The organism is Parendozoicomonas haliclonae (assembly GCF_900174585.1).
GTDB classification, from domain to species: domain Bacteria; phylum Pseudomonadota; class Gammaproteobacteria; order Pseudomonadales; family Endozoicomonadaceae; genus Sansalvadorimonas; species Sansalvadorimonas haliclonae.
Genome location: NZ_FWPT01000003.1, coordinates 403,701 through 519,043 on the forward strand (window position 1 = coordinate 403,701; position 115,343 = coordinate 519,043).

Genomic DNA, 115,343 nt, shown 5'->3' on the forward strand with positions numbered 1-115,343 from the left:
TTTCAGGCGGTTGTTTATTCCCCTTGATATCACCAAAGTTATAAAAACAGTCATGGGCATAGCGATCCAGCGCCTTGGCTTTAAGCTTCTGGTACTCCTGATACGACCGCGGATTTTTTAAATACTCATAAGGCTCAAGCCGTTTCATCCAGGTCAGAGCTTTACGGTAATCACCACCAAACACCATAAGCGCAGCATAACGAAACAACAGTTGCGTATGGAGAGAGCGGCGCTCAGGGAGACGTTCTTGAAGAAGATCCTCATAAACACGCTGAAAATCCTTTTCGTAATCCTGAACAAAATGCTGAAAGTGACGATCATGGCCGTCACTTTCCACCTTACCAAGATGACTCACTCTTTCGTGCAGGGCTCGAATGCGCTGCGTCTGTTCTTGAGAATAAGCGGATTCCTGCCTGTGCCCGAGATTATTCTTCTGACCTTCTGGCGTGTTATGAGGTTGGTGATACGGGTGAACGCGATAACCATGAAAGGTCTTTCGTTCGGGCCGTTCGTGCTCGGGGCTGTGCCGGTACTCTCGTCTATCGGATCGTCTGGCGCTATGGGGTGAATAGTGGGATGTGTACATGGCTGGCAGCCCCTGAGCTATCAATAACAGGGGTTAGACACCAATCTGGCCAGCGGGTTGGAGAAAGGAGGACTCATGGCAGGCATCCTGACCATCTGGTCAGGATTCGACCCTCACCTCAGAACAGTTCGGATCAGATCAGGCCGCCTCACTTTTACGGATATGGTAGAAATAGCAATTATCCCGTTCTTCCTGAGCCAGCAGTTCATGATCCAGAAAGTTACAAAACTTAGGGATATCCCGGGTGGTAGACGGATCGGTGGCAATCACTTCCACAATATCCCCCGCAGACATCTCGCGGACAGCCTTGTGCAGCAGCATCACCGGCTCAGGGCAGGTCAGGCCAGTAGTATCAAGGGTTCGGGAGATGGAATAGGACATGCTCAAAGTACTCGGAAATCCAACAAAGCGGTAAAGATACGGCTAAAAGTTCAGCCACAACAGGCGAAAACAGTTTAATAGACCAGAAAGCACTCTAATAGACTAACCACCACATGAAAAGACTTGGATAGGGAGTTGTCCCATGATCAAGGTTATTATCGACCGGACTGTCGCTCAGGGGCTTGAGAAGCACTACGACCACTGCCTGAAGAAAAGCGCCTCCTTGATGGATACGGCAACTGGTTTTCTGGGCAGTGAGACGCTGAAGGATATCAACAACCCCAGCCACCGGGTTACGGTCAGCCTTTGGGATAATGTCCAGTGCTGGAGCCAGTGGCTGCAATCCGATGCCCGACGAGAGCTGCATAGCCAGATTGATCAGTTATTGGATCATGAGGAGCGGGTTGTGGTGTTGAGCCGGTGAGATTTAGATACTTAAACACTTGTTAATGGAAGCCCGGCAGAAATGCCGGGCTTCCACGTTTTAATATGGGAAGGCTTAAAAAGGTGTAGCAACGATATTGGACTGAATTCTCATATTATAAATAACCGCTTCGTTGACGAGAGGCTGAGAGCCGATATTAATAGAGTCTATTCGCAGTTCATTAAACTCTGTAAGCAAGTTGATCGCAAACCCCTGATCTCCAGCACTATTTTCTGCCACGTCAAGATTCAAGGTATTGGTCAACGCACCATCGGGTGTCGAAACGCCAAAGAGTTCCAGATATCCCTCTTCATTATCTTTGTCTGGCGTCCATTTCAAGGTATTCACCTTTGCTAGAGAAGCATCATCACCCTCATTATTCAATGTGCCACGGTAATCAATATACGAGCCTCCGGCTGGTAGCAGTTCATTACTCAGGAAAATAGTAACGCCCTGATCACCACGCTCAGGATCACCGCCTGTTGATATCGCAACATTCATATTCTGATGTTCCGTCAGCGCTAATTGGCCAAAGCTATTGGCATCCGTCAGGCTGTCTGCACTGCCCAGATGAATACCTGAAATAGACTTATGCCCAAATACATTACTGCGGAAGTAAAGCGCCTCACGCTCTGGGCGCTCAATCGTCCCATCGCTATCCATAAAGACGAAATCAGTCACCCCTCCCTCTATATCCAGTGTGGCATTTCGGATACTGGACTGAATATCCATGCCATCAGACCAGATACCGCAGCCATTAAAGCAACGGCTTCCCTCTTCGGGATCGTAATTTAAAAATAACCCGCCACGGGAATTCGTGATCACAGAGTCCACATTCATAGTGATACCTTCGCCCTGAAAGCCACCACCATCAAGGAAGACATTCATATCCCAGTCTTCAAACTCGAAAGCCTGGTATAGTCGAAGCAGATAGAGGAACTCCGTCCCCCCCTGTAGATTCGCATAGTCTGGTAGAGCATCAGCATCTGTCTGGACCGAAATACCACGTAGTCGCCAGGCTCCACTTAAATCCGTTAAAGCAAGACGAATCCCACTGGTCAAGTTTGAAGTGGGCGAGGCATTAATATCGTATGCGGAATCCCGACGCACTACATCAATGGCAGCGGTGCCTGTACCATAGGAAGCAAGGCCAGCGAACCAGACATAAGCCCCTTTATCCTGAACATCATCGGCGTAACGTAAATTACCATCACTCATATTCCAGGAAAGATCTGCGGTGATACCACTATCGCCCTCAGCACCTCCGGCATATAACTTGAGGCTATTGTAAGGAATAGAGCTTGTATTGGTTTCTCCAGTAATCGTGTTGGTATCGTTAAATGTAAACTGGCCGAATACTTCCCCCAGACTCTTACTGCTGCTACCGATAAATATATCTTCTACACCAAAACGAAGATTTAAATTTTCATAAGCAACAAGAATATAGTCTTGAGTACCCGGAGCGCCCTTCATAAGATCCAAGGTAATTCCTTCTGGCACTGTCAGCTTGCCAAAATAGTTGGCAAGGCCAAGCTTCTGACCAGTGTCAATACCACCATCCCACCAGAAAATCTGGTTCTTGTTGTCATCCTTGCTGGCTGCAGTAAGACAGTCCCCCTTCAATCCCCCTGCACAGTTTGTTGCCAGAGTGGGATTGAAATTGATCCCAGAATCTGGAGAAACTCCCCCAGAGCGAACTACCAATGACCCATCAAACTCAAGCCTTGCTTCAAGTGCTCCATAGCTTTCACTAAAGCGATCCTCTCCAAGGTCCGCATCATAAGGATCGTTGTATATATCCTGTATGGTCAAACTGGTATTGATTTTATTTAGATCAAGAGAAACGAAATCCCCATTTGCATCCTCAGCCACACGCCAATTTGCAAAAGAATCTGGTGCATCAGTAGTGGATGCAGAAAATGTAATACCTTGTAAAAGGAGGTCGTGACTCCGGCGCTCTCCTTCTTCACTTGTGTAAGCGTCCAAATAACGTATCGAGGAATCTTTAATACCAAGCTTGCCACGAAGTTTAATACCTGGACTTCCTGCTGAAATTTTAACGGTTCCGTCCAGCTGGTAATCTGTAATCAAACCACCAAAACTTCTGTCAAAATTATCTCCCAGATAAATACCATCAACCGTCAGACGCCTTTTGCTCTGCTCAATATCCAAAATCAGCCCTTCCAAAGCACTGACATCCATACGCACTTTTGAAGTTAGCGTAGAAGGGCCACCTTCCGCCTGACCAATTCCGATATTTTTAAACGTGGCTTTGCTGCCATCACCAGCAGATTGCCAGACCAGCTCGTCAATAGTTACTGCTTGCTTCTGTTTATTAAGCGAGGAATTAGAATTCTGCAAAGCCTCCTGCTGGATCTCCAAAGTAATACCAGCCCGACCGTTTACCGCAGACAAATCATCATCAGCGAGAATTTCCAAAGCTGCCTGGGCACTATTACAACCAATCAGAGAGAAGAGACAAATTATTGTTATTTTTTTCATGCCAAGAGCCTTCATCGATTAGTCGGTAGGGAAGATCAACAAATTACCTTGCCCTACAACATCACCATCAATAGAAAGTGACAATATATCGGTTTGCTTGAAGCCAACCGCTTCCGGATTATCATGAGTTGCTGTCGCATAGGTATAGCTGAGCTGGTTGTAACGAATTTTGTTACTCATTTGTACCTTGAGAACATTAACCGGAGTACCGTTATTATCCACCTCTTCAGTGGAGATCCTCATCGGCGCACCACCTTCGATGCTTTCACCAAATTCGATTCCACCTTTCAGATTGTCATAAACCACCCAGCCCTCATTTTCTCCTGCCTTCATGGCAACCCGGGCACCACAGCGTTTCTCATCATTGACAACATATCCCGAGCATCCGACTCCCGTTAAAGCTCCGGTTTCTTCATCTCGCCCCAAGTCCCACTTAGGTCCGCCAAAGGCGTTAATCTCAAATTTCCCTGACAGCTCAATGCCACCTTGTCCAGAATATGTACCTAAAGCCTCATCACTCATTTCTTCTTTTGCATGCGCATAATACGAAAACGAAAAGATTATAATAATAAAAAAGTCTAAAAACTTATTCATCATATATCCCATCAAAGATCAAACGATTGAACATTAAGATACTGAATCATGAGACCTTCAATCTTTGAAGATCCTAACGACAATCCTCCAGTTGGCAAACCTATATCACTTGTTCGACTACCACCTATCATCAAATCATTAATATAAATACTTGATTTCGCATATTGATCATTCGGATCATACTCAGAATCTGCTCCAGACTGTACCGCACGATAGAAGGCCTCATGTTCATTTTTTATAGACCTGACAGTAACATTAAAATTACCATCTTCATCAACTGCAAAATCAACAGGCTGTATATCCCCTGTACCCAAATACAAATCCGCAAGAAATGATGAAACATATACACCAGCATCTGCCTGAGATGCTGGAGTGTTACACGTAGAAGTCAGATCACATGAGTAAATATCAAGAGTATCTGCATAAATCTTTAAATGAAGATCACCAACAGTATCACCATCATCACTCCACAACCTTAATTTACTGTTTTCTAAAGTAACGCCTGTAGCAGCAATTTGATACACATCATTTCTTTCCACTGTTCCAGATGTAACTGTAAAGCGAAATCTAGCACCAAAACTAGTTCGAGCTATGTCCCCGCCCTGATTCAAACTAATGAGCCCAAGCTGATCATTAAATGGCTTCGAGTCTATAGCTATTTGGGGCTTAGCATCCTCATAGGCTTGTTTAGCCTGTGCAACTTGTCCCTCTTTATTGGGAATCTCTGTATCCTCAAGCTCTTCCACCCTCTGCTCTGCAGCTCTTCTTCTAGACCCACACGTAAAAAAAGTGCAACCACGACCTGCACTATAATCTTCAACTTTTCTTTTTTCTGTTTCCAGTTCCGCTTGCAAATTTATAAGTTCATTTTCCCTATTCATTATCGCATCGACAAAAGATTTGCTGAGCTCAGAAATTTGATCTTTTAAACTCTTGGCAGTTGCTACCCTTTGGACAAAATCACCAGTTAAAAATGAGTTGGATGTTATATTATCAACACCACTGTACTTGGGTGTTGTAATGGCTAAAGCAGTATTGGTTCCAACATCAACAATATCAACCTCATAAGGTGATGATATTCTGCCCAAACTCACTGGAGTAACTCCATGAACCCCTGTCTGGTCTTTTGGAATTGATCCTTGACCACCGATGTAGACACCTTCTACCTGAATACCTTCATCATTACTAGTTCCCTCTATACCAGTAATCTTAATTTCAGCATCCGAGGCATCGTAAACCAGCTCCTCAAATACCAAGCCAACTCCAGCGCCACTCAACTCGGAAAGCTCATCATCAGTGATACTCTCAAGCGCCATCGCAGGAAAACTTAAAGCCATCCCCAACAAGATAAATTTATGACATTCTGTCAACATGTTTCGGCACCATTAAAGCAGGTTAAAACACGTTTAAATCCTTCCTCAGCTTCCTCTAAGTTGACCTGTAATCCTGATGGAATATTCATAAAAGCGCCACTCAAAGCCTTAACATACTGATCCACATCTGGAGACTCTCTCCAATCTACAGTTTCAGACTGAAAACCGAGGAAAATCCCCTCAGCCATTTGAGAATTTGGATTAAAAGTATGATCTTCATTAAACGTCCCAGCGATAGGCAAGCTTCTATATGTACTTAAATCAAAACAGGTATTGGTATTGGTCAAGCTTGTTGAACAATCATTAACTGTTAGCGTCGTATCAATCCCAAAAACCGTTGCCAAAACCACCTGTCCATTTGCCAGACCTATTTTTGTTGAACGTACAGAATCCCTTGAACCATTATTTGAAACGAGTTCAGCATTAGAGTCGACTCTTGCCCCCAAACCAAAAGCATTATCATCTTCGAGTTTCACATTAATTTTACCTGTCAGTGATTTGATATCTCCTGACAAAATACCTCTTGCCCCACCAAAGCCCAGTCGAAACCCAACTAAATCAGTTCCGTCATAAGCAAAGTCAAGATAAGGGCTGTCTATTTCAAAGGGAACGATTTCACCATTTTCAATGGCCCCTAGGGCAAAATTATCAATTTCAATGTCCGACGACCCTGCAACCTCCCCAGTTCGCTCGTACTTACCCAGCTCTAATTTATCAATATTGAGGAGAGCTTCGGCTTTTAGTCCCAAATTCACCCTGGTGAACTGAAGATTTTGATCTGATGACGGAGCTGATTCATACGTTTCCATGGATACAAATGCCTGCCCAGTCATCTCCCCCAGCTCATCGTCATTCAATGATTCAAGTGCTGAAAATGATAATGGAGAAAAAGCCGCAAGCGCCCCTATAAGAGCAAAACGAGAAAGACGTCGTACAACCGGAAATTTGGGAAAAGTCATAGCAGATTTCTTTCTTATTATATTTATATGAAAGCCACTATATCTGAGCTTTTTCTTTCCTTTCAACTAAAAAGCCTACAAAAACAAGAGATTGGAACAATCGTTCAAGAACGTTCGTACCAGTAAATTAGGCTTTTATTTTTCCAATGACTTTACCGCCTCAACCATCCGTCACGAGGGTAATTATTTAGCCGTAGATAAAAGGCACACAGTCATAAGAGCCAATCGCGTTTTTACCCCAAATTAAGTGCCAAAGAACATCGGCACTTAATCATTCAGGCAGGTCTTAATAAAACTTAGCGAATACGTTCGCCAATGGCATGCACAGTGACTTCTTCCCGATCATGGAACAACTGCTTGCACTTGAGCGTTACCTTCAAATCACGCTCCAGACACATTTCTTCAATCTTCTCCAACGCTTCTTGCACCGCCATCCAGCGCTGTTTCATTGGCAGCTTAAGATTAAAGATCGCTTCCCGGCACCAGCGGTGGGCCAGCCAGCGGCCCATCAGTTCGGCAGAGCGGGCCGGCTTGTCGACAATATCGCATACCATCCAGTCCACCCGTTTTTCCGGTTTAAAGGTAAAAGCATCTTCAGTGCGATGGGTAACCTGCCCACTTTCCATCAGGTCTTTATTCATTGGTCCGTTATCAACTGCGGTTACCATCATAGAGCGATTCACCAACTGCCAGGTCCAGCCGCCTGGTGCAGCACCAAGATCTACAGCTTTCATACCCGGTGCCAGTCGTTCATCCCACTCGTCTGCTGGAACAAAGTAGTGAAAAGCTTCTTCCAGCTTCAGGGTAGAACGACTTGGGGCAGTTTTCGGGAACTTCAGGCGCAGAATACCGCCCGGCCACGGGCTACTGTTGCGGGTATCCGTGGTGCCAATATACACATTGGAGGAATCCAGAAAGAAACAATGCAGCCTTGGAATCTTGGCGTTCGGTTTATCAGTCAGCAGCCCCTTCTTGCGCAGCGTCTGGCGCAGTGGGTTTATAAACTTCTTGCAGAAGCCGGAGAGTTCCTTGGCCTCATTGGTATCCGCCGTTTCCAGAATAAGATCACCGCAACGCGGTAAGTCGTGCTCGGCAAAAGCCTCAAGGATAGGGCCAATTCGGTCCCCCTGAGGCAAATCGTTAATTAGCGGAACAGCGGCACACCACTGACGGGCAAAGATCAGATTGTCGAAGCTCAGCCGGTTCATCAGCTGACGAGCACCATCGTCTTCCTGAGTGATATAAACGACATAGCCACTGTTGGCCTTGGTTTTTACATAACCGTAAACACCCGCCTCGGCAGCCTTATCCTGAATTTCGCCAGCCATATCCGATTCAAAACCGGGGCGGCAATAGAGAAGAAGATGATTACGGGACATGGCAGCTTCACACAACTCAGAGTCAAAAACGGCGGTTATTCTATGCGCCCCCTGCACCAATCACCACCGTTTGCGAATATTCCAGTTCCATATCAACCAACAGGCTGCTCCAGACTATCTGACACAACCTCCTCAACAGCCACAGAGTCTTCGGCCTCAACCGTATAAATATCCAGACCGCTTTGCTTGTTCTGCCCCTGATAACGCATGCTGGCGGGAACCTCTGCATACTTACGCGCTTCGGCTGCCTGTTGTGCCACCCGCTCTCGCAACCCGACCATGGCTTCCGGATGCAGACAGCCCAGATAGTCGTACCAGACCACCTGCCAGCGCAGCACAGCGGAAGACTGACTGCTGACGATGGCATCCTGTTGAATCGCCGTCATCAACCAGTCTTCATCCTTATCCATCAGTTCCTTGTTCAGACACAGCCGATTATGGGTGTTGCAATACACCTTCCAGGCTTCGGCAACATCTGCGCCGTAGGCTCGCTGAATAGAGGCCGCCTGTCGCGGTTTGATCACAAAGTCCCAGTCACTGCGCTTTAGCCCCAGCAACTGCATGCGCTTTACCAGCCAAAACTCTTGAGACAGCCGAAGTCTTTCCGGCTCAGGAAGCTCGTCTGGAAAACCATTCCGGCGACATCGTCTATTCATTACGGAGGTGCGGGGAATATTAACAATATGCCGGCCAGTAACAGGCCATTCAAACGGTCGGTAGGTGACTGTTATTTCCCAGCGGTAGCGCACCAACAGCGGTGATCGATCGCGCTCAGAGTCATCCCCAAGAGACTGGTTCTGCACAGCCCTGAGCTTGCCGCCTGAGGTTGTCACCATCATAAAAATCACCAAGCAGGAATCATCCATCTCCTTGGATAAGTAAATTCTGGTAAAGTTGCCCACCAATAAATTTGATAACGCTATTGTTAGCCCTGCTGCATGAATAACATTCTCTGGAACCGGGCCGAGCAGCCTGTAGCCACTCTGATTCTCGCCCATGGTGCCGGTGCGCCGATGGACAGCACCTTTATGGAGACCATGGCGGAACGTCTGTGCCGACAAGGGATTACTGTTGCGCGTTTTGAATTTGCCTATATGGCTGAGCGCCGGGTAACAGGGAAAAAGCGCCCCCCAGAGAAGGCCGAAAAGCTAATCCCCCAATGGCTGGATATTATCGAGCACATTAAAGCCGAGTCTGCTGGCATGCCACTCTTTATCGGCGGCAAATCCATGGGAGGTCGCATGGCTTCATTGGCCGCCAAGGAGCAGCCTGAGGGTATCCATGGTGTTATCTGTCTGGGTTATCCCTTCTATGCCATTGGCAAACCAGAGAAGCCGCGAACAGCGCATTTACTGGAATACCCTCTGCCCGTACTTATGGTTCAGGGTGAGCGGGACACCATGGGCGATTTTGAAACGGTGATGGAATATAAGCTGGCGCCCAGCATCCAGATTCAATGGCTGCCGGATGGCAACCATGATCTCAAACCAAGAAAAGCATCCGGGTTTGATTATGAGCACCACCTCAATACCACAACCCGGGCTATTAAAAATTTTATCAATACTGAAGATTAAGAGTTGATGTCCAGATTACCTTGTAACAGTGCCATCAGTTCCTCAACCGCCTTGTCTTCTTTTCTGGTCGCTTTAAGATCCTGAAGATAAAGCGTCCAGACCTGACCCTGCTTCAGAGTTTGCGGTGTAAGGCTGCGTACTGGTGAACTGATTTCATCATTATGCAGTGGCAAACAGCCACGTAAGGTCCCCAGCCTCTCAGCACTGCGCTGCTGCCCTCCGGGAGCCACCATCATTTTCATCAGGGACAGCAGATTATCGAGATAACTCTGCTGCTGTTCCGCCGTGGCCCGATCCAGCTGATAAAGCTGGAAATGCCCACGAGCATCCAGATTCAGATAATGAAATGCCTGTCGGTTCTGATCGTCTAACTGAGCACTCAGGTGGTGACGAAAGATCGCGGCACGAGCAATCATGCGCACCATCAACCAGTGATCGTGCTTTTTTACGCAGGAGGGGCGGTACATATCCTGGAATTGGCTGTGAGTTCTCTCCAGAGACTCTTCCATAACGGCCATACCCATCGATGAATCCGCCATCAAGTCAAACCCGGTCAGCAGGAAAATAATCATGCATCCCTCAGGGCTACTGTCCATCGCTTCCAGATAATGCACCCTTACGGCAACCGGGCTGCCACCTTCAAGAATCTGACAGACCAGCTCTGTAGCCTTGGCATAATCTTCAGATCTGGCCGAATCCAGCAATTGATCCAGCACCTCATTCACCTCAGGGTTCAGGTGCTCTTTAAACCGCAAAGAGCCTGTTGCAGTCGTAGCCGAAGACAAAAGAGCCCGGGATGGCTGATCGGAAACACGAAGCCTGTGAGGAGAGCGGGAACGATAGTTCTCTCGGCGGTCAGGAGAGGGAGAACAGCTGCTATCGGATTCACTGCCACTGAAATAGCGTTGTCCAGGATGGGCCCTGCGAGTTCTGCGGCCACTCCGGGTACGGGGTCGACTGGGGCGGAAACTCCACTCCACTTGACCCATTACACCATAATTCTGGCTACGCCCGCCCTGACTCAGCTCCCGTGTATCCATAGCTCGTCTCCCACTTCCAAAGTCGATAAACAGGAGTTTGACCCTAACTGCGCACCAACTGCAGAAAGCCGTTCTGACAAGAGTGTTACCAATAGGAGAAAAGAGTGCAGCCATCAGGCTTGAAGAATCGCAGTAATACCGACAATGCGCTTGCGTATAGACACCTACATTCTGGTATGATGGCGCCGCCATAGGAGTTGGTGGCATGTATTGTTCGCAAACATCACCATACACACCGCAATAATAAAAATAATTTAGGTCGTGTGCTCCATAGGGGCCAGAGAGCCCCAGGACGACCGGGAAATCATCGGTTTTTCAATGTAAAGATAGTGTAAATGACCAGACATTGATCTGTGTCATTGTCGGCTATCTACGCATTCCCGATACTTTATTTCGGTTTACCCGTACAACCGCAATCGTGGATCGCGAAATGAGCACTGCAACGAACACACACTACAACTACAAAGTGGTTCGCCAGTTTGCTGTGATGACGGTGATTTGGGGGATAGTCGGCATGGTCGTCGGCCTCTTCATCGCTGCCCAGCTGGTTTGGCCCGAACTGAATTTTGAACCTTACCTGACATTTGGACGCTTAAGACCACTGCACACCAATGCGGTGATTTTTGCATTTGGGGGCTCGGCATTGTTTGCCACTTCCTACTACGTCGTTCAGAGAACCTGTCAGGCCCGCCTGCTCTCTGATGGTCTGGCGGCCTTTACCTTCTGGGGCTGGAACCTGGTTATCGTTCTGGCGGCCATCACCCTGCCGCTGGGCATGACATCCTCCAAGGAGTACGCCGAGTTGGAGTGGCCAATCGATATCCTGATTGCCATTGTCTGGGTGGTGTATGCGATTGTCTTCTTCGGCACCATCATGAAGCGCAAGACCAAGCACATTTATGTGGCTAACTGGTTCTACGGCGCCTTCATCATCACCATTGCCATTCTGCATATCGTGAACAACGCCGAGATTCCGGTCACCCTGTTCAAGTCCTACTCCGCCTACTCCGGCGCGATGGATGCGACTATTCAGTGGTGGTACGGACACAACGCCGTAGGCTTCTTCCTGACTGCCGGCTTCCTGGGCATGATGTACTACTTCGTACCCAAGCAGGCTGAGCGTCCGGTTTACTCCTACCGTCTGTCTATCGTGCATTTCTGGGCACTGATCGCGATCTACATCTGGGCAGGTCCTCACCACCTGCACTACACCGCGCTGCCAGACTGGGCACAGAGCCTGGGTATGATTATGTCCCTGATCCTGCTGGCTCCATCCTGGGGTGGCATGATCAACGGTGTTATGACTCTGTCCGGTGCATGGCACAAACTGCGTACTGACCCAATCCTTCGCTTCCTGGTTGTTTCTCTGTCCTTCTACGGTATGTCCACCTTTGAAGGCCCGATGATGGCGATCAAGACTGTGAACGCTCTCTCTCACTACACCGACTGGACGATCGGTCACGTTCACTCCGGCGCACTGGGCTGGGTTGCCATGGTTTCCATCGGTGCCATGTACCACCTGATCCCGAAAGTCTTCGGTCGTGAAGCCATGTACAGCACCAGCCTGATCAACACCCACTTCTGGCTGGCCACTATCGGCACCGTTCTGTACATCGTCTCCATGTGGGTTAACGGCATCACTCAGGGTCTGATGTGGCAGGCTGTTAACGCTGACGGCACCCTGCAGTACAGCTTCATTGAATCCGTACAGGCCAGCTCTACCGGTTACATCGTACGTCTGATTGGTGGTGGCTTCTTCGTACTGGGTATGTTCGTCATGCTGTACAACGTCTGGCAGACAGTTCGCGGCACCAACGCCGAAGAAGTCAAAGCTGCTGCGGCCATGGCGTAAGGGAGGAAACGAACATGCTGAATCACGAAATATTCGAGAAAAACATTGGCCTGATGGTCGTTGGCGTGATCTTCGCCATCAGCTTCGGTGGCCTGGTAGAGATCGTTCCTCTGTTCAACCTGAAGGAAACCACTGAGCCGGTTGAAGGCCTGAAGCCTTACACCGCTCTGGAACTGGAAGGCCGTGATGTCTACATCAAGGAAGGCTGCGTAGGCTGCCACTCCCAGATGATCCGTCCTCTGCGTGCCGAGGTTGAGCGCTACGGTCACTACTCCGTAGCCGGTGAGTCTGTATATGACTATCCGTTCCTGTGGGGCTCCAAGCGTACCGGTCCTGATCTGGCCCGTGTTGGCCAGCGTTACTCCGACGAATGGCACCGCGCTCACCTGATCAACCCTCGTGATGTCGTGCCTGCGTCCATCATGCCGGCCTACCCGCATCTGAGCGAAAACCTGATCGACAGCTCGGTCACGCCGAAGAAGCTGCAGGCTCTGAAAACTCTGGGTGTCCCTTACACCGAAGAGCAGATCGCCAGCGCCTCTTCCGATGTTCAGGGCAAGACCGAAATGGATGCTCTGATCGCTTACCTGCAGGGTCTGGGCACCGCTCTGACCCAGAAGCGCTGAGGTGAGTTATGGACTTTGACATAAACACTCTGCGCGGTCTGGCTACGGTTCTTTGCATGGCAGCCTTTATTGGCGTCGTGCTGTGGGCCTACAGCGAACGTAAGAGCAAGGATTTTGATGAAGCTGCCAGTCTGCCCTTTGCAGATGAAGACAAGTTGTCCCAAAGCGGCGCGAGCATAAACAATAAGAAGGAGGCGCAACATGTCTAGCTTCTGGAGTGGCTGGGTCCTCGTTCTGACCCTCGCCTGTCTGGCATTAGTCGTATTTGTGCTGTTCTCCACCTGGAAGGTCCAGCGCAAGGACACCACCGAAGACACAGTTGGCCACGAGTTTGACGGTATCACCGAGTACGACAACCCGATGCCTATGTGGTGGATCGGTCTGTTCCTCGGCACGCTGATCTTTGGTGCGGTTTACCTGGTTCTGTACCCGGGCATCTGGCCTGGCAAGTTCGACGGTATCCTGGGATGGTCTTCTACTGGTGAGCTGAAAGCTGACCAGGAAAAGCATGCCCGCCAGTACCAGCCGATCTTTGAACAGTACGCGGCCACCAGCATTGAAGAGCTGCAGGAAAACCCGAAAGCTCTGGCTATGGGTAAGCGGATCTTCCTGAACAACTGCGCTCTGTGTCACGGCAGTGATGCCGGCGGTGCCTTTGGTTTCCCACAGCTGACCGACCACGACTGGCTCTGGGGCGGCAGCCCGGATGAGATCAAGATGTCTGTTCTCAATGGTCGTAACGGCCAGATGCCAGCCTGGGGCCCGGTTCTGGGTGACAAGGGTGTGCGTGATGTGGCCTCTTATGTCCGCAGCATGAGCGGCCTGGACGTGAAGGCCGACCAGAGTGCTCTGGATAACGGTAAAGCCCTGTACGCCACCACTTGTGCTGTGTGTCACGGTAACGAAGGTAAGGGCAACAAGATGTTTGGTGCACCTAACCTGACCGACGACACTTGGCTCTATGGCAACAGCCAGACTCTGGTGGAATACACCATCCGTAAGGGTCGTAACGGTGTAATGCCTCCATGGAACGAAGTACTGGGCCCTGAAAAGGTTCACCTGGTATCTGCTTACGTTTACAGCCTCTCTCAGGAAGAGAAAGCTGCCGAGTAAGCTGCTGAACCGAAACGGCAGACAGTCCTTTGGACTGTCTGCCATCAAAAACAACCCATACCATTGCCAAGAAAGCCACAATTCACACTCTCCCCAGCCCTATAACATAACAATATTCAAAAGCGTCGAGAGCCTGGATTGCACAAGTTGAGGATCAGCGGACGTGAGCAAGCCCGAGCGCCAGCCAGACGATCACAATAAAATGTCCCGAAATGATCCGGACATTATTGAAACGGTCAGCCTTTACCAGAGCCGTGAAAAAATTTATGTACGCGCCTTTGAAGGCTTCTACCGCAATCTGCGCAACTACGGTGGTGCCCTGCTGTTCCTGATCTACTTCGGAACCGTATGGCTGACCTGGGGTGACCGTCAGGCCATCCTCTGGGATCTCGGCACCCGCCAGTTTCATATTTTTAGCGAAACCTTTTTGCCTCAGGACTTTATTCTGCTGTCCTGGATGTTAATTATTTGCGCCTTCGGCCTGTTCTTTATCACCGTACTGGCCGGACGCGTATGGTGTGGTTTTACCTGCCCGCAAAGCGTATTTACCTGGGTGTTTATCTGGGTCGAGAAGATCACCGAGGGTGATCGCAACAAGCGTATGCGTCTCGACAAAGCCCCCATGAGTCTGAACAAGTTTTTCCGCAAGTTTGCCAAGCACCTGATCTGGCTGCTGATCTCTATGGCCGTAGGTATCACCTTTGTTGGTTACTTCACCCCGATTCGGGAACTGGTGGGTGATCTGGTCACTCTGGAAGCTTCCGGCTGGGCCCTGTTCTGGGTGGGCTTCTTTACCCTCGCAACCTACGGCAATGCCGGCTGGCTGCGGGAACAGGTCTGCATTTATATGTGTCCATACGCCCGTTTCCAGAGCGTCATGTACGACCGTGACACCCTTACCGTTCACTACGATACTGCTCGCGGTGAGAGCCGTGGCCCACGTAAGCGCAATGCTGATCCCAAAGAGCTGGGCATTGGTGACTGCATCGACTGCAACCTGTGTGTGCACGTGTGTCCAACCGGTATCGATATTCGTGATGGTATGCAGTACGAGTGCATCAGCTGCGGTGCCTGTGCCGACGCCTGTAACGGCATCATGGACAAGATGGGTTACGAGAAGAACCTGATTTCCTACACCAGCGAGAATGCCCTGGAGGGTAACAAGTCTCCTCTGCTGCGTCCGCGTCTGATCGGTTACTTTATCGCCCTGTGTGTGATTACCGGCATGTTCCTGTACACCCTGACACAGCGTTCCATGCTGGAACTGGAAGTCCTGCGTGATCGTCAAAGCCTGTACAGCATGAACAGCGCCGGGCAGATCGAGAACGTTTATACCCTGAAGCTGGTGAACAAAACCCAGCAGCCTGTGGATCTCAAAATCTCCGTAGAAGGTCTGCCGGATGCCACCATCCGGGGTAAGAAAGTATTCACGGCCGAACCAGGAATGGTTGAAAGTCTGCCGATTCGTCTGGCTGTACCAGCTGAAGCCATGACCGGCCAATACAATACGACCATTATCTTCCATGTTGACAGTGTTGCGCCCAACGGCCCACAGGCGACAGTGGAAGGTCGTTTCATTTCTCCCGGGAAATAACAGTTATGACACAAACTTCCCCTCAGCAAGCCAAGCATCACACCAAGAACGGTCCCAACGGTGAACCGTTTACCCGCTGGTATCAGGAGCCGTGGACCTGGGTCATTATTGGCATCATTGTGGTGTCTGTTATTCGCGGGCTTTATCAGGTCTACATCTCGGTGATCAATGCCGACGAAGTGGTCGTAGACGACTACTACAAAGTGGGTAAGGCCATTAACCAGGATCTCAGCCGTGATCGCCGTGCGGCCGAGGCCGGGCTGGAAGCGGTCATCACCCTGCGCAACGGCAACAGCCTGATAGTTGAGATGTCCGGCGTTCAGCAGGAATGGCCGCGCCAGCTGCGCCTGAAGCTGATCCCGGCGATCAAAGGCCAGGAGAAGCAGGAAGTTGCTCTGCTGCAGGCGCCACACAGCCCCATGACATACAGCGGTCAGATTCAGCAGATGCCGGAAGGACGTTTCTATGTCCAACTGGAAACTCTGGATCAGCTAACCCCGGAAGTGGGTTATCTGAGTGGCTGGCGGATTAACCGGGAGGCGCTATTCGAGCCCAACACCCCGGTCACTCTGTCCACGGTCCAATAATCCGGTTCTGCGATGAGCGCATTTGGTGAGTTATGAGCAGTACTTCCCCACACAGCACCAGCTGTTACCACTGCCACCTGCCGATTAACGGCCCTGTTCATTTTCACGCGCTGATTGATGGCGAGGAGCAGCCTATGTGCTGCCCTGGCTGTCAGGCCGTGGCCACCGCCATCGTTGCCGGCGGACTGGACAGCTACTATCGCTATCGTACCGAGCCTGCCCAGCAGGCCGATGTTGCCGACATCCTCAGGGCAGAGTATCTGCTGTACGACCGGAACGATCTGCAGCAGAGTTTTATTCGTGATCTGCCTGATGGAAATAAAGAAGTCCGCCTGCTTATTGAAGGCATTACCTGTTCCGCCTGTATCTGGCTGCTGGAACATCACCTATCTTCTATCGCCGGCGTAAAACACGTCACCGTAAACCTGAGTCAGCATACGGCCACCATCACCTATCACCCGGAAAGCACCAAAGTCAGTGATTTGATGCTGGCGGTGTTGTCTGTTGGCTACAAGGCTCATCCCTGGCGACAGGACAAGCAGGAAGCCCTGCTGGAGAAAGAGAACAAACAGTTTATTCGTCGCTTGGCGGTGGCCGGTATCGGTACCATGCAGGTGATGATGTATGCCATCGCCCTCTATACCGGAGCCGATGAACATTACCGCACCCTGATTCGCTGGGTCAGCGCCCTGCTGGCAACACCAGTCGTATTCTATTCCGCCCAACCATTTTTCCAGGCTGCCTGGCGGGATCTGAGAAACAAACGACCAGGCATGGATGTTCCGGTCTCCATTGCCATTGGTGGAGCCTACATTGCCAGCCTCTGGGCCACCCTTCAGGGCAATGGCGAGATTTATTTTGATTCGGTCAGCATGTTCACTTTCTTTTTGCTGTCCGGACGCTATCTGGAAATGCGGGCCCGCTATAAAACCAGCCATTCTTCCCGCAGCCTGCAAAGCCTGCTGCCGGAAAGCTGCCTGAAGATCAACGCAGAAGGCGAGACAGAAAGAACGGTTCCTGCTGACCTGCAGCCCGGTGACCATATCCGGGTCATGCCAGGGGACAGCATTCCCGCCGATGGCCGGGTTATTTCCGGCACCAGCCCGGTTAATGAATCCGCTCTGACCGGAGAGCATATGCCGGTCAGCCGCACCATTGGTGATCATGTCACTGCCGGAACGCTCAATACCGAAAACGCTCTGGATATTGAGGTTACCCGAACCGGGCAGAACACCCGCCTGGCCGCTATTTCCCGTCTGCTGGAACAGGCGCAATCCGATAAGCCTGCAATTGCTCGCATTGCTGATCGTGTGGCCGGCTGGTTTGTTGGTGCCGTGCTGTTAACGGCAGTGGGCGTTTACTATTACTGGTTCCAGCATGAGCCGGAACATGCTCTGTGGATTGTGTTGTCCGTGCTGGTTGCAACCTGTCCATGCGCCTTGTCTCTGGCAACACCGACGGCACTGACGACAGTCACAGGCTATCTGCAGAGCAAAGGGTTTCTGATCAGCAAAGGCCATGTGCTGGAAGGTCTGCCGCAGATTACCCATGTGATCTTCGACAAGACCGGCACCCTGACCAAAGGTGAACTCAGCATTCAACAGGTTCAGGTTCTGGATACAAGCCGCACTGAAGCCGAATTGCTGGCTCTGGCTGCTGGTCTGGAAGCCCATTCTGAGCATCCGATTGCCAGTGCCTTCCCGGAATCCTCCATAGCCTTTACCGATGTGCGTAATGTCACCGGGCAAGGTCTGGAAGGTCAGCTGGATGGACAGGTCTGGCGTATTGGTAAGCCGGATTTTGCCGTTCCTGAACAGACACCCGCTCTTCCTGATTCCAACCATACCTGGCTGCTGCTGAGCTGCGACAATATGTCACTGGCGTGGTTTGCCCTCGATGATACCCTGCGACCTGAAGCGACAGCTGTTGTACAACAGCTGATTGACAGAGGGCTCAGGGTTGAGCTGTTAAGTGGTGATAATCAGGGCGTTGCCGATCGAATCGGTCAGCAGGCTGGCATTACAGTCTGCACCGGACAGGCGACACCGGATGACAAACTGGAGCGAGTACGGGCGCTGCAGTCTGAAGGAGCCAGAGTGATGATGGTGGGGGATGGTGTTAACGATATTCCGGTACTCGCGGCCGCGAATATCTCTGTCGCCATGAACACCGCTTCCGATCTGGCCCGCACCCATGCCGATGCCCTGTTGCTCTCTGGCGATCTCCGGCAGCTGCCGGAAGGTTTTGAGAAGGCTGTGCAAACCCGTCGCAATATTCGCCAGAATATGGGTTGGGCTCTGGGTTACAACCTGCTGGTTCTGCCTCTGGCAGCCTCCGGCTGGCTGGCTCCCTGGATGGCAGCCATTGGCATGTCTGCCAGTTCCCTGATTGTGGTGGGCAATGCCTTGAGGCTTGCCAAAGTGCGTTCTTCCGAAGGAGAGCACCAGCATGGATAGCCTCTACCTGCTGATTCCCATTGCTATTGTGTTTGTCGCAATTGCTGTCGCTATTTTTTTCTGGGCGGTTGATAACAACCAGTTTGATGATCTTGAAGGTCCGGCTCACAGCATTCTGTTTGATGAGCCCGAGCCAAAATCATCCACGGCTCAATCCAGCCCGGCCAAGAACAACAGTTCGCCTAGTGATAACGATGTTGTGCAGTGATAACGACTTTGCACAGTAATAGCGATAAAGAGAATGAAGTATGACCAGTGAAATCACCCTGACCGCAGCATTCCTGCTGGGCCTGCTGGGGGGCGGCCATTGTGTGGGTATGTGTGGCGGGATTATGTCTGCCCTGAGCATTGGCAGCGGTGGCGACCGCTTCTCTCTGAAGAACATGGGCATTCTGCTCGGCTACAACATCGGACGGATTATCAGCTACAGCATCATGGGTTTGCTGATGGGCACACTCGGCTGGTTCCTAGGTGGGTTCAGCAAAGAAACCAGCATCATGCTGCGAGTCTTTTCCGGCGTTATGCTGATTGCCATGGGCTTCTATCTGGCTGGATGGTGGATGGGGCTGACGGTAATTGAACGGGCCGGGCACAAACTCTGGAAGCGCATTCAACCCAAAGCGTCGTCTATGCTGCCGGTGAACAGTCCGATCAAAGCCATTGGTGTCGGTGCAGTCTGGGGCTGGCTCCCCTGCGGTCTGGTTTACAGCACTCTGGTCTGGGCGGCGGCCAGTTCCAATGCTGTCGATTCGGCATTGCTGATGATGTTCTTTGGCCTGGGTACACTGCCAGTGTTGTTTGTGACCGGTCTGCTGGCCAAACAGATGCAGACTCTTTTGCAAAGTCGGGCGTTCCGCTCCGGAGCCGGCATTCTGGTAATACTGATTGGTATCTGGACCATTCCCGGCCCGCACCAGATGTGGATTATGAAAAATCTGGATTTCTCAGGCCAACCACATCAAATGCATGGCGGTGACCACTCTTCCATGCCAGCCCACAATATGCAGCATGAAGGTATGAAGCATAGCGAGATGAACCATAACAAAATGGAAAAGCCTTCTGTTGATCATTCGGCTATGGGTCACTGATACAAAGCTGCAAACCAAGCCTCTCGGAGAGCAGTCCGCAGAAGAGCATCTATCCTCATGGCTCTCAAAAACAGAGAGCCATCATGAACAGCTACATCACCCCTTCGCCAAAACATATCCTTTGCTGGATAGTGACTGTGTTTCTGTCTGTGGCAACCCTTTCAGCCCAGGCTGGTCATGCCCCCTGCTTCCAGCTGATTGATCTCTATATCCTCGCACTTGAGAACCGTGCAGCCAAACTGGCTGGCTACGCCAATCGGGATGACGTTCCCGTTGAGGACCTGGCGCTGGTTCTTCAGCAGTATCGTGACAGCATTGAACAATTTGGTGGACTCTATGTGGAAAGCGATAAAGTCAATATTCAATCTTTGTCTGACAGCATCCGGAATAACTTTCGGCAACGCCTGAAGGACGACTGGAGCAGCGACGATACACCCTTTACAACATTGCATTTTCAACTGGACGACATCGTCAGCAAGCTGGCATCCCATCTTCATGCCCGACTCGCCACGGGTGATGCCCTGAAAAAACTCTCGCAGCTGGCAAAAAAATACCAGCAAGCCCAGGATCCGGGGGCAGGACCGGAGCCTCTGAACAAAGCGGCTACGACAGATCTTTATCTGGAGTATGAAACACTGGTTAACGAACTATTCCCAGACCTGTATATACAAAGCATGCACCGCTCGCACCAATTACTGCCCGCACTCAATGACTTCCTTATGCGCTCAACCAATGAGTTTCAGGTGGTCATTGTCCCCCAGGAATATTTGTCGGCACGTAGCCACGCACCACAGCCTCCAGCCAGAACTTTTACAATCTCCGGCTGGATGTTGACACACACTGTCTCTCGGGGAGAGGAAAAAAAATTAACACTGCTTTCAAAACTGGACGTCAAACCTACGGATGAGGCTGCGGCTTATATTGATGAGGTGGTCACTATCAAAGGTTCCAGCTTGGTAGAAAAGGGTAGGCGACTACCTCTTCATAAAGTACCACTGCAACATACTGACCCAGATACCGATAAAAACAGATATGTACAAACCATCAACGAGCAGCAGATCAATAGCTTCTCTATGCCGGGCGGACGTTTCGGTATCACCCTGACCTTCACAAAATCCACCAGATCACTTTGATACTCAAACCAGCGAGACATTCAGAATGTCTCGCTGATCAATAAAAATCCAGACGATCAAAACTGCACCTCCATTGATACACATCAAGGCCGCATCCGTATCAATACGTACAATGTCAATCAGTATTTTGTGCAGATGGCTGTTTTTTTGCCCGCACCTGTAAATGAAGCAAATAATCCGCATCCTTATTGCAGGACAGAGTTATGAGTCATTCACTCATTTGGGACTCCAGCCTGATCACTCGATATAACAGGCCAGGACCACGCTACACCTCATACCCGACTGCTGTTCAGTTCGACAGCAGCTTCGAGTCGGAAAACTATGCCAACGCGGCACGTGAAAGTGGTCTGATTAATAAGCCGTTATCTCTCTACTTCCACATCCCGTTCTGCGATACGGTCTGCTTTTACTGTGGCTGCAACAAGATTGTGACCAAGCACAGAACCGAAGCTGAGCCTTATCTGGAGCTGTTGTTCAAGGAAATGGCCATGCATGCAGAGCTGGTCGGCCATAAAGCCCGGGTTGAGCAGCTGCATCTCGGCGGTGGTACCCCAACCTTCCTGAACGAAGACCAGCTAAGCCGGTTAATGGAAGAAGCGGACAAACATTTTTTTCTGGAGTTTGACGAGTTCTCTGATTACTCCATTGAGATTGATCCTCGTGAAGCCAGCTGGAAGATGATGGGCCACCTGAGCAGCCTGGGCTTTAACCGCATCAGTCTTGGCGTTCAGGACTTTGATGAACGGGTGCAGAAAGCGGTTAACCGCATTCAGCCAGAGCAGATGACCATGGATGTTATCGACGCGGCCCGCACGCTGAATATCCGTTCCATTAATATCGACCTGATCTATGGCCTGCCACTGCAAACGACCGACAGTTTCCTGAAAACGGTTGATCGGGTCATAGAGATGGCGCCGGATCGGCTCTCCGTTTTCAACTATGCCCATCTGCCGCACCGGTTTATGCCACAGCGCCGGATCAAGGATGAAGACCTGCCATCTGCAGAAGAGAAACTGCGGATTATGGAACTGACCACTCAGCGTCTGACTGAAGCCGGTTATGTCTATATCGGCATGGACCACTTTGCCCTGCCCGATGATGATCTGGCCGTGGCACAGGAAGATGGTGTACTGCACCGGAACTTCCAGGGTTACACCACCCATGCCCACTGTGATCTGATCGCCATGGGTGTATCTTCCATCAGTCAGGTTGGCAACACCTTTGCCCAGAACTACCCGGATATGGCCAACTACAAAAAGGCCATCGAGAAGGGACAGCTGCCGATTTACCGCGGTTACCACACCAGCAAGGAAGATCGTCTGCGGGCACATGTAATCCGTCGTTTGATTTGCGACTTCAGCCTTAACTTCAACACGCTGGAAGAAGATTACGGCATCAATTTCAGCACCCACTTTGCCAATGAAACACAACAGTTATTGGCGATGGCCGAGGACGGCTTGCTGACCATTAATGCCAATGGCATTGAAGTTCAGCCCCGCGGTCGTTTGCTTATCCGTAACATCTGTATGGTCTTCGACCAGTATCTGCCGATTGCCATGGATACAACGCCACGTTACTCCAAGGTTATCTGACTCTGGACAAGCATGATTAAGGGTAAGCCAGCGGCTTACCCTTTTTTATTCCCCTGTCCCGGCTCACCGGAGAGTGTCGGTAAACCAGCATTGCTCCAGCCAATCCAGCCATCACTGAAAATACTGATGTTCTTCAGCCCGGCTACCTCAGCATAAAAATACACTTCTGCTGCCCGCCAGCCGCTGCCGCACATAAACGCCAGTGCATCATTCAAATCAATATTCTGGGCTTTCCACAATGCCAGCACTTCACGAGGGTTACGCATGGTGCCATCAATGTTGCGGAAGTGGCTCATGCTGTAGGAGTTGCCTTCACCGGCAAAGCCATGCACAGCCCCAGGAATACGCCCCTTCTTCAGGTGGTAGCTATAACCACTGGACTCGCCCAGATACTCTTCCCGTGTACGATTATCCACCAGAGTAAAATGCTGCTTGTCCGTCAGTTTGGTTTGCAACTCAGGCAGGGTATCGATTACCTCTGGACGCAATGGTTTGTCTGCCCCAAAGCCTTTCCCCGGAACCGGATCATGACTCTGTGTTTCCAGAGCATAACCGGCTCGTTCCCAGGCGCGGGTACCGCCATTAAGAATCCGCACATCCTTCACGCCCAGATACTCCAGTATACTGGCAACCCGATAGGCGGCGAGAGGCTCTTCACCGGTCACAATAACCGTGTCATCACGGGTCAAACCAAAGCTTTGGGCGGTTTTGAGCAACGAACTGTCTTCAGCCAGTGGCCACATCGGCGGCAAGAGCGTGGTCATGGGTTCGATAAGGTCGGTATTGACGTGAACGGCTGTCGGAATATGCCCCTTGCTGTAGGACTCATCTTCGTCCCCCCAGCTGGCTTCCAGAATCTTTACCTTGCCGGCATTTTCAAAGCTCTCCGGTTGTTTTCCATCCAGTACAGCCTTCACAGCTTCCGCAGGCACCACTCGCTGGTATCCCGGCCACTTCACCAGCGCAAGTGATGGGTTATCAATCCAGGGTTTGAGGTTGAAGTAATGCAGATTATGGAACCCTTGCGTCTGCAGAAACTCCGCGACCTTCCGGGCATCCTTACCGTTTACATCGTAAAGAAGTACTGACTTATCAGTGCTAATACCTTTGCCCGCCAGAACAGCGCGCAGCTTCTGCTCACGGGCTTCATCATCCACCGTTAACCAGTTGGCAGGAAAATCCACAGCACCCGGCAGATGACCACCACGAGCTATACCGTCCAGCTTCCAGCCATTAAAAGCATCAGACAAACGGGCATCAACCAGCACCCAGTCCGGTGCATTGATCAAGTTCTCAACTCGACTTAAATCCAGGGTTTTCATGGAAGACTCTTCAGCAGATACAGTTGGTCCGGCCAGAGAACAGGCAAACACCAACACAGGCAACAGCCTGGACAACAGGGTTTTCATGGTCAGCTCGAAAATAAAAAATCACAGCGCCGGGCCAATACCGGGCACTCAAAAATTATTGGGGTTGTTTGTCAGGGAATCAGACAACAGTCGGGGCTGCTGAAAGAGAAATGACCGGATAGTACCGGTGGAGAACAGCGGGAAAAGTCTGCAAATCGCATTAAAGGCTCCTGGTGTGTGAGTTCAATAGTCACATCAAAGTCATGCATCTACGCACGACTCCACGAGTTAAATAAAAGAACAGGGAGCTTATCATTAACAGATAAGGCTCCCTGCTTTCTGAACGCTCACGCATTATCACCCAATCAGCGGAATTTGTACTCAAAGGTTGCCGACGCGCCATAGCTGCGGCTCTTGTTACCCTGGGTACCTTCCAGATCGAAGGAGATACTGCGATTTTCGTCCAGTCGGGAAAACAGCCCCAGAGTATACCAGCTCACCCGGCTTTCACGCGCCCTGCGCCTTTCCACATATTCACTGCGTCCATCAACATGACGCATGGCGGTTTTATAAGGCGCAAAGTGGTTCTGTTGAATCCCTGCTCCGGCGCGAATCGTCGTATCATAAGCCAGCGTCTCATAAGCCAGCGTCGAAACATGGTAATCCAGCAGGATTCCAACCCTTTCCGCACGATCATGACGATGACCACCCTTAACCTGCACCCGCTCCTTGCCCTGACTTTTCAGATCAAAGACTGACTGTCTGGCGTCCATATACATAATCTCAGCCATTGGTGTAACGGTCAGGTTTTCTGTGACGGGAATGTCATAACCAATACCCAGCCAGGCCGACCAGTCATTCACAGCAAACCGGCCTTTGTACTTCTCACCGGTCAGACGATCACGACCACGGGCAGATACATCATGGTGACCAAGGGTCAGTGCACCATCGATATGCAAATGGTCACGCTGCCAGGAGAAGAACGGCCCCAGCCGCAGGCTGGTAATATCATCACTGGCACTCATGCCTTTCATGGAAGCCATGCCTTTCTGCCCGCTCATCATCAGGCCGACTATCCACTCGCTGTCGATAACCTTGAATACTCCGGCTTCAAAACCGTAACTGTTCATGGTGTACCCCGGTAGCTGATTAGCCTGACTGGTATTCGCCCTAGAGCCAAAGACGCGCATATAACTGTAGGCCCCCTGCTCCACCAGCCCGGTGCCAAACTCTGCCGGCTCATTCAGCGACTGCAAAGCGGCTCCTCGACTCTCACCGGATTTGCGGAAATCCATCATGGTACGGTGATGCCCTGAGAACTGCTGCATGGTGGTATTGGCAATCACTTCCAATGCCACAGATGGCAGTGCCGCCGCCAGCTCACGATCGTACTCTGGCTCAACAAATACAGAGGCCTCCACTACCGTCTCAGGCAAAGACTCCTGTTCTTCTGGAGTACTCTCTTGCTCGTCTTCAGCCTGTTCAGCTTCCTCTTCATTTTCTTCAGACTCCTGCTCGGTAGCAGCGTCTTCCGACTCATCCCCAGTATCATCACCTTTACTGTCAGATTCAGGATCAGCCTCTGGCTCTGGCTCTGGCTCTGGCTCTGGCTCTGGCTCTGGCTCTGGCTCTGGCTCAACAGCATCATCATTGATTGGCGAAGGCGGTGCATCCGGTGTTTCCGGCCTGCCCTTATCGTCTTCGACAGGTTGATTCTCCGTGACCGGTGCTTCCGGAATCGGAGGGTTTGTATCTGCAGGCGGCTCCTCTGGCTTCGGCTCATTACCAACTGGAGGCTGCCCTTTATTTTCATAAGCACGACCATCGCCCTCATCAGAGTGAAACTCTTCATTTGACCCATCAGGCTGCTCACTATTGGCAGGCTCAGGCTTATCTTCCGGGAACGACTGGTTCTTAAAACCAATCAAATCCAGGAAAGACTTTTGTTCACGAGGAGACTGCTTTTCCGTATCGACCTTCTTGCCTTCCCCTCTGGCTCCCATGGCCCGCTCATCCCCAGCCTGGGAATAAAAATGGGAGCTTTCAGGCGGGACCTCAATCTTGATGGTATGTACATCGATTGTTGGCTTGCCTGGGATATCCGTCAGATTGGCGGAACGATTCGGGGTTGGTACATCCGCCGATATATCCTCATAAAAATCAGCATCGTCTCCACCAGCCTGTTTGAATTCGGCTCTCTGGTTTTGATTATTCACATACATACGGTGACGGGTTACTTTCTCGCGCTTATCCGCCTGCTTGATTTTCTCTTTGCGAATACGTTCCTGCTTCAGTTTTTTATGACGCTCCTGCTCCAGGCGTGCCATCTCCTGCTTTTGGAAATTCAGGCGTTTAGGATCCTCTTCAAGCCGGCGCATATGTGCCTCTTCCTCGGCAACATTACGCTTGTAGGCTTCATCAAAGGCGCGCTGCTCAGCAGCCCATTGCTGCTCTTCCTGCAGTGCAAGATGATTCTGGGTAATCTGATTGTCACTCGCTGTAGAACCCTGCTTATCACGCCGTGCCTTCAAACGATCCTGGTGAATTAACTGCTGTTTATCCCGATAAAGCTGCTGTGGTGTTGGATTAACAACGCTATCAACTCTGGCCTGATGCGCCCTGTAATCCTTGTGCACTTCCAAAGCACTGCCAGTAGCTGGAGGCTCCGGCAGCGGCTGACTCTTGGGCTTATTATCGGACATAGCCTGTCTGACCTGCTGTGCCAGCGTATCGCCGCCACCAGCAAACTCTTCAATAATCACCGGTTTCATAGTGATTGCAGGAATCTCAACAACTTTTTCTGAAGCTGTTGACGAGGTATTGGTATGCGGCGCTGGACAGGTTCCCCTATCAAAACGGCTATCAACAACGGGTGGCGTTTTCTCAGTGACCTGATCAGTTTGGTCCGAAGGCTCAATAACTTCAGGCTTTAAGACCACTTCCTGCCAGTCCTGATGCTGCCGAGTGATGTGGCTATCACTGGCTCGGGAGCCTTCGCGCAGCTGTCGAAGCATCTTGCGGCCAAGGTAAGTGTCATGCGTGGTTTCTTTCACCTGACGCTTTGGTGCAGGGTTTACGATTTTATCCACTTCCGCCTGATGGGCTCTGTAATCCTTATGCACTTCCAAACCAGTTTGTGCATTAAGCGGTGGAACCGTCTCCGTCGGTACCGGTGGATTTTGAGCAATTGGGGGAACAGTACAGGTGCCGGTCTCTTCAATACCGCTAACAATCAGTGCCTTCTGTTCTAACGGTGGCAAGGTATTACGAAGTTCAGACTCAACGACTTCGGCCTCATAGCTTTCTACCCGATCATCCTGCCACGCGAGATGCTGCTCAGTGATATGGCTATCGTTGGCTTTGGAACCTTCACGCATTTGCCGACGCATCTTGCGGCCAAGATAAGTGTCTTGTGTGGTTTCTTTCACCTGACGCTTTGGCGCAGGGTTTACAATTTTATCCACTTCCGCCTGATGGGCTTTGTAATCCTTATGCACTTCCAAACCAGTTTGTGTACTCAGAGGTGGAACGGTTTCTGCCGGCGACGGTGGGTTTTGAGCAACTGGAGGAACAGTACATGTGCCGGTCTCTTCAATACCGCTAACAATCAGTGCCTTCTGTTCTAACGGTGGCAGGGTATTACGCAATTCGGACTCAACAACTTCCGTTTCATAGCTTTCAACGCGATCATCCTGCCACGCAAGATGCTGCTCAGAGATATGGCTATCGTTGGCTTTGGAACCTTCACGCATCTGCCTACGCATCTTGCGGCCAAGATAAGTGTCTTGTGTGGTTTCTTTCACCTGACGCTTTGGCACAGGATTAACAATTTTATCCACCTCAGCCTGATAGGCTTTGTAATCGTCATGCACGACCAAATCAGTTTGTGTATTTAGCGGTGGAACAGCTTCCTCTGGCACTGGTGGAACCTCAACAACCGGAGGAACTATGCATGTGCCGGTTTCGTCAACGCCAGCAACAACCAGTGCCTTCTGCTCTAACGGTGGCAAGGTATGACGAAGTTCTGATTCAACAACCTCCGCCTCATAGCTTTCAACGCGATCATCCTGCCACGCAAGATGCTGCTCAGTGATATGACTATCGCTGGACTTAGAGCCTTCCCGTCTTAAACGACGAATCAGACGGCCCATGAAAGTATCAGATGTACTCTCTTTGACCTGTGGCTTTGGTTCAGGATTAACAATGTTATCGACTTCCGCCTGACGGGCTTTGTAATCCTTATGCACTTCCAAACCAGTTTGTGCATTAAGCGGCGTTACGGTCTCCGCTGGCACTGGTGGAGTCTCAACAACCGGAGGAACTGTGCAAGTGCCGGTTTCTTCAACACCGGCCACAATTAATGCCTTCTGCTCTAACGGCGGCAGGGTATTACGCAGTTCAGGCTCTACGACTTCTGCCTCATAGCTTTCTATCCGATCATCCTGCCAGGCCAGATGCTGCTGAGTGGTTAACTCATCGCTGGACTTGGAACCTTCCCGTCTTAAGCGACGGACCAGACGGCCAAGGAAAGTATCGGATGTACTCTCTTTGACCTGCGGTTTTGGTGCTGGATTAACAATGCTATCGACCTCGGCCTGATGAGCTTTGTGATCCTCATGAACAACCAAATCCGTTTGGGTACTGAGAGTTGGAAGAGTTTCTGTAGGCTCTGGTGAAGTATCAATAACCGGAGGAACGGTACAGGTGCCGGTCTCTTCAATACCGCTCACAATCAGTGCCTTCTGCTCTAACGGTGGCAGGGTATTACGCAGTTCAGACTCAACAACTTCGGCCTCATAGCCTTCAACACGATCATCCTGCCAGGCCAAATGCTGTTGAGTGGTTTCCTCATCACTTGACTTAGAGCCTTCCCGCCTTAAACGACGAATCAGACGGCCCAGGAAAGTATCGGATGTGCTCTCTTTGACCTGCGGCTTTGGTACTGGATTAACAATTTTATCCACCTCAGCCTGATGGGCTTTGTAATCGTCATGCACCACCAAGCCTGTTTTGGCATTCTGCCCAGCCTGGATAAAGGGAGCCTCTTTATTGCCGGAAAGGATCTGGCGTACTTGCCGGGCAAGGGAATCCCCACTTGCGGCAGCAAGCTCTTCAGAAGAAGGTACCACTATCAGAGCAGTATTCGTTTTTGTTGGCAGGTTAACGCTACAGTGCCCGCTATCAACAACAGGGCTAATAACTACATCGCCGCGCTGTAAAAGCGGAGCACTGGTAAACATTCCGGCTCCATGAATTACAGGCTGAGCGACAACCGGTACGCCTGAACTCTGAGGAAGAGCCAGGGGTTGCAATGAAGGTCTTAACTCCGCAACTGGAGAAGCCACGGAATTGGGCTGATTCGGATTCTGCAACGGTACCATCTCAGGTATTAGGCTTAGTGGTACAGATAACGGTCTTGCTGTAGCAGGCTGAGGACACTGGGACTGATTCACAAACTGATTTTTAATAACCCGCGCCAGCACATCCCCTTTAGCAGAGGCAAAGTTTTCCTTCTGAGGACCATTTTCAGCCAGATCCCTTTCCATCTCCTCTTCAAACTTCTCATACTGGCGCAGCTCGCGAGCCATAGCCTGCTCATGCTCTTCCAGGCGCTGCTGCCTCAGCAGATCATCAGGGTTGGCAGGTTTGGTGATGGTTTCATGAGTAGCGGTTGACGTTGAGCCATCGGCTCCTGCCGCCTTGCCTTTGCAATCCTTACAAGGCTCATTGGATAAAAACGGCAAACCGTCGCCAGAATCATCACCTGGCTCCCAGAGTATGTAATGAGTATCTTTATCACGGCCCATCGGGCTGTCGATGCTCGCACCAGGATCACGCTTGCGCTCTTCACCGGAAACAATCTCCCGGCCGCCCTGGTTGTATTTCACAACCACCTTCTTGGACGAGCCGAAATCAAACCAGCTGCCATAACTGCTGATAGCGAAACCACCCATCAAAACCAGTACAAAGCTCAGGAGAATTTTTCCTGCCAATGAAAGAATGATGCGCTGCTGGTCACCGGTATACCCGTCCATGGGCAACTCCTCCTGTGCAAAGGTCCTGCTCCTACCGCGAGATAGAGCTTTCTCAGGGGCTTAGACGAGTGCAGCGATGGGGAGTTCCTACGACTTTGGTCGAATTGAGCATGCAGAAACCACAAAACCTCCGAAGAGGCTTTGTGGTTTAAAAGGGAAAGTAAAAAAGACGTTAGCGGAATTTCACCTCGAGATGGTCAAGCTCATCACCCTGTTCGGCCACAGCCGCCTGTACCCGCATTTCCGTATCCAGCTTATCTTTCGCACTGATATGCTGACGCATTTGTGCCAACCAGTTTTTATGCTGTTGGGTTTCGTTGGTATTGAACAGACAGGTGGTCCAGCGGTTCACGTACTTGTAACACATAAACAGTCCGAGTCCGGCAGCGCCCATAGCGGTGCCCCAGTGAATCAGGTTTTTAAAACGGTAAGCATTGGCGTGAGGGTTCACATCGCCGCAGTTGACTTCAACCCGGTCCGGGAATTCCAGATGTTCACACTGGGAATGATCTGTGTACTGGCTCAGATACCACACCCCGATTGCTGAGCAGAGCGGCCAGCTGATGTACAGTGTGGCAGCAGCAAGACCTGTGAGAATAAGGGCATTGGCAACCCGCTGCTTCAACGGTGTTTTGGGTGGTTCCGGGGCTTTCAGTTCATCTTTCAATTTGCGGACATATTCTTTGCAGGTATCTGCCTGCTCCCGCGCATAGGCTGGGCGCTCAGAACGAATTGGCGCTTTGCTGCCACCGGCCTTTCTGTTGACAGTTACTGATGGCATGTTGAATACCCCTTCTGTGCCTGTATTGGTTTTGTTCAGGTAGGCCACCAGATTTTCTGTTGCCCTGCTCCCCCGCAGATGAATCTGCTGTCGTTCATCAATCGCATTCTGAACCATGTCTCCCAGCTGCAAACCCTTCTGGTGCTTCCATAGTTCACGGGCACTCTTCTCGATGGATTTATCCAGCTTCCGATCCAGTGCCTGCAACTCCTCAACTTCCGCCATTTTCCGCTTAGGCGTTACAAACAGTCGCTTAGGGATGGAAACAAGAAAGTCAGTCGCAACCATAAACATGTTCATGTTGAAGCCGAAAAAGCCGGAGAAATCACCCCAGAACTGGGCATCATTCAACATCCAAAGGCTGCTTAGCTTCTGATGAATAAACGGCAGCGCATAAACTTTGGGCGCCGTATAAACAAAAGCCAGCCCGGCTCCGGCAATACCTATGGATTTCGCCACACCGGATAACACGGTAATCCCCATAGACTTCAAAGCCTTGCGAACCGGTGAAGGAGCAAGGGCCTGAACATCGTTTCTCAGCTCGGCCCGGGCACGCTGAATATGAACAGTCTCGTCATCCTCAACCTTTTTGACCCGGGAGCGGGATGAATGAGCCAGAGTTCCCTCTCCGGCTTTAGGAGAAAGCTCGGTATACAGCTGCTTCCTTGTTGCTCGTTCCAATGAAATGGCCACCCGCACCTCTCCTGTCATTATCAATCCCTGTGAACAGCCGGTTTCCCTTCCGTCACTCTGGGTAAGACCAGTTGTGTAACAATCTGTTCCACCCGTGTCAGCCAGGCTGACAATCGTGTCAGGGCGCATAAAAAAGCCCCCACCCGGAGGTGGAGGCTTATGGAGGTGTCCTTACCCTGCTGGCTTAGAGAGGAGCAGCGTTGCGCTTCGCACTCGGCTTCTTGCCACCCGCTGGCTTGTCGGCATCAACAACCGGCTGCTCGTCACGGGTCTTGCGGTTTCTGGAGCTACGCTCAGTCTTCTCGTTCTGCTCAACCTTTTCAGTTTCTGCAGTACGCTGTGACTTTGGAGCCTGAGCAGGCTGCTGAGCAGCAGAGCCTTTGCGCCAGTTCATGAAGCTGGTGCGGGCATCATTCAGGATCTGCGGCAGAGCCACCTGACAGAAACCTTCCACCATCTTGGCACCTGCGCCAAAGCCAGCACCGGTGAGCTTAACTGCACCTGGAGCCATATAAGAGCCAAACAGAACCGCACCGGTGTGGAAAAGGTTGGCGTAAACCACCTTACCAAAGCCCTTAATACCGGCCCAGCCAGTGCTGACAACAGTACAGGTACCGTTCTTGGCCCACTCATAAGCACTCTGCTTTTGAGAAGCTTTTTTACCGGCAGCCTTTTTAACACTGGCGTTAGGTGTAGTCTTCTTCACGGAAGAGGACTTTTCGCCTTTGCAGTATTTGCCACACGTGATGACGTAGCCGATGCCACGGAAAACGCCGTTAACCTTTTGCATTGTAAACCTCCAGTCAGATCATTACCCCCGTCTCCCCTGCCCCCTGGCAGAGTGAGCCCGGGCTTGTTTGGGTTTGGGGTTTTGCCGGACCATCCGGCGAATGCATGACATCGCTTCAACCGTTCTTGACGTTCTTGAACAGAGACATGCTGTCCCTATTGACCGGGGAGTATGGGGCGGGTTCTGACAAAGCCAAGAGTTGTCAGGGATTCTGACTCGCGTGCCTAATACATCTCACGTCTGCAGACTTTTCGACACGTAGAACAACGGGAAAGTTACGCGCAGATACACGAACCTGACACAAGATATAAAATGATGAAAAGAGCAGATACCGGAAAGTTTTTTTAAATAGGTATCTACCACAGGGTTAAAGTTGGGCCGAACTTCCCATACAATAGGCCAACTCTCTACATCAGCCAATCTGGTTCTTAGGGGCACTCTATGGCGTCCAAACTGAACGTAAGGCATGCCAGCCAAGTAGCCTGCAGGGACTGTAGCCTGAGTCCTCTGTGCCTGCCACTTGCGCTAAAAATTGAAGACATCGACGAACTCGATGAAATCATAAAACGCGGCCGGCCATTGAAAAAAGGCGAACACCTGTTCCTGGAAGGTGATCCGTTCCACAGCGTTTTCGCTGTGCGTTCTGGCGCGCTGAAAACATACACATCCACCAACGAAGGTGAAGAACAGATCACCGGGTTTTATCTCCCGAGTGAGCTGGTAGGTCTTAGTGGCCTCGACACCGACGCGTACCCGGTTTCTGCACAGGCCATTGAAACAACAATGGTGTGTGAGATTCCTTTTGAAAAACTCGAGAAGCTTGCTGATACCCATCCGGCGCTGCGTCGCCAGCTGATGCGTGTTATGAGCAAGAAAATTCGCGAAGACCAGCAAATGAAACTGCTGCTCTCCAAGAAGAATGCTGACGAGCGTATAGCCACATTCCTTATCAATCTGGCTAGCCGTTTCCGTCGTCGTGGCTTCTCTTCCCAGTCTTTCCGACTGGCCATGTCCCGTAACGAGATGGGTAACTATCTGGGTCTGGCTGTTGAAACGGTAAGCCGTGTATTTACTCGCTTCCAGAAAGCCGAGCTTATTCATGCCAATGGTAAAGAGATTGAAATTACCAATGCCATGGAGCTGTGCACTCTAGCAGGTGGTAAACTGACTGAGAATTCTGAAGCAGTAAACATTCAGTAAGCCGATGACTAACCACTCGAAATTTGACGAAGAACGTCTGCGCAGCCTGATCCGGGCTGTGCCGGACTGGCCGGAAGCTGGCGTTATGTTCCGTGACATCACTACCCTGCTGCAAGATCCGCAGGGTATGCGCATGGTTCACAACACCTTCGCTGACCGCTACCGTGACCAGAACATCACCCATATTGGCGCTCTGGATGCCCGAGGCTTTCTGCTCGGCGCACCATTGGCTGATGCTCTGGGTCTGCCACTGGTTATTTTCCGCAAGCCGGGCAAACTGCCGGCTGAGACTATCAGCGTTGAGTACACCCTGGAATACGGCAAAGCCGCTCTGGAAGTGCATAAAGATGCCCTGACCGAGAACAGCCGGGTTGTACTGATCGATGACCTTATTGCCACTGGCGGCACCCTGCTGGCTGCCAACACTCTGATCGAGCGTCTCGGCGGCAAGGTTATTGAAGCTGCAGCCATTATCGATCTGCCTGCTCTGGGTGGATCCGCCAAGCTGGAAACCGCGGGCATTCCTTACTTTGCCCTGACCAGCTACTGATAAGCCTTTATCAGATCGGCCGGCCCGTACTCTTCGGGCCGGTTATTATTAAAACCTCAACTCCCAATTACTCCCATAATGCTGCCGACTATCGGTTTAAGGCGTCTTTTGTAATTGCCGATGTATCAGTTACGCTCTTCTGGTATACCTTTAAGACTGAGAAGAACGACAACACTATCAGGCAAGAGAGTTCGATATGGGTATCTGCGCCAGGGAATTGCGCCACCTTGTCATCCGCCCCACCCTCAAGCATTTAAACCTTTGGTCCCCGACCGCAGAAAACCTTCTGCTGGGAACGGCTGCCCAGGAGTCAGGTCTTGGAGCGCATCTGAAAATGGATAACCAGCGCGCCCTGGGTATCTACCAGATCACCCCGCGCATGCACCGCTCTGTGTGGGATAAGTTTCTGGCCCGGCAGCCGGAACTGGCCAGCAAGGTCCGCGGACTCGCCAGCCAACATGAATTCCTTCAGCACCCCCATGCTGAGCTGGCCACAAACCTGTCCTACGCCACAGCCATGGCCATGATGATCTATTTGAGAAATGGTAAGCCGCTACCGACAGGAACCGGAGATGACCCTGCGAGACTGGGTCGCTGCTGGCGCAACCATTTCCATAGCTCGCCAGCAGGCACCATTGATGACTTCGTCCACCATTACAACGATCTGGTGATGGAGAAGGTAGAAAGCCGAACAAATTGAGTTCGGTCTTAAAGCGAAAGGTTTTCGACCTTACAGGCCCTGCTTTTCCGCGCAGGCTACACAGAGATCGGCATACGGCATAACCTCAAGACGAGCCGGCGGGATATCACCACCGCAGGCTGTACAGCTGCCGTACTCGCCCTCATCCATACGCTCAAGCGCCTTGCCAATCATATGCAGCTCATGGACAGCCTCATTCCCCAGAGCATCCACAACCTCATCATTCTCACGCTCCTGCGCCTGCTCGGACCAATCGGCACTGGCCTTTTTGGTCGCGTCCTTTTTCAAATTATCCAGACGCTGCTGCAGCTCAACCTGACGGCTGAGCAAAACCTCGCGCAAACGATCGTATTCCCCACTCATAAACTTCCCTCTGCATTATCCTGAATCAATCGATGCTGTGAACCAATCACAACACGCTGCCAGCCCGTGGGTGGCAGATGACTGGTAAATCTGTCGGGACAAATTGGGCTGTTTAAGGCTGTTGGGACAACTCTGAGCCTGTGACTGCGAACATGCCTGCCTGCTTTTATAACGATTACAGGACATTATTCCTTAGGGGCGGCCAATGCTGTTTATTACTTCTCTCTACATTCCAGCCTGCCGTCTGCACCCAGTGCTACTGACTTCAACACCAGTTCCCACCTGACAGATAATTTCATTGTAAAGCCCGAATGCATTCACACTGCTGATATAAATCAATGGAACACAGCTCGTTCACACCGACACACACCTACCCTAAAAACGGGAGAGTTCCATTTATCAATGACAGCCACACAATATAGTGCAACCCGAACACATCATCAGAAAATAACAGTAAAGCCCAGAAACCGAAAGCTATGCCCCACCTAGCAGAGATAGGAACTCCCCTGAATGTTCTGGTCTAAGCTCTCCTTCCTTCATTAGAGCGGGCTCCTGCCATGAAACGCTTCCGTGGATATCTCTGTGCTCTTTTTACCTCATTCTCTCTTTTCGCTGCGTCATCATGGGCTCTGCAGATTGGTGATACAGCCCCGGACTTCACAGCAGACACGTCACAGGGTGTGATCAACTTCCATGAATGGGGCAAAGGTAAATATGTTTTGCTGTTTTCCCACCCACTCGATTTCACGCCAGTCTGCTCCACGGAGCTGGCAGCGGTGCACAATCTGAAAAACCAGCTCGACAGCATGAACACCCTGGCCATTGGCTTGAGTGTCGATAATGTGGATCGCCACACTCTCTGGCAAAAGGACATCCTGAAATTGGCGAACAGTTCAGGCAGCGAGCTGAACTACCCGCTGATTGGCGACCATGATCTAAACGTATCCAAACTTTACGGCATGCTTGGCCAAGACACCCAGCCTGGCGCAGAACGCACGGCCAAAGACAACAAAACCGCCCGCACCGTATTCCTTATTGGCCCGAACCAGCAGATCAAGATGATGCTGGTCTATCCCATGACCACCGGCCGCAACTTTGATGAAATTCTGCGGGTACTTAAGAGCATTCAACTTACCGACCAACACAATGTTGCTACGCCAGCCAACTGGCAGGATGGCGACAAGGTGGTTGTCTCCCCCGGTATGATTGATGAGGACGCTAAAAACAAATTTGGCGAAATCGAAAGCATTCTTCTGCCTTCTGCAGACCAGGGACAGAAGAACTATCTGCGCTATACCCATCAGCCAGAAGGGTAAACGCCGGGAAGAATCCCAGCAGTATAAGAAGACAGGGACTGCCACTCAGACCGAAATAGGTCTGGCACACCGGAAACTTCGCCTTCCCCCGGTGGTCGCGGGCGAAGTTACCGGTATAATTGCCAGCTTTTAACCAGTCTGCAGCAGCAAATATTTGATGAGCGTATCCGAATTGACAGGGGCTGAGAAAACCAACTTCAACAAGCTTCAGAAGAAACTCCGCCGCTATGCCGGTCAGGCGATTGAAGCCTATAACATGATTGAAGACGGCGACAAGATAATGGTCTGCCTGTCTGGCGGCAAAGACAGTTATGTCATGCTGCACATTCTGATGAGCCTGCAGAAAAGCGCGCCAATCAACTTTGAACTGGTTGCCGTAAACCTGGATCAGAAGCAGCCAGGCTTCCCTGAGCACGTTCTGCCAGAGTACCTGAGCAATCTGGGCGTACCATTCCACATTATTAACCGTGATACCTATTCCGTGGTGAAGGAGAAGGTTCCGGAAGGTAAAACCACCTGTGGTCTGTGCTCACGCCTGCGTCGTGGCACCCTGTACGCGTTCGCGGAAGATATCGGCGCGACCAAGATCGCTCTGGGTCACCACAAGGACGATATCGTTGAGACCATGTTCCTGAACATGTTCTACGGTTCCCGTATGGCTGGTATGCCGCCAAAGCTGCGCTCTGACGATGGCCGCAACGTCATTATTCGTCCGCTGGCCTTCTGCCGTGAGAAGGATCTGGCCAAGTTTGCCGAACTGATGGAGTTCCCGATCATTCCTTGCAACCTGTGTGGCTCCCAGGAAAACCTGCAGCGCCAGAACATCAAGGCCATGCTGAAGGATTGGGAGCGCAAGCACCCAAGCCGGATCGAGTCCATCTTCACCTCCATGCAGAATATCCAGCTGTCCCAGATGGCGGATAATGAGCGTTTCAACTTCGTGGATCTGGCCATCGATCGTACTGGCGAACGCCCGGCTTACGAGTTTGATGACAATCAGGACATCTTCTCCGGCAATATCCCTGAAATGGCGATGAGCCCTGAAGAAAGTGACGACGCTATCAAAGTCGTGAACTTCGATCCGAACGTCTGATCAAAACGCGAAGATAGAAAAAAGGCGCTGCATCCATGATGCTGCGCCTTTTTGGTATTCACTGAAAGCGTTTAGAGTTTGGCAGTCGTCGGCTGACTATCGTGACGCTGCAGGTTATTACCGTTAATCATCCGCACGATTTCATCCACATACTCACCGCCACGCTCGGAATATTTGCCCAAGCCCTGAGCCAGGTAAGCACCGGATACAGTCATCTGGCTGTCACGAGCATTAGCGCGCAGCTCGCGCAGAGAAGCGTACTGAGCATGGGTATTCAGGTTGCGGATATAAGCACGCACCGACTCACCGACATCATCAAATTTCTGAACTTCGTGGTTCATACCGGATGTCCGGGAGCCCGGTACCAGGCCACAGCCTTTGCTGAAGCACCACTGCCCAAAGTAGTTGTTGCCTTCACGGGCAAAACGGGATCCCCCCCAGCCACTTTCATTAGCCGCCTGAGCCAGTGCCAGGGAGGGAGGCAGCGCATCAACGCGCAGCAAAGCTTCCTGGAACCACTTTTCATCAAAACTTGTTTTCAAGCGGTACTCTTTGGCAACAGCATTCAGCAGCGCCTGCTCATTCTCCGAGAACGTCCCTTTACCACTCAGGGAGAGCAATTGCTCACGCTGGGAAAGAATACGGGTGTTTTCCTGAGTCACCAGCGGCAGGATATAGTTGAAGAAAGTCTTCTTTTTCAGACGCACATCGCCAATGGCCGGAAAGTCCGGAACGCCGGCAAGCTCCCATGCCTGTTTAGGCGCAACTTCAACCGGTTTGACAACTTCAGGCTCAACCTTCTTGGCAGGAATAACCGGATCAGGGCCCTGGGTAAACAGAACAGCGAATCCAACAACAAGAAACAGAACGATCAGGGCGGCTACAAACTTTCTCAAACGATACCCTCACTTCAAACGTATCAATAGATCACAAGATATTGGTCAGGTGTTGCCAATCGGACAACATACTGTTTAACTGGATGTAAGTCGCCACAAGCGACCCTAAAAATAATTAAAAAAAGACGCCAGCTCGCAATTGCAGTCTGTACTGACTGGCAGGGAGGAGCACGATGAGTTTGACTCATGCATGGGGGTTGTTCACACACCCCAACCAGGAATGGCGCAGTATCCGGGAAGAACAACCTTCAGTCCTAAATTTTATTCTTAGTTACCTGCTGCTTATGGCAGCGATACCCGCTATCTGCGGCTATCTCGGCACATCCATGACCGGCTGGCAATTGCCCGGCGGCTCGGAAACGGTCTACCTGACCCAACAGAGCGCGGCTATTATGTCAGTTTTGGCATATTTTGCCACAGTTGCTGCAATAATCTCGATTGCGGCATTTGTGCACTGGATGGCCAAGACCTTCGATACCAACCCGACTTTCGCCCAGTGTCTGGCCTTCACCGCTTACACGGCAACGCCTCTGCTTATTGGCGGGATTGCCGGACTGGTGCCATCACTCTGGCTCGCGACCATTGTCGGCACAGCCATGATCTGCTGGTCGGCCTACCTGCTCTATACCGGCATCCCGGTGTTTATGGATATTCCCTTTGAGAAAGGTCTGGTCTTTGCCAGCTCAGTGCTCTGTGTGGCACTGGTGGTTCTGGTATCCACTATGGCCGTCACGGTCACCCTGTGGAACCTCGGAGCCGGACCGGTTTATTTGTAACATTCCCCTCTATTGAGTAACAGAAGAGCCCCGGACCACACCTCCAGGGCTTTGTTTTGTTACCCGGCTGGCAGCCCGCCAATCCCCGTCTAATATTCCTCCGCCAACACGAAAGACCGCTATTATCCCCAGCAAACAGGGCGGCACAGCCATGTCTTATGAAATCATCACCAAACGCGTCAGGGAGCTGATATACCGGGCCTCATGTCATTACGACATGCCCTTTTCACCACCCAAGGTGTTGATCGACCTGACCGGGGCCGATGCCGGACAGGCAATCTACGAGGATAATTTACTGCGCTTTAATATGGAGTTCTGCCGCTTTAACCAGAGCCATTTTGTCCACAATATCGTCGCCCACGAAATTGCCCACCTGATTGCCCCAAAGATATACGGGCTCAGTATTCCGGCCCATGGACAGGAGTGGCAGGAGGTGATGAGAACGGTCTTTCAGGTCAACCCCACCAGCCACCATGACTATGATCTCAGGCAAAGTCGGCTCTATCGCTTTATCTACGGCTGTCGGTGCCCACAAAAAGAAACCCCGCTGTCGGTGATTCGCCATAATCGCCAACAACGGGGTATTGCCTATTTTTGTGCCGATTGTGGCGGCAAGATGAAGTTTCTCTATGAAGAGACTCGCTACCTGACCTTTCCGGACCGAACAGCCCGACTCGCCACCGGTGCTTTCAACACATCACCACTCAAGATGCCAGATAGCTGCCCAGAGCGGCTTTTACTTCGGCGAAAGACGATTCTGCCTGAGTAATCAAAGTCTGGCAGTCTGCCCCCAACTCACCGGAAGCGGCTTTCTGCTCCAGCTCGGAACAGGTTCCCTGCAATCTTATGGCTCCAATATTTCCGCAACTGGATTTAAAACTGTGAGCCGCCCGCTTTAAGGTTTCCACATCCCCCGAAGATAATGACGAACGCATAGCCTCCAGCTGAACCGGGCCATCTTCCAGATAAAGAGCAACAAGATCGCGCACCTCATCCTCGCCCTCATCACCCATGAGTTCCTTGAATTCATCCAGAACGGAAAAATCGACCGGCTCCATGCCTCTCTCCCTGATTGGTATGCATCAGAAAAAGAGTAGACCGTATCTTCAGGCTACCGCATGTTTGCCCAGTACTTCGAGGAAGGCCTCACCATACTGTTCGAGTTTGAACTGCCCCACACCGGAAACCTGTAACATTTCTTCGAGGCTACCCGGACGACTGGCCATCATGCCCCGCAAGGTGGCATCACTGAACACCTGAAACGGAGGCACCTCTCTCTCTTTAGCCAGCTGCATCCGCAGAGCCCGTAGCTCTTCCCAAAGCTCAGCACTGTCACCTTCGAGCTTGGCTTCCGGTAAGGCCACCTTCAGTTCATGAACCTCATAGCGGTCACGACGCAGCTCCAGCTGTTCCTCTCCTTTTAAGAGAGAACGGCTTTTCTCGGTCAGCAACAAACCGCCATGGGTTTCCGAGGTGACCGTAACATAGCCACGGGCCACCAGTTGCCGGTACACCGAGCGCCAGACCGGCTGACTGAGCTCCTTGCCAAGACCAAAGGTTGACACCTGCTCATGTCCGAGGGACTTCACTCGCTTATTGGATCGCCCCAACAGCACATCCACCAAGTGGGTCACACCATAACGCTGTCCGGTACGATAGACATTGGATAAAGCCTTGCGCGCTGCATCCGTTGCATCCCAGGTCGCCACCGGCTCAACGCAGAGATCACAGTTACCACACTTGCCATCCCGGTGCTCGCCAAAATAATCCAGCAGAGCCTGACGCCGGCAGCCGGAGATTTCACAAAACCCCAGCATGGCATTGAGTCGTTGCCGTTCCAGCTGCTGAATCTGCTGATTCATTCCTGACTGCGCCAACATCTGCCCCAGCACGATTACATCCTGCAGACCATAAACCAGCCAGGCCGTTGCCGGCAGACCATCACGACCGGCCCGGCCGGTTTCCTGGTAATAAGCCTCAATACTGCGGGGCATATCCATATGAGCCACAAACCGCACATCGGGTTTATCCACTCCCATACCAAAGGCAATGGTGGCCACCATGACCATATTGTCCGTGGTCTGGAACTGCTGCTGATTATGATGGCGAACTTCACTATCGAGACCGGCATGGTAAGGCAGAGCTTGCACACCGTGACGCTGCAGCCAGGTGGTCAGCTCTTCCACCTTACGGCGGGACAGGCAGTAAACAATGCCCGACTGACCGGCATGATCTTTGAGAATAAAGTCCAGCAACTGCTTACGGGCTTCTCGCTTCTGGGTCAGGCGATAGAAAATATTCGGACGGTCAAAGCTGCTGATAAAAAAGCGGGCATCGGCCAGGTTCAATCGCTCGGCAATCTCTTTGCGGGTTCTCTGGTCTGCGGTGGCTGTCAGTGCAATACGGGGCACATGGGAGAAGCGCTCATGGAGGATAGAAAGCTGCAGATACTCCGGCCGGAAGTCATGCCCCCACTGGGATACACAATGCGCTTCATCAATCGCAAACAGTGAAAGAGTAAGATGCCCGAGCAGATCCAGCATCTTATGGGTCAACAGTCGTTCCGGGGAGATATAAAGCAGATCAAACTCACCACGCATCAGGCCATTCTGAACATCCATCTGCTCTTCAAAGCTCAGGCCGGAATGTAGAGCGACAGCCCGAATGCCCAGCAGACGCATGCTATCCACCTGATCCTGCATCAGGGCAATCAGTGGGGAGATAACAATAGCCGTACCCGGTCGTACAAGTGCCGGAATCTGATAGCACAGACTTTTTCCGCCACCGGTGGGCATCAGAACCAGCGCATCCCCACCCTGGATAACATGGTTTATAATCTCTTCCTGCTGACCGCGAAAATTGGCATAGCCAAAAACATCAGCAAGTATGCTTTGCGCACGATGACCTTGAGCCGGATGGTTCTGGACATAATTGTCCCGTGCCCGGTTTGACATAGCACCCCAGAAGAAACGTCAGTAACAGCAGTGAGCGGAAAATACCCTCAGCCTTTTTCAAGGCTTCCAATAAAGATAAGTGGGTATCTTCATGCGAAACAAGCAACCTGAATGCAATTTAGAAAATATGAGTCAGGAAAAGCCGCAGTATACATGTCTTCTCTTCCATATTTTCATCAGTCAGGTCAGACTTGTCGTAATTTTCCAATTTACAGGCTTATTGGCGGGATACATTTATGACGGATTCCGAACTTCTGCTCGACGGCCCCCTGTTCCAGGCTCTGGATCGCATGGCGGATACAGACGATGAGAGCTTTGATGCAATCATGGGCCACGGCTATCTGACAGCGCAGGTTATCAGCCCCCGCCCGGACTCTCCTGAAGAAATTTGCCGGACTATGTTCCCAAACCCGGAAGCGACCGGGTTGAGTGAAGAAGAACTGGTTCTGCAGATTCAAGGCGTTCTGTCTTTTATCGACAGCCAGTTCAACAATGATGACGAAGACAGCTTCGAGATCCCTGTCTTTCTGGAAGACTCCGAAGAAGATCTGCTGGACTCGCCACTGGCGGACTGGTGTGCAGGCTTCCTCGAAGCTCACATGTCTCAGGAAGAAGCCTGGCTGGCCGCTAATGAGCAGGCCGTTGCAGAACTGCTGCTGCCCATCGCGGTATTGTCCGGCGTATTTGCCGACGAGGAAGAGTTTGAGGAAATGTCCGATAACCCTGAGCTGCTGGAAGATATGGCCATCCAGCTGCCAGAAGTTATGGTTGAGCTCTACCTGCTGATGCGCACTGAAGGTTAAATAGCTATCCTTTCCACCAGCTGCTCAGGCAGCTGGCTGGAACCACACCTCAACACGGCGATTCTTCACATTGGCCGCCTGATCATCACCATCGGCCAGATGCAGATACTCGCCATAGCCATGTAACTCAAGCTGCTTGCGGGACACACCGGCACGGATCAATGCGCGACGTACAACCTTGGCCCGCAGTTCAGACAGCAACTCCGCATAATCACTGCCATCATTTTCAGCAAAGCCAATCAGTGTTAACTGGCCGGGGGACTTTTCCATAAACCGGGCCAGCCGCTCGATATCCTTGAAGGCTTTGTTATCAAGAACAGCCTTACCACCTTCAAACCGGAAGTTCACGGACAACCGCTGACTATTCATCACCAGAGCCTGATAATCATCCGGAGCATCCTGCACTTCCGCCTGCAAAGGTTTCACATTCTGGGAGATGTAACCCACCTCATCGACAATGGCCTGACCATCCTCTCCTGCTGCCCACTGCAAAAAGTCCTGCGCATAACCATTAGGGCTAACGGCCGGAAGATAGAGGTAGAGACGACGGGCGAGTGCATAATCTTCTGTGGCAACCGTCAGGTGTTGAGGAGCCAGCGACCGAGCCTTGCCGGAAGCAATAGCCAACGCCTTGGATTGCCCGATGGTATTCAGGCTGACAAAACCGATGGCGGCAGGATCTTCGGCAACACGTCCTGACAATACCGCATTGGATTCAAAGCGTTCAGCGGCTTCGGTGAGCTGGTATTGCTTCCCCAAGACCAGATTACGGAAGGTATCCCAGGTACCAGATTGATCATCCCGGGCATAAACGACAATGGGTAAGTCTTTACCACCCAATTCGACCCAATTTGTGATTTCACCGGAAAAGATACGGGCAACATCATCGGTGTTCAAACGGCTGATACCGTTAGCCGGATTCACGATCACAGCAATACCATCAATCCCGGCCACCCACTCAGACGACGATGATCTCATATCACCATAATCAGCCAGCTTTACCAGCTCTTTATCCTTGATTCTGCGAGAAGCTGCGGCGACATCCGCCTGACTGACCAGCATGGCCTTAAAGCCACTGGAAGAACCATGGGCTTTCACTTCAACCGTCACCGTGCGTCCGGTCTTCTGATTGTGCCCTGTCACCTGCTGCTCATTCGCTGTGGCCGTATCCTGAATGGTCACGCTCTGGAAGCCCCGAGCCTCCAGCCAGCCTTTTACTAACGCTGGTCCCAATCGGGCACCAATAGTGTTGGATCCCTGCATAGTAAACAGGGTGCCCTCAGCGTTGCTGAACTGTACCTGTGGCAGCCCTTCTGCCCGGGCCCAGCTGCAGAAAAACAACAGAAACAGAAAACAACGCAAAAATGACATAGAACCCCTCCACCTGAGCCAGACGTCATTGAATGATGGCGCACCATCGCAAAACGCCGACGCACCGCTTAAACGCCCACAAAATACAGAGGCTTTATTACAGAAATGTGACACTCCCACAGAAAGGACAAATGGTGGTTTAGACTAAAGGCTGGACGCGGGCTTCCGGTGCCATCAGTTATCTGCAAGGCCAATCTGAAGCTGTACAGGATAGGGATTTCCAGAGGATAAATTTATGAACGGTCCAGGCTCTGTTCAATCGGGCAGCACAACCCCATTACCCCCAACACCCGATAACGGAAAAACAGAAGGCATTGAGGATAACGGTGATGGTGTCGCCAAGGTTACGCCTCAGGAAAACACCAGCGTAAAAAAAGCCCGTCCGGATCGCCCTGCCACCAAACCCAAGCCAAGTGCGAAGACCTTGAGCGAACGTTTGGTGAAAAAGCAGGAAAACAACACTCCAAAATCATCCGTCAATGTCAAAGCCCGCGCTCGGGAAATGGAAGCCGATGCGCTGGCCAAGAACAAGCAGCCTGAACTGCAATCTGGCCCGGAAGCAAAAATCCGCAGACCTGAGAGCATCTATCAATCTTTGGAAGAAGCCAGAAATGATTCCAAAGGTAAAACACCCGGTAAATTAAGTCAGGAACAGCTCCAGCTGGGTGCCCGGTTCCAGATGTCCGGATCACAGGAAAGTGAAACACTGCAGTCTGAGCCAACAAAAAGAAAAGGCCCTCCACCGCCAAAAAGATCAAGTTCATTACCAACCGGCACACCAACCGAGTCCAAAACCGAAACATCTTCAGAAAGTCGTTCACTCTTCAAAGAGGGACTCGCAGCCCTGCAGAACTCAAGCATGGGTGGTGACACAACCCCCAAACCTGTTCAGTCTGAAACCACTGCCAAGCCAAAGCCAAAACCGCCGGAGCGCAAATCATCCCTGCCGCAAAACCAGCCTCAGCAGGAAACCGCCCCCCCCAAGAAGAGCTCTCTCTTCTCAGAGAGTTTGGCTGCGATGAAAAAGACCTCCCTCGGTGGTGCCCAGCCATCATCACCTCCGCCACAGCAAGAAAGAACCTCACCAACACCTAAGCGGAAAGCACCACCACCGCCTCAGCAGAACAGCACCAAGACTGAACCATCCGTAACTACGAACAACAGCACGGTTAGCACAGCACCGAAAACCGCGAGCACTGTTGCCACGGCACCTATACAGACACAGGGCTCGTCTCAACTTCAGCTAAGCGATCTCGAAGCTCAGATCACCAGGCTGGATGATCAGACCAGCCAACTGGCGATGCCTGCTCAGGCACGTAACAATGCAATTAAAAAGCCGGCTCTCGCCCATCAAAAAGCCCTGATGGCCAGCGCACGTAAGCTGAGGGAATATAGCGAAAGTCTGCATAAGCTGGATCAATCCTCTTCCAGTCTGAAAAAAAGAGCCAAGCTGGAATCCTCAATTCAACAGCTGATGACCAAATCAGAAAATCAGATAAAAGCCGCCAGTAACTTTACTGATCAAATTGCACCGCCGGATAAGGCCAAAGAAAAAGCCAAGCTGATTGAGTATCTGAATAATGCCCTGCAACAGCTTGATACTGCCAGGCAGCAGCTCAACCAGCTTGCCGGCACCAAGGTCAGCAGCAAAAAGGCGCTAACTCTGGAACAGTTGCACGCCAATCAAGACAAGCTAAGCAGCCTGATTAGTGAGCTTCAGACAGAAATGGCCAACAAGGGCCCGAACTTTGATGAGACTTTTACTGAGGTCAAAGAAAAAATCAGCCAGTACAACAGCGCCATTCAGAAAGCCAAACCTGCGAAAGGGAAAACAGCAAACCAGCAGCTGATGATGCCAGCCGTGCCTACTCTACGCCTGTAACCTTTCATCAATAAACTCAAAGCAACGCCGTTCTCATTACAGCGCACTCCGGAAACCTTCCGGATTGCGCTGTAATTTTATTATGTTATAACATCTTTACATAAAGTCGGGTAACAGAGTCATTGCCCTCCAGAGAGGCTTATGCCCGGATAGAGTCACACGACGTGAAAACACGCCAACATCTAACAATCAGCAATAGACGAGAATCGTCGCCAGTCACAATCTGGCTGATGATGGCTGTTTATCTGGTGTTGTCCTTTTACTCAGTCAGCCACACTCATAACACAGAAGTTGCTGATAACTTCGCAGACTCTTCACCTCATACGCTTTTTGCTAGCTGGCAGAGTGGCCAGGAGGAATCCTCCTCAGCATCACCCGTTAATGACCCCCACTCTCCAGCCTGCCAACTTGGCCCTCAGGCTTCACCAACAACCGTTGAACTACCCACAGCGATCACTGTTGTCTCAATAGACACGCCACTGGGGAAGTTCACCTACATCCGGCAAACGACACCCACCAAAACCCTGCCCCGGGCCCCTCCAGCACTTTCCTGAACAATAAAATATCTCTTTTATTTTTTAGGATTTATCCATGACTCATTTTTTGAAAACTGCTGCAGCCGCGGCCTGCATTCTTGCATCTCAGGCAACCTTTGCCGAACAAACCCGCCATATGGATGCCCATGTACACGGCTCCGGCCTGTTGAACTTCGCCGTCGAAGGTCAGCAGCTGCACCTGGAACTGGAAACACCGGGATTCGATATTCTGGGCTTTGAAAGTCTGACCACAGAAAAACAGCACCAGCAGCTGAATGACGCTCTGGCGCAACTGAAAAAGCAGGAACTCTGGACATTGTCTCCGGCAGCCTCCTGCTCTTTAGCGAGTGCTGAGGCATCGTCCAGCAAAGAAGCGGCCGATAAGCATAGCGGCCATGACGAGCATGAAGAACATGGTCATCACGATGAACACGACCACCATGCAGAACATAAGCATGACGAACACGATCATCACGATGATCATGGCCATGACCACGCCTCTGAAGACAGCCATCTGGATATTACTGCCAGCTATGTTTTTGAATGTAAGGACATCAACAAACTGGATAGCATCACCGCCAATCTGTTTAAGCTATTTCCGAATAGTCAGACGCTGAAAGTGCAGGGCTTTACTGATAAAGGCCAGAGTGCAGCAACCCTGACCCGGGAAAAGCCAGAGGTTCGTTTCTGATATGAGCACTAGCCGTCTGCCGGTTGTCCAGCTGCATAACACTGTCTTTTGCTGGACTCAGGACAAGCCCGTTCTGAAGATTTCCGAGCTGAGCCTCTTCGCTGGAGAGAAGGTATTTATCCGGGGGCCTTCCGGCTCTGGTAAAACCACTCTGCTTGGTTTGCTTGGCGGTGTGCTGACACCGACAGACGGCACAGTTCATGTTTTAGGAAGTGACTTACCCCGTCTTTCCCCCTCCCGTCGCGACCACTTCCGGGCGGAACATATCGGTTTTCTGTTCCAGATGTTTAACCTGATCCCTTATCTTTCGGTTATCGAAAACGTGGTTCTGCCTTTGGGCTTTTCCAAAACCCGACTAAAGAAAGTTACTGCAAAGGGAACGACTCAGGAGCAGGAGGCTCTGCGCCTGCTAGGCCACCTTGGGCTGAATGATCCTCAGCTGCTGAAAAGACCGGTTACCGAACTGAGTATTGGCCAGCAACAAAGAGTCGCAGCTGCACGGGCACTGATTGGCAGCCCGGAACTCGTCATTGCCGATGAACCAACCTCGGCACTGGATACTGAAGCCCGGGAAGCCTTTATCAAGCTGCTGTTCCATGAGTGTGACGCTGCAGACAGTACGTTGATATTTGTCAGCCATGACCCTGCTCTTGAGCCGCTGTTTGACCGCTCCCTGTCACTTCCCGATCTGAATCAGGCTCTGGCTCACGGCGCCCAACAAAAGGAGGCTATCTAATGTCTCTTTTATCGCTGGCCCTGAAAAGCCTGAAAAACCGGAAAGCCACAGTTCTGCTTACCATTTTGTCAATCGCCATCAGCACGGCACTGCTGCTGGGCGTGGAACGGGTTCGGGTTGAAGCCCGCAACAGCTTTACAAGCACAGTATCTGGCACCGATCTGATTGTTGGTGCCCGCAGCAGCTCTCTTAACCTGCTGCTCTACTCAGTGTTTCATATTGGCAATGCCACCAACAATATCACCTGGGAAACCTATCAGGATCTGGCCAATAACAGGGCTGTCGCCTGGACCATCCCCATAGCTCTGGGCGATTCCCACAAAGGCTATCGCGTAGTCGGCACCAATGAAGATATGTTCCGCCACTTCAAGTATGCCGATACAACACCGCTGTCATTTAATGCCGGCGAGCCATTTAACGATCTCTACGATGCCGTTATCGGTTCGGAAGTCGCCGCGGCTTTAGGTTATGAGGTAAACGACAAGATCACTCTCAGCCACGGCATGGAAACCCAAAGCCTGCAGGAGCACAAAGACAAACCGTTTGTGGTATCTGGCGTGCTGAAACCAACCGGTACGCCGATGGATCGGGTGATCATGATTTCGCTCGAAGGTATTGAAGCCCTGCATATTGACTGGGCCAACGGTGCACCACCGGTCGGTCCTTTCACTATTTCTGCAGATAAAGCCAGAGCCATGGGACTCGAGCCCACCAGCGTCACCGCTTATTTTGTCGGTTTGAAATCCCGTATCGCGGCATTCCGTTACCAGCGTACCGTTAACGAGTATCCACAGGAAGCTCTGACGGCCATTCTCCCCGGCGTCGCGCTGGGAGAACTCTGGCAACTGGTCGGCTCTGCGGAAAAAGCCCTGTTGGCCGTTTCATTTATGGTTGTTGTTGCCGGCCTGATGGGTATGCTGACCACAATTATGACCTCACTGCGGGAAAGACGACGTGAGATGGCTATTCTGAGAGCGGTCGGTGCCCGACCGGCCCACATATTCATACTGCTGATTATGGAAGCTCTTATTTACGCCATTGCAGGCACAGCGCTTGGCTTTGCATTGCTTTATGGTCTGCTGTTTATGATTCAGCCACTGCTGCAAAGTCAGTGGGGGCTTTATATTGCCATCACCACCCCGGGCACTTTTGAGGCCACACTGGCAGCCGCCATTATTGGCTGCGCAACCTTGCTGGGGGCTATCCCGGCCTGGCGGGCTTACCGAAACTCACTGTCCGATGGACTGACCATTCGGGTGTAAAGGAGAATAACAATGACTGGAAACCTACTGCGGAGCACTCTGCTCTCCAAAGCCCTAATGGCCAGTACGCTGACTGCCGCCTTGTTGCTTCCTGCAACACAATTGCAGGCCACTACGGCCACAGACAAGGTGCCGGCCAAAGAGCAAAAAGCTGAAGGTCTTCGGGAACTGGACTGGAGCGAGCTCAGCCCACCGGTGGACGAAAAGGTGGTGAAGGAGTTTGAAGAAGGCAAAATCACCTACGCCGATGCCATGCGCTATATGAGTAAACTGGGTAACACCCCGGTACAGGCTCTTGATAAAAACAAGGTGCGCATTCCCGGCTACCTGGTACCACTGAATATGGATAAGAACCAGATGGCGACCGAGCTGCTGTTGGTGCCAACCCTTGGTGCCTGCGTCCATGTACCACCACCGCCGCCGAACCAGACCATCTTCATTCGCTTCGACAAAGGCATCAAGGTGACGGAAGCCGGTTACACCCCTTACTGGCTGGAAGGTACTCTGAAGGTGGAGAACAACACGTCCGAGTACACCGATACCCTTTACGGCATGACGGCTGACGCCATTACTGAATACACATTCGAGTAAGCACCTCTGCATTCGCCACAGGCTTGCCCTGTGGCGAAGCAACATCACCTGCATTTCCTGCAGCAGTGTGATACAAAGACAGCATCAAGGATAAATAGAAGAAACGGGTTATCTGACCATGGCAGACACCACTCCCGCTCTGTATGAACTGGTCTTCTCGGGACAGGCTGTACCCGGTGCCGATCCCCAGAAAGTCCGCAACAATGCGGCCAAGCTGTTTCGGGCCGGCCCGGAGCAGCTGGAGAAATTATTTTCCGGGGCCACGGTTGTTCTGAAAAACAAGCTGGATCAGGCGACAGCGGAATCCTATCAACAGAAACTCAAGTCTGCCGGGTTGATCTGCACCTTGCGTGCGATGGGGCAGCCCGCCGCTGCGACGCAAGCAGCTCCAGCACCACAACCATCGGAACCCGCTGAACCGACATCAACAGCATCACCAACATCTACACCTGCACCTGCACCTGCACCTGCACCAAAGCCTGCAGAAGAACCCGTACAAAGCGGATGGTCTGTCGCGCCCACTGGCTCGGATGTGAACCCCCATGAGCCGGAGCCAGTTCCCCCCATGCCGGATACGTCCCATCTCACATTGAAAGAACAGAAAGGCTACCTGTTTGATCAGGATGACACGCCACCACCGCCGGCTCCCGACACCAGCCACCTTACTCTGGAATAACCCCCAAGTGTCAAAGCGGTCAATTCCAGGTTAATTAACCGTGTTAGCATGCTCCGGTATCAGCTTTAATAACAACTTTGATAACAACAAAAATACCGGAGTTGCAGCCAATGACATCGCTTTTCCGTTCATCCCTGTTCAGAGTGCTCACAGCCACTCTGGTTCTGATTGGCTCACTGGCCAGTGCCAATACCACACCCGAACAGTGGAACAGCTATCCGGCCGAACTGCCTAAATTTGATTACAGCGGCGACAAGCTTAAAGCCAACTGGGATCTTCTGACCCGTGGTACAAAAGAGCCATTCCCGGATGTGGCCTACATCAAATCCATGGCCGAGCAATATCCTGAAGCTATGGATCTCTCCATTAAGGAGCTGCGGGAAAACTCCAAAGCCATGGGCATTGATTATGTAATCTCCGATACCCTGACCGAGCAGGACTACCAGTTTTATGCAGAGCTGATTCAGCAGACCTGGCGCTTCCTGTTTGAAGGTCGCTTCCAGGATGCCCGTGAGCTGGGTATGCGTCTCGGCCCTATGGGTTATATTCCCGGCCTCTATGCCCAATCCATCTATGCTCAGCACCTGTCCAATACGCAGGAAGAAAAGCACACCATGCTGCGTGAGGTCATTGATACTACTGACCGCATGGAAAAGTATGTGCCGGACTATCCGTTCATCCTGTTCGGCAACGCTTACGCCAAAGCCCGTATTGCTGAAGATCTGTCCATGGCCAAGGCTCTGGCCACCGGTTACACCAAGCCGATGAAGAAGAGCCTGGAGAAACTAATCAGCCTTTACCCATCACATATGTACGGTTACGCCTCCCTGGGCGGCCTGCATGGCGGCATTGTGGAAAAATCCGGCAGCAAGTTCCTGGCCCGTATGACTTACGGCGCAACTGTGGATGATATGGAGAAGTATTTCGGTGTAGCTCTGGATGCCAAGCCGGCCCTGCCTGTCACCCGTCTGGAATATGCCATTGCCCTGCACCGGGTCTTCGGCGACAAGAAGAAAGAGGAAGCTCTGGCCTACCTGCGGGAAGCAGTTGCCATGACGCCTGTGCATGCGGAAGAGAGCCTGGATATCGCCAAGGCCAATCGCTTGTTGAAAGAGTGGCAATAACTTTCAGTTAGATATCGTTCCCACGCTGAGCGTGGGAACGAGTAGACATAAATAAGCCCGCAACCGCGGGCTTATTCATAAGTAGCTTGTCTATCAGTCGCTCGTAGCGATCAATCCACCAGCTCACGACGACCGGCAAAGGCATGCATCAATGTGCCGCCATCAATATATTCCAGCTCCCCACCCAACGGCACACCGTGGGCAATTCGGGAAACCTTCACCCCAAGCTTACGCAGACTGGCAGCAATATAGTGAGCAGTCGCTTCGCCTTCGACCGTTGGATTCGTAGCAAGAATGACTTCCTGCACCTCATCGCCTTCTACCTGAGCCAGCAACTGATCGATACCGATATCTTCCGGACCAATCCCGTCGATAGGCGACAGATGTCCCATCAGCACGAAGTAGTGACCTTTAAAGCCTCCAGCCTGTTCGATAGCCAGCACATCCGCAGGCGTTTCTACCACGCAGACCAGACCGGCATCACGGCGAGGGTCAGAGCAAATCTCGCAGATATCGCTTTCGGTCAACGTACGGCAGCGCTGACAGTGGCCAACCTTTTCAGCGGCCTGCTGCAAAGCTTCAGACAGTTTGAAAGCGCCCTTACGGTCACGCTCCAGCAGATGCAGCATCATCCGCTGTGCAGATTTGGGACCCACACCCGGCAGACACTGCAGGGAGTCCATAAGCTGGACAATCAATGGGCTGAATGACATAGGCTGATGACCTCCCTGTTACTCGTTAGCCAAACAATACGTTTTGATCAGAACGGCATCTTGAAGCCGGCAGGCATACCCATGCCACCGGTCAGGTCAGACATACGATCCTGCTGATTCTTTTCCACTTTACGAACAGCGTCGTTCATAGCAGCAGCAATCAGATCTTCCAGGATTTCCTTGTCGTCTCCCATCAGGGCAGGGTCGATTTCAACACGGCGAACATCGTGACGACCCGTCATGGTCACTTTCACCATACCGGCACCGGATTCACCAACCACTTCAGCATTGGCCAGCTCTTCCTGCATTTTCTGCATCTGTTCCTGCATCTTCTGGGCCTGCTTCATCAGGCCGCCCATGCCACCTTTCATCATAACTGCATCATCCTGTATAGGGGTTTAAAAACGACTATTGCTTATATGGGGACTCTAACCCACAGGTTCAATCGTGTGTTCCTGAATCGTTCCAGAGAAAGCCTGCACCAGAGCCTGAACCCGGTCATCATTAACAAAGCTTTCCCGGGCTTCCGCCAGACGCTCAAGACGACGGCGCTCACGATAAGCCGCCGGTGTTTCGGTCTGAATATCACCGGTTTCCACCTCAAGGGAGATACCGGCTTCAAAATAATTGCTCAGTGCTTCCTGAATACGCACGCGATGCACATCGCTGTAAAGCGTATCGTGTGCGCCATCAAGACGCAGAACCACCTGATTGCCACTCACCGAGGCCAGCTCACAGTTGGAGACAATGGCCCCGGTCACCCCGCCAATCCGCAAGGCTTCACTGATCGGTATCCACTGCTGAGGCACGAAGTCGGCCAGCGGCACTTTGGGCCGCTCTTCTCCAGCAGGCACGTGGGCAGTATTCTGCACAGGCTGACTGGTCACCGCTGATGCCATACTGGCCGGCTGAGGTGCAGGCTCAGGCTGAACCTGCGTATCAGACACAGGCTCATCGGAACGGAACCGTTCAGGCAGAACCGCAGGCATCACCGCATAGCTGTTGTCGTAATCCTCATCTGAGGCCGGCTGGTCATCATAGGCAGACAGCGGCGGACCATCCGGCATATAACTGCCAGCGGTTTCATCATTCCAGGGTGGAGAATCGTCCTGAGGCTGTGGAGCGGCTACAGGTTCCGCTTCAGCAACGGCAACCTCTGCACCAGCTGACTCAATAGCTTCAGCCGAAGCTGGCTGAGGCTGAGCGTTTGTTTGCGCAGCTTCCACAACAGCAACCGGTTCTGACTCAGGGCGCGCAACAGGAGTCGTCTCGACTTGTGTCTCATTCAACAATGCCGCAGCTGGAGATTGTGATATTCCACCTGCGGGCTCGGGTTCTTCTTTTTCACCCGTGGCTTCCGGCTGACTGGCCGGAGCCTGCTGAGCCTCTCGAGGCTGAGACGCATTACCTGCTGAGCCTCCCGGAAGCGGCTGGGAGGGAGCAGTTGGTACACCATCCGGACGGAAGGCCAGCATACGCAGTAGAACCATCTCAAAGCCCGAACGGGGATCTGGCGATAAAGGCAGATCCCGACGACCGATAAGACCAGTCTGATAATAGAGTTGCAGATCTTCAGCAGTCACCTGCCCGGCCAGCTGCAAAATACGCTCACGATCACCCTGACTGTTATCCACAACATCAGGCACAGCCTGAGCCAGCGCCACACGATGCAGAGCGGAAAGCATATCCGCCAGCACCGCAACATAGTCCGGCCCATGTTCGGCCAGTTCTGCCACGGCCTGCAGTACACTACCGGCCTGCCCGGATACCAGTGCATCCAGAACTCGGTAAACCTGATCCTGATCTATGGTTCCCAGCATCGCAGTTACGCCCTGACTGGTCAGGGTATCACCACAGTAGGCAATGGCCTGATCCGTCAGACTGAGCGCATCACGCATACTGCCGTCTGCGGCGCGACCCAATTGCCATAGCGCAGGCATTTCAAAGGGTACGTTTTCTGCCTTGAGAACATTCTCAAGATGTTCCACCACCTTTTCCGGCGGCATATTTTTCAGGCTGAACTGCAGGCAGCGGGACAGAATCGTGATCGGCAGCTTGTGCGGATCCGTGGTTGCCAGCAGGAATTTAATATGGGGAGGCGGCTCTTCCAGAGTTTTCAACAGGGCGTTGAAACTGTGGGTACTGAGCATGTGCACCTCATCGATGAGGTAGACCTTGAAGCGCCCGCGCGTGGGTGCGTACTGGACGTTATCCAGCAGCTCTTTAGTATCTTCCAGGCGGGTACGACTAGCCGCATCGACCTCAATCAGATCAACGAAACGGCCTTCATCAATTTCTTTACAGGCGGAACACTGGCCACAAGGCTCGGAGGTTACGCCGGTTTCACAATTCAGGCACTTGGCCAGAATCCGGGCGATGGTGGTCTTGCCGACACCGCGGGTGCCGGTAAACAGGTAAGCATGGTGCAGCCGGTTATTGTCGAGGGCATTCACCAGCGCCTGCAAAACATGGACCTGCCCCACCAGTTCCTTGAAGTTACGGGGGCGCCATTTGCGCGCAAGCACCTGATAACTCATGGGTTATTAGCCACCATTCAGCTCTCTGACCGAAGACGAAAAACAGCATACTATGCTAACTGAGTTGCTGCTTTTATGCACGGGGGAAACCAGTGTAACGAATGCTCGAATGTAGAGCTGGGACAATAAAGCAGAAGAGTATTGCGAGAAACGCAAGAATGGAGGCGGACCCGCCAGCCACATCTCGGCACATGTGCGCACTGCTACCGTTGCTCCCTTCCGGGCCTGGCGGAGTTCACAGCTGCCCATTGCGAGAGGACCGGCAGGCCCACCACAGAGACAGTTCTTACAGACTGAGCTGCAGAGAACGGGTGTGGATTCTCCATAAACATTGAGGTCTTTGCAAGTACGGAGACAATAAATTTTCCGAAGTCGCCTTATTCCAATAAGGCAGCCCATACAGCTTTGGCTAGACTCCCCTGCGGCATTTGCTTTCCAGATTCCCTCCAAGAGGTTTGGTATGCGTCCCTCAGGTTTCACTATTGGCCGAATAATTCTTGCCGCCAGTGCCCTTATGGCTTTTCCTCTTTGCGCTGATAACTCACCTTTTGATGGCAAGTGGTCCGGCACCTTTGATACCACGATCAAAAGCAAAGATTCATCCACGGCACTCCACAGCCAGAACTTCATGGCTCTGGGCAGTGGCAATACGCCCACCTGCAGTTGCCAGATGACGGCCGAAATATCCATAGATACCACCAACCCGTCCGCTCAGCTGCACTTTGCACCACCTACAGCGACCGACGCGGCTAATGATTCCCTGTGCAAACAGTACCTGAAGAATCAGTGCAATGGTCAGACCTTCTCCAACAATGTCACCCTGTCGGATGACAATGTCATCACCCTCTCCATCGACCCGTATGCCTCACAGGACTTCAACTATGTGTACAACCTGACGCTGGCTAACGGACAGCTGACTGGAGCAAAGACAGCCTCACTGCCCTCCGATGCCACCAAGCTTTCCATCCACTACACCATCACTCTGCAGCACAATTAACAGACTTATCCACTCCCTGCATCAGACCTAACAAACAAGCTGATGCAGGAGAGTCATGACGGCTCAAACTTTATTTCCGCTCTACTGCCCAGAAATCTTCATCACCGCCATATTGGCTCCACTGGTGCCAAACAAATACAAATAGTCGTCTTTAATCGCCATGGCATAGGGGGCAGCAATGGAGTGCCCCTTGTCATCATGGATATTGGTGACAGTTGTGACTTTTTTGAGATGCGTTGGATCGGTGGCATCAATCACACTTACACCACCGCTCCCAACTTCCATAGGAGAAAAAATGGTGTTGCCGCTCATCTTGATGCGATTGGATTTGGAGAGCGTTTTATCAATCAGCTTTCCGACCTCCTTGGGTTCAGAAGGATTGGAAACATCAAAGGCCACCACGCCACCGGGAGAACCCCAGGCCGCCGAGTAGAGAATATGGGAATACTTATCGCGCGGATCTTTCAGTGAAACCATCTGATCGTAAGCATCATCCTGCAGGGTTTTAACAATCTTCATCCCCTTACCCTGGACCAGACCGGAGAGATCAACAACGACAAAACGGTTTCCATGAAAGGCGCCGCAGTAGGCGTGATCGCCCTCCACATGCACACCTTCCAGCCCCTCACCGAAGATAAACGAAAATCCAAGGTCGATACTGGCAATCTGCTTGGGATGTTTGGGATCAGTCACATCAACAGCCACCAGTTGAGACGCTTGCGGGGCCGTGATAATCGCGAAGTTCTTTTTCCCCGAGGAATAAATTTTCACATGCAGCGCACGAAAGTAAGGCAGCACACCAACGCCATCCAGCGGCAACGTACTTAAATGTCCGATCTTTTTCGGATCACTGATATCGAGAATATGCAGCTTCCCGGTGTAAATAGATAACGCTGCCAAGTAATTCCCCCAGAGCGCCTGCCCTTCCATGCAGTTATCTATTTTGAGACTGACTTTGGCGGTTTCTGGATACCAACGACCCGTCAAGGTTGGGGTCGCCGGTGATGACACATCATAAAGACTCAGCCCACCTTCCGAACCACCACGCTCATGATCGCCACGGGAGGTCAGCACCAGAAGATCCGGATGCTCCTCATAGATTTTGGCTCGGACGACATAGGTCAGATTCTGTTCATCCTGAATAATGGATTGCAGTTGAAGGCTGGGGCTGGCGAATAAAACCGGGGCAACGCAGGAAAGAAGCAGAGCTGAGAGAGATTGCGGCCTGAAAGGTAGTAAACGCTGCAACCTGCCCCATAGAGAAACAGTCATGACACACTCCTCACGGAAACGCGAACCAGACTATCGAAACAGTCAGGGGGTAAAGAGGAGTGACCAGTTTAGAAGTGATACGCAGGTCTGTAATAACAGACCTGCGTTAGATGACGCTGTCAGATCAGACCATAGATACGCTTGAGGTTTTCCACATAGCCCGTATCAAGACACATGGTCTTACCCGGAGCATCGGAGATTTTGGCAACCGGCTGACCATTACACGACACTAATTTTAAAACCATGTTTAACGGCTTACCGCCAACATCGTTCGTCAGCCAGGTACCAATCCCGAAGCTTGTATTGATACGACCAGCAAAGTGATGACTGATCTCCCAGGCGCGGGTGAAATCCAAACCGTCACTGAAGACCAGATTACGAGAACGTGGATCGATATCCAGCTGCTCATAATGGGCAACGGCACGCTCTCCCCATTCAATTGGCTCACCAGAATCATGGCGCATACCGATATATCGCTGCGCCAGCTCGCCAGTAAAATCTTTCAGAAACGCCGACATACTGATGGTATCGGTTAACGCGATACCCAGCTTGCCTTTGTACTCTTCAAACCAGACTTCCAGCGCACGACGTTGACTGGTTGCCAGATCATCCACCAGCGCCTGATGCGCCTGCAGCCATTCATGCCCCATTGTACCCACCGGCTGCAGACCCAACTCTTTCGCCAGCAGAATATTACTGGTGCCCTGAATATATTCCGGCACTTCCTGCTGCAGAGTTTCCAGCAACTCTCGATGCCAGGCTCCGCTAAAACGACGGCGGGTACCAAAATCAACAAAGTGAAAACCTTCGGCCTTATCCACCTGACTCTGCAGCCACTGGATTTTCACCTGCAGGTTATCCCGCGCCTGCTCAAGGCTTGCACCCGCCTGATAGCGACGTCCGTACAGCTCACTGACAATAGCCAGAATGTAAATTTCAAACAGGGTCACTTCCAGCCAGGAGCCCTGAACATTCACTTCCAGAGCCTGCTCGGTGATCTCAACATCAACCCTGGAAGGATCCAGGCGATGCTGTTCCAGCCAGTCCAGATAATCACCCTGGAAGATACCAGTGCCGGTCAGCCAGCTTTTTTCATCCTGTGTCAGCTGCAACTGTGCCAATGCATCAATCTGCTCGCGCACCTCGTCAGCCAATGGCCGTAGATCCACATCCGAACGACAGTGGAAGCGGGCATCAACTACCGCTGTCGGGTAATGATGAAAGATGGCCTGCTGCATGGTCAGCTTGTAAAAATCAGTGTCCAGCAGCGAACGAATAATGGGATAAGACATAACAAAACGGCCTGGGCGGTCAGCGCCCAAAATCAATCATGAACTGCAGGCTTACATCACCTGCAGCTGTTCTACACTCTCTACCACTTCAATACCGGCATCGGCCATTTCCTGCAGTGCCAGCTCAACAGTTTCCGGAGCCAGACCACGACAGGCCGCACGATTCACGACAACCTGAAAGCCCGCCCGGGCCAGTTGCAGCGCCGAGGTCTTCACGCAGTAATCCAGCGCCAAGCCACCTACCAAAACGGTCTCAATACCACGTACCTTCAGGTACTCGATAACACCGGTACTCATGCGTTCGGCCAGATCGTGATAGCAGCAGCCGTAGGGATGCATATCCGGCTCAACACCTTTCCAGGTGAAGAAATCGTAGTCGGCAGGGCGGGGAAGCCCCTCAATCAACTCAAAGCCTTTGGTACCCGGCACGGCATGGCGGGGCCAGCGAATATCAACATTCTCACCCGCGTCTTCACCCAGCGGGGTCAGTGGCGGGTGCTGCTCGTCAGCTTCCCATACAGCACCTGCAGGGTGGGCATCCTTGGAGCCGATACGGACAGACGCCAGCAGCGCCTGACGGTTCAATTCCGCAACAATTTCAGTGCCTTCCGGAATCGGCAGCTCATTCGGGCATACCGGGGTAAAGCAGTTCTGGGCATCCACATCCAGGGATGCCACCCGCTCACGGGGAGGCACGGGCAGAACGCCCTGCTGTATGGTGATTTCTGTTTCGAGCATATTCCCCACGACTGAATAATTATACTAAGTGAACTAGATTCCTTAACATAGTGAAACTGATTCCAAAAGCTGTCAAGATGAACAACAGACAGTTTGGTTATTTCAGATAACCGGTTATTCCTCTAAACGAGACCGCAGACGGACATGAGCCAGAGCTCAGCGCACAACCCGGCCACAGAGCCCCTCCCCTTATCCATGGCCCTGATTTCGGTGGATTGTGTGGTATTGCGCCTGCATCAAGGTCAGCTGCAGGTTCTGACAGCCCCTGCCGGGCATCCAAACGCCCGTCACCCTTTTGCCCTGCCGGCGGGGCGCATTGAAATCAGCCAGGATCATAATCTCGAACAGGCGGCCCGCCGCCATATCGGCTACCTGACCCAGACCGTGCCCTCCTGGTTGGAACAGGTAGAAACCATCGGCAACGACTCCCGGGACAGCCGGGGCTGGTCATTAACCGTGGTTTATTTCGCGCTGATGAGAGATGAACCGGAAGCCGATACGCCTGATGCCCGCTGGCATGACATCACACCAGGAGGCGAATTGCCTGCCCTGGCTTACGACCATCAAATACTGCTGAAGGCAGCGATTGAACGTCTGTGTAACAAGATCCAGTACACGACGCTTCCTCTCTATCTGCTGCCAGAAAGTTTTGCTCTGGCTGATATCCGGGATGTCTTCCAGAGCTTGCTGGGTAAAGCACCACCTATGCGCTCATTGCGCAATCGTTTTAATGAAGAGACTGTTCTGGAAGGCACCGGTGAGAAACGCTACGGTAGCAACAGACCCGCAACGCTGTACCGGATGAAGAGTGAGGCGGTCGGTAAACGCATGTTCTCCCGCCTCTATGAGTCCACTCGCTAAAGTAGATCAGACAAGGCTTCAGGCAGGGATGGGAAACGGAAGGTAAAGCCCTGGCTTTCCAGCCCCGCAGGTATGGGTCGCTGCCCTTCCAGCAATAACATTGCCCCCTCACCAAAAGCCAGCCTCATCACAAATGCCGGTGCAGGAAATATTGCCGGACGATGCACGGCACGCCCCAGACTTTTGGTAAATTCCCGATTATCCACCGCTCCAGGCGCCACCATATTGAATGCCCCACTGGCCGACTGATGGTTCAGCAAATGGACAATAGCGGCCACCATATCGTGAATATGAATCCACGGCATAACCTGCCGACCATGGCCAACCGGGCCACCTAACCCCATACGAAATGGCGGCAGCAGTTTCACCAGGGCACCATGATTTGGATGCAAAACAATACCGGTTCGGATCAGACATAAACGATCCGCAGGCACCTTAGCCGCTGCAGCTTCCCAATCCGCACACAGCCGGGCCGAGAAATCATCTCCAGCCAGCGCATCTTCTTTCAGAGGCTGATCACCGTGCGCCGTGCCGTAATAACCCACCGCCGAGCCACTCAACAAGACAGATAGGCGAGCACCTCGCTGGTTTAACCATTCTCCAAGCCGCTCCGTCAGACCTATACGACTGTCGCGAAGAGCCTTTTTGCGTACGAGGCTCCAGCGTTTATCCATAATGCCTTCGCCTGCAAGGTTGATACAGGCCGCGGGATCTTCATCGTAAGGCCAATCATTGAAATCCCTGATAGTCTTTACGCTGTGACCTAACACTCGCGCCACCGCCTGCTCATTTTGGCGGCTGAGTACAACAACATCCCAGCCATCCGCCAGCAATTCCGGAACCAGGAATCGACCGATAAAGCCGGTTCCACCGGTTAGCAACAGTTTGTTATTACCGGTTCTCCACCAGCCTGTTTCTGCACTCATAAGCTCCTGCCTCGACGGTGATCCAATAGAGCTGACCCAGCGTAAAGTTATACAAATCTCAAAAGTTGTATAAGTTCTTTCTATAACTTTATCCGGAGTTACCTTCCATGTCAGCACACTATCAGGCCCCACTCAGGGATATTCGTTTTCTGATCAACGAACTCTTGCAAGGTGGTCGTACCGATGAGATCGAAAAATTCTCGGAAGTCACTCCTGATCTGATCGATGCGATTCTCGAAGAGGGTGCGCGCATCTGTGAGAACGAGTTCCTGGCCGCCAATGCTCCAGGCGATGAACAGGGCTGCACCTATCATCCCGACACCCGCTCAGTAACCACCCCCAATGAATACAAACAGGCTTACAAGGCTTTCGCTGAAGGCGGCTGGCTCAGCATGGCGCTGGATGAAGCCTATGGCGGACAGGCCATGCCCCATCTGCTCGGCTTCGTCATGGAAGAGATGTCCTGCTCAGCCAATATGTCACTCAGCATGTATCCCGGTCTGACCATTGGCGCCATGAATCTCATCTCCGCCCATGCCAGTGAAGAACTCAAACACAAATACCTGCCACGCATGGCAACCGGCGAATGGACCGGCACCATGTGTTTAACCGAACCCCAATGTGGAACCGATCTTGGCCTGATCAAATCCAAGGCCGTACCAAACGACGATGGCAGTTTTGCGCTGACCGGCAACAAGATCTGGATCACCAGCGGTGAGCACGATCTGGCCGACAATATTATTCATCTCGTTCTCGCCAAACTGCCCGATGCCCCTTCCGGCGTAAAAGGCATTTCCCTGTTTCTGGTTCCCAAATTCCTTGGTGAGGAAGCCAAAGACGAAAATAGAAACCCAATCTGGTGTACCGGACTGGAACACAAGATGGGCATCAAAGGTTCCGCAACCTGCTTTATCAGTCTGGAAGAAGCCACCGGATGGCTGGTTGGCGAACCCCATCGCGGCCTTCATGCCATGTTTACCATGATGAACGACGCGAGACTTATGGTAGGCCTGCAAGGGCTGGGAGCTTCAGTCTCGGCCTACCAGACGGCACTGGCCTTTGCCAAAGAACGTCAGCAGAGCCGCAGCGTCACCGGCCCCAAACAGCCCAACCAACCGGCCGACACCATTACCGTTCATCCCGATGTCCGCCGGATGTTGCTGCGCCAGAAGACCATGATTGAAGCCAATCGCGCGCTGGCTTATTGGACCGGTATGCATATTGATGTCGCCCGCCATCATAAGGACCCTGACCAACGACAGGCGGCAGATGATTTCGTACAACTGCTCACCCCGATCGTTAAAGCCCACCTGACAGATGAAGGCTCCACCTGCTGCAATCTGGCCATCCAGACCCTGGGCGGCTCTGGCTATACCAAAGACTGGGGAATTGAACAGCTGGCCCGGGACGTGCGCATCACTCGTATTTACGAAGGCACCAACGGTATTCAGGCGCTGGATCTGGTCGGCCGCAAGCTGCCCTCCAATGGTGGCCGGGCTATGCGCAGCCTGTTGTCACTCATTAACGATGATATTGCCAAACTGGAACAGCAACCCCACAGCGAACAGGTTCGCCACGCCCTGCAGGATTTACAGACAGCCACTTTATGGCTCAGCAAGGAAGGATTAAAAGATCCGGAACAGGCCGCACAGGCAGCATCTCCGTTTCTACGACTGATGGGGCTGACACTGGGAGGCTGGCTATGGTTAAAAATGGCCGCGCTGGCCAAAGAGGCATTGGACAAAGGCAGCAGTGAAGCGGCATTCTACAATGCCAAAATCAAGTCTGCGGCGTTCTTCCTGAGCAAAGTTCTGCCCGAAACGCGACTGCTGCTTAAGGAGATCGAAGCCGGCAAAGAGCCACTGATGGCCTTTCTCGACGAAGAATTCTAAACAGGTTTATCGCACGTATGAGCGACAACACTCTTCAACTGATCTGGCTGCGCAGGGATCTGCGCAGCCGCGATAACACCGCACTCTATCAAGCCAGCCAAAACGGCCCGGTCATCTGTATCTGGTTCAGCTTTCCCGGTCAGTGGCAGGAGCACAATGACAGCCCCAACAAACTCTGGTTCTGGCTTGAAAATATAAAGGTTCTGGAAAAGAACCTGAGCGTTCTCAACATTCCTCTCCTGACTCGCAACCTGAATCGATTTGCGGATGCACCCGAGGCACTGCTGCAAGTAGCCAAAGAGTTGGGCTGCCAAAATCTCTGGTTTAACGATGAATATGGCATCAACGAGCAACGCCGTGATGATGCTGTGGAGCAGGCCTTTCAACAGCAAGGGTTCAATTGTCACCGCTTCACCGATGATGTACTGATCAAGCCCGGACAACTACTCAACAAACAGGGACAGCCCTTCAAGGTTTTCACTCCGTTTCGTAAGGCGTTATATCGGGATCTGACGCCGGAGCAACATCAGCCTTATCCTGCGCCTGCAAAACAAAAGCCTCTCAAAGGGCAGCTTTCATCCGACCCACTTCCCGATATACAGCCCACACTCTCGGAGACAAACCTTTGGCCTGCAGGAGAAAAAGCGGCGCACCAGCAACTCAAAGCGTTTATTCAGGATAAAAGCGAGAGCTATAAAGACGATCGGGACTTCCCAGCACGCCCCGGTACCAGCATGCTGTCTTCCTACCTGACAACCGGCGTGCTGTCGGTTCGGCAATGCTTTTCAGCCGCAAGGCAAGCCAACAGTGGTGAGCTGGATACAGGCAATGCCGGACTGACCACCTGGATGAGCGAACTGATCTGGCGGGAGTTCTATAGACACATTCTGGTGTGCTTCCCGAAAGTCTGCATGAGCAAAGCGTTTCAGCCGGAAACCGATCAGATTCCCTGGAAGCAGGACACAGACCTCTTAACAGCCTGGCAGGAAGGACGAACCGGCGTTCCGATTGTTGATGCCGCCATGCGCCAGCTGGTTGCGACGGGATGGATGCACAACCGCTTACGGATGGTTGTGGCGATGTATCTCAGTAAAGATCTGCGTCTCGACTGGCGGCTGGGGGAAAGCTTCTTTATGAAGCACCTGGTCGATGGCGATATCGCGTCCAACAACGGAGGTTGGCAATGGGCGGCCAGTACCGGCACCGATGCCGCACCTTACTTCCGTATGTTTAATCCGGTCAGCCAGTCGGAAAAATTTGATCCTGATGGCGATTTCCTGCGACAGTGGTTACCGGAACTCAGGGAACTGGATAACAAATCCATTCACAACCCCAACGCCGGGAATTCCCTGTTCACGGATGAGTCGCTCTACCCAAGCCCTCTTGTTGACCACAGCAAGGCGCGGGCGGCTACACTGGAAGCCTTTAAAAAAATCAAAAAACAAAACGGGTAAGCTATGACATTCAGGGTCGCAAGGATTGAAGCTGTTTCCAGATATCTCACCGGGCTGACAACCCCTTTCCTGTTGACAGCGACCCTGATGGCTATGACCAGCCCCCTTTCCCATGCTCAGAGCAATCCTGAAAACTCCGGAAACCGCGAACAGCAACTTCAGCTGGTACAGATGAAGGGCTGTGCCAGCTGCCACGGTACCAAAGGTCAGGGCAACCCTTCCATGAAAGGCCCCAAGCTGGCCGGCCAAAACAAGGCTGAGCTGATCGCCAAACTGAAAGCCTATCGCGCCGGGGAGCGTAATAACCCCACCATGGCCATGATGGCGTACAACCTCTCGGACGAAGACATCAACACTCTGGCAGAGTACTTCAGCCAGTTTCAATAGCACTGCAACCTGCGCATTTCCAAACTCCTGCTAACCTTTTCGGCCAACCAACAATAAGGTCATCAGGACATGCGGATATTCCAGAGGGCGTTACTGCTTCTTATCGTTTCTATCGCCCCCTGCTATAGCTGCGCAAATGGCAAGCCACAGACACCAGGCCCGCATATTTATCGCGTATTCACCGATGGCATCTACGACCTCACTCACTATGGCCATGTGCGTTCGATCAAAAAGGCCCGAGAGAAAGCCAGACAGGTACTCAAGGTTCCCGACAGCCAGGTTCACCTGACAGTTGGCCTGTCAGGCAGTGAAGAGGAACGCCAGGGTTATAAGCGCGCACCGATCCTGACTCGTGAAGAGATCAAGAACCTGCTGGAGTGGGTTTATGGTGTGGATGAAGTTATCTTCAGTCCATTGATTACCACCACCGAAGTCATGGAAGCACAGAGGTATGATCTGGTGCTGGCCGGGGAAGACTACGCCCCACCGGTGAATCACCTGTTGCGCAGCGCCCACCAGAATAACCGTGGCATGCAGTATTACCCAGGCCCAATATTGGCGGGAAAGTTTGCCACCTTCCCAAGAGAACCCAATATCAGCACTACGGATATTATTCGTAGAACGGTGAGACGCGCAGCGGAGAAGATTGAGACAGAATTGCAGAAATCAGGTAATGCGGATTTTTGTGTAGAGCGCTTTTTGCAGTTACTGGATGATCATATTCCGGCACCCGCCCCGAAGGGATGAGGCAAGGCAGGTGCCGGATAAAAGGAATTACTTCACTTCGCGACCAGTATACTGATCTTCACCTTCATCATGAGGCAGAACCAGATTCAGAATCACCGCGAGGATGGCACACAGGCTCACACCTTCCAGAGCCAGACCTTCATACAATTCGATAGACAAGCCACCCAGACCCAGCACCAGAACCATGCCGACAATGACCAGGTTACGAGGTTTGGCCAGATCCACCTGCGCCTTGATCATGGTATTCAGACCAACCACCGCAATGGAACCGAACAGCAGCACCATAATGCCACCCATAACCGGTGTAGGAATGGTACCCAGGAAACCACCGACCTTACCGATAAAGGCAACACAGATAGCGATACCGGCAGCCCAGGTCATAATCACCGGGTTGTAGGCCTTGGTCAGCATGACTGCACCGGTCACTTCCGAGTAAGTGGTGTTAGGTGGACCACCGAGGAAAGAGGCGAAGGAGGTTGCCAGACCATCACCCAGCAGGGTGTTCTGAAGACCAGGCTTTTTCAGGTAGTCCTTACCAGTCACCGAGCTGATGGCCAGCATGTCACCGATATGTTCAATCGCCGGAGCAATCGCGACCGGAATCATGAACAGAATGGCGTTCATATTGAATTCCGGCGTGGTGAAATTCGGCATGGCCAGCCAGGCAGCTTTGTGGAAGCTGCCAAAATCAACCACACCAAAAGCCATGGACACCAGATAACCGGTGGTGACACCCACCAGAATAGGAATCAGCTTGAGCAGCCCCTTGGCAAACACAGCCGTTACCAGTGTGGCCAGCAGAGAAATACCGGCAATCAGAAGCGAGGTATCAGGATCAATCGACTTATTCGCGGTACCGTTCACCATATCCACAGCCGCACCAGCCAGCCCCAGACCAATCACCATAATCACCGGACCTACAACGACAGGCGGGAACAAACGGTAAAGCACACCGCTGCCGCGCACGCGCACCAGCAGACTCAGCGTAACGTAGAGAAGACCGGCAGCCACCAGCCCCCCCATGGTAGAAGCGATGCCCCAGGTGCTGACACCGTAGGTAATTGGTGCGATAAAGGCGAAAGAGGAAGCCAGGAAAATAGGCACCTGACGGCGGGTCACCAGCTGAAAAATCAGGGTGCCGACACCGGCAGTAAAGAAGGCAACGTTGGCATCAAGGCCGGTCAGAATGGGAACAAGAACGAGAGCGCCGAAGGCAACGAACAGCATTTGTCCGCCCATCATGGCCTGACGGAGTACCGAAGAATCCGTGGCATGGAGGTTTTGCTGGGTCATGTTTTCCATATCCCTTTTTTTTATGAAACGAGTTTAACGAGCTTTCATAAATAAGGAAATGGCAGAAAGAGCCTAATAATAAGCTCACTTTGAAACGAGGCAGCCAACATAAGACGCTGACCGATGGCGAAGATGAAGCTTCGCAGAAGAAAATTTATGGCGCGACCGGGAGGATTCGAACCTCCGACCGCCTGGTTCGTAGCCAGGTACTCTATCCAGCTGAGCTACGGTCGCACATAAAATATAAAGCAGCGTTGAGATGGCGCGACCGGGAGGATTCGAACCTCCGACCGCCTGGTTCGTAGCCAGGTACTCTATCCAGCTGAGCTACGGTCGCCCTTTCAACGGCGGCAAACTATAGAGATTCACCCTTTCCGAGTCAACCGTGTTGTCCGCACATTTTCCAGGAATCATCATTTCAACAAAAACGACAGATACAAAAAAGCCAGCGCAAATAGGTAGCGCTGGCTTACTCAATAAAGAAAAGGGAGGGGTATTGAGATAAAAAAATGGCGCGACCGGGAGGATTCGAACCTCCGACCGCCTGGTTCGTAGCCAGGTACTCTATCCAGCTGAGCTACGGTCGCGCAAAAACAACAATACAAAAACAAAATATGGCGCGACCGGGAGGATTCGAACCTCCGACCGCCTGGTTCGTAGCCAGGTACTCTATCCAGCTGAGCTACGGTCGCGCAAAAACAACAATACAAAAACAAAATATGGCGCGACCGGGAGGATTCGAACCTCCGACCGCCTGGTTCGTAGCCAGGTACTCTATCCAGCTGAGCTACGGTCGCATAAATCATCAAACATCTATCTTTCATAACGGCTAACGCCATAAAATGGCGCGACCGGGAGGATTCGAACCTCCGACCGCCTGGTTCGTAGCCAGGTACTCTATCCAGCTGAGCTACGGTCGCTCCGTCATGAGGCTGCGAACTATAGGGACAGCCCTTCCGCGAGTCAACCTCGTAAAACCGAAATACGACACAATGCAACTTTCCGAGAGAAGACGTGCGGCAATTCCGATTGCCTCTCATTGTGTCAGCCAGCAAACTGACCACAGACCTTATACAAGACACTGGTTTAACCATGCTGACTTTGCTCAACAAGCTCAACGCCTATAAACATATTATCTGGGACTGGAACGGCACCCTGATTGACGATGCCTTCCATACCATGACCGTAGTCAACGAGCTGCTGACCGAGCAGGGCTTTGCTCCTCTCACTCTGGAGCAGTATCGGGACAAGTTCTGTCATCCGGTCATCGACTTCTATACCGATATTGGTCTGAACGAAGACGTCATCCCGTTCGACCAGCTCTGCCTGCGCTTCAACGAGATCTACAGTGATCTGCGTAAAGACATCACCCTGCATCAAGAAGCTCAGGAAGTGGTGCGCCAGATTGCCCAGGGCAGCTGGACTCAGTCCATCCTGTCGGCCGCACCAGAAAACCTGCTCAAGCAAGGTGTCGAAGAACACGGCCTGACCTGCTGCTTCAACCATATCTACGGTCTGGACAATATGCGTGCCGCATCCAAGATTGCCCGCGGACAGGAGCTGATCCGCAACTCCGGTATCGCCCCAGCGGAAACCATTTTGATTGGCGATACCGACCACGACTTTGAAGTGGCCGAAGAGCTGGGCATCAATCTGGTTTTGATTGCCCAGGGACACCAATCCTTCGAGCGCCTGCTGGCTCTCCATCCGGACACCCTGCCGCAACTCCGGGCCGCATAAGATCAGTTCTGTTGACGTTAATTAAGGTGGCTTCGCACGCCGAACGTCAACAGACTCCGTTTATCCTTTATAATCCGCACTTTTCGTATAGACCGAGAACATCAGCGCTATGCCAGCAGCCAATGAACTGAAAAAAGGCCAGATTGTCGAGATCAACGGCCAGTACTATCAGGTCAGAACCTTTGAAGCCAAAAGCCCATCCTCCCGTGGCGCCTCAACCCTCTACAAGATCCGCTTCAATCAGGTACCAGGCGGCCGGAAGCTGGAAGGTTCTTACACCGCCAACGACCAGTTCCCATCCGTACCTCTGCAACGTCGTGAAGCCTCCTTCCTGTACCGGGACGACAACCTGTTCACCTTTATGGACAGCGAAGACTACAGCCAGTACAGCCTGGGTGAAGAAGAGCTCGAAGGTCAGCTGGAATACCTGCTGGACGGCATGGAAGGCATCACCCTGCTGATTGTTGATGAACAGCCTCTGGCGATCGAGCTGCCGCAGTCCGTCATTATGGAAGTGGTTGAAACCTCTCCGGCGATCAAAGGTGCCAGCGCCTCCGCCCGCACCAAGCCAGCCCGCACGCCAACAGGTCTGGAAGTGCAGGTTCCGGAATATCTGGAACAGGGTGAGATGATCAAAATTAACACTGAAACCGGCAAGTTCATGTCCCGGGCCTAAGCAGGAGAAGTTTGTTGATTAACCCAAAAGTAATGGCGGGGCTGGGCAAGGCTCTAGCCGACTTCAAACCCTGGCAGCTCACGGCATTCTGCACGGCAACTGCACAACGCAGCCTGCCAAACTATGCCCTGTTCTCCGATGTGACAGAATTTGGCGACACCGCCGAGCTAACCCACACCCTGAACATGCTTTGGGACTTTATTGCCGGCCAGCAGTCAGCCAAAAACTTTGAGCGACTGCTGGAGCGCCTTGAAGAGCAGACTCCGGATGTTCAGCAGTTTGATATGTATGGTGTGTATCCGGCCCTGGATGCGATTGTTGCGCTGACGACAGCTGTCCACTGTGCCATGGAACCTTCAGTGGACGATGCCACCTGCAATGCCAAGCTGACACTATCCACTATTGGTCGGTTTATTTCCCAGATCGAAGTGCCGGAACTGAACGGTGTTGAACTGCATCAGTACATTGATGAACATCCACTGATGCTGCAGCATCTGGACTTTCTGGATGAGGCCATTCGCCTGCTCAGCACCGGTAAGCCCAATGCCGAGCTGAAGAAGGCCTTGCGCACTCTGGCCATTAATGATGGCACCAGCGAACTGGGCATCAGCCTGGAAAGCTAGCCGATTCGGGCCTCGAACAGACTGTGCAGCTTTTGCTGCACAGTTCCCGCCAGCCGCATAAGGCGTCCACTGTCGTAGTTCTGCAACCCCTGACCATCCACATAATAGATCGCCACCGTTGCCAGTCGGCTTTCAAAGTCGCGAATATCATCCAGGTGAATCACCGGTAGAAACAGTCGTTCTTCATTACGATACCCTGCCAGAATACGCTTTAGCCCCGCCATAAACGGCAGAGTACGGGAAGGCGCCAGCCGGTTACGACCAGGCACCTTCAGATACAGACCATCACCACCCACGCACTCACCGGGCATAACCCGGATACCACTGTCTTTTACAACGGCTTCTGGGATACCGGCAAAGACACCATCCCCTTCAATCCGGTAAGAGACACTGTCACCACCACATTCAGGAAACTGAAAGCTGTAACGGCTGAACAAGCTGTTTTCCACAGGTGAATACAGACACATCATGGCCGCGAAGCGTTCAAGAAAACGCATCTCATCCTGCCGGGTCAGCAAAGCTCCCGGATTCCATTGCAGCTCTCCTTCTGCAATTACACGTTCCCATCCTCGGGCATGTTCGCTCAGAACATCGTCACCCATGGTCAAACACACTTTTAGACAAACTACTTTGGTAAAAGCATTTTCCTGACCAAAACTGACAACACCTTCTCCAGAGCGTGCCAACAAGCGCCTAATCGCATTGATTTTGTGAACTACTCCACACTCCCTGCCCGACAACTTCATAAGGCTGTTATCAACAGATCATGACACAGCAGCCTGAATCATATCCTACAACTGGAAACCACTGACCTTTTCTGTCACCCGGTAACGCCCAACTGACAGAAAAATGCATACACATCCTTCAGCCGATATAATCCCGCCCATAAAATCATGCTGATTAGAACAATAACCGGAGTACGTAGTGGATATTGCCGAGTTTGAAAGCCTGATGCTGACCTTGCTGATTCCCGCCCTCATCCTGTTTATGGGATTTATCGTCTGGGATATCGCCCGCAAGCACAAAGCCGGAAAGTTTGGCACATTTATCCTGTTCTTCACCCTGGGTTTTGGAGTGCTGGGCTTTGCCATCAAGAAGGTCATTGCCATGAATCTTGGTCTGGACTGAAGCATCTGATACGCAAAAAAGCTGGCACACCTACTGCCAGCTACAACGCTTTCTACGCCAGTCATTCTGGAAGAAAATCCCACAGCCGATCGGACAGCTACCTCTTATAATGCCCTTATAATAACGAGGCGGTATGATCCAATGACTTCCCAATTCCGTGCCACATCTCAATCCTCAAGTGAACAGCGTGCCATTGAGCAAACCCATGAAGTATTCAATCAGGTTCCCGAGCTGAACAACTGGAATCTTTACAGCTCCGATAAGGCCCTGCAGGATGCCCTGCATCGTGAAGGTGGAAGCTGGGGTGAGGCTGAGACGCAAAAGTATGGTGCTATTGCCGGTGGTGAACTGTTTGAGGCAGGCTTTCTGGCCAATGAGAACCTGCCGGTTTTCCACAGCCATGATCGCTTCGGACACCGCGTTGATCTGGTCAAGTTCCACCCGGCCTACCACCAGCTGATGGATTCCGCCATCAGCCACGGGCTGCACGCCAGTCCGTGGACACAACCACAGTCCGGTGCACATGTCGTCCGCGCTGCCCAGATGTATATGCAGAACCAGGTAGAAGCCGGACACTGCTGCCCGCTCACCATGACTTTCGCCGCCGTACCTGCCATTCAGCTGCAGCCGGATGTTGCCGAACTCTGGCTGCCGAAAGTCACTGCCAATGTGTACGACCCAAGCAACAAGCCCTGGTTTGAAAAACAGGGTGTCACCATTGGCATGGCCATGACCGAGAAGCAGGGCGGTACCGATGTTAGAGCGAACACCTCCCGCGCCACCCCTCGTAACAAGCCCGGTCCCGGCCAGCTGTACGATATTGTTGGCCACAAATGGTTCTGCTCCGCTCCCATGTGCGATGCCTTCCTGACCCTGGCTCAGACCGAGAAAGGATTGAGCTGTTTTCTGATGCCGCGCTGGCGACAGGATGGCAGCAAGAACACTATGGAAGTGCAGCGCCTGAAGGACAAACTGGGCAACAAGGCCAACGCGTCGAGTGAAGTGGAGTTCCGCAATGCCGAGGCCTGGATGCTGGGAGAAGAAGGTCGCGGTGTTGCCACCATCATTACCATGGTGGCGATGACTCGTTTCGACTGCATGGTGGGTTCTTCTGCCCTGATGCGTCAGGCCGTGGCTCAGGCCACTCACCATTGCCAGTACCGCGAAGTCTTTGGCAAGCCGCTGGCTCAACAGCCATTGATGCAGAATGTTCTGGCGGACCTGGCGATTGAAAGCGAAGCGGCTATGGCCATGACTCTGCGCGTTGCCCGTGCTCTGGACAACCAGCACGATAAACAGGAACAACTGTTCTCCCGTATTGCTGTAGCCATTGGTAAATACTGGATCTGCAAACGTGCGCCTGCGCATATCAACGAGTCACAGGAGTGCCTCGGCGGTGCCGGTTATGTTGAAGAAACCATTCTGCCTCGTCTGTATCGGGAAGCGCCGGTCAACTCCATCTGGGAAGGCAGCGGCAACGTCCAGTGCCTGGATGTTCTGCGCGCCCTGAATCGTCAGCCGGAAACTCTGGAAGCTCTGTTTACAGAATTGAACCGTAACCGGGGCATAGAAAGCCGACTGGATCGCAGACTGGATCGCCTGACCTCCTCCATGAATCGTCTGGCCAGCAACCCGGCGGAACTGGAGTTTGGTGCCCGTGGCATTGTTGAGGATATGGCTTTGTGCCTGCAGGCGAATGTTCTACTGGATGGCAACAGTCAGGTCGCCGAAGCCTTTGCCGCTGGCCGACTTGGGGAACAGCCGTCACTGACTTATGGCACCCTGCCATCATCCGTGAAGGTGAGCGATCTGCTGCAGCGGGCAACGCCAGCTCTGTAAGAACGCTGTCAGGAATGGCATTCCCGAAGAAACCTGTGTAAGTTTGTGCCTGCTACTACAAATGACAATACTCGGCAGGCACAGATTTAACTTCATGGAACCGGCAGTAAACCAATCCCAGACATCTTCACCACAACTGATTGATGCCTATCTTACCCATCAACGTCTGGTGTCACTGGCCCGCATTCTGCTCCCTACCCTGATTATTATCATTACCACGCTGGCCCTGATTCCACCGGAGCAGGTTCCGATGGCCAGCCTTGGTGACAAGGTTCTGCATGCTGGCGCCTTTTTCTCTCTGGCCGCCCTTGTCGATACCGCTTTCCCCAATACCGGCTGGAGCTGGAAGAAATTTATTGGCCTCACCGCCTACGGACTGGCCATAGAAATAGCCCAAAGCTTCCACCCTTTGCGTACCTTTGCATTAGATGATCTGGTGGCCGATATGGCTGGCCAGGGCATCTATGTGATTCTGATTCCTTTATTTATTCGCCTGCCGGTCACTCGTTTACGCTGGCAACAATCCACTGAAAAGATATAAAACAACAATAAAATGTCCCTGCTCTTCCCCGACATCAGTACGTTTTTCGACAACCAGATTGAGTCTGCCCTGAAGGCCCATCAACTGGACTCCTTTGACGCTCTCTGGAACAGTGAAGAGAACTGGATTGAAGAACCTAATAAAAGGCGAAACGGCTGGAGCGGGGTTTCACGACTGGAACTGCCTGACAGCAGCGCTCCCCGCCTATTTATGAAACGGCAGGAAAATCACAATACCCGTACCGCCATTCACCCTATCCACGGTGTACCCACCTACCGTCGGGAACTGAACAGCATCCAACTCTTCAAAAAACACAATATTCCCACTCTTACTCCGGTGTATTACGGGGAGAGAATCAAAGACGGAAACCATCAGGCCATATTGATTACTCTGGCGCTGGATGATTATCAGGATATGTTTGCGCTACAGGCGACAGGTGACAAACAGAAAATTCTGGCGGCCAAGAAAAAGCTGGCGGAGGAAGTCTGGCAAATGCATCGACAGGGTCTGGCCCATTACTGCCTCTACCCCAACCATGTATTTGTACGCTTTGAAAATAATGAGCCGGAGATCATTCTGATTGATCTGGAAAAAGTGCGCCGTGATCCTCTCAAAAAACGTATGCGCTTTAAGGATCTGGAATGCTATCTGCGCCACTCGATAGATTTTACTCAGGACGAGCGACAACACTTTATCGACAGCTACATGGCCGCAGGTCCGGTACGCAGTGAGCGGGAACTACGGCGCAGGCTACAAAAACGAATCAGGGCCCAGCTTCACCCGGTTTAGCTTCGCCCTGTTTTGCCTCGGCTTTAACTTCAAAAACAATCTGCTCAGGCTCAATCTGATAGCTGATTGATTGCTGTTGATGCTCCGCCAGAAACTCAGACAAAGGCGACTGTTCCGGTACCGACATCAACAGCAGCCCATTCAGGTTTTCAGCCACCATTTTGGCCAAAGCATCCAGCACCAGCATCTGTACCAGATTGGATTCTACGGCAATATCCTTGCCGGCAATCTCTGCCTTATCCAGAAAGACCAATCCCTCAGATGGATTTATAGTCAGCATTGAGCTGCCTTCCAGCACGATAGACATCTTTCCGGACGACACCTGCCCGGCAAAATCAATATCAACAGTTCCGGGAATGACCCAGTCAACCCGACTGCGACTATCACCAAATGTGACCTCGGGTGTTTCCAGATAAAGGCTGGCACGGGCCGTGGCCGGAAGATTCACGGCAACAATCTGAGGTGAAGGGAAACCCTGCTGCACCAGCGCCTGAAAATCCTGTTGGGAAACCGCCTGCTGCTTAGACTCACCACACCCAGCCAGAAACAGGGCTAACGCACACCCGATAAAAAATCGGCTCACACCCGACAAACACGCAAAGTTCCGAAACTGACCCATTGGCTGCACCCAATAATTAGCTGTTTTCAAGATTCCATTCAGGAAGTTTTTTCAGGATACCCGATCGCCGGGAGGCAATACCATCCGCCCAGCGTGTTGGCTCCGGCAAACGATAGCCCCGACAGGCCCCGTCAACCAGCTCCACGGCCTGATCCAAAGTCACCCGATGTCCAACCGAGATATAGAGCGGTTTCACATTGTTTCTACTGCGCAGAACCGTACCGATCACCTCATCACCATCCAGCAACGGTGTGGTCGATCCTTTCATTGCAGCCACATCATCATGCCTGCCGATCAGCCGACTCTTGGCAACCCCAATCGCAGGCACATCAAGTAATACGCCGAGATGACAGGCCACACCAAAGCGCCGAGGGTGAGCCATGCCCTGCCCATCACAGAATAACAAACCGGGTTTAGTAGTGAGCTGCTCCCACGCTTTTAGTACAGCGGGACACTCGCGAAAGGAGAGAAAACCGGGAATATAGGGAAATGTCGTGGGCACACGGGCAATGGTGTACTCAACCAGCTCCAGAGAGGGCCAGCGATGAACCGTTATCACCCCACGGGTTAAAACAGAGCCATCACCCTGCTTTTCAAAACCGACATCAACACCTGCCACAAATTCGGGCATTGCAGGCAGCGGAGCAACAATCACATCGGCACGCAACAGCTCTTGCACTTTTCGGGCCTCTGCGGCACTGACAGGCCAGGGTTGATTCACAACCACCTCACCGGACCAACATCCATCGTTATCGGAAAGCAGTATACCGGCTTGCCTCCTAAAAACAGCAAAGGCCGGATAAACTCCATCAATTGAGCTTATCCGGCCTTACAAAACACGGATTGAGGAAATCTTAGTTACCCGTCACTGGCAGAGTAATCAGCATTAACAGACCCGGCTCTTCATTCCTCGCCACAATGGTTCCGCCATGTCCTTTAACCGCCGCCCGGGCAATGGCCAGACCGAGGCCTGTTCCCCGGTTATCACCACCGCGGGTTTCATCGACACGGTAGAACGGCTCAAACAACTGCTCAACCGTATCCTCCGGCACACCCGGACCATAATCCCGCACAGCAATCTCGACCCGATCACCACTCTTGCGCAGGCTGACTTCAACCACACCATCTTCGGGGGTAAAGCGAATAGCATTACGCACCAGATTTTCTACAGCGCTGACCAGCCAGTCCCGATCACCAAAGAACATACATGGCTGACAGGCCACCAGACGCACCGAGCGCAGGTTGGCTTCCGCTTCAAAGTCGGCATCATCCACCAACTCCTGAATAGCCTGATCCAGCGGGAACCAGGATTTGGAGCGAATTGAAGAGGTGTTCACCATCCGCGACCAGACCAGAATCTGGCCGATCATTGCGTTCAGGTGATTAATATCCCGTTCCATACGTCCATGTTCAGTCTCAGCCCGATCGCCAGCCTTGGAGCGGGCCAGTGCCAGTGCCAGCTGCAGGCGGGTCAACGGTGTACGTAATTCATGGGACACGTCGCGCAGCAAACGCTCCTTACTCTGCACAATGACCTGCAGCCGTTCCGCCATGGCATTAAAATCACGACAGAGTTCACCTATCTCATCGCCACGGCGAGTCAGAGGTTCCGGCAGACGCGTCTGGAAATCACCGGTGGCGATCTCCCGCACCCGAGCCTGCACAACCTGCAGAGGCCGCAACATGATCGCCAGCAACACACAGAAACAGGCACTACCGATCAGAGAGATCAGGATCAGAACCGGGTAGGTTTGCAGAATATCGAACAGGCGCTCCCACAGCATGACCTTACGCTGCCAGATCATCATCACTTTGAGATTCAGGTCACCATACTTCACCGCGACCGGACCAACACCGGTCAGGTTTCCGCTGGTTACGACGGTGGTATCCGGACTGCGCAGCAACAGTTGGGTCATTTTCAGTGTGTAGGACACCGATGACGGGTCAACACCCAGCCACAATCCAGTATCACTGGTAATCACCACCCGGGCATTGCCCGGCAGGGCATGTTCATCCTGAACAATTTTCACGGCCGTTGGTATCAGAGTCCCAAGGCTGATTTCATGCTTGAGTTCATCGGAAAAGTCATCCAGAACGCCAATCAGCACGTTGCGCGTCGGCAGCTCATGGTATGGCGCAACGGTCACAGAAATGGCCACCAGCAATGCCCCCAACAGCAACAAAGCTGACAGGGTGAACCACATAATGACTTTTTGGGTAAAGCTCTGCACACCGCCAAGATGACTGGCAAGCGTACAGATATGCGGGGAGTGTCTATCGAACATGAAAATTCACAATTCCCGGCAAAGCCGGGAACCTAAGAACTCAGACAGTCTGAGTATCAGTCAACAATATAGAAATAGCCGGCACCGCGAACGGTCTTCAGGCGTGGACGATTATCCGGCTTGCTGCCGATCTTGCGGCGCAGGTTGCTGACATGCATATCGATGGCACGATCATGCAGGGTCAGACGACGGTTCAAAGCCAGCTGAGTGAGCTCTTCACGGGTCACCAGCTCACCGGCTTTTTCCACCAGCGTTTTCAGAACAGTAAATTCCGTCGCGGTCACATCAACGGCCTGACCGGAACGCAGTACTTCGTGGTTGGCCAGGTTCAGCACCAGGTCATCGATCTGCAGCTGACGGCGGCGACCGCGCTCACCCTCTTCCGGCATGCGCATACGACGCATGATCGCCTTCATACGAGCAACCAGTTCGCGGTGGTTGAACGGCTTGGCCAGATAATCATCCGCACCGATCTCCAGACCGACAATACGGTCTACATCATCACCGCGGGCAGTCAGCATAATGACCGGAATATTCGACTTGTGACGAATAGTACGCAGCACATCGAAACCGTTCAGGCGCGGCAGGGTCACATCCAGCAATACCATGCTGAACTGACCACTGAGTGCAGCCTCAGCACCATCTACACCGTTATGTACTGCAGAAACCTGAAAACTTTCAGTCCGCAAAAATTCGACCAGAAGCTCGCAGAGCTCGAGATCATCATCGACCAGGAGAACATCGATCATTGTTCAGGTACTTCACACAGAGGTTCGAGGAGATAGCAGGTTAAAAAATCCGGCCCAAGTCTTATAAAACATGCACATATAACGCCTGTACATTTTATGCGGACTATCTTTTGCGTGCCTCTAGATTTCGTAAAGAGTCTGTCAACCGGAGACTCTATTGACCAGTGTCAGCTTTATCAGCCGCTTCAAAATCAAGACAACATGCGTCGTAAGGGACCACAACGCAAACGGTAAGGATTGGCACGCAAAAATCATTACGTATTTACCAACAGGAAAACCGTAAAAGCTGGCCTAGACTACCCCCAGTGATTACCGTAGCCTCGAGAGATTATGCATCCCTGTCTCGGTCTCCCTTTCAAGGCCGGGTTTATTCCCATAAATAACTACAATTCATCCGGTGTTTACCGGTGCAGGTTATCCCTGCTACCGCGTTACACCAGAACAAAAGCGGATTGATTGGATGATATCGCCCTCCTGGCCCTGAGAGACGTTCAGGAGGTTAACTCCAGATATGAGAACTGTTATGTGGAAATCCAAAAAATTCCCGCTGTCCGCACTGGCAACAGCGGTAGTACTGACTGCGCTCACCGGTTGCTCTGAAAACCAGGACGCAGGCCGTGGTGCCATGCCACCGCCATCGGTATCGGTGGTTGCTGTAGAAATGGAACCGGTAGGTGCTTACCAGGAATTTTCCGCCCGGACTGAAGCGAGCGAGACCGTGGATCTGCGTGCCCGTGTAGAAGGCTACCTGCAGAAAAGAAACTTCCTTGAAGGGGAAAGCGTGAACGAAGGTCAGCTTCTGTTCAGCATTGACCCGGCTCCGTTTGAAGCCTCCCTGAGCCAGGCCAAAGCCTCCGTGAGCAGTGCGGAAGCTGAGCTGATTCGTGCCAATGCCGATCTGAAGCGTGGTCGCGAGCTGGCCAGCAAAGGTGGTTTTATCAGCCAATCCGATCTGGACAATTTGAAGACCAAGGCCGCTCAGGCTAACGCAGCCATGGAAGTGGCCAAGGCTCAGCTGAAAACAGCCAACATCAATCTCTCCTACACCAAGATCTTCGCACCGTTCTCCGGTCAGATTGGTAAAGAGACCTACAGCATCGGCAACCTGGTTGGCCCAAGCAGCGAACCACTGGCTGAGCTGATCAAAACCAACCCGATGTACGTTAACTTCCAGATTAACGAAAAGACTCTGCTCGACTATCACCAGGCTCAGTCCAGCGGTGCACCTGAGCAGACCTTTACGACCCAGATCAGACTGCCAAACGGCACCCTTTACTCCGAGCCGGGCACCTTTGATTTCGCCGACGTAAAAGTTGAAGAAACCACCGGTACTGTTGATATGCGCACCACCTTCCCGAACCCGAAGGAGCTGCTGCTGCCAGGCATGTACGTCACCCTGATCGTGGAAAGTGAGCACAAAACAGAAATGCCGCTGATCCCTCAGTTCTCTGTTCAGGAAAACATGCAGGGTCGTTTTGTTCTGGTCGTCACTGCTGAGAACAAGGTGGAAACCCGTCTGGTTGAGCTCGGCCGTCGCATTGGTCCGATGTGGGTGGTGAAATCCGGTCTGAACGCCGGAGAGAAGATTATTGTCTCCGGTCTGCAGAAAGTGCGTCCGGGTGTGGTCGTCAATCCACAGCTGATGGATGTGGACACCAAGACCGGAACCCTGACTGCTGTGGCTAGCGCCGCATCCGCCCCTGACAGCAGCAAGAAAGGTGCTCAGTAATGAGTATTGGTCATTTCTTTATTAACCGACCCAAGTTTGCCTTTGTTATCTCGATAGTGATAACACTGGCCGGCCTGCTGTCGCTGTTCACCCTGCCGGTGAACATGTATCCGGAAATCGCACCGCCATCGGTGCAGATTACCGCCGTCTATCCGGGGGCCAGTGCCCAGGTTGTCGAAGAGACCATCATCAATCCGATTGAGGAGCAGGTGAATGGTGTCGAAGACATGATCTACATGGAGGCTTCGGCCACCGATGACGGCGCGGCTTCGATCACGGTAACCTTTAAACCGGGTGTGGACGTCAACCTAGCTCAGGTTAACGTGCAGAACCGGGTGGCTATCGCCGAACCAACCTTGCCAAGCTCTGTGCGTCAGCAGGGTGTCACGGTTAAGGCTCAGTCCTCCAACATGCTGATGGGTATCAACCTGTACTCATCCGACGGCACCTTTGATGAGATGTTCCTGAGCAACTATGCCTCGAACTATCTCAAAGACTCCCTTGCCCGTATCGACGGCGTAAGTAAGGTCGAGGTTATGGGTGCCATGAACTACAGCATGCGCATCTGGCTGCAGCCAACCAAGATGAGCGCACTGGGTATTACTGTCAGCGATATCACCGGCACTCTGGAAAGCCAGAACGTGATCATCGCCGCCGGTAAACTAGGTCAGGGCCCAACGCCAAAAGATCAGCAGTTTGAATACACCATTCAGACCCAGGGTCGTCTGCAGACCCCGGAAGAGTTTGGTAATACCATTCTGCGCGCCAAGACTGATGGTTCTGTTATCCGTCTGAAGGATGTTGCCGAAATCCAGCTAGGCTCCCAGACCTATTCCGGCCGCGCCGAACTGGATGGCAGCCCGACGGCGTTTATCGTTATCTATCAGTCACCAACCGCTAACGCGACCCAGGTTGCCGAGCGTGTGTACACCCAGATGGATGAAATGGCCAAGAGCTTCCCGAAAGGTCTTGAGCAGAACATCCTCTTTGATACCACCGAGTTCATTTCCCGCTCCATCGAGGAAGTGACCACCACTCTGTATCAGGCTGTGGCTCTGGTTATTCTGGTGGTGTTCCTGTTCCTGCAGAACTGGCGGATGACATTGATTCCGTCCATCGCCATTCCGGTGTCGTTGATCGGTACCTTCGCGGTAATGAACATTCTCGGGTACTCCATCAATACCATCTCCCTGTTCGGTCTGGTGATGGCGATCGGTATCGTGGTGGATGATGCCATCGTAGTTATCGAGAACGTTGAGCGACATATCTCGGAAGGCATGACACCGGTCGAAGCGACCAAGCAGACCATGTCCGAGGTAACCGGTGCGGTTATCGCAACTACGCTGGTACTGCTGGCAGTATTCGTTCCGGTCGGCTTTATGCCGGGTATTACCGGTACCCTGTACAAGCAGTTCTCGGTCACTATCTCCGTTGCGGTATGTATCTCCTCCATCAACGCTCTGACGCTCAGCCCGGCCCTCTGTGCCACCCTGCTGAAGCCGGGCAAGATGTCTCATGCCGGCTGGCTGCGTCCGTTTGAACGTCTGATTCAGGGTTCCACCAAAGGTTATACGGCCGCTGTCGGCTGGATGATTCAGCGTGCAGCCCGTATCGGTATTCTGTTCCTGGTACTGCTGGCAGCTGCCGGCTTTATGCTGAAGGAACTGCCAAGCGGCTTCGTACCAAACGAAGATCAGGGCTTCCTGTTTGTTAACATCCAGCTGCCTGATGCCGCGTCTGTTAACCGTACCGATGAAGTGATCGACCAGATTACCCCGATCGTTCAGGGCATGCCTGGCGTGAAAGGTTTCATCAGTGTTTCCGGTTTCAGTATTCTGGCCGGTGCCGGTTCTAACAACGCTCTGGGTATTGCGGTTCTGGATACCTGGGAAGACCGAACCACACCAGAAACCCAGATCGGTGCTATCGCCCAGCGTCTGCAGGGTACGCTGTGGGCACTGCCTGAAGCACAGATCATGGTATTTGAAATGCCGCCGATCCCGGGCCTGGGTAACTCCGGTGGTTTCGACTTCCGTCTGCAGGACACCATGGGCCGCAGCGTTCAGGATCTGGCTCAGGTAGCCAACGGCCTGATCTATGAAGCCAACCAGCAGCCGGAACTCGCACAGGTTTACAGCACCTACCGTGCTGACGTGCCGCAGTTCTATCTGGATGTGGACCGCGAAAAAGCCATGGCCATGGGTATCAACCTGAGTGATATCTTCATGACGCTGCAAACCCAGCTGGGCTCGCTCTACGTCAACGACTTTACCCGTCTTGGCAAGAGCTACCAGGTAATCCTGCAGGCCGAAAGTGAGTACCGTGGTGAACCGGAAGACCTGAACCACTACTACGTGCGCAACCGCTCTAATGAGATGGTGCCACTGTCCACAGTGGTGACGCTGACACCGGTTCTGGGCCCTACGTCCATCAACCACTTCAACCTGTACCGCTCTGTGTCCATCAGTGGTCAGGCAGCACCGGGCTACAGCTCCGGTGACGCGATCAAGGTTATGGAAGAACTCTCTACCCGTCTGCCGGATGGTTACACCTTCCAGTGGGCTGGTCAGAGTCTGCAGGAAATTGAAGCCGGTAACCTGGCACCACTTCTGTTTGCGCTGGCCATCCTGTTTGTGTACCTGTTCCTGGTGGCACAGTACGAGAGCTGGAACATTCCGTTCGCCGTTATCGCTTCGGTGCCGATCGCCATCTTTGGTGCGGTTCTGGGTCTGACGGTTCTGGGCATGGTGAACAACATTTATGCCCAGATCGGTATGGTGCTGCTGATCGGTATTGCCGCGAAGACGGCGATCCTGATTGTGGAATTCGCCATGGAACAGCGCAGCAGTGGTCTCAGCATTGAGCAGGCCGCCGAGACAGCAGCCCGTCTGCGTTTCCGCGCGGTAATGATGACGGCCCTGTCGTTTGTACTGGGTATCCTGCCACTGCTGATCTCCACCGGCCCTGGTGCCGCCAGCCGTGTATCCCTGGGTACCACCGTGTTCTGCGGTATGCTGGCTGCCACCATTATCGGTACGCTGCTGACGCCGGTGCTGTATCGCATCATTCAGGCCATGCGTGAAAGAACCAAGAAGGAACTCGACCATCTGGCTGATGTGATCGATCCTCCAAAGTCTTCTGATTCACACTGATCTGAACCTGTAGCAGAAAAAAATCATACCCCGGAGCCATCCGGGGTATGATTTTCTGGAATATAGCTACAACTCCTTTATATTTGCATATACTACTTTGGACGTTTGCCAGTCTTGAGAGCTGTATATGACGATTGCAAAACGCCTGACGAGCTTTCTGGATAAAAATAATATCCAGTATGACGTCATCTCCCACCCCTATTCGGAAGGCGCACTGAACACCGCACACAGCGCCTGTATACCTTCACACTCCATGGCCAAAGCTGTCATTCTGAAAGATGACGAAGGTCTGGTACTTGCCGCCCTCCCGGCCAGCAATAAACTGATGCTGAACTGGCTGAACCAGAGCCTGGACAGGCATCTTCGGCTGGTTGAGGAAAACTCTCTCGGCAATCTGTTCTCCGATTGCGAACCCGGAGCCATTCCCGCCATGGGACAACCCTGGGGCATGATGACCGCCTGCGACAGTGATCTGGATACGGTGACCGATATCTATATCGAAGCCGGTAATCATCGTGAGCTGATCCGTATGCACAGAACCGAGTTCCAGAAGCTGATGAGCAATCAGGCCCACGGTACTATCAGCTGTTCGACGGATGAGCAGGATGCCTACAAGGGCTCCATGATTCCTGACTTTGTGTAACCACTCGATAATATTCCCTGCGAAACAGGGCACAGGCATCACAAAAACTCTTACGGAGGTAGAAAATATTTGAGATAAACCACCTTAAGATGCATTGTTATCAGGCAGCGATCTGCCACCCTCATGACTGAATGAGACGTTTGTCATCAGCAAGGGATAAAAATAACTATGCAGCAGTTTCATCGACTCATCACTCCCGCCATCCTGATGGTCATAATCATTGGCTCATCACAGGACGGTGACTACATTATTGCCCTCGCCGCTTCCATCATTCTGGGACTGGTTTGCTATAGGCTGATGGACTCCCCGGACACCATACTTCCCTTCCCCGAGATCATTGAGAAAGGTCCTCAGTTCGCATCCTTCAATGAAGAGATCTATCCGGAATGGATCAAGACCGAAGACGGCCACTGTTACACCTATGATGGCTTAGGTGATCTGGAAACTGTTCGGGAACACCCGGATTGTGTCCTGGATGACGGCATCATTTACCACGGAGTTCGCTACCGGCTGGAAAAGTAAATCTACAGCCTGTTAAGCTCTCGTTTTTCGCGCAGTCAAAGAAAAATAATTATGCGACGTATACTCTCCCGCGCTCTTTTATTGAGCAGCCTGTTACTGGCTATTGGTCTTCTTTACTGGGTCATCCAGTGGTTCATAAATCTCCCTTACTCCGGCGTACAGATTATTACCGCCAAAAGCATCATCACCATGGATGAAGCACAGCCACGGGTTGAGGCCGTGGCTACACAGAATGGCATGATCATTGGCCGGGGAACGCTGGATGAGCTTCTTCAGCAATGGCCGGAATCTAAACAGTCTCATTTCCCGAATCAGATACTTACACCCGGGTTTATAGAAAACCACCTTCACCCGGCCATGGCGGCACTGTTGCTGCCCTTTGAATGGATCACGCCCTTTGCCTGGGATCTTCCCAACAAGTCCGTACCGTCAACCCAGGGCGAAGAGAACTATCGCCAGCGCCTTAGGGCTATTGCCGACAGCTATCACAACAAAGACGACAGCGAATGGTTAATCACCTGGGGCTTCCATAGTGATTTTCATGGCGAGATGTCCCGTGAGCTGCTCGACCAGCTGGTGCCGGACAGACCGGCACTGGTCTGGCATCGTTCATTCCATGAAATCTGGCTGAACTCCAAGGCACTCGCACTTGGAGATATTTCTGCAGAAGAGCTGGAGAGTGTTCATGGCGTCGATATCGACAATGGCCACTTCTATGAAACCGGGCTGGAGCTGGCTCTGGTTAAATTTAAAAACTACGTAATCAAACCTGGTCGGTTTATGGACGGCATGGAACAGGTAGTTGATGTCGTTCATAGCGGTGGCATTACGACCATTGCCGATATGGCGGCCGGCATGTTTGATATGACCGCCGAATGGTGGGCCATGAAGTGGGAGCTGGATGACCGGCAGACGCCTTTCCGTACCCGTCTGGTTCCGATGGTAAAACGTATTGGAGATGTACCCGGATCACCGGAAGCCATTGCCGAGGCAGGCGCACTGTTGGAGAAAGGCAACGACCAGCTTAAGTATGTAAAACAGGTTAAGTTGCTGGCAGACGGAGCCTTCTACTCCCTGCTGATGCAGATGCGTAATCCCGGTTATCTGGATGGCCACAGCGGCGAATGGTTAACGCCACCGGCCGAATTGGAAGAGTTGGCAAGTACTTACTGGAAAGCAGGCTATCAACTCCATATTCATACCAACGGCGATCTGGGCACAGACGTTGTTCTAAGCATGATCAATCGCCTGCAGACGCAATGGCCACGGGAAGACCACAGAACCACACTGCATCATCTGGGTTATATCGGTCCCGATCAGGCTGAAAAGATTGCCGCTCTGGATGTCTTGGTCTCTGCCAATCCTTATTACCTGCACACGCTGGGGGAAAGTTATTCCCAAAGAGGGTTAGGGCCACAGCGGGCACGGAATATCTTCCGTGGCCGGGATCTGCTTGATGCTGGTGTCTCACTCTCTCTGCATTCGGACTTCTGCATGGCACCGGCCCAGCCGCTTAAGCTGGCCTGGGTCGCTGTGAACCGTGAAGGTGCCGGTGGCAGTGTTATGGCAAAAGAGCAGCAGATCAGTGTGCATGAGGCGATGAAAGCCATCACCATTGATGCCGCTTATGCGATTCGTATGGAAGACCAGGTGGGCAGCATTGAAGTGGGTAAATTTGCAGACTTTGCGATTCTTGATGAAGACCCTTATCAGGCACCCAAAAATCGGCTCAAAGATATTCCGGTCTGGGGAACTATCTACAAGGGTGAGGTTTTCCCTATAGAGACTTCCCAATAACCGCTGCTGCATAAAACCTCAGAGCCGCTGACTTATCATCAGCGGCTTTTTGCTATCGGGTCATCTTTTTCACAAACACCACCACAAACAAGGCGAGGGTGAAATTACCAATAAAGGCTTCCATCGCGGCCATCGTTCGCGATGGCCCCAACGGTATCAGGTCGCCATACCCCAACGTGGTAAATGTCACCACACTGAAATAGAGCGCATCGAGGAAGTTACTAACGTTGGTATACCAGGGAACCTGGAACTCAAACCGAATAATTTCTCCCCCCGAACCAAGCCCGACCATGAAGTAAAACATGGCGCACATTAGCACCAGTCCCGAAGAGAATATAAAGACTCGAAATGGCCGCTCACCATAACCACAGAGCACATCCACCAGCTTGGACATCCAGCGCTGCCAGGAGCCCAAAGGATATTGCTTGCGGCGCAGCGTCATCTCTTTATGAAAGAAGTACCCAGCCTCATCAAATAAACCATGGGCTTCGCAGCTACGCCGCACGCTTCGGCACACCTCTTCCGCTTCTCCATAAAGCTCCAGCTGCCGGCTGGGGTTATGGCCGATAAAGCCCTGTTTCAACTCCTGCTCCTGAAACAGGATCTTGCCCCACTGCACATGCTCCATCCGGCTATCATCCAGCTTGACGCCCAACAGATTGGCAAAGGAAAGGTCGGCAAAATTCAGATTGGCACCGGTCAGATCCGCCTTTAACAGACTGGCCTGCCTGAGGTTGGCTTTATAAAGGTGAGCCCCACGCAAATCTGCCCGATAAAGATTAACCTTACTGAGATCAACCCGGGCATCCATAATTTTCGGAACCAGTCGTAAGCCTTTGAGATTGGCCCTGGCCAGCTGAAAGCCTTCCAGTGAACGGCCATCTCGCACCAGCTCTTCCAAGCGACCGGCAATATCATCACCGGATTTATCCGCATGGGGGTTATGCCAGAAACAGAAGTTCTGTTCGTGATCACAGGTATCACGACAGCCGGAATAGCTACAGGTGGGACGCTGATCTTGAGAAAGTGCCGGTTCCGTGGCCATGTTTGATCATAAGTTCCGATGAGTACCCTGAAAATTATAGGAGGGTTTCCAGGCACTCATCGGAATCTGGGAGCGATTAACTCATCCAGGCGGCAATACACACCAGCACGACCATCACAAACAGAATCCATTCCAGGGTTCGCTGGGAGGCCTTAACGGCAAAGCGCACACTGAAGTGAGCACCGATGATGGAACCGACCGCCAGAATCAATCCGGGCACCCAGTAAATCAGGCCATGCCAGATAAAGATCACCAGCGCCACCGCAGTAAAGGCGACAGTGCACAGCACCTTAAGCGCATTGGCTCGCACCAGATCGTAACGCAGCCCACCAGCCAAAGCCGCCAGCAGCATAAAGCCGACACCGGCCTGCAAAAAGCCGCCGTACATACCGGCCAGAAACAGACCAATTGCACCTGCTGGGCTGGAAGCAAGAGAACGCACATCATCGCCAGAAGGAGAGATCGTCGAAGGCTTCACCACGATCATCACCGCCATCACCATCATGCAGCTGAGCAGAATAGGCTTAAGTACTTCCGCCGGCAGCCAGGCTGCCAGCCCGGAGCCGGCCACAGAACCCAACATGGACAGCACCAAAATGCCTTTCAGGGACTGGGTATCCAGTCGGTTCTGTTTATAAAAGCCCTGCAGTCCGGTGACAGACTGGAACATCACACCGACCCGGTTGGTGGCATTGGCAACATCGGCGGGCATACCGGTCAACATCAGAGCCGGCAGAGTCAACAAAGAGCCACCGCCTGCAATGGTGTTGATAAAGCCTGCAGCAATACCCGACAGAAACAGAGCAATCCCTGTCACCAGAGTCAGTTCGTACATCGTGAAGTTCCCTATCGTGCCGCCATACGGATAGAACCGTCGAGGCGCACAGTTTCACCGTTGAAGTAATCGTTCTCTGCCATGCACACTACCAAATGGGCAAACTCTTCCGGATTGCCCAGACGCTTCGGGTATTCCACGCTCTTGCCCAGAGACTCGATCGCTGCTTCTGGCAGGGAAGCTGCCAGTGGCGTCATAAACAGTCCCGGTGCAATGGTATTCACCCGAATACCGTAGCGAGCCAGCTCGCGGGCGATCGGCAGAGTCATACCGACAATGCCGGCTTTGGATGCGGCATAGGCAGGCTGGCCAATCTGGCCATCAAAGGCTGCCACGGAGGCAACATTAATAATGACACCACGGCCCTGGTCATCATTAACCGGCTGGTTGTGCTGCATTTTGGCAGCCGCAAGGCGCAGCACATTAAAAGTGCCATTCAAATTGATATCAACAATTTTCTTGAAGCTGTCCAGCGGCAGAGGCTGACCTTCCCGGTCAATCACCTTGGCAGGCGGCCCGATGCCGGCACAGTTAACAATAATATGGAGATCACCGAACGCTTCCATGGCCTGATCCAGCCCACTCTGAACCGAGGCTTCGTCAGTCACATTTACTTGAGCGGCAAAGACCTTGTCACTGCCCAGCTCAGCAACCATGGCCGCACCGGCTTCCGCATTCAGATCAAAAATAACGGCTTTGGCGCCCTTCGCGACCAGTGCCCGCACGGCAGCCTGACCCAACCCTGATGCGCCACCTGTGACGACGGCTACTTTATTCTGTAAGTCCATCCGGCCTCCGGAATCTTTGTTATGGTTATTGGCTGCATCATTGTAGAGACATCATCTATGCCTTGCTATGACATTTCAGATCGCACGGATTGATAAGTATTTACCTGTAGTTTGAGTATTTTATCTACTCTAAAACTCCGCCCTCACGCACAATAGGTATCGCTATTCTGAAACAGCTATTCCGAAACACCCCTCGCGGAACACTATGAAAGAAAAACTGATTATCGATACCGATCCGGGTATCGACGATGCGCTTGCGATCTACTGCGCCCTGCAGGACAACAACGCCGAAGTGCTGGCCCTGACCACCATCTTCGGTAATGCCAATATTGATATCACCACCGAAAACACCCTGCGTCTGCTGGATGTGTTTGAGCGTGATATTCCCGTTTACCGTGGTGCTGCCAAGCCGCTGGTTCTGGCACCAAAACCAGCCCCGGCTTTCGTTCACGGTGAGAACGGCTTTGGTGATATTCCTCAGCCAAAAGCGACCCGTAAAGAAGAGTCCCTGAGCGCAGCACAATACATTGTGAACATGGCCAACCAGCACCCGGGAGAAATCACCCTGGTGCCACTGGGCCCGCTCACCAATCTGGCTCTGGCACTGCAGCTGGACCCAACCCTCGCCACCAAGATCAAGAAGGTGGTGTTAATGGGCGGCAACCTGCATGTACCGGGTAATATCTCTTCCGTAGCGGAAGCCAATATTTACAGCGATCCTCACGCTGCGGATATGGTATTTACTGCTCAGTGGCCGGTGACTGTTGTTGGTCTGGATGTGACTCACCATGTCATCTCCACGCCGGAGTACTTTGATCGTCTGGAAGCGCGCAGCCCGGTGGTTGGCAAATTCCTGAACGATATCACCCGTTTCTATATGGAGTTCTACCAGCAGCATCTGGATATTGCCGGCTGTCACGTTCATGACTCATCCGCGATTGCCTGCGCTCTGTATCCAGAATGGTTTGAGATGGAACAGGGTCAGCTGCGCGTGCTGTGCGATGAAGAGTTCCGCGGAAAGGTTCTGATGCACAAGGAAATGGATCAGTTCTTCAAATATGATCCATGGAAAGGACTGCCAACTCAGAATGTGGCCGTAAAGGTTGATCACGATAAGGTTCTGAACTGGATGGAAAGCCTCTAATCCAGACGCTTAGCCAATACCCTGAAATCAGACTTTCAGAATCTTCAGGGTATTGGTTTCTCCAACCACGGCCAGGGTATCGCCTTTGGTCAGCAAGATGCTGTCGCCCTTCTGTAGAAAACCTGCCTGACACAACAGCTGCGCCGCCGCTTCATTTACCGCAGCACCGGTTTTAAAACCAGTAGGATCAAACAGAAACGCTTCCACACCACGATACAGTGCCACCTTGCGCCGGGTTTCCTCCGAGCGAGTCAGTGCATAGATCGGCAATGCCGAGTTAATACGGGACATCCACAGCGGCGTGTTGCCGGATTCGGTTAGACAGACAATCGCCTTGATCGCCCCCATATGGTTGGCTGTATACATGGTTGCCATGGCGACCGCTTCATCGGTTCGGTCAAAGCTGCAGTCCAGACGATGTGTGGATAACTGTGCTGCTGGCTGTTTCTCGGCTCCCAGGCAAATCCGCGCCATAGCCGCTACGACGTTTTCGGGATGATCACCGGTTGCCGTTTCCGCAGACAGCATCACCGCATCGGTTCCGTCCAGTACCGCATTTGCTACATCAAAGACTTCCGCCCGAGTTGGCAGACTGCTGGTGATCATGGATTCCATCATCTGAGTGGCAGTGATCACAGGACGATTAAATATCCGCGCCTGATGAATAATCTGTTTCTGCACGCCGACCAGCTCGGCATCACCAATTTCCACACCGAGATCCCCTCGGGCGACCATCACCGCATCGGAAGCCAGAATCACATCACTTAAGGTCTGACTGTTATCGGTCACTTCCGCCCGTTCAATTTTGGCGACCAGTGCTGCATGACCGCCGGCCTGCTCCATCAGCTTGCGGGCCAGACAGATGTCTTCACCGGAACGGGGAAAAGATACGGCCAGATAATCAACACCAATATCCGCCGCGCTTTGAATATCAGCCCGGTCTTTCTCGGTCAGTGCCGGGGCCGACAAACCGCCGCCCTGCCGGTTAATACCTTTGTTATTAGAAAGCCGGCCACCATTCACCACCCGGCAGAAAATACGCTGCTGATCAATACCGGTCACTTCCAGGGTGATGCGCCCATCATCCAACAGCAACACATCCCCCGGATTACAGTCTTCCGGCAGAGCCTGATAATCCAGACCGACACTATTGCTGTCGCCGGTATCGCCGGACAGCCCGGCATCCAGCACAAACTCGGCATTAGCTTTCAGATCGACTGCGCCGTCTTTAAATCGGCCAATCCGGATCTTGGGACCCTGAAGATCACCTAGTATCGCCACTGAACGGTTATGCTGGCTGGCAAGGGCACGAACCTTGTCAGCACGCTTTTTATGATCAGACGGATCACCATGGGAGAAGTTCAGTCGCACCAGATTCACCCCGGCAAGAATTAACGACTCCAATACTGTTCCGGAATCTGTTGCAGGGCCAAGGGTGGCCACAATCTTGGTACGGCGCTGGGGCTCTTGAGACGGTTCTTGAGAAGAGTTTTGAGAAGGTTGCTTATCCATAAGCTCAGGTATTTCCCATACAAAAACAGGACAGACTGTTTAAAAGGCTTTTAAACAGTATTGTCCTGTTTCCGCATGACGTCCTGATGAATCGCCGGATTAGATTGTTGTTTCTACTTTCAAAGGCTTATTAATTTTCGGAAAGCCGGTCACGATCGCCAACAGTGCAACCACCGCAAGAATCCAAACGTAGTGAACAGAGCCGGCAATGGTCAAAGGTGACAGACCGGAAATGGAACCCGCCAGCAGAATCTGTGCACCCCATGGGATGACGCCCTGTACGACACAGGAGAAGATATCCAACAGGCTGGCTGAGCGACGCGGGTCAACACCGGCTTCCTTGCTCAAATCCCGAGCCACATCACCAGAGGCCAGAATCGCAACAGTATTGTTGGCAGTAAACAGATTGCAGATTGAGACCAGACCGGCAATACCAAACTCACAGGCTCGCTGGCTCAGACGACCACCACGGGAAAGCAGCTTGCGGGCTGTCTGAGTTAACCAGGCTTTACCACCGCCTTCTGTCATCATCTTGCTCAGACCACCAATAAACATGGACAGAATCATAATCTCCACCATGCTTTCAAAGCCGGCATAGATATCATTGCCTGCCTGACCAAGGGAGTAGTTGGCCATCAGCATGCCAAGAATGGTGGAGACAACAATACCGCTCATCAGTACCACCATTACATTGATACCGGAAACCGCCAGCCCCAAAACCAACAGGTAAGGCAGCACCAGAATCGGATTATCCAGTTCGCGAGACGCCGTTTCACCACCCTGCCCCATCAGTGTCAGGACCAGCAAGGTGACAATCGCGGCAGGCAGGGCAATGCGGATATTGAACAACAGCTTGTCACGCATATTGCAGCCCTGAGTGCGGGTCGCGGCAATGGTGGTATCAGAGATCATCGACAGGTTATCGCCAAACATCGCACCACCAACGACTGCACCAATACACAGCGCCAGACTGATATCGGAACCCTGGGAGATACCCACTGCCACCGGTGCAATGGCCGCAACGGTGCCCATTGAAGTGCCCATGGCTGTCGCGATAAAACCGGAAACCAGAAACAAGCCGGGCAACAGGAAGGAGGCTGGCAGCAGCTTAAGACCCAGCGCCACAGTTGCATCGACACCACCAATCGCACCAGTAACCTTGCTGAATGCGCCAGCCAGCAGAAACACCATGCACATGGTGGCGATATTGATATCACCCACACCGCGCAGGAATGGAAGAATACGCTCTTCCAGCGTTCCTCTGGCCAACAGCACCGCCACTATCATGGCCGGCAAGGCAGCAACCGGTGCTTTTATCTGATAGAAAGCAAACTCGGTGCCCTGAGCATAGTGATAGAGACCGCCACCAAAAAACACGGCAACAAAGATACAGAGAGGTAGCATGGCGCGGCTTCTTGCCGCTGGCGTGGAGTTCATACCCGATTAAACGACCTTGTAGTTGTTCTGAATCATCAAAATTTCGTTATTTTATTGATCGTCCTACAGCTGACCTATGCGCACTTTACACACCTTTACACTATAGACAGCCATTCAGCGCTTCCTGCCCCCGGAAACCCACACTCTTTACCTGTTGATAACCATTCCCATCTCACGTCTAATACCCGCCAGCGTCACTCCACTATCGACGGGCATTGTTTTTCTTCACCAGCCCCGTCCATCAGTAGTAACCCAGAATCCGGAAGACCAGATGATCCCCAGTTCAGCGGGCAGGGAGTTCCCTCGCCTATGACTCTGCTATGGAAAATGCGTTTTATCCTGAAGGCGTACTGGAAGCAGTATCTGCTGGCGTTCGTGTGTCTGCAGACGGTCGCGATTCTTAACCAGCTGCCGCCATGGCTGATTGGCAGGGTTGTGGATGAAATCACCACCGACAGCCTGACCGGGGATGAACTGTGGATGATCATGGCCGGCATTCTGATATCCGCAGTTGCCATCTATGGCCTGCGTTATGTCTGGCGCGCCCTTCTTTACGGAGCCTCCGTTAATATTGTCCGTGAACAGCGGGATCTCCTGTTCCAGCACCTCACCCGCATGTCTCCGGCTTTCTATCACCGTCATACGACAGGTGACCTGATGGCCCATGCCACCAACGACCTGAATGCCGTCGAGGACTGTGCCGGCGGTGGCATTATGACCCTGATCGATTCCTTTATTGCCGGCTTTACCGTACTAGCGGCGATGATCTTTGTGGTCAGCGGGAAGCTGACTCTGTGGATTCTGATTCCATTCCCTGCCCTGATCTGGGCTACCAGCCGCTACGGCATTCTGATGCACGAACGCTTTGGCAAAGCGCAGGAAAGCTTCTCCGCTCTGAACGAAGAAGCCCGGGAAACCGTTTCCGGTATTCGTGCGGTTCGTGCACACCAATTGAATAACCGCCAACATCGCCGGTTCCATGAACAATCCCGCAACACTCTGGATGCCAACCGGCGTGTTGCTCGAGTGGATGCCCTGTTCATTCCCAGCGTACAGATATTCTTTGGTCTGGCTTTCGTGATTGCCCTGATGGGCGGCGCGTGGCTGATTCAGGGAAATGAAATGACCATTGGTATGCTGACGACTTTCACCCTGTATCTGGGTCAGCTGCTTAGCCCGATGATGCAGCTGGGCTGGCAGTTCAGTATTTTCCAGCGCGGCAGTGCATCCTGGAACCGCCTTGAAAAGCTGTTTGCCCAGAAGCCGGAAGTCACAGACCAGCCGGATGCAACAGAAGCTCCGGCAAGCCATGACTTGCGCTTTGCCATCAACAGCTTCAATTATCCGGACAGCGAACGCCCGGTACTGGAAGATATCCACTTCAATGCTCCAGCCGGTTCCTTTATTGGTATCACCGGTCGCACCGGTAGCGGTAAGAGCAGTCTGTTCCGGGTGCTGCTGCGTGAATTCAATTTACAAGATTCGTCGTCTATCACGCTGGGGAATCAGCCGATAGAGTCCATCAAACTGCACGCCCTGCGTGATCAGTTTGCCTGGGTTCCCCAGGAACCGATGCTGTTCTCCGGCTCCATTGCCAGAAATATTGCATTGTCCAACCCGGATGCGACCCAGGCCGAGATTGAAAAAGCCGCCAAACAGGCAGCGATTCACGATGAAATCATGGCCTTCCAGAATGGCTATGAAACCCTGCTGGGCGAACATGGTATCAATCTGTCCGGTGGTCAGAAGCAGCGTGTCGCCTTTGCCCGTGCACTGCTGGCCGATGCACCGATTCTCCTGTTGGACGACGCTTTCAGTGCTTTGGATATGAAGACCGAAGCCACCATCCTGAAAAACCTAGCAAGTCTGCACAGCAAGACCATTCTGCTCATTACTCAGCGTCTGCCGGAGTTGATCAAGGCGGATCATATCCTGGTGATCGAAGAAGGTCGTATTGTTGAACAGGGTACCCACGGAACACTGCTGGGGAATGAAGGCTGGTATGCCCGTATCTACCGCCAGCAGGCCCGCACCTTGCAGCTGCAGGATTTCAATCAACAGGTGAGCGCATGAGTACCGCCGACAAAAAAGGACTGTCCCGTTTTCAGGGGCTGGGGCGGCTGCTGGATTATGGCAAGCCTTATCGTAAAGGGTTTATCAGCGCATTCATCCTGCTGGCCATTGCTACCGCCTTTGAGATGGCCTCCCCCTGGGTGATGAAAATCATCCTCGATGATTACATTGGCAAGGGCAATCATGATCTGGTGATGCTGGCCTGGCTGGGTTTTGCCCTGACCATGACCTATGTAGGTTCTGCCGTTTTCCAGTATTTTCAATCGATCATCTTTAACGACAATGCTCTGGAAGTGATTCACGATATCCGTCAGCAGGTGTTTACTCATCTGCTGAAACTGCCCATGCGCTATTTCGACAGCGAGCCAACCGGACGGCTGGTGTCCCGGTTGACTAACGACTCGGAAGTGCTGCGGCAGATGTTTGTCGGGGTACTGCCTGCCATTCTGCGTGGTGTGCTCAAGCTGGTCGGTATCTTTATTGCTCTGGCCCTGCTGGATGTGAGCCTGATGTTGCTGATGATGGTGATTGTGCCAGTTCTGCTGTGGAGCATGCATCTTTACCAGAAGCTCAGCCATCCGGTTGTGCATGGCGTACGCGCCCGTCTGGCGGATATCAATACCGCACTGAACGAATCCTTGCTCGGCATGCGTATTATTCAGGCCACCAATCACGAACAGCGCCTGTGCAACACCTTTGCTGAGAAGAACAAAGAATGGAGCGACCTGCGCCGCAAGGAGATTAACGTCAACAGTCTGCTGTTGATGCCTTTCGGCCATCTGGTGCAGACCGCTGCTCTGGCAGGCATTGTCGCCTGGTTTGGCTGGAAGTCCGGTTATACGACAGTTGAAGCCGGCACCATCTACGCCTTTATTAATTATCTGGCCCGTTTCTTTGAACCCTTCCGCCAGATTGCCATGCAACTGGGTAGCCTGCAGCAGTCTCTGGTAGCTTCCGAGCGAGTCTTTGCCGTGCTGGATGAAAAGCCTGAGGTGCGAGATTCCACCAAAGAGCAAGCTGACAACTCCTGCCCGGGACGACTGGAGTTCCGCAATGTAACGCTCAGCTATGATGGCCAGCACAAGGCTCTGGATGATGTCAGCTTCAGCGTGAATCCCGGACAGTTCACCGCCATTGTTGGTCATAGCGGCAGCGGCAAGAGCTCCATTATCAATCTGCTGATGCGTTTTTATCCCCATCAGCAGGGTGAGATTCTGGTGGATAATGCCGCTCTGCAGGAGATGGGTGAGACCGAGCTGCGCCAGAGTATGGGGCTGGTCTTCCAGGAGCCGTTTATCTTTACCGGCACCCTGCATGAGAATATCAGTCTGGAAAATCCGTCCATCAGCCAGGATCATTCCCGTGAAGCGGCTGAAAAGGTGCATGCCTCCCGGTTTATCAATAGACTGCCGGAACAGTATGACCATATCCCAGGCTCAACCGGTCAGTCGTTGTCTACTGGTGAACGACAACTGCTCTCTTTTGCCCGAACCGTGGCCCAGAACCCTCGCATCCTGCTACTGGATGAAGCCACTGCCAATATTGATGGTGAAACCGAGCAATATATCAAGGATGCACTGATCACTCTGCGGGAAGGTCGTACGACGATAGCCATCGCGCACCGCCTCTCGACAATTCAGGATGCCGATCAGATTCTGGTGATGGATAAGGGCAAGATTACCCAGCGCGGAACCCATGAAGAACTGCTGATGCAGGGCGGCCACTATCGGGATCTGTATCTGTCCCAGCAGGCCGAAGAACAGCTGCAGGCTGATATTGGCGGTCATGCTCACGACAGCACTGAGACAAAAGCTGAGCCAAAAACTGAGGCCGTCGCCTGAGTGTGAGAGCGCCCCTTTGAATAATCAAAGGGGCGCTTTTATCTTACTGATCGTAATCCCAGTGCCAGCGTTTATCCGCCTTGCGGTTATAAACCTCCAGCTGGGCATCACGCCCTTTCCCCAACCCTTCCATACTGATCGACAGGGTCATATTGGTCGCCTTTGCCAAGCGCAGCGAGTTGTAGGTGCCATTCACCCACTTCTGGTTCTCACCACCATGGCAGGTCCACAGCAAAATATCCGTTCCTTCTGAAGTGCCACCACCGGCAGCATCCAGACACAAACCGGTATTCAGCATGGGGCGAATAGTTCCGTCAGCATAGTGCTTCCAGAGCTGGCTCTTCTTATCCCGGTTGCCGTGGCAGTTGTACTGCTCAACATCGCGGCCACGCTCAACCTTGCTGTCACCACCTTCCACATCCAGACAGAAGTTCTCATCGTTCTTCAGCCGGAAGAATCCATCCTTAACCACAACCGGAGCGACTGTCTCAGGCATGACAGCATCGGCCATCCAGGCACCCTCCTGATGAATATCGTTGTAGTTCAGCCAGACCCGTGAACCAGAACTCACACCATGAAGGGCATCCATCTCAGCCTGCGTTGCCGGCATCACAAAGGAACCACCGGCAGCGGCACAGGCTGAACCGGCCTGCGTCCAGCCAACAGGAGACGACAGCGTCCAGATACCCGGCGCCAGTTCACAGGCCGCAGCATAGCTGCGCTCACACTCGGTATCATTCAGACGACCATTCTCAAGCAGAACGGCGCAGTGCTCGCCACCACTATTGTTTGGCTCGCCCGTGTTCCAGCGAGCTTTGGCAAACGGTTGCTGCCAGTAAACTGTGGCATTGTCCGCAGGCAGCCAGTTACCTTCCTGATGGGCATCGGTATAGGCAATCCAGACACTCTCAGAGCCGGCATCCACCTTCTGTTCCTGCAATTTGCGCATCTGCCAGCCATCATTGGGCAGTGAGAAGGCATGATTTACACCAAACTCTTCCCGACAGGCCGCGAAGCCGTCCTGCCAGATTCCCTCTCTGGAAGTGATATGCCAGCTGCCATCGGTTTCATTCCGACAGGCATAGGGAGCGGAGCTACCGCAGGAGGCATCATTGATCCGGTTATTACCACCCCAAAGACTGGTCAGCTGCCCACAATGTTCACCTTCACCATAATTATTAGGTTCCCCTGAAGCCCAGCTCCAGATCACCTTTTGCAGACGGTCGTCGTTTACATCAATAGAGTCAAACTGGAAGCCCAGACCACAGTCGGTAATCTCGCCAACCTTGCGACTGCCCAGCTGGCGTTCCGGCAAGAAGGTCTGGCCAAAGTTGGTCCGGTCTTCGGAGATCCAGGCCTTGGACTTCTGCAGACTCTCCGGGCCGGTGTTGCCAAACAGGCAGGTCGGGTAAGGGGTGTAGTCATCATTCCAGACTTTACCGGTCAGTCCACCCGGACTACCGGCCGGTTTACTTTGGGAGAAATTAAAACTGCTCCACTCCCGACGAACACTGTCGTCAGACCCACAATCAATACCTCCACCAAGAGACAACACCAGTCGCTTGCCACTGGCGAGAATATCATTGCGGGTCAAATTCAGGGGTAAAGACTGCCCGCAGCTGGCAGGCTTATAGATGATACCTTCAAAGTTCTTGATCACTGCCAGAGCATCACCATAGCGGCCATCCATTTCATCCTGATATCCGACAACCACAACTTCATCGTGATTTTCGGGCTTCAGAAGCCAGGTGACGATTTCATTCATACCATCCTTAAACAACCGGTCATTGTTACTGCACAGAAGGTGGGAATCGTCTGCGCTCCAGTGGCACAGACGCAGAACGCCATTCACATTGTGAACATCAAGGTTCAATTGGCGCACGCCCATATCAAGCTGGCCTACCAGCGTGTAATCCTGCTGAGGATCGGCATACTCAACGCCATCAACCCGGTACTCCTGAGTATTAAACGAGTTATGGGTGCGCAGCTTTTCCCATTTATAGAACGGAAGAAAGCCGGTAATCGCCTCCTGATAGCGGAGGGTTTCATAGGTATGGGTATTTTTGAAAGCTGCTATTTCATCAGCCTGTGCTGACACACTTAGCCAGCAGCTCACCAGAAGCGTGCTCACCAAAGCCAGCAGCCGTGAGGGAAAGTTATTTAGCATGGGGCTAGTCCAGGGTTCTTGGTTTTTTTATTGTTGTTCTACCACCGTCATTTATTGACAGAAACCAGGGACTGCTCACCACCTTGTTGCAGATTCTGTGCAAATATCAAACAACCCATTCATGCTATCACTGCGGCAATTTTGCACTATGGTTTTACTTACATATCACCCATGTCACTCTTGCCAAGGCTCTTGTATGAACAGACTATCCGGGTAGTATTTTGTGAAAGAGATAAAACGTCCCTACAAAAACAATGAAAAACATCCTGCGTAAACTCCGCCTGTTTACTCTGTTTTTAACATCTGCGGCAGCCGTTTCAGCGTTGAGCAGTTATCTGGTGGTTAAGCATCTACTCGATGCCAACCAGCCTGAACCTTATCCCGTAGCATCACTTGATTTACGACTGGAAGAGTCTGTTGCTGAAGAAAATCGCAAGGCTTTTTCCGATACCGTTCTAGGTTCCGGCATTGTGCTGATCAATATCGTGACACCTTATGATGATGGGATCTGCGGTCCCACGGAAACCGGGGAACTGGCCCACGACGGAGAACCAATTTTTGAAATAAGCTGCTTTGGCGATATCAACCTGATTGAGTGTGATGATATCGAGGGTTATGACAACGGTGGCCTGCGCCCACCAGAGTGCACTCCCAACCTGAGCATTCATATTGCCGACTACGATGCCTACAACCGGGTGAGGGAGTGTCGGGATGGCTTTCAGATCACCGGCTTCTATCGCATCAATTACCTTGCCATGCAGATGGGACAGGCCTTTTATGAAGCGGTCCCTGTTCCGGTCGATCCTCGCCTGGCCGAGTTAAGCTTTCTGGAGACACTGGGCCTCTATTGCTGATGGGAATCTGAACGGAAATTGTTGTTCTGAAATGCAGCAACTACTTTTACCGTACTTTTGTACCAATCAAAGGTGACTCCGGTGAAGCAGTACCTCATTTCCTCCCTCACAACACTCACGCTGGCTTTTAGTACATCACTCTGGGCGACAGATCCCTGCCCGGCCAATAAAGACGCTGCGGCCAACCTGCTAGGCGAGCTGACAGAAACCCAAGCGTCCAACTGGCTGGATGAAGCCGGCGGCAATATTTATAACCTGAATCCACTGTCGGCTATCTATGCCGGCAATCACCCGATTGATAATCAGGATTATCACTATATCTGTGTGCGTGATGATGGCCCTCATCATTACACCTTGTCCTGCCGGGCTGAGATCGGCCCCAGTGATGCCACCGTCTACGACTGCACATCCAAAGACCAATAACACAAACAAAAAAGCCACTTCCCGGGAAGTGGCTTTCATCGAAGCATTGTTTGGCGGTTAGAAAAGCGCGTCGATATGGCCAGTCAGATTATCCAGCTGATCAATCAGTGCCAAGGCCTGCTGAGGGTTTTCCTGCTTCAACATAAAGACCAGATGACTCTGGAAGGTATCGGTCAGCAACCGTTCCGCAGATTGTTCTTTATTGATAGCCGGAACCTTTAAGACGTCAGTGTTCTGACCATAAAGGCGGGAAAATTCTGCCTGCAGTTTGGTACTCAGCTCCTTCACATTCTGGCGCAGAGCCATGGCTGACTTTATATCTTTATCTGCGATATAGGTCTGCACCTGTTTCAAATAAAGCTGACTGGCCTGCACAGGCGTCACGGTCAGTTCTGCGGATGCCTGCTGAGGAATAGCAGTAGGCACATATTTCGGTGTTTGTGGTTGAGCAGCCGGCTGCAACGTCACGAAGGAACTCAGCAAGGGTTCCACTTCCAGAGCAATCTCTCCCTGCTCCAGAGGCTCGGCCAGAATAACCTCTTCTGCCGGAAGTACATGGCCGCGCACCTTGGCATACTCGACCCGAGGATTAGCCACTTCTACCTTTTCGCGTTTGGCTTCTGCCGATGTCATCACCACCAGATAGTCGATCGGCTGCTGGAGGGAATCCCGGTTATCGATCACATATTCCAGAGCAATGTACTCTTCGCCAATCAGGTTAGGATCAATATATTTCAGCTGGGATGCCGGAATCTTGCGTACTACTTCAAAGTTGTTGTCCAGCAGCAAAGCTTCCGGGAAGAATGCTGAAGCATCGTCGCCCAGTCCTGTCCGGCTGACCTGACTCTTTACCCGAATTCGATAGGTGCCAAACTCCGGCAGTTTCCAGCCAGCTACCGCTGTCGCCTGACCATCCATAAGAACAGTCCCCTGCTGCGAAACCATCTGGTTCAGCTCCACAGTCTTATCAAACAGTTCAATGCTCTGAAACGGCAATTGACCGAATGAAGTGGCAGCAAAGGCCGGCTGGGAAGAAACAGACGACGGAGTCGTTACGGTAGAGACCGAGGAACATCCCACAAGGGAGAGCAGTGCAACAGCAAGAGCAATACGTTTCATGGAACTGTCAGACCGGGTGACAAATTTTGTAGTCTGATGATTCTATCGATAATAAGGCGGGAAACAGCCTGTAAACGATTACAGGCTGTTTATTTGTGCTAACCCAATCCTGATCAGGCCTTGCGACAACCGTTCAGGTTCTGGAAGAAACGCAGGTTTTCTTCAATCTCGAAGAACTGCTCCAGACTCACAGTCAGACGACGCTTCCAGTTTGGATATTCACTGCTGGTGCCAGGAATATTCACTGGAGTATCAATCATCATGCAGTCTTCCAGCTGCAGCGCAGCAATCTGGGAGCGTGACAGCACCAGATAGTAGCTGAACCGTTCCATCAGCTCACGGCTGTAAGCCGGGCTGTGCTCTGCATGTGGATCAATGCCATGGGGCAGCTCACCCATTTTCGCCAGAGTATTGATAACGGCCTTCCGGCTGATTTCACGCTTGTCGCGCTCTACCGCAGTTCGTTCTTCCGAGAAGAAGCCAAGGGAGAAGGCATAGTCGATATCCTTCTCTTCCCACCAGCCGCGCAAGGTTGGTGTGTCGTGGCAGACAATCACCGCCAGCGCCTTTTCCTTGAACTCTTCCGGCATGACATAAAGATCGTCTTCCTGCTCGAACACAGCCATCACACTGGAGTAGAAGCGAGCCGGTGGCAGGCTGTCGGTAATCTCCTGCGGCACAGTACCCAGATCTTCACCAAACACCAGACACTGCTGACGCTGACTTTCCAGTTTGATAATGCCGATCAGATCCTGCAGCGGATAGTGAACATAGCAGCCGTACTTGGCGCCCTTATTCTCAACATCGCCATTCGGACACCACCACAGCCGGAACAACCCCATCGCGTGGTCGATACGCAAGGCACCACAGTTACGCATATTGCTGCGGATCATTTCGATAAACGGCTGGTAGCGTTTTTCCTGCAGGGTCACAGGGTTAAACGGCGGCAGTCCCCAATCCTGTCCCAGCGGGCCCAGACCATCCGGCGGTGCACCAGTGCTGGCATCGAGTACATAAAGATCAGGATCAGCCCAGACATCAGCACCATTGCTATCGACACCCACAGCGAGATCCCGATAAACACCCACCAGCATTCCGGCTTCTTTAGCCTGCTGCTGAGCCACCCGCATTTGCAGGTCCATCAGCCACTGCAGATATTTAAAGAACCCCAGACGCTTCTGATGCTTTTTGGCAAAACTCTGCACGGCTTTACTGTCGGGAGAGTGATACTCTTCCGGCCAGCAGCGCCAGCCCCAGCTGTTGATATCATTTTTGCGGAAGTGCTCAAACAGGGCTTCAAACAAGGCAAACTGATCCAACTTAGTGCCCCGTTCCGCACAGAATGTCTTATACGACGTTTCCCGTGCAGTGCCTTTACCCAGATGCAGACCAGAGAAGGTTGCATAGAGTGCTTCCAGCACCTGCATCTTCAGTGGGACAACACGATCATACTCAACAAACTCGGTCGCCCGAAGCTCGGCCAGAAGCTGCTGATTTTCAGGCTTGGCAAGAATAGCCTTTGCCTCTGCAGACTCTGCGAACTCAGCAACCTGCTCAGGATCCAGGTAGGTGATGTTGTCGAACAGGCGGCTGGAAGGGCTGTAAGGCGAACAGTGCAGAGGATTGGATGGATACAGGGCATGAATCGGGTTCAGGCCAACAAAGTCCGCGCCTTGGCTGCCCAACCCCTGGGCCAGAGTGCCCAGGTCGGTCATATCACCCATACCCCAGTTCCGTTCGGAACGTACTGAGTAAAGCTGCACACCGGAACCCCAGATCTTTTTGCCCTGGCGCATGGACTCAGGCTCAAAGCACACCTCAGGCGCAACGATCAATGTAGATTCGGCACTGATACCCTTCCCAGAAACTGTCAGTGCGTGGTAACCCAGCGGCAGATATTCCGGCACACAAACTTCCACCAAAATGTATTCGTGACCTTCTACCGTGCCAGTGTCTTTCACGGCAGCCAACGTCAGGTCGGCCTGGTGCGTAACGATATCGCCATTTTCCAGAGTAATCGTTAACTCCAGAGCATCAGGACGTTTGGCACTCTCGAAGCGCAGCTCGAGAGCCAGGGTCTTTTGCTGATGCACGACAGTCACCGGCTTCAACAAGGTCTGCCACTTCAGAGCATGAGCCGCCTTAATTGCCGCAGCAACCGTAAGATCACTGCTCATATCAAAGCCCATGGCGGACAGCAGTGGCACCTTGAATTCGGTTTCAATGGTCACCGGTTCGCCGGCCCAGTCCAGGTACGAGCACGGCATTCCGCACAGCTCTCCCAGACGATCAATCAGTTGATGATCAAGCATTGGTGTATTCACAATTCGTTTTTAAAAGTATGAAATCTTCAAAAAGGCGTCCGCGCCGGAAGCCACGACCGGCGGGAGCCTGCAACACAGAATCAGTCAAAGCGTGGAGAGCGGGTCCGCGGGTAAGCCTGGCCCGCCTCATTAAACAGATGGCAGTTCTCGGCCGGCACACCCACACGGAATGCGGATTCCGGCTCACGACGGCGGGAGTCTTCTACCCGAACAATAAAGGCTTCCTGAATATCCGGATGCTTCAGATAGATAAACGACTCATTACCCAGACGTTCGATGGTTTCAATCGTGCCGGTGATGCAGTTTCCTGCGCCGCACTCTTCTTCGTGATTGAGCACATCCTGCGGACGAATCCCCAACGTGACCTTGTCACCGACCTTGGCCGAGCTGGTGTTATTAAAGACAGTCAGCTCGGTGCCACAGTCCAGCTTCACCCGGCTCTGCTCTTCACCGGTTTCCAGAAGTGAAGCGCTGAAGAAGTTCATCTTGGGCGAGCCAATAAAGCTGGCAACAAACAGGTTGCAAGGGTTGTGGTAAAGCTCCAGCGGTGCACCGACCTGCTCCAGGTTGGTTTCAGCACCTTCCGCCAGCGGGCTGAGCACTACGATACGGTCAGCCAGAGTCATGGCTTCCACCTGATCGTGGGTCACATAAATAGAAGTCGTCTGCAGACGGTTATGCAGACGAGCCAGCTCCTGACGCATCTGTACCCGCAGGGCAACGTCCAGGTTGGAGAGTGGTTCGTCGAACAGGAACAGACGTGGCTCCTGCACAATAGAGCGACCAATCGCTACCCGCTGACGCTGACCACCGGACATGGCCTTGGGCTTGCGATCCAGCAGATGGGTCAGCTGCAGGGAACGGGCTGCTTCTTCCACACGCTGGTTAATCTCATCCTTGCTCATCTTGGCCAGCTTCAGACCGAAGGCCATATTCTCCCGCACAGTCATATGGGGATAGAGAGCATACGACTGGAACACCATACCCACCCGACGCTCGTTAGGTGGCATATCATTCACCCGGGTGCCTTCCAGTTCCAGATCACCGGAGCTGATCTCTTCCAGACCACAGATCATCCGCAGCAGAGTGGATTTACCACAACCGGACGGGCCAACAAAGGCAGTGAATTCGCCATCTTTGATCAGCAGGTCAATATTCTTCAGAACAAATGTTTTGCCACCGTCGTAGCTTTTGTTCAGTTTGGTCAGCTTTACTTCAGCCATGTTTCTGTCCCTAAAACCTTGATTAACCTTTTACGCCGCCGGCCGTGAGACCACTGACCAGATAACGCTGCGCCACCAGAAAGATGATGGTGATAGGCAGACCGGTCAGTACCGCAGCCGCCGCGAAATCACCCCACAGATAGTTCTGGGCATACAGGAATTGTTTGGCACCCACTGCCAGCGTCAGCTGATCAGCGCCTTGCAGGAGTACGGATGCAATCGGATACTCACCAATGGTGGTGATGAACGCAAGAATGAAGACCACAGCCAGAATCGGTACCGACAGTGGCAGCAGGATGTAACGGAAAGCCTGCCAGGGCGTGGCACCATCAATGGCGGCGGACTCTTCCAAGGCATTATCAATGCTCTGGAAATAACCTTTGATCAGCCAGATATTCATGGTGATACCGCCCAGATAAGAGACGATCAGTGCCGCATGAGTGTTCAGGCCCAGCCAGGGAATAAAGTTACCCAGCTTGTTGAAAAAGGCATGGAAGGCCACCAGCGCCAGTACCGCCGGGAACATCTGCAGAATCATCATCATGGTCAGCAGGTGATCCTTGAAGCGGAAGCGCAGACGGGCAAAGGCGTAAGCACCAGTAGTGGACAATGCCAGAATCAGCGCTGAAGTAATCAGGCTCACCTTGATGGAGTTCCACAGCCAGGTCAGCACCGGGAAAGTCGGCTGCATAATAGTGCCGTCCGCAGCTTCCCAGGGAATACCCAGCACCAGCGCCCAGTGTTCCAGACTCGGGTTCTCCGGAATCAGGCTGCCGGTAGCAAAGTTACCGGAACGGAAAGATACCGAAACAATCATCAGGAACGGAAACATTACCAGGCAAAGCAGCAGGATCATGCACAGACGCGCTGCCCAGACCCGGTATTTCAAATTACGCGGTTGAACCATGGCCATGATTAGTGCTCCTGCAGATTACGGGTGGCCCGGAGATTGACCCAGGAGATGAAACCGACAATCAGGAAGATCAGCGTGGCAATCGCAGATGCCAGACCAAAGTCCTGACCGGCAATAAAGGCGGTACGGAAGGTAAAACTCACCAGAATATCGGTGTTACCGGCCAGCGTTGAGGTGCCGGACATCATCGGACCACCGTCGGTCAACAGATTGATCAGTACAAAGTTGTTGAAGTTGAAGGCGAAGCTGGCGATCAGAATCGGCGTTAACGGTTTCACCAGATTAGGCAGAGTGATGTACAGCAGGTTGTGGATCGGGCTGGCACCATCAATAGCCGATGCTTCATACAGATCATCCGGAATCGCTTTCAGCAGGCCCATGCAAATAATCATCATGTACGGGTAACCCAGCCAGGTGTTGACGATCAGGATCATGGCCTTGGCCAGGAACGGATCGGTAAACCACTCAGGACGGATACCGAACAGACCTTCAAGGATCATATTGATCTCACCGAAGTTCTGGTTGAACAGACCTTTGAAGATCAGGATCGAGATAAAAGCAGGCACTGCGTAAGGCAAAATCAGCAGCACCCGGTAAACACCCCGCTCACGCAGCGGTTCCCACTGCACCAGCGTCGCCAGCAACAAACCAATGGCTGCGGTAAAGGCAACCGTCAGGCCGGCAAATACCAGAGTCCAGATAAAGATCTTGATAAACGGCTGACGAATACCATCGTCTTCAATCAGACGTTCAAAGTTCTCCATGCCAACATACACAGAGAAGCCTGGGGGCAGCTGTTCACCCGCTTCATTAACATAAAAGCCAGTGGTCATATCCGGACGAATAATCTCGCCAGTCTGGTTATTGATCAGAGTATGATCGTCACCTTCGCGGTATAGCGGCGTCATCACACCGAACTCGCGCAGAGAGGTCATCACCAGACGGCTGCCGTCATCCATGGTCACGGTGACCATGCCCAGCGCGGAACGCTGTTTGATCACATCCCGCATGGAGAGCTTTTTGCCAGCAGCGGCATTGCCGGCAGTAGCAGAAACTTCTGTCGCCTGTTCCGCAGGAACAAAAGACGATGTCGTATAAATAGCCTGTTTATTACTCTTGTCGGTCAGCACCAGCTGATAGTTGTCATCGTTCTGGTACAAAGCCAGACCAAAGGCAACTTCGCTATCTCTGACCTGCTGCTCAAGATGGATTTCCTTAACCCGTTCGAGGGTCAGGATGTTGGCAGAGCCATAGTTGGTGAAGGCGATGTTAAATGTGTACAGCAGCGGAAAAATAATAAACAGGATAATCCCCAGCAGGCAGGGATAGACATACCGGTAGCTGTAAGCCTTCTGGCTGGTAAAAATCCAGGTACCCAGTCCGGTAAGAACCAGCAGGGTCAGGGCAAACAGGATTTCGCCCTGGGCATACATGCCGGCGATAATATAAAGAAGGGCAGTGTCAATCAGAGCAACAAGCGCCCACTTCAGCCCATTGCCGGACAGCAATCCTTTAGCATCGGCAGGTGTGGTCATGGTATCTCTCCGGGAGGGGCAGTCTGGGGCGAACATGCCTGCGAATGCAGGCATGTTCTTTTTCGGGTCTGTTTAGTTACGGATAATCTTGGCGGCGTTATCCAGAGCGGCGTCAACAGACTCCTGACCAGTAGTGATGTTGGTCAGGGCAGACTGCATGGAGGACCAGAACTTGCCCATTTCAGGCACGTTTGGCATCAGCAGGCCGTTCATTACGTTGTCGTAAGTCGCAGCAATACGCGCATCAGCAGACAGCTGCTTCATGTATTCCTTGTGCGCAACAGCACCCAGCGGCTTGTCCTTGTTCAGGGTTTCCAGACCTTCCTGGCTCAGCAGGTAGTTCTCGATAAACTCCTTAACCACTTCCTTGTTCGGGGAAGCGTTGTTCACGGCAGCAGCCCAAACACCAACGAATGCGCGGGAGCGGGAACCATCGATAGAAGGCAGCGGTGCCACACCGTAGTTAATGCCACTCTTCTCCAGGTTGGCCCAGGCCCATGGGCCGGAGATCATCATGGCGGTTTCGCCCTTGTTGAAGCTGGATTCCATCACGCCGTAATCCACGCCGCGAGGCATCACACCGCCTTCAATGATCTTGGCCAGCATACCGGCACCTTTACGGGCACCTTCGCTGTTTACACCCACATCTTTCACGTCGTAACCAGCCGGGGTTTCCTTAAAGACGTAACCGCCGTTGGAAGCCAGCATTGGCATGGTGAAGTAAGGCTGAACCTGGTCAAACATCAGGGTGGTGATGTTTTTCTTTTCCAGTTCTTTCTTGAGATCAAACATCTCTTCGTAGGAAGCCGGAGCCGTCTTGATAATGTCTTTGTTGTAGATCAGGCTGATCGCTTCCATGGCAACCGGGTAGCCATAGATATTGCCGTTGGCGGAAGTCGCCTGCCAGCCTTTGGCTTCAATGGCATTCTTGGTCGCGTCGGATGGAACAACCGGAGCCAGCAGGCCGGATTGTGCCCACTCACCAAAGCGGTCGTGTGCCCACATAACAATGTCAGGGCCTTTACCAGTTGCAGCAGCTTGCTGGAACTTGTCGGTCAGGTTCTCAGGGATTTCAACCTTAACCTTGATGCCCATTTCTTCTTCAAAACGCTTACCAACAACTTCCATACCGTTGTAGGCCTTGTCACCACCAATCCAGATAGTGATCTCGTCGTCGGAGAAAGCGAAAGCAGAATTCGCACCCAGGGAAAGCGCCAGAGCTGAAGCTACGGCAGCAGCAACTGCTTTTTTAATCATTTTGGCTCCATGTAACCCACTGCGGAGAGGGGTAAGACATTGCTATTGGTAGATGAGATCCGGCGAATGTTCAGTTCTGTCCAAAACTGCTGTTCAAGGCGTCGATACCCCGCCTTGAACAGCGCACGCTCAAGTTCCATTCACCAGAAATTGCCGGCGTATAATCCGTTAACAGTTGCCTGAAAAAAATAGTAAAACGTTTACAGAATAAGGGGTTTTACAGGCATCAAATCGTAGAATGACCTAGGTCAAATAATGGGCGTCTTCTAATGGAAAACGCCCTCTCAGATAGCGGTAATTAATCAACAAATCAGGCGGGTGGTCTGACCGGGACGAAGGATGACATCAAGATAACTCCCTCTCGGAGCTTCTTTTTTAATGGCATCCATAACCAGGGCTGTCGCCTGGGCAGCAATCCCTTCTATATCCTGACGAATCGTGGTCAGGGAGTGGTAGCGATCATCATCAATGCCATCGTAGCCAACCACCTGCACATCCTCAGGGACTTTACGCCCCGTGTCGGCCAATGCCATGGAGATACCGGCGGCGACAATATCCGAGAAGGCAACGAATGCATCCGGACGCAGACCAGACTCCAACAGACCACGAATACGACGGTAACTGTCCAAGGCTGGAAGCCCGGTATCCGTCACAATTTCAATGGCTTCTGATGGAATAAGACCAGCGTCGTGCATAGCTTCACGGTAACCCTGGTAACGCAGAGCAGAAACTTCATGATCACTGTGCAGGCACACGTAATAAATGGTACGACAGCCGTTATCCAGCAGGTGACGGGTTGAGAGGTAGCCGCCCTGATGATCATTGGAGGCCACCCAGTAGCCATCTTTCTGCACATCACCAATAGCGACAAACGGTTCTTCCTGACTCATCACTTCCTGATAGCGTGCATCACTGTAATGCAGGCCGATCCCAACATAGGCACGGGCTGCGGTCAGCAGCTCGCCATCCGGGCTGAACTGGGCACGCTTGACCCGGTAGCCCTGCTTCTGCAGTTCTCCTTTCAGAACCTCATAAACCTTGAGCGCAAAGGGTGAGATGGTTCCAAGATCCATACCCAATATCACAGCGACAACAAAGTCATCCATACCATGGAGCTGTCGGGCCATATAGTTGGGCTGGTAATTCAATTCGGCAGCCGCCTGCAGCACTTTTTCACGGGTGCTTTCAGCAACATATTTTCCACCATTCAGCACGCGACTGACTGTAGCAATCGACAGTCCTGCCTGTGCAGCGACCTGGAGGATGGTCGACTGGCCGGCACTTTTCCGTTTGGACATGGTACTTGTAAGGACGACTTGAGGGGTGACGTTCGGCACACAAAAACCGGGATAAAGACTCACGCACACATTTAATCTTTTCCCACAGAAAAACAACGGTTTATATCAATGTTTATGTATGTTTTTACGCAAAAAATTAAGCACACCCTCTAAAAACCTTTTCAGATTGATTTTGTTTGGGTTCGATCAAAAAATCCCTTCCGCCACGTTACATGGCCTGCTGACAAATTCTGCGTTTGTTTATGGATTGTGATTGGTGCTGCAAACGCATAGAGAATACAAAAGCCGGCTGGGCAACTACACAACACTGACATAAAGGAATTTCACCTTGTCCAAGACCATGCGTATCCTGCCTCTGGCCGGTGCAATCTCAGCAATCGTTTTCTCCGCAGCCGCTTCTGCTGCCACTGTTGATTTCCATGGCTATGTTCGTTCCGGTGTTGGCGCCTCTTCCGAAGGCGGTGACCAGGAAGCTTTCCAGGCGGTGGGATCTGGTTCCAAATATCGTCTGGGTAACGAAACCGAGACCTATGGCGAAATCAAGCTGGGCTCCGAGCTGTACAACAAGGACGGCGTCTCTTTCTATCTGGACAGCAATATGGCGTTCAGCGTAGACCAGGCCAATGACTGGGAAGGTACTGACCCGGCATTCCGTGAATTTAACGTAAAAGCCAAAGGCGTTCTGCCTTTTGCACCGGAAGCTACCCTGTGGGCCGGTAAGCGCTTCTACAAGCGTCACGATATTCACCTGATCGACTTCTACTACTGGAACATGTCTGGCCCAGGTGCCGGTATCGAAGGTATTGATATGGGCTTCGCTGATTTGAGCGTGGCGTGGGTCAAGAATGGTGCTGAGCTGGATTACTACGAGACAGCAAATGACGCCATCAACAAGCGTGATGCCAAGCAGTACAAACTTGACCAGAACATTCTGGACATCCGTCTGGAAAATATCGAAGTCAGCGAAAATGGCTCCCTGACTCTGGGTCTGGATTATGCCCGCGGCAATGCTGTTAAAAACCTGGATGGCTTCTATCACCAGTATAAAGTTCATACAACTGGTCCAGATAAAGGCAAATTGGTTGTCGAAAATGGCAAATATGTAGATGAAGCCAAAGCCTTTGCTGTTGATGCTGACGATATGGACAAAGACGGTTACATGCTGACCGTTGAACATACCCAGAACAACTTCTTTGGTGGCTTTAACAAGTTTGTTGTTCAGTACGCTACCGATGCCATGACCGCTTCCGGTATGGGTACTAATGGTCAGGGCTTCAGCAAGGTTGATGAAACTAACCTAGATGGCGACAAGTTCCTGCGTGTTATGGACCACGGTGTTGTCGCTCTGGGTGACAATGTTGAAATGCAGTACGTAGCTGGCTTCAACAAGATGTCCTTCGATGCGGCTAACAAGAAAGACCAAACCTGGATAACCATGGGTGTACGCCCGGTTTACTTCTGGAACGATACTATGAGTTCCGCAATTGAACTCGGCCATGATCGTGTATCCAACGCTATTGATGGCGACAAGGATTCCAAGCTGTCCAAGGTTACCTTTGCTCAGCAGTGGTCTGCAGGTCGCAGCTACTGGGCACGTCCTCAGATCCGTGCATTCGTTACCTATGCTGACTGGAACGAAGATTCCAAAGGCAAAATTGGTGGCGAAGCCTTTGTCGACGAAACCAGCGGCTTCACCTACGGCGTTCAAATGGAAGCCTGGTGGTAAGACTCTAGTCCTTTGAGTGTGTGTGGACCGGTGCCTCAGGGCACCGGTTTTTCTTTGCTGGCTCTTTGCCTTTTATTTCCAGAGCATTCCCAGACTAAAAAGCCTATCGTGTGACCCGTATCACCAAAATCATCAGATGCGGAATCTACTGACTATTTCCAGAAAAAACGAAAGATAAGAATACCTACCCGAGTAGCGATTCGCTGCATTGGCTCGCCTGTAGAAGTCACCCATCAGGCGCTGCACAACAAAAATACCGAAAGCCCAACTATCGATATCACTACATCAGGGACTAATGATGGCTTCAGTGTTGTCTATGATTCTTGCGGGGGGCGAAGGAACTCGCCTGTCTCCTCTGACCGGCAAGCGCGCTAAACCGGCAGTCCCCTTTGGGGGGCAATATCGCATTATTGACTTTGTGCTCAGCAATTTTGTGAATTCCGATCTGCACAAGATCTACCTCCTCACCCAATTCAAATCCCACTCCCTGAATAAACACCTGCAGCGCTGCTGGCGTATTGCCGGGTTGGCCGACAAATTTATCGACACCCTGCCCGCCCAGATGAATACCGGTAACCACTGGTATCGGGGCACAGCTGATGCGATTTACCAGAACCTGAACCAGATCGAATCCGACAACCCGGATCTGGTCTGTATCTTTGGCGGTGATCATATCTACACCATGAATGTCCGGGATATGCTCAATTATCACGAACAGCACAATGCAGATCTGACAGTCGCGGCCATTCCGGTTCCCAAAGAACAGGCTCATCACTTCGGTATTATCGAAATTGATGAACATCATCGTATGACCGGTTTTGTCGAGAAGCCGAAAGGTGAAGTGAAAACCATTCCTGGCCGGCCGGATTATGTTCTGGCCTCCATGGGTAATTATATTTTTGCCCGCGAATGCCTGATTAGGGAGCTTGAGGATGACCATGCCAATGAAGAGTCAGACCATGACTTTGGCAAAAACATCATTCCGAATCTCTTCCCGCGCGCCAAAGTGATAGTTTATGACTTTTCCGACAACACCGTACCCGGAGTTTCCAACAGTAATTACTGGCGTGATGTGGGAACACTGGAATCCTATTGGGAAGCCAATATGGATCTGCTCTCCGATGAGCCGACCGTTGCCCTGAACAATCTGGAATGGCCAATCAACACCTACATTCCTCCCTTCCCACCAGCCAAGCTGTCGTACAAAAAGGGCGCGCGCAACGGCCAGATCAATAACTCCATGATCGGTATCGGCTGTGAAATTCAAGACTGTGTGATTGACCACAGCATCCTCGGCTACAACATTCAGGTCGGGAAGGATTCCCAGATCGTCGATTCCATTATTTTGCCCAACAGCAAGATCGGCGCCGGGGTAGTGCTGAACCGGGTGATTGTGGATAAACGTGCCGAAATTGCCCCGGGAACAAAGATTGGTGTGAACCCGGAAGAAGACCGCAAGCTTTATCATGTTTCTGACACTGGTCTGATTGTTATCCCGCGAGGTGCCAGGGTTGGCTTCTGATCTGAAAATTCTGTTTGCGGTGTCTGAACTGGCAGGAATTGTAAAAACCGGCGGACTCGCTGATGTGGCGGCCGCCCTTGGACCATGGATGCGTAACAAAGGGCATGATGTACGTGTGATCATGCCAGCTTACCGCAAGGCCTTGAATATCCTGCCTACAGAGGTTGTGGGGGTTGGCGAGGTGTTGATGAATGGCAGCCCCCGCGGATTTGCTATTCGGCAGGGGTGCTTCAACGGTGTACCGGTTTACCTGATTGAACACCATCACTACTTTGACCGTGAGGATCTCTACACCAGTTATGGTGAAGGTTTCGCGGACAACACCGAGCGCTTTGCGTTCTTTTGTCTGGCCGCTCTGCAGGCCTGCCAGGTTCTTGGCTTCCAGCCTGATATCATCCATGGACACGACTGGCCTTCCGCACTGTTGCCGTTCTATCTGAAAACCCATGAACAACATAATCCGTTCTTCCGGCAAACCCGTTCCGTACTGACCATTCATAATGGTGCCTACCAACAACATACCGATAGCAGCCTGTTGCCACTGCTCGGTATTGAGCCGCACTGGTTTACTTCGGAGCATTTTGAAGACCATGGTCGTATTAACCTGCTCAAAGGCGGGATTCTGTTTGCCGATAAGATCACCACGGTCAGCCCACATTATGCCGAGGAGTTACAGACGGAACTTGGCTCTCATGGGCTGGTACAGACCATACGTCGGCGTGCGGATGATTTTCACGGCATACTCAACGGGTGTGACTATCAGGAATGGAATCCTGAAACCGATCCGCTGCTGCCAGCCAATTACTCACTGGATAACCTGACAGGAAAACAGATCTGTAAAAGTTTCCTGCAGGAGCGAGCTGGTCTGGCCGCCCGGGCAGATATTCCTCTGTATGGGCTGGTGAGCCGTTTAACCGAACAGAAAGGCTTTGCTTATCTGATACCGGCTCTACGGCAGTTTCTGCAGCAGGATGTTCAGGTGGTTCTGCAGGCTTCTGGCGATCCGGAGCTGGCCGCAGAGTTACGCCGTCTGGCAGAAGCCTTCCCGGATAAATGCCGGTTTGTGGAAGCCTATGACAACAGTCTGGCTCATCAGATTGAAGCTGGGGCTGACTTTTTCCTGATGCCGTCCCTGTTTGAACCCTGTGGCCTGAACCAGATGTACAGCATGAAATACGGCACCCTGCCGATTGTTCGTGCGGTCGGTGGTCTGGTGGATACGGTTCGGGGTTACAGCCACCAAGAGACACCTTCAGAAGCAACCGGTTTTGTCTTTGATGCACCCGACAGTCAGGTTCTTAACCAGTGCCTGCAGGAAAGTCTTGCCATCTTCCACCAGCCGGACGTTATGAAGGTATTGGTTACCAATGCCATGCAAGAGTCGTTTAGCTGGGAACAGTCAACGGAAGACTATCTCGGGGTTTACCGGATGGCTCTTGATCGAGCCCTGGAAAAGTAACTCATCCGTTACCCGGTAGAGAGTTCTGTCTCTGCCGGGTAACAGCGCTGAAGGTGTAAACGTTTTCCCGACAAAACCCTTTTATCCGGCGCAGTAAACAGAATATAAGACTGTGATTTTCAAGCTCTTACGCTTCCCATAACGCAAACCACGGATTAACGATTCTTTCGTACGGTACAATGCCATGAGCCCCGTCCCCGATGTTTCCATCGCAACCTCCAACCTGAACTCGGTTATGCTCTCCGACCCGTTCAGCAGTATTGGCCTTCATGTACCAAACTCCGGCAAAGGTCTTGTTCTCCGAGTCTGGCAACCGGATGCCGAAAGTGTGGAAGCTATTCTCCAGCCGCAAAACAAATCCCTCGGGATGTTGAAGGCCGTTGCCGACGGTATGTTTGAGCTGGCGATGCCGCGCAGAAAAAAGCCTTTCAATTACTCTCTGAAAGTGATCGACAAGAGCGGACACGCCTACGAGTACTTTGACCCCTACCAGTTTGGGGAATATGTGCTTTGCCAGAATGACATTGAGCCGCACCGACTGTATCAGCATCTGGGTGCCCTTCCCCTTGAACATGCATTGAATAACAAGGTATCGGTCAAAGGGACGCTGTTTAAGGTCTATGCGCCCCACGCCCGCTCCGTCAGCGTAATTGGGGATTTCAACAGCTGGGATGGCCGCCGCCACCCAATGGCCAGCTCCGATGACGGTATCTGGCGACTGTTTGTACCCGGCATTGAAAACAATGCTCTCTATAAGTTCGAGATTCATGATCAGCAGGGCAAGTTGCTGCCGGCCAAGGCCGATCCGTTCGGTCGCAAGCATGAACAGTGGCCAGGGCTGGCGTCTATTGTGCAGGCCGACAGTTCCTTTGTCTGGTCCGACAGT

Annotated in this window: 100 protein-coding genes, 6 tRNA genes and 1 other RNA gene (2 of these 107 cut by a window edge); 56 read left to right on the forward strand and 51 right to left on the reverse strand. The window is 52.3% G+C overall.

Translation table 11 applies throughout. The annotated features are described in order from the left end of the window. Positions 1 to 586: the 5' end (the start) of a hypothetical protein gene (locus tag EHSB41UT_RS08225; RefSeq protein ID WP_165767188.1), read on the reverse strand. It extends 1,430 nt beyond the left edge of the window; 586 of the gene's 2,016 nt are visible here — the first part of the coding sequence; the start codon lies at positions 584 to 586; its stop codon lies off the left edge, out of view. A 138-nt stretch (positions 587 to 724) separates the two neighbouring features. Next, on the reverse strand, positions 725 to 967 hold the full coding sequence (gene tusA, locus EHSB41UT_RS08235) for a sulfurtransferase TusA (protein WP_087108641.1): 243 nt from the start codon (positions 965 to 967) through the stop codon (positions 725 to 727). Positions 968 to 1,109: 142 nt separating this feature from the next. Between tusA and EHSB41UT_RS08240 the strand changes: the two genes are divergently transcribed. Beyond that, positions 1,110 to 1,391, forward strand: coding sequence for an antibiotic biosynthesis monooxygenase family protein (locus EHSB41UT_RS08240; protein ID WP_087108643.1), 282 nt, complete (start codon positions 1,110 to 1,112; stop codon positions 1,389 to 1,391). A 75-nt stretch (positions 1,392 to 1,466) separates the two neighbouring features. On the opposite strand, the gene EHSB41UT_RS08245 is transcribed toward EHSB41UT_RS08240, so the two are convergent. The 6 genes from EHSB41UT_RS08245 to EHSB41UT_RS08270 all read right to left on the reverse strand — a co-directional run bounded on the left by EHSB41UT_RS08245 (position 1,467) and on the right by EHSB41UT_RS08270 (position 9,064). Beyond that, positions 1,467 to 3,893, reverse strand: a complete 2,427-nt coding sequence (locus tag EHSB41UT_RS08245) for a hypothetical protein (RefSeq protein WP_133060441.1) — start codon at positions 3,891 to 3,893, stop codon at positions 1,467 to 1,469. 18 nt (positions 3,894 to 3,911) lie between these two features. Further along, the gene (locus tag EHSB41UT_RS08250) at positions 3,912 to 4,490 is read right to left on the reverse strand and encodes a hypothetical protein (protein WP_165767189.1); all 579 of its coding nucleotides are present in this window, start codon (positions 4,488 to 4,490) and stop codon (positions 3,912 to 3,914) included. An 8-nt stretch (positions 4,491 to 4,498) separates the two neighbouring features. Next, positions 4,499 to 5,860 (reverse strand): hypothetical protein, encoded by a 1,362-nt coding sequence (locus EHSB41UT_RS08255; protein ID WP_087108648.1) that lies wholly within the window; start codon positions 5,858 to 5,860, stop codon positions 4,499 to 4,501. Further along, positions 5,854 to 6,819 carry a hypothetical protein gene (locus EHSB41UT_RS08260; RefSeq protein WP_133060443.1) on the reverse strand — a complete coding sequence of 322 codons (966 nt, stop codon included), beginning with the start codon at positions 6,817 to 6,819 and terminating at the stop codon, positions 5,854 to 5,856. The genes EHSB41UT_RS08255 and EHSB41UT_RS08260 overlap by 7 nt, the downstream gene beginning before the upstream one ends. 296 nt (positions 6,820 to 7,115) lie before the next feature. Further along, positions 7,116 to 8,198 carry a 23S rRNA (cytidine(2498)-2'-O)-methyltransferase RlmM gene (gene rlmM, locus EHSB41UT_RS08265; RefSeq protein ID WP_087109012.1) on the reverse strand — a complete coding sequence of 361 codons (1,083 nt, stop codon included), beginning with the start codon at positions 8,196 to 8,198 and terminating at the stop codon, positions 7,116 to 7,118. Positions 8,199 to 8,290: 92 nt separating this feature from the next. Then, positions 8,291 to 9,064 carry a hypothetical protein gene (locus tag EHSB41UT_RS08270; RefSeq protein WP_133060444.1) on the reverse strand — a complete coding sequence of 258 codons (774 nt, stop codon included), beginning with the start codon at positions 9,062 to 9,064 and terminating at the stop codon, positions 8,291 to 8,293. Between the two features lie 72 nt (positions 9,065 to 9,136). Here EHSB41UT_RS08270 and EHSB41UT_RS08275 point away from each other — a divergent pair, with 72 nt between their 5' ends. After that, positions 9,137 to 9,772 (forward strand): alpha/beta family hydrolase, encoded by a 636-nt coding sequence (locus EHSB41UT_RS08275; RefSeq protein WP_087108654.1) that lies wholly within the window; start codon positions 9,137 to 9,139, stop codon positions 9,770 to 9,772. On the opposite strand, the gene EHSB41UT_RS08280 is transcribed toward EHSB41UT_RS08275, so the two are convergent. After that, positions 9,769 to 10,812, reverse strand: coding sequence for a hypothetical protein (locus EHSB41UT_RS08280; protein ID WP_133060445.1), 1,044 nt, complete (start codon positions 10,810 to 10,812; stop codon positions 9,769 to 9,771). The genes EHSB41UT_RS08275 and EHSB41UT_RS08280 overlap by 4 nt on opposite strands. Positions 10,813 to 11,242: 430 nt before the next feature. Between EHSB41UT_RS08280 and ccoN the strand changes: the two genes are divergently transcribed. The 11 genes from ccoN to hemN all read left to right on the forward strand — a co-directional run bounded on the left by ccoN (position 11,243) and on the right by hemN (position 22,853). After that, positions 11,243 to 12,664: a cytochrome-c oxidase, cbb3-type subunit I gene (gene ccoN / locus EHSB41UT_RS08285; protein WP_087108658.1), complete on the forward strand. Its 1,422-nt coding sequence runs from the start codon at positions 11,243 to 11,245 to the stop codon at positions 12,662 to 12,664. Positions 12,665 to 12,681: 17 nt separating this feature from the next. After that, a complete protein-coding gene (gene ccoO, locus EHSB41UT_RS08290) occupies positions 12,682 to 13,290 on the forward strand; it encodes a cytochrome-c oxidase, cbb3-type subunit II (RefSeq protein ID WP_207626604.1) in 609 nt (202 codons plus the stop codon). Between the two features lie 8 nt (positions 13,291 to 13,298). Continuing rightward, positions 13,299 to 13,499 (forward strand): cbb3-type cytochrome oxidase subunit 3, encoded by a 201-nt coding sequence (locus tag EHSB41UT_RS08295; protein ID WP_087108662.1) that lies wholly within the window; start codon positions 13,299 to 13,301, stop codon positions 13,497 to 13,499. Then, a complete protein-coding gene (ccoP, locus tag EHSB41UT_RS08300; RefSeq protein WP_087108664.1) occupies positions 13,492 to 14,403 on the forward strand; it encodes a cytochrome-c oxidase, cbb3-type subunit III in 912 nt (303 codons plus the stop codon). The genes EHSB41UT_RS08295 and ccoP overlap by 8 nt, the downstream gene beginning before the upstream one ends. 163 nt (positions 14,404 to 14,566) lie before the next feature. Continuing rightward, entirely contained in the window at positions 14,567 to 15,997 is a 1,431-nt protein-coding gene (gene ccoG / locus EHSB41UT_RS08305; RefSeq protein ID WP_242667264.1) for a cytochrome c oxidase accessory protein CcoG, read from the forward strand. Between the two features lie 5 nt (positions 15,998 to 16,002). After that, the gene (locus EHSB41UT_RS08310; RefSeq protein ID WP_087108665.1) at positions 16,003 to 16,584 is read left to right on the forward strand and encodes a FixH family protein; all 582 of its coding nucleotides are present in this window, start codon (positions 16,003 to 16,005) and stop codon (positions 16,582 to 16,584) included. A gap of 32 nt (positions 16,585 to 16,616) precedes the next feature. After that, positions 16,617 to 19,040, forward strand: coding sequence for a heavy metal translocating P-type ATPase (locus EHSB41UT_RS08315; protein ID WP_087108666.1), 2,424 nt, complete (start codon positions 16,617 to 16,619; stop codon positions 19,038 to 19,040). After that, entirely contained in the window at positions 19,033 to 19,248 is a 216-nt protein-coding gene (gene ccoS, locus EHSB41UT_RS08320; protein WP_087108668.1) for a cbb3-type cytochrome oxidase assembly protein CcoS, read from the forward strand. The genes EHSB41UT_RS08315 and ccoS overlap by 8 nt, the downstream gene beginning before the upstream one ends. Positions 19,249 to 19,288: 40 nt before the next feature. Continuing rightward, entirely contained in the window at positions 19,289 to 20,128 is an 840-nt protein-coding gene (locus EHSB41UT_RS08325; RefSeq protein ID WP_087108670.1) for a sulfite exporter TauE/SafE family protein, read from the forward strand. An 83-nt stretch (positions 20,129 to 20,211) separates the two neighbouring features. Beyond that, a complete protein-coding gene (locus tag EHSB41UT_RS08330) occupies positions 20,212 to 21,261 on the forward strand; it encodes a hypothetical protein (RefSeq protein ID WP_087108671.1) in 1,050 nt (349 codons plus the stop codon). 203 nt (positions 21,262 to 21,464) lie between these two features. Beyond that, on the forward strand, positions 21,465 to 22,853 hold the full coding sequence (gene hemN, locus EHSB41UT_RS08340; RefSeq protein ID WP_087108675.1) for an oxygen-independent coproporphyrinogen III oxidase: 1,389 nt from the start codon (positions 21,465 to 21,467) through the stop codon (positions 22,851 to 22,853). A gap of 35 nt (positions 22,854 to 22,888) precedes the next feature. Here hemN and EHSB41UT_RS08345 read toward each other — a convergent pair whose 3' ends face one another. From EHSB41UT_RS08345 to EHSB41UT_RS08360, 4 genes are all read right to left on the reverse strand, one after another. Further along, positions 22,889 to 24,175 (reverse strand): rhodanese-like domain-containing protein, encoded by a 1,287-nt coding sequence (locus tag EHSB41UT_RS08345; RefSeq protein ID WP_207626593.1) that lies wholly within the window; start codon positions 24,173 to 24,175, stop codon positions 22,889 to 22,891. Between the two features lie 392 nt (positions 24,176 to 24,567). Further along, a complete protein-coding gene (locus tag EHSB41UT_RS08350; RefSeq protein ID WP_087108679.1) occupies positions 24,568 to 30,237 on the reverse strand; it encodes an autotransporter domain-containing protein in 5,670 nt (1,889 codons plus the stop codon). 172 nt (positions 30,238 to 30,409) lie between these two features. After that, the gene (locus EHSB41UT_RS08355; RefSeq protein ID WP_087108681.1) at positions 30,410 to 31,729 is read right to left on the reverse strand and encodes a hypothetical protein; all 1,320 of its coding nucleotides are present in this window, start codon (positions 31,727 to 31,729) and stop codon (positions 30,410 to 30,412) included. Positions 31,730 to 31,895: 166 nt separating this feature from the next. Further along, the gene (locus EHSB41UT_RS08360; protein ID WP_087108683.1) at positions 31,896 to 32,501 is read right to left on the reverse strand and encodes a hypothetical protein; all 606 of its coding nucleotides are present in this window, start codon (positions 32,499 to 32,501) and stop codon (positions 31,896 to 31,898) included. 441 nt (positions 32,502 to 32,942) lie between these two features. On the opposite strand from EHSB41UT_RS08360, the gene fnr reads away from it, so the two are divergent. From fnr to EHSB41UT_RS08375, 3 genes are all read left to right on the forward strand, one after another. Continuing rightward, positions 32,943 to 33,701 (forward strand): fumarate/nitrate reduction transcriptional regulator Fnr, encoded by a 759-nt coding sequence (gene fnr, locus EHSB41UT_RS08365; protein ID WP_087108685.1) that lies wholly within the window; start codon positions 32,943 to 32,945, stop codon positions 33,699 to 33,701. Positions 33,702 to 33,705: 4 nt separating this feature from the next. Continuing rightward, positions 33,706 to 34,251: an adenine phosphoribosyltransferase gene (locus EHSB41UT_RS08370; protein WP_087108688.1), complete on the forward strand. Its 546-nt coding sequence runs from the start codon at positions 33,706 to 33,708 to the stop codon at positions 34,249 to 34,251. 196 nt (positions 34,252 to 34,447) lie between these two features. Continuing rightward, complete coding sequence (locus tag EHSB41UT_RS08375; protein WP_087108690.1) at positions 34,448 to 34,951, forward strand: hypothetical protein; 504 nt, start codon at positions 34,448 to 34,450, stop codon at positions 34,949 to 34,951. A gap of 30 nt (positions 34,952 to 34,981) precedes the next feature. Here the strand turns inward: EHSB41UT_RS08375 and EHSB41UT_RS08380 are convergent, their stop codons facing one another. Further along, entirely contained in the window at positions 34,982 to 35,314 is a 333-nt protein-coding gene (locus EHSB41UT_RS08380; RefSeq protein ID WP_087108692.1) for a TraR/DksA family transcriptional regulator, read from the reverse strand. A 557-nt stretch (positions 35,315 to 35,871) separates the two neighbouring features. Here EHSB41UT_RS08380 and EHSB41UT_RS08385 point away from each other — a divergent pair. Continuing rightward, positions 35,872 to 36,630 (forward strand): redoxin domain-containing protein, encoded by a 759-nt coding sequence (locus EHSB41UT_RS08385; protein ID WP_087108694.1) that lies wholly within the window; start codon positions 35,872 to 35,874, stop codon positions 36,628 to 36,630. A gap of 157 nt (positions 36,631 to 36,787) precedes the next feature. After that, positions 36,788 to 37,723: a tRNA 2-thiocytidine(32) synthetase TtcA gene (ttcA, locus tag EHSB41UT_RS08390; protein WP_087108696.1), complete on the forward strand. Its 936-nt coding sequence runs from the start codon at positions 36,788 to 36,790 to the stop codon at positions 37,721 to 37,723. Between the two features lie 71 nt (positions 37,724 to 37,794). Here ttcA and EHSB41UT_RS08395 read toward each other — a convergent pair whose 3' ends face one another. Continuing rightward, positions 37,795 to 38,619 (reverse strand): glucosaminidase domain-containing protein, encoded by an 825-nt coding sequence (locus EHSB41UT_RS08395; protein ID WP_087108698.1) that lies wholly within the window; start codon positions 38,617 to 38,619, stop codon positions 37,795 to 37,797. A 173-nt stretch (positions 38,620 to 38,792) separates the two neighbouring features. On the opposite strand from EHSB41UT_RS08395, the gene EHSB41UT_RS08400 reads away from it, so the two are divergent. Both EHSB41UT_RS08400 and EHSB41UT_RS08405 read left to right on the forward strand, forming a co-directional pair. Continuing rightward, entirely contained in the window at positions 38,793 to 39,395 is a 603-nt protein-coding gene (locus EHSB41UT_RS08400; RefSeq protein ID WP_087108700.1) for a Yip1 family protein, read from the forward strand. A 151-nt stretch (positions 39,396 to 39,546) separates the two neighbouring features. Continuing rightward, the gene (locus EHSB41UT_RS08405) at positions 39,547 to 40,164 is read left to right on the forward strand and encodes a SprT family zinc-dependent metalloprotease (RefSeq protein ID WP_087108702.1); all 618 of its coding nucleotides are present in this window, start codon (positions 39,547 to 39,549) and stop codon (positions 40,162 to 40,164) included. On the opposite strand, the gene EHSB41UT_RS08410 is transcribed toward EHSB41UT_RS08405, so the two are convergent. Both EHSB41UT_RS08410 and recQ read right to left on the reverse strand, forming a co-directional pair. After that, on the reverse strand, positions 40,100 to 40,453 hold the full coding sequence (locus EHSB41UT_RS08410) for an Hpt domain-containing protein (protein ID WP_087108704.1): 354 nt from the start codon (positions 40,451 to 40,453) through the stop codon (positions 40,100 to 40,102). The genes EHSB41UT_RS08405 and EHSB41UT_RS08410 overlap by 65 nt on opposite strands. A 48-nt stretch (positions 40,454 to 40,501) precedes the next feature. After that, positions 40,502 to 42,349 (reverse strand): DNA helicase RecQ, encoded by a 1,848-nt coding sequence (recQ, locus tag EHSB41UT_RS08415; protein ID WP_087108706.1) that lies wholly within the window; start codon positions 42,347 to 42,349, stop codon positions 40,502 to 40,504. Between the two features lie 236 nt (positions 42,350 to 42,585). On the opposite strand from recQ, the gene EHSB41UT_RS08420 reads away from it, so the two are divergent. Continuing rightward, positions 42,586 to 43,152, forward strand: a complete 567-nt coding sequence (locus tag EHSB41UT_RS08420; protein ID WP_087108708.1) for a YecA/YgfB family protein — start codon at positions 42,586 to 42,588, stop codon at positions 43,150 to 43,152. 24 nt (positions 43,153 to 43,176) lie between these two features. Here the strand turns inward: EHSB41UT_RS08420 and EHSB41UT_RS08425 are convergent, their stop codons facing one another. Continuing rightward, positions 43,177 to 44,523 carry a substrate-binding domain-containing protein gene (locus tag EHSB41UT_RS08425; protein WP_087108710.1) on the reverse strand — a complete coding sequence of 449 codons (1,347 nt, stop codon included), beginning with the start codon at positions 44,521 to 44,523 and terminating at the stop codon, positions 43,177 to 43,179. A 235-nt stretch (positions 44,524 to 44,758) separates the two neighbouring features. On the opposite strand from EHSB41UT_RS08425, the gene EHSB41UT_RS08430 reads away from it, so the two are divergent. The 8 genes from EHSB41UT_RS08430 (at position 44,759) to EHSB41UT_RS08460 (ending at position 52,021) form a co-directional block, all read left to right on the forward strand. Continuing rightward, positions 44,759 to 46,405 (forward strand): hypothetical protein, encoded by a 1,647-nt coding sequence (locus EHSB41UT_RS08430; RefSeq protein WP_087108712.1) that lies wholly within the window; start codon positions 44,759 to 44,761, stop codon positions 46,403 to 46,405. Between the two features lie 164 nt (positions 46,406 to 46,569). Then, positions 46,570 to 46,959, forward strand: coding sequence for a hypothetical protein (locus EHSB41UT_RS24460; RefSeq protein ID WP_133060446.1), 390 nt, complete (start codon positions 46,570 to 46,572; stop codon positions 46,957 to 46,959). A gap of 37 nt (positions 46,960 to 46,996) precedes the next feature. After that, positions 46,997 to 47,632: a ZrgA family zinc uptake protein gene (locus EHSB41UT_RS08435; RefSeq protein WP_087108714.1), complete on the forward strand. Its 636-nt coding sequence runs from the start codon at positions 46,997 to 46,999 to the stop codon at positions 47,630 to 47,632. Between the two features lies 1 nt (position 47,633). Next, positions 47,634 to 48,368, forward strand: a complete 735-nt coding sequence (locus EHSB41UT_RS08440) for an ATP-binding cassette domain-containing protein (RefSeq protein WP_087108716.1) — start codon at positions 47,634 to 47,636, stop codon at positions 48,366 to 48,368. Beyond that, complete coding sequence (locus tag EHSB41UT_RS08445; protein WP_087108718.1) at positions 48,368 to 49,630, forward strand: ABC transporter permease; 1,263 nt, start codon at positions 48,368 to 48,370, stop codon at positions 49,628 to 49,630. Before EHSB41UT_RS08440 ends, EHSB41UT_RS08445 begins: the two co-directional genes overlap by 1 nt. Positions 49,631 to 49,642: 12 nt before the next feature. Next, positions 49,643 to 50,221, forward strand: coding sequence for a DUF3299 domain-containing protein (locus EHSB41UT_RS08450; protein ID WP_087108720.1), 579 nt, complete (start codon positions 49,643 to 49,645; stop codon positions 50,219 to 50,221). A 118-nt stretch (positions 50,222 to 50,339) separates the two neighbouring features. Further along, positions 50,340 to 50,897 (forward strand): hypothetical protein, encoded by a 558-nt coding sequence (locus EHSB41UT_RS08455; RefSeq protein ID WP_087108722.1) that lies wholly within the window; start codon positions 50,340 to 50,342, stop codon positions 50,895 to 50,897. A 110-nt stretch (positions 50,898 to 51,007) separates the two neighbouring features. Further along, complete coding sequence (locus EHSB41UT_RS08460; RefSeq protein ID WP_087108724.1) at positions 51,008 to 52,021, forward strand: tetratricopeptide repeat protein; 1,014 nt, start codon at positions 51,008 to 51,010, stop codon at positions 52,019 to 52,021. 110 nt (positions 52,022 to 52,131) lie between these two features. Here the strand turns inward: EHSB41UT_RS08460 and recR are convergent, their stop codons facing one another. The 4 genes from recR to ffs all read right to left on the reverse strand — a co-directional run bounded on the left by recR (position 52,132) and on the right by ffs (position 55,536). Further along, positions 52,132 to 52,734, reverse strand: coding sequence for a recombination mediator RecR (recR, locus tag EHSB41UT_RS08465; protein WP_087108726.1), 603 nt, complete (start codon positions 52,732 to 52,734; stop codon positions 52,132 to 52,134). 47 nt (positions 52,735 to 52,781) lie between these two features. Beyond that, positions 52,782 to 53,108 carry a YbaB/EbfC family nucleoid-associated protein gene (locus EHSB41UT_RS08470; RefSeq protein ID WP_087108728.1) on the reverse strand — a complete coding sequence of 109 codons (327 nt, stop codon included), beginning with the start codon at positions 53,106 to 53,108 and terminating at the stop codon, positions 52,782 to 52,784. A 54-nt stretch (positions 53,109 to 53,162) separates the two neighbouring features. Then, positions 53,163 to 55,271 carry a DNA polymerase III subunit gamma/tau gene (gene dnaX, locus EHSB41UT_RS08475; protein ID WP_087108730.1) on the reverse strand — a complete coding sequence of 703 codons (2,109 nt, stop codon included), beginning with the start codon at positions 55,269 to 55,271 and terminating at the stop codon, positions 53,163 to 53,165. Between the two features lie 168 nt (positions 55,272 to 55,439). Beyond that, positions 55,440 to 55,536, reverse strand: an RNA gene (gene ffs / locus EHSB41UT_RS08480) — signal recognition particle sRNA small type. Between the two features lie 195 nt (positions 55,537 to 55,731). Here ffs and EHSB41UT_RS08485 point away from each other — a divergent pair. After that, a complete protein-coding gene (locus EHSB41UT_RS08485; protein WP_087108732.1) occupies positions 55,732 to 56,268 on the forward strand; it encodes a hypothetical protein in 537 nt (178 codons plus the stop codon). An 81-nt stretch (positions 56,269 to 56,349) separates the two neighbouring features. Here EHSB41UT_RS08485 and EHSB41UT_RS08490 read toward each other — a convergent pair whose 3' ends face one another. The 3 genes from EHSB41UT_RS08490 to EHSB41UT_RS08500 form a co-directional block, all read right to left on the reverse strand. Beyond that, positions 56,350 to 57,540, reverse strand: coding sequence for an LVIVD repeat-containing protein (locus EHSB41UT_RS08490; RefSeq protein WP_087108734.1), 1,191 nt, complete (start codon positions 57,538 to 57,540; stop codon positions 56,350 to 56,352). A gap of 119 nt (positions 57,541 to 57,659) precedes the next feature. Beyond that, complete coding sequence (gene pncB, locus EHSB41UT_RS08495; RefSeq protein ID WP_087108736.1) at positions 57,660 to 58,832, reverse strand: nicotinate phosphoribosyltransferase; 1,173 nt, start codon at positions 58,830 to 58,832, stop codon at positions 57,660 to 57,662. Between the two features lie 51 nt (positions 58,833 to 58,883). Continuing rightward, a complete protein-coding gene (locus EHSB41UT_RS08500; RefSeq protein WP_087109016.1) occupies positions 58,884 to 59,570 on the reverse strand; it encodes a nicotinamidase in 687 nt (228 codons plus the stop codon). A 144-nt stretch (positions 59,571 to 59,714) separates the two neighbouring features. Between EHSB41UT_RS08500 and EHSB41UT_RS08505 the strand changes: the two genes are divergently transcribed. Beyond that, positions 59,715 to 60,431, forward strand: a complete 717-nt coding sequence (locus EHSB41UT_RS08505; RefSeq protein ID WP_133060447.1) for an NUDIX hydrolase — start codon at positions 59,715 to 59,717, stop codon at positions 60,429 to 60,431. On the opposite strand, the gene EHSB41UT_RS08510 is transcribed toward EHSB41UT_RS08505, so the two are convergent. After that, positions 60,428 to 61,357: a TIGR01777 family oxidoreductase gene (locus tag EHSB41UT_RS08510; RefSeq protein ID WP_087108739.1), complete on the reverse strand. Its 930-nt coding sequence runs from the start codon at positions 61,355 to 61,357 to the stop codon at positions 60,428 to 60,430. The genes EHSB41UT_RS08505 and EHSB41UT_RS08510 overlap by 4 nt on opposite strands. 107 nt (positions 61,358 to 61,464) lie before the next feature. Here EHSB41UT_RS08510 and EHSB41UT_RS08515 point away from each other — a divergent pair, with 107 nt between their 5' ends. From EHSB41UT_RS08515 to EHSB41UT_RS08530, 4 genes are all read left to right on the forward strand, one after another. Next, complete coding sequence (locus EHSB41UT_RS08515; RefSeq protein ID WP_087108741.1) at positions 61,465 to 63,249, forward strand: acyl-CoA dehydrogenase C-terminal domain-containing protein; 1,785 nt, start codon at positions 61,465 to 61,467, stop codon at positions 63,247 to 63,249. A gap of 17 nt (positions 63,250 to 63,266) precedes the next feature. After that, positions 63,267 to 64,703 (forward strand): deoxyribodipyrimidine photo-lyase, encoded by a 1,437-nt coding sequence (phrB, locus tag EHSB41UT_RS08520; RefSeq protein ID WP_087108744.1) that lies wholly within the window; start codon positions 63,267 to 63,269, stop codon positions 64,701 to 64,703. Between the two features lie 3 nt (positions 64,704 to 64,706). Beyond that, positions 64,707 to 65,090 carry a c-type cytochrome gene (locus tag EHSB41UT_RS08525; protein WP_087108746.1) on the forward strand — a complete coding sequence of 128 codons (384 nt, stop codon included), beginning with the start codon at positions 64,707 to 64,709 and terminating at the stop codon, positions 65,088 to 65,090. Positions 65,091 to 65,159: 69 nt separating this feature from the next. After that, entirely contained in the window at positions 65,160 to 65,837 is a 678-nt protein-coding gene (locus tag EHSB41UT_RS08530) for a nucleotidyl transferase family protein (RefSeq protein ID WP_087108748.1), read from the forward strand. 27 nt (positions 65,838 to 65,864) lie between these two features. On the opposite strand, the gene EHSB41UT_RS08535 is transcribed toward EHSB41UT_RS08530, so the two are convergent. The 7 genes from EHSB41UT_RS08535 to EHSB41UT_RS08565 form a co-directional block, all read right to left on the reverse strand. Beyond that, the gene (locus EHSB41UT_RS08535) at positions 65,865 to 67,139 is read right to left on the reverse strand and encodes a uracil-xanthine permease family protein (protein ID WP_415837445.1); all 1,275 of its coding nucleotides are present in this window, start codon (positions 67,137 to 67,139) and stop codon (positions 65,865 to 65,867) included. A 148-nt stretch (positions 67,140 to 67,287) separates the two neighbouring features. Then, positions 67,288 to 67,364, reverse strand: a tRNA-Arg gene (locus EHSB41UT_RS08540). A 26-nt stretch (positions 67,365 to 67,390) separates the two neighbouring features. Continuing rightward, positions 67,391 to 67,467: transfer RNA gene (locus EHSB41UT_RS08545), tRNA-Arg, on the reverse strand. A gap of 173 nt (positions 67,468 to 67,640) precedes the next feature. Further along, a tRNA-Arg gene (locus EHSB41UT_RS08550) sits at positions 67,641 to 67,717 on the reverse strand. A 28-nt stretch (positions 67,718 to 67,745) separates the two neighbouring features. Further along, positions 67,746 to 67,822, reverse strand: a tRNA-Arg gene (locus EHSB41UT_RS08555). Between the two features lie 28 nt (positions 67,823 to 67,850). After that, a tRNA-Arg gene (locus EHSB41UT_RS08560) sits at positions 67,851 to 67,927 on the reverse strand. A gap of 46 nt (positions 67,928 to 67,973) precedes the next feature. After that, positions 67,974 to 68,050: transfer RNA gene (locus tag EHSB41UT_RS08565), tRNA-Arg, on the reverse strand. 172 nt (positions 68,051 to 68,222) lie between these two features. Between EHSB41UT_RS08565 and EHSB41UT_RS08570 the strand changes: the two genes are divergently transcribed. The 3 genes from EHSB41UT_RS08570 (at position 68,223) to EHSB41UT_RS08580 (ending at position 70,169) form a co-directional block, all read left to right on the forward strand. Beyond that, complete coding sequence (locus EHSB41UT_RS08570) at positions 68,223 to 68,870, forward strand: HAD family hydrolase (RefSeq protein WP_087108750.1); 648 nt, start codon at positions 68,223 to 68,225, stop codon at positions 68,868 to 68,870. A 109-nt stretch (positions 68,871 to 68,979) separates the two neighbouring features. Next, positions 68,980 to 69,546, forward strand: a complete 567-nt coding sequence (efpL, locus tag EHSB41UT_RS08575; protein WP_087108751.1) for an elongation factor P-like protein EfpL — start codon at positions 68,980 to 68,982, stop codon at positions 69,544 to 69,546. A gap of 14 nt (positions 69,547 to 69,560) precedes the next feature. Then, positions 69,561 to 70,169 carry a YjaG family protein gene (locus tag EHSB41UT_RS08580; protein ID WP_133060448.1) on the forward strand — a complete coding sequence of 203 codons (609 nt, stop codon included), beginning with the start codon at positions 69,561 to 69,563 and terminating at the stop codon, positions 70,167 to 70,169. Here EHSB41UT_RS08580 and EHSB41UT_RS08585 read toward each other — a convergent pair. Continuing rightward, positions 70,166 to 70,771: a hypothetical protein gene (locus tag EHSB41UT_RS08585; protein ID WP_133060449.1), complete on the reverse strand. Its 606-nt coding sequence runs from the start codon at positions 70,769 to 70,771 to the stop codon at positions 70,166 to 70,168. The two genes, EHSB41UT_RS08580 and EHSB41UT_RS08585, sit on opposite strands and share 4 nt — an antisense overlap. Positions 70,772 to 71,093: 322 nt before the next feature. Here EHSB41UT_RS08585 and EHSB41UT_RS08590 point away from each other — a divergent pair, with 322 nt between their 5' ends. The 4 genes from EHSB41UT_RS08590 to EHSB41UT_RS08605 all read left to right on the forward strand — a co-directional run bounded on the left by EHSB41UT_RS08590 (position 71,094) and on the right by EHSB41UT_RS08605 (position 74,466). Then, positions 71,094 to 71,297 carry a DUF2788 domain-containing protein gene (locus tag EHSB41UT_RS08590; protein WP_087108757.1) on the forward strand — a complete coding sequence of 68 codons (204 nt, stop codon included), beginning with the start codon at positions 71,094 to 71,096 and terminating at the stop codon, positions 71,295 to 71,297. 141 nt (positions 71,298 to 71,438) lie between these two features. Then, the gene (locus tag EHSB41UT_RS08595; protein WP_087108759.1) at positions 71,439 to 73,136 is read left to right on the forward strand and encodes an acyl-CoA dehydrogenase family protein; all 1,698 of its coding nucleotides are present in this window, start codon (positions 71,439 to 71,441) and stop codon (positions 73,134 to 73,136) included. Between the two features lie 94 nt (positions 73,137 to 73,230). Further along, the gene (locus EHSB41UT_RS08600) at positions 73,231 to 73,677 is read left to right on the forward strand and encodes a VanZ family protein (RefSeq protein ID WP_087108761.1); all 447 of its coding nucleotides are present in this window, start codon (positions 73,231 to 73,233) and stop codon (positions 73,675 to 73,677) included. A gap of 12 nt (positions 73,678 to 73,689) precedes the next feature. Then, positions 73,690 to 74,466 carry a lipopolysaccharide kinase InaA family protein gene (locus EHSB41UT_RS08605; RefSeq protein WP_087108763.1) on the forward strand — a complete coding sequence of 259 codons (777 nt, stop codon included), beginning with the start codon at positions 73,690 to 73,692 and terminating at the stop codon, positions 74,464 to 74,466. Here the strand turns inward: EHSB41UT_RS08605 and EHSB41UT_RS08610 are convergent. The 4 genes from EHSB41UT_RS08610 to EHSB41UT_RS08625 all read right to left on the reverse strand — a co-directional run bounded on the left by EHSB41UT_RS08610 (position 74,441) and on the right by EHSB41UT_RS08625 (position 78,119). Then, positions 74,441 to 75,049, reverse strand: a complete 609-nt coding sequence (locus EHSB41UT_RS08610; protein ID WP_133060450.1) for a hypothetical protein — start codon at positions 75,047 to 75,049, stop codon at positions 74,441 to 74,443. The genes EHSB41UT_RS08605 and EHSB41UT_RS08610 overlap by 26 nt on opposite strands. A gap of 52 nt (positions 75,050 to 75,101) precedes the next feature. Then, positions 75,102 to 75,806, reverse strand: coding sequence for a deoxyribonuclease V (nfi, locus tag EHSB41UT_RS08615; RefSeq protein ID WP_207626594.1), 705 nt, complete (start codon positions 75,804 to 75,806; stop codon positions 75,102 to 75,104). A gap of 133 nt (positions 75,807 to 75,939) precedes the next feature. Next, positions 75,940 to 77,370 carry an ATP-binding protein gene (locus EHSB41UT_RS08620; protein ID WP_087108768.1) on the reverse strand — a complete coding sequence of 477 codons (1,431 nt, stop codon included), beginning with the start codon at positions 77,368 to 77,370 and terminating at the stop codon, positions 75,940 to 75,942. A 56-nt stretch (positions 77,371 to 77,426) separates the two neighbouring features. Then, positions 77,427 to 78,119: a response regulator gene (locus tag EHSB41UT_RS08625; protein WP_087108770.1), complete on the reverse strand. Its 693-nt coding sequence runs from the start codon at positions 78,117 to 78,119 to the stop codon at positions 77,427 to 77,429. Positions 78,120 to 78,630: 511 nt separating this feature from the next. Between EHSB41UT_RS08625 and EHSB41UT_RS08630 the strand changes: the two genes are divergently transcribed. The 5 genes from EHSB41UT_RS08630 to EHSB41UT_RS08650 all read left to right on the forward strand — a co-directional run bounded on the left by EHSB41UT_RS08630 (position 78,631) and on the right by EHSB41UT_RS08650 (position 85,962). After that, positions 78,631 to 79,848: an efflux RND transporter periplasmic adaptor subunit gene (locus tag EHSB41UT_RS08630; RefSeq protein WP_207626595.1), complete on the forward strand. Its 1,218-nt coding sequence runs from the start codon at positions 78,631 to 78,633 to the stop codon at positions 79,846 to 79,848. After that, positions 79,848 to 83,000 carry an efflux RND transporter permease subunit gene (locus EHSB41UT_RS08635; RefSeq protein ID WP_087108774.1) on the forward strand — a complete coding sequence of 1,051 codons (3,153 nt, stop codon included), beginning with the start codon at positions 79,848 to 79,850 and terminating at the stop codon, positions 82,998 to 83,000. Before EHSB41UT_RS08630 ends, EHSB41UT_RS08635 begins: the two co-directional genes overlap by 1 nt. Before the next feature lie 127 nt (positions 83,001 to 83,127). Beyond that, a complete protein-coding gene (locus EHSB41UT_RS08640) occupies positions 83,128 to 83,643 on the forward strand; it encodes an aminoacyl-tRNA deacylase (protein WP_087108776.1) in 516 nt (171 codons plus the stop codon). Between the two features lie 168 nt (positions 83,644 to 83,811). Then, on the forward strand, positions 83,812 to 84,165 hold the full coding sequence (locus EHSB41UT_RS08645; RefSeq protein WP_087108778.1) for a hypothetical protein: 354 nt from the start codon (positions 83,812 to 83,814) through the stop codon (positions 84,163 to 84,165). Between the two features lie 51 nt (positions 84,166 to 84,216). Further along, on the forward strand, positions 84,217 to 85,962 hold the full coding sequence (locus EHSB41UT_RS08650; protein ID WP_087108780.1) for an amidohydrolase: 1,746 nt from the start codon (positions 84,217 to 84,219) through the stop codon (positions 85,960 to 85,962). Positions 85,963 to 86,014: 52 nt separating this feature from the next. On the opposite strand, the gene EHSB41UT_RS08655 is transcribed toward EHSB41UT_RS08650, so the two are convergent. From EHSB41UT_RS08655 to EHSB41UT_RS08665, 3 genes are all read right to left on the reverse strand, one after another. Further along, entirely contained in the window at positions 86,015 to 87,007 is a 993-nt protein-coding gene (locus EHSB41UT_RS08655) for a pentapeptide repeat-containing protein (RefSeq protein WP_087108782.1), read from the reverse strand. Between the two features lie 76 nt (positions 87,008 to 87,083). Further along, entirely contained in the window at positions 87,084 to 87,842 is a 759-nt protein-coding gene (locus EHSB41UT_RS08660) for a sulfite exporter TauE/SafE family protein (protein ID WP_087108783.1), read from the reverse strand. Between the two features lie 11 nt (positions 87,843 to 87,853). After that, positions 87,854 to 88,630: a 3-hydroxyacyl-CoA dehydrogenase gene (locus tag EHSB41UT_RS08665; RefSeq protein ID WP_087108785.1), complete on the reverse strand. Its 777-nt coding sequence runs from the start codon at positions 88,628 to 88,630 to the stop codon at positions 87,854 to 87,856. Between the two features lie 205 nt (positions 88,631 to 88,835). Here EHSB41UT_RS08665 and EHSB41UT_RS08670 point away from each other — a divergent pair, with 205 nt between their 5' ends. Further along, positions 88,836 to 89,774 (forward strand): nucleoside hydrolase, encoded by a 939-nt coding sequence (locus EHSB41UT_RS08670; protein WP_087108787.1) that lies wholly within the window; start codon positions 88,836 to 88,838, stop codon positions 89,772 to 89,774. A 27-nt stretch (positions 89,775 to 89,801) separates the two neighbouring features. Here EHSB41UT_RS08670 and pyk read toward each other — a convergent pair whose 3' ends face one another. Then, positions 89,802 to 91,286 carry a pyruvate kinase gene (gene pyk, locus EHSB41UT_RS08675; protein ID WP_087108789.1) on the reverse strand — a complete coding sequence of 495 codons (1,485 nt, stop codon included), beginning with the start codon at positions 91,284 to 91,286 and terminating at the stop codon, positions 89,802 to 89,804. A 99-nt stretch (positions 91,287 to 91,385) separates the two neighbouring features. Further along, positions 91,386 to 92,723: a Na+/H+ antiporter NhaC family protein gene (locus tag EHSB41UT_RS08680; RefSeq protein WP_087108791.1), complete on the reverse strand. Its 1,338-nt coding sequence runs from the start codon at positions 92,721 to 92,723 to the stop codon at positions 91,386 to 91,388. A 309-nt stretch (positions 92,724 to 93,032) separates the two neighbouring features. On the opposite strand from EHSB41UT_RS08680, the gene EHSB41UT_RS08685 reads away from it, so the two are divergent. Next, complete coding sequence (locus tag EHSB41UT_RS08685; RefSeq protein WP_087108793.1) at positions 93,033 to 94,796, forward strand: ABC transporter ATP-binding protein; 1,764 nt, start codon at positions 93,033 to 93,035, stop codon at positions 94,794 to 94,796. Then, positions 94,793 to 96,637, forward strand: coding sequence for an ABC transporter ATP-binding protein (locus EHSB41UT_RS08690; RefSeq protein ID WP_087108795.1), 1,845 nt, complete (start codon positions 94,793 to 94,795; stop codon positions 96,635 to 96,637). Before EHSB41UT_RS08685 ends, EHSB41UT_RS08690 begins: the two co-directional genes overlap by 4 nt. Positions 96,638 to 96,680: 43 nt before the next feature. On the opposite strand, the gene EHSB41UT_RS08695 is transcribed toward EHSB41UT_RS08690, so the two are convergent. After that, positions 96,681 to 98,804: a ricin-type beta-trefoil lectin domain protein gene (locus EHSB41UT_RS08695; protein ID WP_087108797.1), complete on the reverse strand. Its 2,124-nt coding sequence runs from the start codon at positions 98,802 to 98,804 to the stop codon at positions 96,681 to 96,683. A gap of 254 nt (positions 98,805 to 99,058) precedes the next feature. Here EHSB41UT_RS08695 and EHSB41UT_RS08700 point away from each other — a divergent pair, with 254 nt between their 5' ends. Together EHSB41UT_RS08700 and EHSB41UT_RS08705 are read left to right on the forward strand one after the other, a co-directional pair. Next, entirely contained in the window at positions 99,059 to 99,658 is a 600-nt protein-coding gene (locus EHSB41UT_RS08700; RefSeq protein ID WP_087108799.1) for a hypothetical protein, read from the forward strand. An 81-nt stretch (positions 99,659 to 99,739) separates the two neighbouring features. Next, complete coding sequence (locus EHSB41UT_RS08705) at positions 99,740 to 100,081, forward strand: hypothetical protein (protein WP_133060451.1); 342 nt, start codon at positions 99,740 to 99,742, stop codon at positions 100,079 to 100,081. A 57-nt stretch (positions 100,082 to 100,138) separates the two neighbouring features. Here EHSB41UT_RS08705 and EHSB41UT_RS08710 read toward each other — a convergent pair whose 3' ends face one another. The 7 genes from EHSB41UT_RS08710 to EHSB41UT_RS08740 all read right to left on the reverse strand — a co-directional run bounded on the left by EHSB41UT_RS08710 (position 100,139) and on the right by EHSB41UT_RS08740 (position 109,750). Continuing rightward, a complete protein-coding gene (locus EHSB41UT_RS08710) occupies positions 100,139 to 101,200 on the reverse strand; it encodes a MalM family protein (RefSeq protein ID WP_087108802.1) in 1,062 nt (353 codons plus the stop codon). A 113-nt stretch (positions 101,201 to 101,313) separates the two neighbouring features. Then, positions 101,314 to 103,512, reverse strand: a complete 2,199-nt coding sequence (malQ, locus tag EHSB41UT_RS08715) for a 4-alpha-glucanotransferase (RefSeq protein WP_087108804.1) — start codon at positions 103,510 to 103,512, stop codon at positions 101,314 to 101,316. A 92-nt stretch (positions 103,513 to 103,604) separates the two neighbouring features. Further along, positions 103,605 to 104,747 (reverse strand): ABC transporter ATP-binding protein, encoded by a 1,143-nt coding sequence (locus EHSB41UT_RS08720; protein ID WP_087108806.1) that lies wholly within the window; start codon positions 104,745 to 104,747, stop codon positions 103,605 to 103,607. Between the two features lie 22 nt (positions 104,748 to 104,769). Next, on the reverse strand, positions 104,770 to 105,660 hold the full coding sequence (gene malG, locus EHSB41UT_RS08725; protein WP_087108808.1) for a maltose ABC transporter permease MalG: 891 nt from the start codon (positions 105,658 to 105,660) through the stop codon (positions 104,770 to 104,772). A 2-nt stretch (positions 105,661 to 105,662) separates the two neighbouring features. Continuing rightward, a complete protein-coding gene (gene malF, locus EHSB41UT_RS08730) occupies positions 105,663 to 107,195 on the reverse strand; it encodes a maltose ABC transporter permease MalF (RefSeq protein WP_087108809.1) in 1,533 nt (510 codons plus the stop codon). Between the two features lie 72 nt (positions 107,196 to 107,267). Then, the gene (gene malE, locus EHSB41UT_RS08735) at positions 107,268 to 108,452 is read right to left on the reverse strand and encodes a maltose/maltodextrin ABC transporter substrate-binding protein MalE (protein WP_087108811.1); all 1,185 of its coding nucleotides are present in this window, start codon (positions 108,450 to 108,452) and stop codon (positions 107,268 to 107,270) included. 302 nt (positions 108,453 to 108,754) lie between these two features. After that, positions 108,755 to 109,750, reverse strand: coding sequence for a LacI family DNA-binding transcriptional regulator (locus EHSB41UT_RS08740; RefSeq protein WP_087108813.1), 996 nt, complete (start codon positions 109,748 to 109,750; stop codon positions 108,755 to 108,757). Positions 109,751 to 110,078: 328 nt separating this feature from the next. On the opposite strand from EHSB41UT_RS08740, the gene EHSB41UT_RS08745 reads away from it, so the two are divergent. From EHSB41UT_RS08745 to glgB, 4 genes are all read left to right on the forward strand, one after another. Beyond that, positions 110,079 to 111,476 carry a maltoporin gene (locus EHSB41UT_RS08745; protein ID WP_133060452.1) on the forward strand — a complete coding sequence of 466 codons (1,398 nt, stop codon included), beginning with the start codon at positions 110,079 to 110,081 and terminating at the stop codon, positions 111,474 to 111,476. A gap of 298 nt (positions 111,477 to 111,774) precedes the next feature. Then, positions 111,775 to 112,998: a glucose-1-phosphate adenylyltransferase gene (gene glgC / locus EHSB41UT_RS08750; RefSeq protein ID WP_087108817.1), complete on the forward strand. Its 1,224-nt coding sequence runs from the start codon at positions 111,775 to 111,777 to the stop codon at positions 112,996 to 112,998. Continuing rightward, the gene (glgA, locus tag EHSB41UT_RS08755; RefSeq protein WP_207626596.1) at positions 112,988 to 114,457 is read left to right on the forward strand and encodes a glycogen synthase GlgA; all 1,470 of its coding nucleotides are present in this window, start codon (positions 112,988 to 112,990) and stop codon (positions 114,455 to 114,457) included. The genes glgC and glgA overlap by 11 nt, the downstream gene beginning before the upstream one ends. A 184-nt stretch (positions 114,458 to 114,641) precedes the next feature. Then, positions 114,642 to 115,343 carry the 5' end (the start) of a 1,4-alpha-glucan branching protein GlgB gene (glgB, locus tag EHSB41UT_RS08760; protein WP_087108820.1) on the forward strand. It continues 1,485 nt past the right edge of the window, so the window shows 702 of its 2,187 coding nt (coding positions 1-702); its start codon is at positions 114,642 to 114,644; its stop codon lies beyond the right edge, outside the window.

Bases quoted from the DNA above. Each gene is read 5' to 3' on its own strand.
- EHSB41UT_RS08720 (WP_087108806.1), bottom strand. From the start codon at position 104,747: ATGGCTGAAGTAAAGCTGACCAAACTGAACAAAAGCTACGACGGTGGC.
- malQ (WP_087108804.1), bottom strand. From the start codon at position 103,512: ATGCTTGATCATCAACTGATTGATCGTCTGGGAGAGCTGTGCGGAATG.
- EHSB41UT_RS08635 (WP_087108774.1), top strand. From the start codon at position 79,848: ATGAGTATTGGTCATTTCTTTATTAACCGACCCAAGTTTGCCTTTGTT.
- tusA (WP_087108641.1), bottom strand. From the start codon at position 967: ATGTCCTATTCCATCTCCCGAACCCTTGATACTACTGGCCTGACCTGC.
- EHSB41UT_RS08455 (WP_087108722.1), top strand. From the start codon at position 50,340: ATGGCAGACACCACTCCCGCTCTGTATGAACTGGTCTTCTCGGGACAG.
- EHSB41UT_RS08690 (WP_087108795.1), top strand. From the start codon at position 94,793: ATGAGTACCGCCGACAAAAAAGGACTGTCCCGTTTTCAGGGGCTGGGG.
- malE (WP_087108811.1), bottom strand. From the start codon at position 108,452: ATGATTAAAAAAGCAGTTGCTGCTGCCGTAGCTTCAGCTCTGGCGCTT.
- malF (WP_087108809.1), bottom strand. From the start codon at position 107,195: ATGACCACACCTGCCGATGCTAAAGGATTGCTGTCCGGCAATGGGCTG.
- EHSB41UT_RS08670 (WP_087108787.1), top strand. From the start codon at position 88,836: ATGAAAGAAAAACTGATTATCGATACCGATCCGGGTATCGACGATGCG.
- EHSB41UT_RS08325 (WP_087108670.1), top strand. From the start codon at position 19,289: ATGACCAGTGAAATCACCCTGACCGCAGCATTCCTGCTGGGCCTGCTG.
- EHSB41UT_RS08460 (WP_087108724.1), top strand. From the start codon at position 51,008: ATGACATCGCTTTTCCGTTCATCCCTGTTCAGAGTGCTCACAGCCACT.
- EHSB41UT_RS08630 (WP_207626595.1), top strand. From the start codon at position 78,631: ATGAGAACTGTTATGTGGAAATCCAAAAAATTCCCGCTGTCCGCACTG.
- EHSB41UT_RS08620 (WP_087108768.1), bottom strand. From the start codon at position 77,370: ATGTTCGATAGACACTCCCCGCATATCTGTACGCTTGCCAGTCATCTT.
- EHSB41UT_RS08640 (WP_087108776.1), top strand. From the start codon at position 83,128: ATGACGATTGCAAAACGCCTGACGAGCTTTCTGGATAAAAATAATATC.
- EHSB41UT_RS08405 (WP_087108702.1), top strand. From the start codon at position 39,547: ATGTCTTATGAAATCATCACCAAACGCGTCAGGGAGCTGATATACCGG.
- EHSB41UT_RS08370 (WP_087108688.1), top strand. From the start codon at position 33,706: ATGACTAACCACTCGAAATTTGACGAAGAACGTCTGCGCAGCCTGATC.
- EHSB41UT_RS08450 (WP_087108720.1), top strand. From the start codon at position 49,643: ATGACTGGAAACCTACTGCGGAGCACTCTGCTCTCCAAAGCCCTAATG.
- phrB (WP_087108744.1), top strand. From the start codon at position 63,267: ATGAGCGACAACACTCTTCAACTGATCTGGCTGCGCAGGGATCTGCGC.
- EHSB41UT_RS08695 (WP_087108797.1), bottom strand. From the start codon at position 98,804: ATGCTAAATAACTTTCCCTCACGGCTGCTGGCTTTGGTGAGCACGCTT.
- EHSB41UT_RS08685 (WP_087108793.1), top strand. From the start codon at position 93,033: ATGACTCTGCTATGGAAAATGCGTTTTATCCTGAAGGCGTACTGGAAG.
- EHSB41UT_RS08485 (WP_087108732.1), top strand. From the start codon at position 55,732: ATGCGTCCCTCAGGTTTCACTATTGGCCGAATAATTCTTGCCGCCAGT.
- ccoP (WP_087108664.1), top strand. From the start codon at position 13,492: ATGTCTAGCTTCTGGAGTGGCTGGGTCCTCGTTCTGACCCTCGCCTGT.
- EHSB41UT_RS08345 (WP_207626593.1), bottom strand. From the start codon at position 24,175: ATGAAAACCCTGGATTTAAGTCGAGTTGAGAACTTGATCAATGCACCG.
- EHSB41UT_RS08255 (WP_087108648.1), bottom strand. From the start codon at position 5,860: ATGTTGACAGAATGTCATAAATTTATCTTGTTGGGGATGGCTTTAAGT.
- EHSB41UT_RS08645 (WP_087108778.1), top strand. From the start codon at position 83,812: ATGCAGCAGTTTCATCGACTCATCACTCCCGCCATCCTGATGGTCATA.
- recR (WP_087108726.1), bottom strand. From the start codon at position 52,734: ATGTCATTCAGCCCATTGATTGTCCAGCTTATGGACTCCCTGCAGTGT.
- EHSB41UT_RS08375 (WP_087108690.1), top strand. From the start codon at position 34,448: ATGGGTATCTGCGCCAGGGAATTGCGCCACCTTGTCATCCGCCCCACC.
- EHSB41UT_RS08440 (WP_087108716.1), top strand. From the start codon at position 47,634: ATGAGCACTAGCCGTCTGCCGGTTGTCCAGCTGCATAACACTGTCTTT.
- EHSB41UT_RS08700 (WP_087108799.1), top strand. From the start codon at position 99,059: ATGAAAAACATCCTGCGTAAACTCCGCCTGTTTACTCTGTTTTTAACA.
- EHSB41UT_RS08350 (WP_087108679.1), bottom strand. From the start codon at position 30,237: ATGGACGGGTATACCGGTGACCAGCAGCGCATCATTCTTTCATTGGCA.
- EHSB41UT_RS08500 (WP_087109016.1), bottom strand. From the start codon at position 59,570: ATGCTCGAAACAGAAATCACCATACAGCAGGGCGTTCTGCCCGTGCCT.
- EHSB41UT_RS08655 (WP_087108782.1), bottom strand. From the start codon at position 87,007: ATGGCCACGGAACCGGCACTTTCTCAAGATCAGCGTCCCACCTGTAGC.
- EHSB41UT_RS08625 (WP_087108770.1), bottom strand. From the start codon at position 78,119: ATGATCGATGTTCTCCTGGTCGATGATGATCTCGAGCTCTGCGAGCTT.
- EHSB41UT_RS08380 (WP_087108692.1), bottom strand. From the start codon at position 35,314: ATGAGTGGGGAATACGATCGTTTGCGCGAGGTTTTGCTCAGCCGTCAG.
- EHSB41UT_RS08605 (WP_087108763.1), top strand. From the start codon at position 73,690: ATGTCCCTGCTCTTCCCCGACATCAGTACGTTTTTCGACAACCAGATT.
- fnr (WP_087108685.1), top strand. From the start codon at position 32,943: ATGGCGTCCAAACTGAACGTAAGGCATGCCAGCCAAGTAGCCTGCAGG.
- EHSB41UT_RS08530 (WP_087108748.1), top strand. From the start codon at position 65,160: ATGCGGATATTCCAGAGGGCGTTACTGCTTCTTATCGTTTCTATCGCC.
- EHSB41UT_RS08710 (WP_087108802.1), bottom strand. From the start codon at position 101,200: ATGAAACGTATTGCTCTTGCTGTTGCACTGCTCTCCCTTGTGGGATGT.
- EHSB41UT_RS08250 (WP_165767189.1), bottom strand. From the start codon at position 4,490: ATGATGAATAAGTTTTTAGACTTTTTTATTATTATAATCTTTTCGTTT.
- pyk (WP_087108789.1), bottom strand. From the start codon at position 91,286: ATGGATAAGCAACCTTCTCAAAACTCTTCTCAAGAACCGTCTCAAGAG.
- EHSB41UT_RS08240 (WP_087108643.1), top strand. From the start codon at position 1,110: ATGATCAAGGTTATTATCGACCGGACTGTCGCTCAGGGGCTTGAGAAG.
- pncB (WP_087108736.1), bottom strand. From the start codon at position 58,832: ATGTCTTATCCCATTATTCGTTCGCTGCTGGACACTGATTTTTACAAG.
- EHSB41UT_RS08600 (WP_087108761.1), top strand. From the start codon at position 73,231: ATGGAACCGGCAGTAAACCAATCCCAGACATCTTCACCACAACTGATT.
- EHSB41UT_RS08435 (WP_087108714.1), top strand. From the start codon at position 46,997: ATGACTCATTTTTTGAAAACTGCTGCAGCCGCGGCCTGCATTCTTGCA.
- hemN (WP_087108675.1), top strand. From the start codon at position 21,465: ATGAGTCATTCACTCATTTGGGACTCCAGCCTGATCACTCGATATAAC.
- EHSB41UT_RS08470 (WP_087108728.1), bottom strand. From the start codon at position 53,108: ATGATGAAAGGTGGCATGGGCGGCCTGATGAAGCAGGCCCAGAAGATG.
- EHSB41UT_RS08430 (WP_087108712.1), top strand. From the start codon at position 44,759: ATGAACGGTCCAGGCTCTGTTCAATCGGGCAGCACAACCCCATTACCC.
- ccoN (WP_087108658.1), top strand. From the start codon at position 11,243: ATGAGCACTGCAACGAACACACACTACAACTACAAAGTGGTTCGCCAG.
- EHSB41UT_RS08650 (WP_087108780.1), top strand. From the start codon at position 84,217: ATGCGACGTATACTCTCCCGCGCTCTTTTATTGAGCAGCCTGTTACTG.
- EHSB41UT_RS08330 (WP_087108671.1), top strand. From the start codon at position 20,212: ATGAACAGCTACATCACCCCTTCGCCAAAACATATCCTTTGCTGGATA.
- EHSB41UT_RS08275 (WP_087108654.1), top strand. From the start codon at position 9,137: ATGAATAACATTCTCTGGAACCGGGCCGAGCAGCCTGTAGCCACTCTG.
- EHSB41UT_RS08280 (WP_133060445.1), bottom strand. From the start codon at position 10,812: ATGGATACACGGGAGCTGAGTCAGGGCGGGCGTAGCCAGAATTATGGT.
- EHSB41UT_RS08585 (WP_133060449.1), bottom strand. From the start codon at position 70,771: ATGGGTGACGATGTTCTGAGCGAACATGCCCGAGGATGGGAACGTGTA.
- glgC (WP_087108817.1), top strand. From the start codon at position 111,775: ATGGCTTCAGTGTTGTCTATGATTCTTGCGGGGGGCGAAGGAACTCGC.
- efpL (WP_087108751.1), top strand. From the start codon at position 68,980: ATGCCAGCAGCCAATGAACTGAAAAAAGGCCAGATTGTCGAGATCAAC.
- EHSB41UT_RS08245 (WP_133060441.1), bottom strand. From the start codon at position 3,893: ATGAAAAAAATAACAATAATTTGTCTCTTCTCTCTGATTGGTTGTAAT.
- EHSB41UT_RS08445 (WP_087108718.1), top strand. From the start codon at position 48,368: ATGTCTCTTTTATCGCTGGCCCTGAAAAGCCTGAAAAACCGGAAAGCC.
- EHSB41UT_RS08660 (WP_087108783.1), bottom strand. From the start codon at position 87,842: ATGTACGAACTGACTCTGGTGACAGGGATTGCTCTGTTTCTGTCGGGT.
- EHSB41UT_RS08525 (WP_087108746.1), top strand. From the start codon at position 64,707: ATGACATTCAGGGTCGCAAGGATTGAAGCTGTTTCCAGATATCTCACC.
- EHSB41UT_RS08490 (WP_087108734.1), bottom strand. From the start codon at position 57,540: ATGACTGTTTCTCTATGGGGCAGGTTGCAGCGTTTACTACCTTTCAGG.
- rlmM (WP_087109012.1), bottom strand. From the start codon at position 8,198: ATGTCCCGTAATCATCTTCTTCTCTATTGCCGCCCCGGTTTTGAATCG.
- EHSB41UT_RS08310 (WP_087108665.1), top strand. From the start codon at position 16,003: ATGACACAAACTTCCCCTCAGCAAGCCAAGCATCACACCAAGAACGGT.
- EHSB41UT_RS08295 (WP_087108662.1), top strand. From the start codon at position 13,299: ATGGACTTTGACATAAACACTCTGCGCGGTCTGGCTACGGTTCTTTGC.
- dnaX (WP_087108730.1), bottom strand. From the start codon at position 55,271: ATGAGTTATCAGGTGCTTGCGCGCAAATGGCGCCCCCGTAACTTCAAG.
- EHSB41UT_RS08740 (WP_087108813.1), bottom strand. From the start codon at position 109,750: ATGTCCAAACGGAAAAGTGCCGGCCAGTCGACCATCCTCCAGGTCGCT.
- EHSB41UT_RS08315 (WP_087108666.1), top strand. From the start codon at position 16,617: ATGAGCAGTACTTCCCCACACAGCACCAGCTGTTACCACTGCCACCTG.
- EHSB41UT_RS08505 (WP_133060447.1), top strand. From the start codon at position 59,715: ATGAGCCAGAGCTCAGCGCACAACCCGGCCACAGAGCCCCTCCCCTTA.
- EHSB41UT_RS08410 (WP_087108704.1), bottom strand. From the start codon at position 40,453: ATGGAGCCGGTCGATTTTTCCGTTCTGGATGAATTCAAGGAACTCATG.
- EHSB41UT_RS08355 (WP_087108681.1), bottom strand. From the start codon at position 31,729: ATGACAGGAGAGGTGCGGGTGGCCATTTCATTGGAACGAGCAACAAGG.
- EHSB41UT_RS08680 (WP_087108791.1), bottom strand. From the start codon at position 92,723: ATGAACTCCACGCCAGCGGCAAGAAGCCGCGCCATGCTACCTCTCTGT.
- EHSB41UT_RS08510 (WP_087108739.1), bottom strand. From the start codon at position 61,357: ATGAGTGCAGAAACAGGCTGGTGGAGAACCGGTAATAACAAACTGTTG.
- EHSB41UT_RS08425 (WP_087108710.1), bottom strand. From the start codon at position 44,523: ATGTCATTTTTGCGTTGTTTTCTGTTTCTGTTGTTTTTCTGCAGCTGG.
- EHSB41UT_RS08270 (WP_133060444.1), bottom strand. From the start codon at position 9,064: ATGGATGATTCCTGCTTGGTGATTTTTATGATGGTGACAACCTCAGGC.
- ccoS (WP_087108668.1), top strand. From the start codon at position 19,033: ATGGATAGCCTCTACCTGCTGATTCCCATTGCTATTGTGTTTGTCGCA.
- EHSB41UT_RS08400 (WP_087108700.1), top strand. From the start codon at position 38,793: ATGAGTTTGACTCATGCATGGGGGTTGTTCACACACCCCAACCAGGAA.
- EHSB41UT_RS08260 (WP_133060443.1), bottom strand. From the start codon at position 6,819: ATGACTTTTCCCAAATTTCCGGTTGTACGACGTCTTTCTCGTTTTGCT.
- EHSB41UT_RS08420 (WP_087108708.1), top strand. From the start codon at position 42,586: ATGACGGATTCCGAACTTCTGCTCGACGGCCCCCTGTTCCAGGCTCTG.
- EHSB41UT_RS08535 (WP_415837445.1), bottom strand. From the start codon at position 67,139: ATGGAAAACATGACCCAGCAAAACCTCCATGCCACGGATTCTTCGGTA.
- EHSB41UT_RS08385 (WP_087108694.1), top strand. From the start codon at position 35,872: ATGAAACGCTTCCGTGGATATCTCTGTGCTCTTTTTACCTCATTCTCT.
- ttcA (WP_087108696.1), top strand. From the start codon at position 36,788: ATGAGCGTATCCGAATTGACAGGGGCTGAGAAAACCAACTTCAACAAG.
- EHSB41UT_RS08595 (WP_087108759.1), top strand. From the start codon at position 71,439: ATGACTTCCCAATTCCGTGCCACATCTCAATCCTCAAGTGAACAGCGT.
- EHSB41UT_RS08360 (WP_087108683.1), bottom strand. From the start codon at position 32,501: ATGCAAAAGGTTAACGGCGTTTTCCGTGGCATCGGCTACGTCATCACG.
- EHSB41UT_RS08665 (WP_087108785.1), bottom strand. From the start codon at position 88,630: ATGGACTTACAGAATAAAGTAGCCGTCGTCACAGGTGGCGCATCAGGG.
- EHSB41UT_RS08515 (WP_087108741.1), top strand. From the start codon at position 61,465: ATGTCAGCACACTATCAGGCCCCACTCAGGGATATTCGTTTTCTGATC.
- EHSB41UT_RS08570 (WP_087108750.1), top strand. From the start codon at position 68,223: ATGCTGACTTTGCTCAACAAGCTCAACGCCTATAAACATATTATCTGG.
- recQ (WP_087108706.1), bottom strand. From the start codon at position 42,349: ATGTCAAACCGGGCACGGGACAATTATGTCCAGAACCATCCGGCTCAA.
- malG (WP_087108808.1), bottom strand. From the start codon at position 105,660: ATGGCCATGGTTCAACCGCGTAATTTGAAATACCGGGTCTGGGCAGCG.